Source organism: Phycisphaeraceae bacterium, assembly GCA_019636675.1.
Taxonomy (GTDB): Bacteria; Planctomycetota; Phycisphaerae; order Phycisphaerales; family UBA1924; genus JAHBXC01.
The window spans coordinates 1-115,343 of the sequence record JAHBXC010000004.1 but is presented as its reverse complement, the minus strand read 5'-3'; the positions used below and the strand labels follow the sequence as shown (position 1 = coordinate 115,343).

Annotated in this window: 100 protein-coding genes (1 of these 100 running past the window's edge); 41 read left to right on the top strand and 59 right to left on the bottom strand. The window is 69.4% G+C overall.

Annotated features, from left to right (window positions below):
• Together KF684_12575 and KF684_12570 are read left to right on the top strand one after the other, a co-directional pair.
• Nucleotides 1-969, top strand: partial view of an N-6 DNA methylase gene (locus tag KF684_12575; protein ID MBX3353760.1) — the 3' portion only. The gene continues 597 nt to the left of window position 1, outside the view; only the last 969 of its 1,566 coding nucleotides appear in the window; its start codon lies beyond the left edge, outside the window; it ends in the stop codon at nt 967-969.
• A 4-nt stretch (nt 970-973) separates the two neighbouring features.
• Complete coding sequence (locus KF684_12570; protein ID MBX3353759.1) at nt 974-1,246, top strand: hypothetical protein; 273 nt, start codon at nt 974-976, stop codon at nt 1,244-1,246.
• Nucleotides 1,247-1,255: 9 nt separating this feature from the next.
• Here KF684_12570 and KF684_12565 read toward each other — a convergent pair whose 3' ends face one another.
• Nucleotides 1,256-2,398, bottom strand: coding sequence for a hypothetical protein (locus KF684_12565; protein MBX3353758.1), 1,143 nt, complete (start codon nt 2,396-2,398; stop codon nt 1,256-1,258).
• Between the two features lie 106 nt (nt 2,399-2,504).
• Between KF684_12565 and KF684_12560 the strand changes: the two genes are divergently transcribed.
• Genes KF684_12560 through KF684_12545 form a run of 4 tightly spaced genes read left to right on the top strand, consistent with a single transcriptional unit; the run spans nt 2,505 to nt 6,781 of the window.
• A complete protein-coding gene (locus KF684_12560) occupies nt 2,505-3,308 on the top strand; it encodes a hypothetical protein (protein MBX3353757.1) in 804 nt (267 codons plus the stop codon).
• Entirely contained in the window at nt 3,305-4,795 is a 1,491-nt protein-coding gene (locus KF684_12555) for a RimK family protein (protein MBX3353756.1), read from the top strand. The genes KF684_12560 and KF684_12555 overlap by 4 nt, the downstream gene beginning before the upstream one ends.
• Before the next feature lie 22 nt (nt 4,796-4,817).
• On the top strand, nt 4,818-6,068 hold the full coding sequence (locus KF684_12550; protein ID MBX3353755.1) for a hypothetical protein: 1,251 nt from the start codon (nt 4,818-4,820) through the stop codon (nt 6,066-6,068).
• The gene (locus KF684_12545; GenBank protein MBX3353754.1) at nt 6,065-6,781 is read left to right on the top strand and encodes an N-formylglutamate amidohydrolase; all 717 of its coding nucleotides are present in this window, start codon (nt 6,065-6,067) and stop codon (nt 6,779-6,781) included. The genes KF684_12550 and KF684_12545 overlap by 4 nt, the downstream gene beginning before the upstream one ends.
• A gap of 1 nt (nt 6,782) precedes the next feature.
• Here the strand turns inward: KF684_12545 and KF684_12540 are convergent, their stop codons facing one another.
• The gene (locus tag KF684_12540) at nt 6,783-8,132 is read right to left on the bottom strand and encodes a DUF418 domain-containing protein (GenBank protein ID MBX3353753.1); all 1,350 of its coding nucleotides are present in this window, start codon (nt 8,130-8,132) and stop codon (nt 6,783-6,785) included.
• Between the two features lie 90 nt (nt 8,133-8,222).
• Here KF684_12540 and KF684_12535 point away from each other — a divergent pair, with 90 nt between their 5' ends.
• The 9 genes from KF684_12535 to mnhG all read left to right on the top strand — a co-directional run bounded on the left by KF684_12535 (nt 8,223) and on the right by mnhG (nt 15,709).
• The gene (locus KF684_12535; protein MBX3353752.1) at nt 8,223-9,068 is read left to right on the top strand and encodes a hypothetical protein; all 846 of its coding nucleotides are present in this window, start codon (nt 8,223-8,225) and stop codon (nt 9,066-9,068) included.
• Nucleotides 9,061-9,528: a hypothetical protein gene (locus KF684_12530; GenBank protein MBX3353751.1), complete on the top strand. Its 468-nt coding sequence runs from the start codon at nt 9,061-9,063 to the stop codon at nt 9,526-9,528. Before KF684_12535 ends, KF684_12530 begins: the two co-directional genes overlap by 8 nt.
• Before the next feature lie 154 nt (nt 9,529-9,682).
• Entirely contained in the window at nt 9,683-12,031 is a 2,349-nt protein-coding gene (locus tag KF684_12525; GenBank protein ID MBX3353750.1) for a DUF4040 domain-containing protein, read from the top strand.
• Complete coding sequence (locus KF684_12520) at nt 12,028-12,468, top strand: Na+/H+ antiporter subunit B (protein ID MBX3353749.1); 441 nt, start codon at nt 12,028-12,030, stop codon at nt 12,466-12,468. Before KF684_12525 ends, KF684_12520 begins: the two co-directional genes overlap by 4 nt.
• On the top strand, nt 12,465-12,812 hold the full coding sequence (locus tag KF684_12515) for an NADH-quinone oxidoreductase subunit K (GenBank protein MBX3353748.1): 348 nt from the start codon (nt 12,465-12,467) through the stop codon (nt 12,810-12,812). Before KF684_12520 ends, KF684_12515 begins: the two co-directional genes overlap by 4 nt.
• Entirely contained in the window at nt 12,809-14,458 is a 1,650-nt protein-coding gene (locus tag KF684_12510; GenBank protein ID MBX3353747.1) for a Na+/H+ antiporter subunit D, read from the top strand. The genes KF684_12515 and KF684_12510 overlap by 4 nt, the downstream gene beginning before the upstream one ends.
• Nucleotides 14,455-14,934, top strand: a complete 480-nt coding sequence (locus KF684_12505) for a Na+/H+ antiporter subunit E (GenBank protein MBX3353746.1) — start codon at nt 14,455-14,457, stop codon at nt 14,932-14,934. The genes KF684_12510 and KF684_12505 overlap by 4 nt, the downstream gene beginning before the upstream one ends.
• Nucleotides 14,931-15,296, top strand: a complete 366-nt coding sequence (locus tag KF684_12500; protein MBX3353745.1) for a hypothetical protein — start codon at nt 14,931-14,933, stop codon at nt 15,294-15,296. Before KF684_12505 ends, KF684_12500 begins: the two co-directional genes overlap by 4 nt.
• Entirely contained in the window at nt 15,293-15,709 is a 417-nt protein-coding gene (gene mnhG, locus KF684_12495) for a monovalent cation/H(+) antiporter subunit G (protein ID MBX3353744.1), read from the top strand. Before KF684_12500 ends, mnhG begins: the two co-directional genes overlap by 4 nt.
• Here the strand turns inward: mnhG and KF684_12490 are convergent.
• The 3 genes from KF684_12490 to KF684_12480 form a co-directional block, all read right to left on the bottom strand.
• Nucleotides 15,665-16,063, bottom strand: a complete 399-nt coding sequence (locus KF684_12490) for a DUF2256 and DUF3253 domain-containing protein (GenBank protein MBX3353743.1) — start codon at nt 16,061-16,063, stop codon at nt 15,665-15,667. The genes mnhG and KF684_12490 overlap by 45 nt on opposite strands.
• Before the next feature lie 16 nt (nt 16,064-16,079).
• Complete coding sequence (locus tag KF684_12485) at nt 16,080-18,602, bottom strand: hypothetical protein (GenBank protein ID MBX3353742.1); 2,523 nt, start codon at nt 18,600-18,602, stop codon at nt 16,080-16,082.
• Nucleotides 18,603-18,765: 163 nt separating this feature from the next.
• Complete coding sequence (locus tag KF684_12480; GenBank protein ID MBX3353741.1) at nt 18,766-23,139, bottom strand: S8 family serine peptidase; 4,374 nt, start codon at nt 23,137-23,139, stop codon at nt 18,766-18,768.
• 371 nt (nt 23,140-23,510) lie between these two features.
• Here KF684_12480 and KF684_12475 point away from each other — a divergent pair, with 371 nt between their 5' ends.
• Entirely contained in the window at nt 23,511-24,725 is a 1,215-nt protein-coding gene (locus KF684_12475) for an FAD-binding oxidoreductase (protein ID MBX3353740.1), read from the top strand.
• Nucleotides 24,726-24,759: 34 nt separating this feature from the next.
• On the opposite strand, the gene KF684_12470 is transcribed toward KF684_12475, so the two are convergent.
• A complete protein-coding gene (locus KF684_12470) occupies nt 24,760-25,035 on the bottom strand; it encodes a hypothetical protein (GenBank protein MBX3353739.1) in 276 nt (91 codons plus the stop codon).
• Between the two features lie 86 nt (nt 25,036-25,121).
• Between KF684_12470 and KF684_12465 the strand changes: the two genes are divergently transcribed.
• Both KF684_12465 and KF684_12460 read left to right on the top strand, forming a co-directional pair.
• Entirely contained in the window at nt 25,122-26,333 is a 1,212-nt protein-coding gene (locus tag KF684_12465) for a DegT/DnrJ/EryC1/StrS family aminotransferase (protein MBX3353738.1), read from the top strand.
• A gap of 283 nt (nt 26,334-26,616) precedes the next feature.
• Nucleotides 26,617-27,666 (top strand): hypothetical protein, encoded by a 1,050-nt coding sequence (locus tag KF684_12460; protein ID MBX3353737.1) that lies wholly within the window; start codon nt 26,617-26,619, stop codon nt 27,664-27,666.
• 177 nt (nt 27,667-27,843) lie between these two features.
• Here KF684_12460 and KF684_12455 read toward each other — a convergent pair whose 3' ends face one another.
• From KF684_12455 to KF684_12435, 5 genes are all read right to left on the bottom strand, one after another.
• Entirely contained in the window at nt 27,844-28,365 is a 522-nt protein-coding gene (locus KF684_12455) for a beta-hydroxyacyl-ACP dehydratase (GenBank protein MBX3353736.1), read from the bottom strand.
• A gap of 58 nt (nt 28,366-28,423) precedes the next feature.
• Nucleotides 28,424-28,606 (bottom strand): hypothetical protein, encoded by a 183-nt coding sequence (locus KF684_12450; protein ID MBX3353735.1) that lies wholly within the window; start codon nt 28,604-28,606, stop codon nt 28,424-28,426.
• 184 nt (nt 28,607-28,790) lie between these two features.
• Nucleotides 28,791-30,074 (bottom strand): GGDEF domain-containing protein, encoded by a 1,284-nt coding sequence (locus KF684_12445; GenBank protein MBX3353734.1) that lies wholly within the window; start codon nt 30,072-30,074, stop codon nt 28,791-28,793.
• Nucleotides 30,071-30,661, bottom strand: a complete 591-nt coding sequence (locus KF684_12440; GenBank protein MBX3353733.1) for a hypothetical protein — start codon at nt 30,659-30,661, stop codon at nt 30,071-30,073. Before KF684_12440 ends, KF684_12445 begins: the two co-directional genes overlap by 4 nt.
• A gap of 88 nt (nt 30,662-30,749) precedes the next feature.
• Nucleotides 30,750-31,553, bottom strand: coding sequence for an NAD(P)H-hydrate epimerase (locus KF684_12435; GenBank protein MBX3353732.1), 804 nt, complete (start codon nt 31,551-31,553; stop codon nt 30,750-30,752).
• 64 nt (nt 31,554-31,617) lie between these two features.
• Here KF684_12435 and KF684_12430 point away from each other — a divergent pair, with 64 nt between their 5' ends.
• Complete coding sequence (locus tag KF684_12430; GenBank protein MBX3353731.1) at nt 31,618-32,931, top strand: glycosyltransferase; 1,314 nt, start codon at nt 31,618-31,620, stop codon at nt 32,929-32,931.
• Here the strand turns inward: KF684_12430 and KF684_12425 are convergent.
• The 4 genes from KF684_12425 to KF684_12410 form a co-directional block, all read right to left on the bottom strand.
• Nucleotides 32,928-33,260, bottom strand: a complete 333-nt coding sequence (locus tag KF684_12425; GenBank protein MBX3353730.1) for a hypothetical protein — start codon at nt 33,258-33,260, stop codon at nt 32,928-32,930. The genes KF684_12430 and KF684_12425 overlap by 4 nt on opposite strands.
• A gap of 28 nt (nt 33,261-33,288) precedes the next feature.
• The gene (locus tag KF684_12420; protein MBX3353729.1) at nt 33,289-34,452 is read right to left on the bottom strand and encodes a lysophospholipid acyltransferase family protein; all 1,164 of its coding nucleotides are present in this window, start codon (nt 34,450-34,452) and stop codon (nt 33,289-33,291) included.
• Nucleotides 34,453-34,474: 22 nt separating this feature from the next.
• The gene (locus tag KF684_12415) at nt 34,475-35,845 is read right to left on the bottom strand and encodes a hypothetical protein (protein ID MBX3353728.1); all 1,371 of its coding nucleotides are present in this window, start codon (nt 35,843-35,845) and stop codon (nt 34,475-34,477) included.
• Nucleotides 35,846-36,112: 267 nt separating this feature from the next.
• Nucleotides 36,113-37,270: a PQQ-binding-like beta-propeller repeat protein gene (locus tag KF684_12410; protein ID MBX3353727.1), complete on the bottom strand. Its 1,158-nt coding sequence runs from the start codon at nt 37,268-37,270 to the stop codon at nt 36,113-36,115.
• Nucleotides 37,271-37,543: 273 nt separating this feature from the next.
• On the opposite strand from KF684_12410, the gene KF684_12405 reads away from it, so the two are divergent.
• Complete coding sequence (locus tag KF684_12405; GenBank protein ID MBX3353726.1) at nt 37,544-38,833, top strand: FtsW/RodA/SpoVE family cell cycle protein; 1,290 nt, start codon at nt 37,544-37,546, stop codon at nt 38,831-38,833.
• Nucleotides 38,830-39,933, top strand: coding sequence for a UDP-N-acetylglucosamine--N-acetylmuramyl-(pentapeptide) pyrophosphoryl-undecaprenol N-acetylglucosamine transferase (locus KF684_12400; protein ID MBX3353725.1), 1,104 nt, complete (start codon nt 38,830-38,832; stop codon nt 39,931-39,933). The genes KF684_12405 and KF684_12400 overlap by 4 nt, the downstream gene beginning before the upstream one ends.
• Nucleotides 39,934-40,161: 228 nt before the next feature.
• On the opposite strand, the gene KF684_12395 is transcribed toward KF684_12400, so the two are convergent.
• From KF684_12395 to pdxH, 11 genes are all read right to left on the bottom strand, one after another.
• Nucleotides 40,162-40,776, bottom strand: coding sequence for a riboflavin synthase (locus tag KF684_12395; protein MBX3353724.1), 615 nt, complete (start codon nt 40,774-40,776; stop codon nt 40,162-40,164).
• 176 nt (nt 40,777-40,952) lie between these two features.
• Nucleotides 40,953-42,554, bottom strand: coding sequence for a bifunctional phosphoribosylaminoimidazolecarboxamide formyltransferase/IMP cyclohydrolase (gene purH / locus KF684_12390; protein ID MBX3353723.1), 1,602 nt, complete (start codon nt 42,552-42,554; stop codon nt 40,953-40,955).
• A gap of 275 nt (nt 42,555-42,829) precedes the next feature.
• Nucleotides 42,830-43,558 carry an ABC transporter ATP-binding protein gene (locus KF684_12385; protein MBX3353722.1) on the bottom strand — a complete coding sequence of 243 codons (729 nt, stop codon included), beginning with the start codon at nt 43,556-43,558 and terminating at the stop codon, nt 42,830-42,832.
• Nucleotides 43,555-45,030: an FtsX-like permease family protein gene (locus tag KF684_12380; protein MBX3353721.1), complete on the bottom strand. Its 1,476-nt coding sequence runs from the start codon at nt 45,028-45,030 to the stop codon at nt 43,555-43,557. The genes KF684_12385 and KF684_12380 overlap by 4 nt, the downstream gene beginning before the upstream one ends.
• A gap of 104 nt (nt 45,031-45,134) precedes the next feature.
• Nucleotides 45,135-45,611, bottom strand: a complete 477-nt coding sequence (locus KF684_12375; protein ID MBX3353720.1) for a biopolymer transporter ExbD — start codon at nt 45,609-45,611, stop codon at nt 45,135-45,137.
• The gene (locus tag KF684_12370) at nt 45,608-46,042 is read right to left on the bottom strand and encodes a biopolymer transporter ExbD (protein MBX3353719.1); all 435 of its coding nucleotides are present in this window, start codon (nt 46,040-46,042) and stop codon (nt 45,608-45,610) included. The genes KF684_12375 and KF684_12370 overlap by 4 nt, the downstream gene beginning before the upstream one ends.
• Before the next feature lie 3 nt (nt 46,043-46,045).
• On the bottom strand, nt 46,046-46,843 hold the full coding sequence (locus tag KF684_12365; GenBank protein MBX3353718.1) for a MotA/TolQ/ExbB proton channel family protein: 798 nt from the start codon (nt 46,841-46,843) through the stop codon (nt 46,046-46,048).
• Nucleotides 46,844-46,966: 123 nt separating this feature from the next.
• On the bottom strand, nt 46,967-48,538 hold the full coding sequence (gene zwf, locus KF684_12360; GenBank protein ID MBX3353717.1) for a glucose-6-phosphate dehydrogenase: 1,572 nt from the start codon (nt 48,536-48,538) through the stop codon (nt 46,967-46,969).
• Between the two features lie 95 nt (nt 48,539-48,633).
• Nucleotides 48,634-49,734 carry a tRNA-dihydrouridine synthase gene (locus tag KF684_12355; GenBank protein MBX3353716.1) on the bottom strand — a complete coding sequence of 367 codons (1,101 nt, stop codon included), beginning with the start codon at nt 49,732-49,734 and terminating at the stop codon, nt 48,634-48,636.
• Nucleotides 49,735-49,823: 89 nt separating this feature from the next.
• The gene (locus KF684_12350) at nt 49,824-50,603 is read right to left on the bottom strand and encodes a hypothetical protein (protein MBX3353715.1); all 780 of its coding nucleotides are present in this window, start codon (nt 50,601-50,603) and stop codon (nt 49,824-49,826) included.
• A gap of 329 nt (nt 50,604-50,932) precedes the next feature.
• Nucleotides 50,933-51,661: a pyridoxamine 5'-phosphate oxidase gene (gene pdxH, locus KF684_12345; GenBank protein ID MBX3353714.1), complete on the bottom strand. Its 729-nt coding sequence runs from the start codon at nt 51,659-51,661 to the stop codon at nt 50,933-50,935.
• Between the two features lie 118 nt (nt 51,662-51,779).
• Here pdxH and dnaB point away from each other — a divergent pair, with 118 nt between their 5' ends.
• Nucleotides 51,780-53,438, top strand: coding sequence for a replicative DNA helicase (gene dnaB, locus KF684_12340; GenBank protein ID MBX3353713.1), 1,659 nt, complete (start codon nt 51,780-51,782; stop codon nt 53,436-53,438).
• A 12-nt stretch (nt 53,439-53,450) separates the two neighbouring features.
• On the opposite strand, the gene KF684_12335 is transcribed toward dnaB, so the two are convergent.
• The 3 genes from KF684_12335 to KF684_12325 all read right to left on the bottom strand — a co-directional run bounded on the left by KF684_12335 (nt 53,451) and on the right by KF684_12325 (nt 55,352).
• Nucleotides 53,451-54,041 carry a hypothetical protein gene (locus KF684_12335; GenBank protein ID MBX3353712.1) on the bottom strand — a complete coding sequence of 197 codons (591 nt, stop codon included), beginning with the start codon at nt 54,039-54,041 and terminating at the stop codon, nt 53,451-53,453.
• Nucleotides 54,042-54,182: 141 nt separating this feature from the next.
• Nucleotides 54,183-54,680, bottom strand: a complete 498-nt coding sequence (gene bcp / locus KF684_12330; protein ID MBX3353711.1) for a thioredoxin-dependent thiol peroxidase — start codon at nt 54,678-54,680, stop codon at nt 54,183-54,185.
• Between the two features lie 177 nt (nt 54,681-54,857).
• Nucleotides 54,858-55,352 (bottom strand): hypothetical protein, encoded by a 495-nt coding sequence (locus tag KF684_12325; protein ID MBX3353710.1) that lies wholly within the window; start codon nt 55,350-55,352, stop codon nt 54,858-54,860.
• A gap of 298 nt (nt 55,353-55,650) precedes the next feature.
• Between KF684_12325 and KF684_12320 the strand changes: the two genes are divergently transcribed.
• A complete protein-coding gene (locus KF684_12320; GenBank protein MBX3353709.1) occupies nt 55,651-56,226 on the top strand; it encodes a hypothetical protein in 576 nt (191 codons plus the stop codon).
• Here the strand turns inward: KF684_12320 and KF684_12315 are convergent.
• On the bottom strand, nt 56,210-57,433 hold the full coding sequence (locus tag KF684_12315; protein MBX3353708.1) for an insulinase family protein: 1,224 nt from the start codon (nt 57,431-57,433) through the stop codon (nt 56,210-56,212). The two genes, KF684_12320 and KF684_12315, sit on opposite strands and share 17 nt — an antisense overlap.
• A 28-nt stretch (nt 57,434-57,461) precedes the next feature.
• The gene (locus tag KF684_12310) at nt 57,462-59,339 is read right to left on the bottom strand and encodes a glycerophosphoryl diester phosphodiesterase membrane domain-containing protein (protein ID MBX3353707.1); all 1,878 of its coding nucleotides are present in this window, start codon (nt 59,337-59,339) and stop codon (nt 57,462-57,464) included.
• A 299-nt stretch (nt 59,340-59,638) separates the two neighbouring features.
• Here KF684_12310 and KF684_12305 point away from each other — a divergent pair, with 299 nt between their 5' ends.
• The 3 genes from KF684_12305 to KF684_12295 all read left to right on the top strand — a co-directional run bounded on the left by KF684_12305 (nt 59,639) and on the right by KF684_12295 (nt 64,638).
• A complete protein-coding gene (locus tag KF684_12305; GenBank protein ID MBX3353706.1) occupies nt 59,639-60,421 on the top strand; it encodes an HNH endonuclease in 783 nt (260 codons plus the stop codon).
• 64 nt (nt 60,422-60,485) lie between these two features.
• Nucleotides 60,486-61,745 (top strand): FIST C-terminal domain-containing protein, encoded by a 1,260-nt coding sequence (locus KF684_12300; GenBank protein MBX3353705.1) that lies wholly within the window; start codon nt 60,486-60,488, stop codon nt 61,743-61,745.
• 97 nt (nt 61,746-61,842) lie between these two features.
• Nucleotides 61,843-64,638: a hypothetical protein gene (locus KF684_12295; GenBank protein MBX3353704.1), complete on the top strand. Its 2,796-nt coding sequence runs from the start codon at nt 61,843-61,845 to the stop codon at nt 64,636-64,638.
• Here KF684_12295 and truD read toward each other — a convergent pair.
• From truD to KF684_12245, 10 genes are all read right to left on the bottom strand, one after another.
• Complete coding sequence (gene truD, locus KF684_12290) at nt 64,625-65,911, bottom strand: tRNA pseudouridine(13) synthase TruD (GenBank protein ID MBX3353703.1); 1,287 nt, start codon at nt 65,909-65,911, stop codon at nt 64,625-64,627. The genes KF684_12295 and truD overlap by 14 nt on opposite strands.
• A 10-nt stretch (nt 65,912-65,921) precedes the next feature.
• Nucleotides 65,922-66,311: a bifunctional nuclease family protein gene (locus tag KF684_12285; protein ID MBX3353702.1), complete on the bottom strand. Its 390-nt coding sequence runs from the start codon at nt 66,309-66,311 to the stop codon at nt 65,922-65,924.
• 90 nt (nt 66,312-66,401) lie between these two features.
• Nucleotides 66,402-69,116, bottom strand: a complete 2,715-nt coding sequence (locus tag KF684_12280; protein ID MBX3353701.1) for an alpha/beta fold hydrolase — start codon at nt 69,114-69,116, stop codon at nt 66,402-66,404.
• On the bottom strand, nt 69,113-69,868 hold the full coding sequence (locus KF684_12275) for an NRDE family protein (GenBank protein MBX3353700.1): 756 nt from the start codon (nt 69,866-69,868) through the stop codon (nt 69,113-69,115). The genes KF684_12280 and KF684_12275 overlap by 4 nt, the downstream gene beginning before the upstream one ends.
• A gap of 10 nt (nt 69,869-69,878) precedes the next feature.
• Entirely contained in the window at nt 69,879-70,454 is a 576-nt protein-coding gene (locus KF684_12270) for a hypothetical protein (protein ID MBX3353699.1), read from the bottom strand.
• 77 nt (nt 70,455-70,531) lie between these two features.
• Entirely contained in the window at nt 70,532-72,160 is a 1,629-nt protein-coding gene (locus tag KF684_12265) for a GH3 auxin-responsive promoter family protein (protein ID MBX3353698.1), read from the bottom strand.
• 3 nt (nt 72,161-72,163) lie between these two features.
• A complete protein-coding gene (locus KF684_12260) occupies nt 72,164-73,054 on the bottom strand; it encodes an alpha/beta hydrolase (GenBank protein MBX3353697.1) in 891 nt (296 codons plus the stop codon).
• A 196-nt stretch (nt 73,055-73,250) separates the two neighbouring features.
• Entirely contained in the window at nt 73,251-74,246 is a 996-nt protein-coding gene (locus KF684_12255) for a hypothetical protein (GenBank protein ID MBX3353696.1), read from the bottom strand.
• Nucleotides 74,243-74,788, bottom strand: coding sequence for a sigma-70 family RNA polymerase sigma factor (locus KF684_12250; GenBank protein MBX3353695.1), 546 nt, complete (start codon nt 74,786-74,788; stop codon nt 74,243-74,245). The genes KF684_12255 and KF684_12250 overlap by 4 nt, the downstream gene beginning before the upstream one ends.
• Nucleotides 74,789-75,009: 221 nt before the next feature.
• Nucleotides 75,010-75,468 (bottom strand): fasciclin domain-containing protein, encoded by a 459-nt coding sequence (locus KF684_12245; protein MBX3353694.1) that lies wholly within the window; start codon nt 75,466-75,468, stop codon nt 75,010-75,012.
• A 751-nt stretch (nt 75,469-76,219) separates the two neighbouring features.
• Here KF684_12245 and KF684_12240 point away from each other — a divergent pair.
• Nucleotides 76,220-77,065, top strand: a complete 846-nt coding sequence (locus tag KF684_12240) for an ABC transporter ATP-binding protein (GenBank protein ID MBX3353693.1) — start codon at nt 76,220-76,222, stop codon at nt 77,063-77,065.
• Nucleotides 77,065-78,363, top strand: coding sequence for an ABC transporter permease (locus KF684_12235; GenBank protein ID MBX3353692.1), 1,299 nt, complete (start codon nt 77,065-77,067; stop codon nt 78,361-78,363). Before KF684_12240 ends, KF684_12235 begins: the two co-directional genes overlap by 1 nt.
• A gap of 6 nt (nt 78,364-78,369) precedes the next feature.
• Here the strand turns inward: KF684_12235 and KF684_12230 are convergent, their stop codons facing one another.
• From KF684_12230 to KF684_12205, 6 genes are all read right to left on the bottom strand, one after another.
• Nucleotides 78,370-79,449 carry an endonuclease/exonuclease/phosphatase family protein gene (locus KF684_12230; protein ID MBX3353691.1) on the bottom strand — a complete coding sequence of 360 codons (1,080 nt, stop codon included), beginning with the start codon at nt 79,447-79,449 and terminating at the stop codon, nt 78,370-78,372.
• Entirely contained in the window at nt 79,446-80,705 is a 1,260-nt protein-coding gene (locus KF684_12225) for an endonuclease/exonuclease/phosphatase family protein (protein MBX3353690.1), read from the bottom strand. Before KF684_12225 ends, KF684_12230 begins: the two co-directional genes overlap by 4 nt.
• A complete protein-coding gene (locus KF684_12220; GenBank protein MBX3353689.1) occupies nt 80,705-81,883 on the bottom strand; it encodes an endonuclease/exonuclease/phosphatase family protein in 1,179 nt (392 codons plus the stop codon). The genes KF684_12225 and KF684_12220 overlap by 1 nt, the downstream gene beginning before the upstream one ends.
• A gap of 125 nt (nt 81,884-82,008) precedes the next feature.
• A complete protein-coding gene (locus tag KF684_12215) occupies nt 82,009-83,943 on the bottom strand; it encodes a hypothetical protein (GenBank protein ID MBX3353688.1) in 1,935 nt (644 codons plus the stop codon).
• 93 nt (nt 83,944-84,036) lie between these two features.
• On the bottom strand, nt 84,037-85,035 hold the full coding sequence (locus KF684_12210) for a prepilin-type N-terminal cleavage/methylation domain-containing protein (GenBank protein MBX3353687.1): 999 nt from the start codon (nt 85,033-85,035) through the stop codon (nt 84,037-84,039).
• A gap of 63 nt (nt 85,036-85,098) precedes the next feature.
• The gene (locus KF684_12205; GenBank protein MBX3353686.1) at nt 85,099-85,443 is read right to left on the bottom strand and encodes a hypothetical protein; all 345 of its coding nucleotides are present in this window, start codon (nt 85,441-85,443) and stop codon (nt 85,099-85,101) included.
• Nucleotides 85,444-85,727: 284 nt separating this feature from the next.
• Between KF684_12205 and KF684_12200 the strand changes: the two genes are divergently transcribed.
• From KF684_12200 to KF684_12180, 5 genes are all read left to right on the top strand, one after another.
• Entirely contained in the window at nt 85,728-87,449 is a 1,722-nt protein-coding gene (locus KF684_12200) for an iron ABC transporter permease (GenBank protein MBX3353685.1), read from the top strand.
• Between the two features lie 146 nt (nt 87,450-87,595).
• On the top strand, nt 87,596-88,789 hold the full coding sequence (locus KF684_12195) for a glycerate kinase (protein MBX3353684.1): 1,194 nt from the start codon (nt 87,596-87,598) through the stop codon (nt 88,787-88,789).
• Nucleotides 88,790-88,882: 93 nt separating this feature from the next.
• Entirely contained in the window at nt 88,883-89,428 is a 546-nt protein-coding gene (locus tag KF684_12190; GenBank protein ID MBX3353683.1) for an NADH-quinone oxidoreductase subunit I, read from the top strand.
• Nucleotides 89,429-89,725: 297 nt separating this feature from the next.
• Nucleotides 89,726-90,436 (top strand): hypothetical protein, encoded by a 711-nt coding sequence (locus KF684_12185; GenBank protein MBX3353682.1) that lies wholly within the window; start codon nt 89,726-89,728, stop codon nt 90,434-90,436.
• A gap of 141 nt (nt 90,437-90,577) precedes the next feature.
• Entirely contained in the window at nt 90,578-91,120 is a 543-nt protein-coding gene (locus tag KF684_12180) for a transposase (GenBank protein ID MBX3353681.1), read from the top strand.
• 50 nt (nt 91,121-91,170) lie between these two features.
• Here KF684_12180 and pyrF read toward each other — a convergent pair whose 3' ends face one another.
• Genes pyrF through pyk form a run of 3 tightly spaced genes read right to left on the bottom strand, consistent with a single transcriptional unit; the run spans nt 91,171 to nt 95,123 of the window.
• Nucleotides 91,171-92,058, bottom strand: coding sequence for an orotidine-5'-phosphate decarboxylase (gene pyrF, locus KF684_12175; GenBank protein ID MBX3353680.1), 888 nt, complete (start codon nt 92,056-92,058; stop codon nt 91,171-91,173).
• A 13-nt stretch (nt 92,059-92,071) separates the two neighbouring features.
• Nucleotides 92,072-93,415: a CinA family nicotinamide mononucleotide deamidase-related protein gene (locus KF684_12170; GenBank protein MBX3353679.1), complete on the bottom strand. Its 1,344-nt coding sequence runs from the start codon at nt 93,413-93,415 to the stop codon at nt 92,072-92,074.
• 31 nt (nt 93,416-93,446) lie between these two features.
• Nucleotides 93,447-95,123 (bottom strand): pyruvate kinase, encoded by a 1,677-nt coding sequence (gene pyk, locus KF684_12165; GenBank protein ID MBX3353678.1) that lies wholly within the window; start codon nt 95,121-95,123, stop codon nt 93,447-93,449.
• A 109-nt stretch (nt 95,124-95,232) separates the two neighbouring features.
• Here pyk and KF684_12160 point away from each other — a divergent pair, with 109 nt between their 5' ends.
• Together KF684_12160 and KF684_12155 are read left to right on the top strand one after the other, a co-directional pair.
• Nucleotides 95,233-95,979 carry an SDR family oxidoreductase gene (locus tag KF684_12160; protein MBX3353677.1) on the top strand — a complete coding sequence of 249 codons (747 nt, stop codon included), beginning with the start codon at nt 95,233-95,235 and terminating at the stop codon, nt 95,977-95,979.
• A gap of 63 nt (nt 95,980-96,042) precedes the next feature.
• Entirely contained in the window at nt 96,043-96,567 is a 525-nt protein-coding gene (locus tag KF684_12155; GenBank protein ID MBX3353676.1) for a ferritin-like domain-containing protein, read from the top strand.
• Nucleotides 96,568-96,855: 288 nt separating this feature from the next.
• On the opposite strand, the gene KF684_12150 is transcribed toward KF684_12155, so the two are convergent.
• Nucleotides 96,856-98,322 (bottom strand): UDPGP type 1 family protein, encoded by a 1,467-nt coding sequence (locus KF684_12150; protein MBX3353675.1) that lies wholly within the window; start codon nt 98,320-98,322, stop codon nt 96,856-96,858.
• A 137-nt stretch (nt 98,323-98,459) separates the two neighbouring features.
• On the opposite strand from KF684_12150, the gene KF684_12145 reads away from it, so the two are divergent.
• A complete protein-coding gene (locus tag KF684_12145; protein MBX3353674.1) occupies nt 98,460-99,485 on the top strand; it encodes a hypothetical protein in 1,026 nt (341 codons plus the stop codon).
• A gap of 3 nt (nt 99,486-99,488) precedes the next feature.
• On the opposite strand, the gene KF684_12140 is transcribed toward KF684_12145, so the two are convergent.
• Together KF684_12140 and KF684_12135 are read right to left on the bottom strand one after the other, a co-directional pair.
• Nucleotides 99,489-100,610 carry an SUMF1/EgtB/PvdO family nonheme iron enzyme gene (locus KF684_12140; GenBank protein MBX3353673.1) on the bottom strand — a complete coding sequence of 374 codons (1,122 nt, stop codon included), beginning with the start codon at nt 100,608-100,610 and terminating at the stop codon, nt 99,489-99,491.
• A gap of 301 nt (nt 100,611-100,911) precedes the next feature.
• Entirely contained in the window at nt 100,912-101,613 is a 702-nt protein-coding gene (locus KF684_12135) for a hypothetical protein (protein ID MBX3353672.1), read from the bottom strand.
• Between the two features lie 132 nt (nt 101,614-101,745).
• Here KF684_12135 and eno point away from each other — a divergent pair, with 132 nt between their 5' ends.
• Nucleotides 101,746-103,050: a phosphopyruvate hydratase gene (gene eno, locus KF684_12130; protein ID MBX3353671.1), complete on the top strand. Its 1,305-nt coding sequence runs from the start codon at nt 101,746-101,748 to the stop codon at nt 103,048-103,050.
• 18 nt (nt 103,051-103,068) lie between these two features.
• Here the strand turns inward: eno and KF684_12125 are convergent, their stop codons facing one another.
• Complete coding sequence (locus KF684_12125; protein MBX3353670.1) at nt 103,069-103,944, bottom strand: hypothetical protein; 876 nt, start codon at nt 103,942-103,944, stop codon at nt 103,069-103,071.
• Nucleotides 103,945-104,209: 265 nt separating this feature from the next.
• On the opposite strand from KF684_12125, the gene KF684_12120 reads away from it, so the two are divergent.
• Nucleotides 104,210-105,082, top strand: coding sequence for a hypothetical protein (locus KF684_12120; GenBank protein ID MBX3353669.1), 873 nt, complete (start codon nt 104,210-104,212; stop codon nt 105,080-105,082).
• Nucleotides 105,083-105,768: 686 nt separating this feature from the next.
• Here the strand turns inward: KF684_12120 and KF684_12115 are convergent.
• Complete coding sequence (locus tag KF684_12115) at nt 105,769-106,404, bottom strand: DUF2238 domain-containing protein (GenBank protein ID MBX3353668.1); 636 nt, start codon at nt 106,402-106,404, stop codon at nt 105,769-105,771.
• Between the two features lie 601 nt (nt 106,405-107,005).
• Nucleotides 107,006-108,919: a molecular chaperone DnaK gene (gene dnaK / locus KF684_12110; GenBank protein MBX3353667.1), complete on the bottom strand. Its 1,914-nt coding sequence runs from the start codon at nt 108,917-108,919 to the stop codon at nt 107,006-107,008.
• A gap of 357 nt (nt 108,920-109,276) precedes the next feature.
• Between dnaK and KF684_12105 the strand changes: the two genes are divergently transcribed.
• Together KF684_12105 and KF684_12100 are read left to right on the top strand one after the other, a co-directional pair.
• Entirely contained in the window at nt 109,277-111,097 is a 1,821-nt protein-coding gene (locus tag KF684_12105; GenBank protein MBX3353666.1) for a hypothetical protein, read from the top strand.
• A gap of 177 nt (nt 111,098-111,274) precedes the next feature.
• Nucleotides 111,275-111,916, top strand: coding sequence for a hypothetical protein (locus tag KF684_12100; GenBank protein ID MBX3353665.1), 642 nt, complete (start codon nt 111,275-111,277; stop codon nt 111,914-111,916).
• A 47-nt stretch (nt 111,917-111,963) separates the two neighbouring features.
• Here KF684_12100 and KF684_12095 read toward each other — a convergent pair whose 3' ends face one another.
• The 3 genes from KF684_12095 to KF684_12085 all read right to left on the bottom strand — a co-directional run bounded on the left by KF684_12095 (nt 111,964) and on the right by KF684_12085 (nt 113,755).
• The gene (locus KF684_12095; protein MBX3353664.1) at nt 111,964-112,182 is read right to left on the bottom strand and encodes a hypothetical protein; all 219 of its coding nucleotides are present in this window, start codon (nt 112,180-112,182) and stop codon (nt 111,964-111,966) included.
• Between the two features lie 12 nt (nt 112,183-112,194).
• Nucleotides 112,195-112,602: an EVE domain-containing protein gene (locus tag KF684_12090; GenBank protein ID MBX3353663.1), complete on the bottom strand. Its 408-nt coding sequence runs from the start codon at nt 112,600-112,602 to the stop codon at nt 112,195-112,197.
• A 112-nt stretch (nt 112,603-112,714) separates the two neighbouring features.
• Complete coding sequence (locus KF684_12085; protein ID MBX3353662.1) at nt 112,715-113,755, bottom strand: hypothetical protein; 1,041 nt, start codon at nt 113,753-113,755, stop codon at nt 112,715-112,717.
• Nucleotides 113,756-114,254: 499 nt separating this feature from the next.
• On the opposite strand from KF684_12085, the gene KF684_12080 reads away from it, so the two are divergent.
• Nucleotides 114,255-115,298 carry an SUMF1/EgtB/PvdO family nonheme iron enzyme gene (locus tag KF684_12080; GenBank protein MBX3353661.1) on the top strand — a complete coding sequence of 348 codons (1,044 nt, stop codon included), beginning with the start codon at nt 114,255-114,257 and terminating at the stop codon, nt 115,296-115,298.
• Nucleotides 115,299-115,343 lie beyond the last annotated feature (45 nt).

Below are 115,343 nucleotides of genomic sequence, written 5' to 3'. Positions count from 1 at the left end.
CGTTCGCGCGAGGGCGGTCGCGTGGGTCTGGTTCTGCCGTCGTCGGTCCTCTCGACGCGCGACGCGTCCGAGGTGCGAGGGTTCGTGGCCCGGCGCGCGTCGCTCGAGTCGCTGTGGTTCTCGCGCGAGCGTGTGTTCGACGCGTGCGTCGAGGTGTGCGCGCCGGTCGTGCGCGTCGGCGGCGATCGCGTTGCGTCGGTCCGGCGCAGCGCCGGGCTCGCGCGCGAGCCGCTTCGAACGACGCGCGTCGACATGGACGGGCTCGCGGACGAGCCATCGTGGTCGCGCCTGCTCCCGGCGAGCGACGCGATCCCGTGGTTCGAGATTCCCGGCGGCGCCACGCTGGGTGAGATCGCGACGGCGACGGCGGACTTCCGCGATCAATACTACGGGCTGGAAGGGCGCGTCCTCGAGGACGCCGTCGCGCGCCGGCTGGTCGGCGACGAGCGCGAGCTGGAGCGACGCTTCCCGCGACTGATCACCTCGGGGCTCATCGAGCCGGGCGAGTGCCTGTGGGGCGTGCGCCAGACGCGAGTGCACAAGCGAAGGTGGCGGGCGCCGCGGGTGGACCGTGAGCGCGTGGAGCGAGAGACGACGCTGGGGTCGTGGATGCGGGCGCGTCTCGTGCCGAAGGTGCTGCTGGCGACGCAGACGCGCGTGCTGGAATGCGTGACGGACGAGCGCGGGGAGTGGCTCCCGTGCGTGCCGGTGATCACGCTGACGCCCCGCCAGGAGTTCACCGGCGAGCCGGACGCGCTGCGGCGGATCGCCGAGGCCTTGTCGTCGCCCGTGGCGACCGCGTTCGCGCTGCGCGAGTTCGGGGGCGCGGCCCTCTCTGCCGACGCGATCAAGCTCTCGGCGCGTCAGGCCATGTCGCTGCCGCTGGGGGCCGCGCCGGTCGACGGGGCGCTGGCGTCGTGGCACGCGCTGCGCAGGCGCGCGACGGGCGGGGCGGCGCTGCTACAGTGACCGCATGGCCAAAGGGCAGCACCTCACGAAATACCAGAAGGGCATCGTCAACCGCTATTACGAGCACAAGGACACCATTATGGCGACGAAGCTCGCCGAGACGGTGTCGGAGCTCTACCTGTGCGACGACCCGAAGAAGGCGATGAAGATGTGGAAATCGGTCGAGGTCGCGCTGGCGAACCTTGGCGTGCCGGCGGCGACGATCGCGTCCGTGCTCGAGAAGAAGGACGTGAAGGCGCTGGCGACCCTCGTCGAGAAGGCCACGAAGGGCAAGTGAGCCGGGCGGTCACTTCCCGCCGGAATAGATCGGCAGGAAGGGCAGGACGATCGACACCGCGATGAGCAGGACGATGATGACCTCGAGCAGCTCCATGCGCTTGGCGCTCTGATAGGTCGCGATTTTCTCGAACACGCTCTCGGTGGTCGCGAGCTTGCGCAGGACCGCCGCGTCCCAGTCGGGCAGGTGCATCGTCTCGGAGGCGAGGCGGTACACGCGCGCCAGGTGCTGGTCGCCGATGAGCTTGAGCGCGTTGTTCACGCCCTCGAACATGATGGAGCTGTCGGTCTGCACCTCGGCGAGCGCCTGCAGGTCGCGTGCGCTGGGGCCCAGGGGCCAGTGGCGCCGCTTGCTCTCGCGCTCGAGCAAGGCCGCGGAGCGCTCGAGCAGGGAATCGAGGTACTCGTCGAGCACGCGCATCTCGAGCAGCTCGACATTGGCGTGCTCGAGGAGCACGAGGAGGTCCTCGGGCTGCGCGTCGAGCAGGACCGCGGCGTTCCAGCCGATGACCGCGGCGTCGGTGGGGGCGAAGCAGAGCCGGTTCGCGACCGCTTCGCGCACGAGCGAACCGCTGAGGTCGCCGGATTCGGCGTGCAGCGCCCCGGCGACGCCGGCGGCGTGTCGGTCGACGACAGACTCGGCGGTCTCCCCCGGGGGCGCGTCCCATTCGCGCAGCGCGAAGACCACGTAGTCCTCGACCACGGCGCGCAGCCCCGGCTTGGAGACGCCGGCGCGGATGTCCGCGAGGAGCGACTCGGCGCGAGATCGCGAGTCCTGCAGGAGCGCCGGGCTCTCGTAGAGCTGTTCGGAGAGCGAGGGCAGGTCGTCGATGGGGCACTCCACCGGGATGCGATAGAGCACGGAGACGGCGCCGAAGTCGTAGAGCGTGCACTCGACGGCGGGCTCGGTCCGGAGCGAGCCGACGCCGATGGGGGCCGCCTCTCGCGTGACGCGAAGTGGGGTGGGCTCGTACTCGAACCACGACGGGGCGCGCCGACGGTGCCGGACCGCCTTACGCCTGGTCGCGTCGGCGAGCAGGGCGGTCGCGCGGTCGAGGTCGATGGTCAGCCCGAGGTCGTACGCGAACATGACGAAGGCGTCACCCCGGACCCGGGTGGGCGTCGAGGCCGGGTTTGGCTGGGTGGTCGTCATAGGGTCGGCGCGGTGCGATCGTGCGCGCCTCACGCGTTGGGGTGGGCGGACCGATATATTCTTCGTCTCGTTCGACCCGGAAACTCTCGCGAAACCGCCGCCGCCCGTGAAGACCCGACTCAACCTCCAGATCCTGGCGCAGCCGGACGACACGACCTGCGGGCCCACCTGCCTGCAGGCGGTGTATTCCTACTTCGACGACGAGCTGCCCCTCGACCAGGTCATCGGCGAGATCACGCGGCTCGAGGACGGGGGCACCCTCGCGGTCATGCTGGCCTGCCACGCGCTGCGCCGGGGCTATCGCGCGACGATCTATACCTACAACCTGACCGTCTTCGACCCGACCTGGTTCGACGGCGAAGAGGCGGAGTGTCTCGCCCGGCTGCCGGGCCGGCTCGAGGCGCAGGCGGTCGCCCGGGGCGAGCCCAAGCTGCGCATCGCGACCGAGGCGTACATCGAGTTCCTTGGTCTGGGCGGGCGCGTGCGCTTCCAGGACCTGACGCCGGGGCTGATCCGCAAGCACCTCAAGCGGCGCGTGCCGATCCTGACCGGACTCAGCTCGACCTACCTGTATCACTGCGCGCGCGAGCGCGACGAGAACGGGACGAGCGTGTACGACGATATCGGCGGCGCGCCGATGGGGCACTTCGTCGTGCTGTGCGGGCTGGACACCAAGTCGCGCGCCGTCGAGGTCGCCGATCCGCTCCAGGGCAACCCGGGCTACGGCGAGCACCGGTATTCGGTCCCGCTCGAGCGTCTGGTGGGCGCGATCATGCTCGGGGTGCTGACCTACGACGCGAACCTGCTGATCATCGAGCCGCAGGGAATGCCGGGAGAGCCGCGCCGGCGAGAGAAGAAGGCGTCGTCGCGTCGGCGCGCCGAGAAGAAGCGCAGGGGCAAGACGGCATGATCTCGCTCATCGTGCTCGACAACCCGAAGAAGTTCCCGCTGGAGCTCCCCGCCGGGGCGGTGTCCGGTGGCGGCGTCGAGGTCGTGTCGGCGCAGGACTACGTGACGCACAGCCGCTTCAGCGCGATGCGCCGCGCGAAGGTGTACAACCTCTGCCGCTCCTACAAGTACCAGACGCTCGGGTACTACGTTTCGCTGCTGGCGCAGGCGCGCGGGCACAGGCCGCTGCCCTCGATCAAGACGATCCAGGACCTGCGGATGCAGCCGATCATCCGCATCGCGTCGCAGGACGCCGACAAACTGCTGCAGGAGGCGTTCAAGGGCATCAAGTCCGACCACTTCGACCTGAGCATCTATTTCGGTCGCAACATGGCGAAGCGGTACGACCGGCTGGCGACCGCGCTGTTCAACCAGTTCCCTGCGCCCTTCCTGCGCGGGACCTTCCGTCGCCACGAGGCGGACCAGTGGGAGCTGGAGTCGCTGCGCGTCATCGCGCTGTCGGACATCCCCGAGAACCACCGTCCGTTCGCGGCCGAGCAGGCGCAGCGCTACTTCGCGAACCCGCGCCGGGCGCCCTCGCCCAAGCCGAGCAAGTACGACCTGGCGATCCTCGTCGAGCCGGACGAGAAGCTGCCCCCCAGCGACGCGAAGGCGATCGAGAAGTTCGTGGAGGCGGCCGAGGAGCAGGGCTTCAGCGTCGAGCTGATCGAGCGCGAGGACTTCGGGCGCGTCGCTGAGTTCGACGCGCTGTTCATCCGCGTCACGACGGGGGTGAACCACTACACCTACCGCTTCGCGCGCCGGGCGGCGGCGGAGGGGCTGGTGGTCATCGACGACCCCGACAGCATCGTGCGATGCACGAACAAGGTGTTCCTCGCCGAACTGGTCGACCGGCACCGCCTGCGCGCGCCCAAGACGGTCATCTTCGGCGAGCAGAACGCCTCGCTCGTCGCCGAGCGGATCGGCTTCCCGTGCGTGGTGAAAGAGCCCGACGGCTCGTTCAGCACGGGCGTGAAGAAGTTCGAGACGCGCGAGGCGTTCGAGAAGGCCATCGAGCAGCTCTTCGAGCAGTCCGAGCTGCTGCTGGCGCAGGAGTTCGTGCCGACGCCCTACGACTGGCGCGTGGGCGTGCTCGACGGCGAGCCGCTGTACGTGTGCAAGTACCACATGGCGCGCGCGCACTGGCAGATCATCAAGCACGACGACGGCGGCGGCGCGGCCCTCGAGGGCGCGGTCGAGACCTTCCCCGTCGCCGACGCGCCCGAAGCGGTGGTGCAGCTGGGCGTGAAGGCCGCCCGCGCCATCGGCGAGGGGCTCTACGGCGTGGACATCAAAGAGGTCCGCGGCCGCCCCATGGTGATCGAGATCAACGACAACCCCAACATCGACCACGGCTACGAGGACCGCGTGCTGGGGGACGACCTGTACCGGCGCGTCATCTCGCACTTCACCAAGCGACTCGAGGCGCGCCGGTCGCGCACGCACTGACACGCTCGCAAAGGAGCCCGCCTTGGGCCTGCCGTATCCATTCGAGATCGGACTCTTCGAGAAACTCGGCGTCGAGCTCGAGTACATGATCGTCGATCGCGACACGCTCGGGGTGAAGCCGATCGCCGATCGGGTCCTGCGCGCCGTGTCGGGGAATGACTCGGGCGACGCGTATCCCGACGGCGAGGACGCGCCGGTCTCGTGGTCCAACGAGCTCGTCCTGCACGTGCTCGAGATGAAGACCACCGAGCCGACCGGCGATCTGGCGCGGGCGTGCGCCGACTTCCAGCGACAGGTCGGCGTCGCGAACGGGCTGCTGGCCCAGCACGGCGCGATGCTCATGCCCGGCGCGATGCACCCGTGGATGGACCCGCACGCCGAGATGAGGCTCTGGCCGCACGCGTACGGGAAGGTGTACGCGGCGTTCGACCGCATCTTCGGCTGCACCGGGCACGGCTGGGCCAACCTGCAGAGCGCGCACCTCAACCTGCCCTTCCGCGACGACGACGAGTTCGGGCGTCTGCACGCGGCGATCCGGCTGGTGCTGCCCCTGATCCCTGCGCTGGCGGCGAGCTCGCCCGTGATGGACGGGCGAGCGACGGGGCTGCTCGACAACCGGCTCGAGGTATACAGGAACAACTCGAAGCGCGTGCCGCTGGTGTGCGCGAGGGTGATCCCCGAGCGCGTGTTCACGCGCGACGCCTACGAGAACGGTCTGCTGCGCTCGCTGTACGACCAGATCGCCCCGCTCGATCCGGAGGGGACGCTGCAGCACGAGTGGCTGAACGCGCGCGGCGCGATCGCGCGGTTCGACCGGGGATCGATCGAGATCCGCGTCGTGGATGTCCAGGAATGCCCGCTGGCGGACTGCGCGATTGTGCACCTGATCACGCAGACGGTCCGCGCGCTGGCGGAGGAGCGCTGGTCGTCGGGCGCGGACCAGCGCGCGATCGAGGTCGACCCGTTGCACGGGGTGTTCCTCAGCGGAGTGCGCGACGCGGAGCGCGCGGTCGTCGACGACGGCGCGTATCTTCGCGCGATGGGGATGTCGGAGGGTCGCCATCTCGCGGGCGACATCTGGCGCGACATCGCGGCGCGCGTGGTGGAGGCCGGCTCGGTGTGGGAGGCGCCGCTGCGCACGATCTTCGAGCGGGGCCCGCTGGCCCGGAGAATCCTGCGCGCGACGGGCGAGAACCCGGGGCGCACAGAGATCGATCGGGTGTGGCGCGAGCTCAGCGAGTGCCTGCGCGACGGCAGGATGTTCGGCGCGTGACGCCCGGCGCGGTTCACCTCGTCGTCACCTGCGAGCACGCGACCCGGCGCGTGCCCGAGCGGCTCCGCCGCGCGTTCCGGGGGCAGGGCGCGCTGCTGAAGAGCCATCGAGGCTGGGACCCCGGCGCGCTCGCGGTGAGCGAACGCGTCGCGGCGGCACTGAGCGCCCCGCTCTTCGTGGGCGAGGTCTCGCGCCTCGTGATCGAACTGAACCGGTCGATCGATTCGCCCTCGCTGTTCTCGGCGACGACGGCGGCGCTCGACGATTCGACGCGCGCCGACCTCATCGCGCGCTACTACACGCCCTGGCGCGTCGCGGTGAAGGATCACATCGAGCGCCGGGCGCGCGAGGGGGCGGTGCTGCACCTGTCGGTCCACTCGTTCACCCCGGTGCTCGAGGGCAGGACGCGCGAGCTGGAGATCGGGCTTCTGTTCGACCCGGCGCGCGCAGGAGAGAAGGCCTTCTGCGATCGGTGGAGGCGCGAGCTGGCGCGCGCCGACGCCGGCGTCGACCCGTGGCGCGTGAAGATGAACCAGCCCTATCGGGGCACGAGCGATGGGCACACGACCGCGCTGCGCCGGGTGTTCCCGGCGGACCGGTACCTGGGCGTCGAGATCGAGGTGCGCAACGACCTGATCGGGTCCAGGCCGGGGCAGGAACGCGTGGGCGGCGCGATCGCGCGGTCGCTGCGTGCGGCGATCGGGCTGGGCTGACTCATGCGGCGCGGAGCATCGGCTGGCGCTTCCAGTAGGTGAGCGAGCGCCACATCCACTCGAGCGGGCCGAAGCGGAAGCGCGCGAGCCAGATGGGGCTCCAGACGAGCTGCGCGGTCCAGATCAGCAGCACGATGCCCCACAGCCCGACGCGGCTCACCTCGCCCCACATGCCGAGACCGTAGCCGTAGAAGACGAGCGAGCAGATCACCGAGTGCGCGATGTAGTTCGAGAACGCCATCTGCCCGACGGCGGCCAGTCGTGCGGTGAGCCATCGCAGCGCGCCGGCGCGGATGATCAGCATGACCAGCGCGACATGCCCGGACGCGACAAGGAGCGAGCCGAAGTAGTTGAAATGGCTGTCGAGCATGTACCAGCGGACGATGTCGAAGCCCTTGGCGGCGTGGAGCCAGCCGCTGACGCCGGCGAGGGGCAGGCCCAGGCCGTAGCCGACCACGAGCATCTTGCGATAGAAGGCGGCCGAGCGCAGGTTGCTGAAGACGCCCGTCTTGAGGGCGACCATGCCCAGCAGCATCACCGCGGTGACGCGCCAGATGCCCCACAGGGGGATCATGAAAAACTGGAACATCGCGGCCTGCGACGCGCGCTGGGGCAGGAGATCCAGGTATCCCCCGGTGAACGCGGCGCGCTGCTCTGCGAGGACTTCTTCGGTGGCGACGAAGCCCTTCTGCATCTCGGGCCACGCGTCGGCGAAGCCGTTCTGCCATTCCTCGGCGGTTCCGGCTTCGACGGCCTGCGCCGCGCTGCGCATCAGCTCCATGAACGTGCCGAAGACCACGTTGATCATGGGCGCGACCATCAGGAGTGCGCCGGCGATGACCAGGAGCCACTTGACGGAGAGTTTGCGGAAGAGGAACGCGACCATGCCGCAGATCGCGTACGAGACGAGGATGTCGCCTTCCCAGATGAGGTAGGCATGGATGAGGCCGAAGAAGAGGAGCCACCCGAGGCGGCGGTAGAAGAGGCCGGCGGACTTCCCGGTGCGCTGCTCGGCGCGGGTGGTGAAGACGATGATCCCTGCGCCGAAGAGGGCGGAGAAGATGGTCATCATCTTGAACTCGAAGAAGACATGCCCGAAGAGCCAGGCGGCCAGGTTTGCGCCCTCGAAGCCCCCCTGCAGCGCCGGGTTGAAGAAGACGAAGGTGTAGTAGGCGAAGAACGGGATGTTCATGGGCAGGATGCCCAGCAGCGCGAAGCCGCGCAGCGTGTCGATGGAGGAGATGCGATCGGAGCCCAGCGCCGGCGTGGCGCGCGCAGACGCGGGGGACGCCGGGGGCGCCGGGGGCGGGGGCGGGGGCGGGGTGTCCATCGCGCTGGGGGCGGTCGTCATTCGGTCCTCCTGTGTCCTCATTCGTCCGGCGGAGACAGTACCCGCATACGGGTGCGTCCGCTTCGCGTGGTTGGGCGAAAGCGTGGGCCGATGTCGCGCCTTCCAGACCACATCGACAAAGACGCGGCCGACCTGCCTCGCGAGTTCGCGAGCAGGGAGGAACTCGTCGCGTTCGTTCGGAGCGCGTTCCCCGGGGCGGGCGGCGAAGGGGCGTCGGAGACGCGGGGCGGGCGGGCCGAGGCGCTCTGCCGGGTGCGCGCCATGGAGCCGCGGGAGTACGCCCGGACCCGGAACTTCCTCGACGGCGCCGTCACGGGCCTCTCGGCGCACCTTCGTCACGGGTGCGTGACGCTCGCCGAGTGTCGAGACGCGGCGGTTGCCATCGTCGATCGCGACGAGGACGCCCAGAAGCTCGTGCAGGAACTGGCGTGGCGTGACTATTACCAGCGCGTCTACGGCGAGATCGGCGAAGGGGTCTGGCGCGATCTCGAGGCGTGGAAGACGGGGCGCGAGGCCGGGTCGTACTCGCGGGCGATGCCCGAGGAGGTCGCGCGTGGCAGCACCGGGCTGGCGTGCATAGACGCGTTCGTGCGCGGGCTCGTCGAGACGGGGAGCATGCACAACCACGCGCGGATGTGGTTCGCCTCGTACCTCGTGCACTGGCGCGCCGTGCACTGGAGCGCCGGGGCGTCCTTCTTCCTGGCGCATCTGCTCGACGCGGACGTCGCGAGCAACAACCTGTCGTGGCAGTGGGTGGCGAGCACGTTCAGCCACAAGCCCTACATCTTCAATCGGGACAACCTGGAGCGCTTCACCGGGGGCGTGCACTGCGCCGCCTGCGCCAGCGCCGGGGAGTGCCCCTTCGACGCGCCGTACGAGGCGCTGGAGCGTCGGCTTTTCGGCGTGAGCGTGGAGGGGAGGGATCGGCGTGGCTGAACGCGTGGCATGGGTGCACGACTACGCGATGCGGGCGACCTCGCCGGCGCTGCGTCCGGGCTGGCCCGGGGTGTTCGTGTTCGACGAGGAGTGGATCGAATCGGAGGGGCTGAGTCTGAAGCGGCTGGTGTTCCTCTACGAGTGCGCGCTGGAGCTTCCTGTGACGATCCGGAGGGGGAGGGTGGTGGAGGCGGTCTCCTCGTTCGCGCGAGAGGCCGGGGCCGGGGTGATCGTGACGACGGCGTGCCCCTCGCCGCGGATCGCGCGGCAGATCGAGGCGCTGCGCCGGGAGTTCGTGGTGGAGGTGGTCGAGGACGAGGGGTTGGTGGGGCCGGGGTCGCGCGTTCCCGACCTGAAGCGGTTCTCGCGGTACTGGTCGAGGGTGGAGAGGTCGGTGTTCGAAGGGGCGGACCGCGCGCGCGGCGCCGGGCTTGTCCGGGGGGACTTCGCCGATCGGTGAGCGCGCCGGTCCCACGGACGGGCGGGAATGCCTACCCTATCGACCACGCCGACGCATGAGAGAGTCGCTCGGCGAGGCCGCGCAGAGGATGCGCGGTCCCGCCGCGGCTGTCGCCCCATGCCGGTCGCGTGAAGAGGAGTATTGCAGGACGACCATGCTGTTGGCATCGATCGGGATCCTGGGAGTGCTCGCGGTGCTGGCGCCGACGATCCATCGCGCGATCGGGGAGCGCAGCGGCTATGTGTTCGCGTCGGTTCCGGCGGCGCTCGCGGCGTGGATGGCGGTCGCGGCGGCGCCCGGGGTTCTCGCCGGCGAGCCGGTGAGCGAGTCGCTCGTCTGGGTGCAGGGGCTGAACGCGACGCTGGCGGCGCGTCTGGACGGCCTCTCCCTGTTGTTCAGCATGCTGGTGCTGGGCGTGGGAGCGCTGGTGCTGCTCTACGCGAGCGAGTACCTGAAGGGGCATCGCGAGATCGGGCGGTTCTACGCGACGCTGATCGGCTTCATGGCGGCGATGCTGGGGCTGGTGCTGGCGGACAACATCGTCCTGTTGTTTATCTTCTGGGAGCTGACGAGCATCACCTCGTACCTGCTCATCGGGTTCGATCACGATCGGGAGAAGGCGCGGAAGTCCGCGCTGCAGGCGCTGCTGGTGACGGGCCTGGGCGGGCTGGCGCTGCTGGCTGGTCTGATCCTGCTCGCGGTGCAGGCCGGCTCGTGGAGCGTGTCGGAGATCCTGGCGAACCGCGACGCGTGGGCTTCGGGCGGGGCGATCACGGGCTGGACGACGGCGCTGATCCTGATGGGCGTGCTCACGAAGAGCGCGTCGTTCCCGTTCCATTTCTGGCTGCCCGGCGCGATGGAGGCGCCCACGCCGGTGAGCGCGTACCTGCACTCGTCGACGATGGTGAAGGCGGGGGTGTATCTGGCGGCGCGGATGACCCCGGCGTTCGACGCGGTGTCGTTCTGGAACGACGCCCTGACGCTGCTGGGCGGTTTCACGCTGGTGTTCGCGGCGTACCTCTCGACGCGCGAGACGTATTTCAAGAAGGTGCTGGCGTACACCACGGTCAGCTCGCTGGGCGGGATGCTGATGCTGATCGGCCTGGGGGGCGAGGAGGGCGCCGCCGCGGCGTGCGCGTACCTGCTCGCGCACGCGATGTTCAAGGGCGCGCTGTTCCTCGTCGCCGGGTGCGTGGACCACGGGGCGCACCTCAAGGACATCGAGAAGGCCGGCGGTCTGGCGAAGAAGATGCCCTTCACGGCGGCGGCGGGCGCGATCGCGGCGCTGTCGATGGCCGGGCTGCCCCTGACGCTCGGGTTCGCCGGGAAAGAGCTGCTGCTCAAGACGAGTCTGCACGCGCCTGCGTGGAAGTGGTACGTGGTGATCAGCGCGTCGGCGGCGGGGGTTTTCTTCGTGGTCGCGGCGTGGATGGCCGGGTACCGCGCGTTCTTCGCCCCGGCGCAGGACGACGCGGCGCGCGACCACGCGGCCCACGCGCACGAGAACGGCTGGCGCATGCTGCTGGGCCCGCTCTCGCTGGCGTCGCTGGGCATCGTCGCGGCGCTGGCGCCGTGGCTGTTCGCCGAGCCGATGACCCGGGCGGCGGCGGGGGCGGTGCTGGGCTTCGAGGTCGACGCGTGGAAGTCCGTGCACCTGGACCTGGGCCACATGCTGGCGCCCGGGGCGGCGCTGGCGATCAGCCTGGGCGCGCTGGTGGCGGGCACGGGTCTGTATTTCGCGAGGGCCCCGTGGCGGCGTGCGACCGCGCCGGCGCATGTGCTCGAGCGCGTGGGGCCTGCGCAGCTGTATCACTGGATCTACGAGGGCGTGCTCGGCTTCGGCAGGTTCCAGACGCGCGTGCTGCAGAACGGCTCGCTGAGCGTGTACATCAAGACCGTCGTGGGGACGCTCATCGCCCTGACGGTCTACGCGATCTGGCGGAGCGACGTGAGCATCGCGCCCGAGACGATCCGGCCCGACGTGGCCGGCGTCGAGTGGGCGCTGCTGCTGGTGCTGCTGGGCGGCGCGGCGCTGTGCGCGATGCTGGTGTCGCGCCTGGCGGCGGTCGCGGCGCTGGGGGCGATCGGCTACGGCGTGGCGATCATCTTCGTGCTGTACGGCGCGCCCGATGTCGCGATGACCCAGTTCGCGGTCGACACCCTGACCGTCATCATCTTCGTGCTCGTGATCTATCACCTGCCCCGGTTCGCGTCTCTCTCGTCGAGGCGCCATAAGTCGTTCGACCTGGCGGTCTCGACGGCGTTCGGCGGGATCATGGCGGTTCTGATGCTCATCGCGTCCGAGCTGACGCCCACCCGCCCGGTCTCCGACATGATCGTGGAGCGGGCGTACACCGAGGGCTACGGTCGCAACGTGGTGAACGTGATCCTGGTCGACTTCCGCGCGCTCGACACGCTGGGTGAGATCACGGTGCTCGGGCTGGCGGCGGTTGGCGTGTACACGCTCATGCGCCTGCGCCAGCCGGGGGAGGGGTCGGCGTGAACTCCATCATCCTCATGACCGCGACGCGTCTGATCTTCCCGCTGCTGCTGCTGTTCTCGGTGGTGGTGACGCTCAACGGGCACAACCTGCCCGGGGGCGGGTTCGTGGGTGGTCTGATGGCGGCGTCGGCGTTCGCGCTGTACTCGATGGCGTACGACGCGGCCACGACGCGCAAGCTGCTGCGCATCGACCCGATCCTGCTGATCGGGCTCGGCCTGCTGCTGGCGACGGTGAGCGGGTTGTACTCGCTGGTGTACGGGGCGTTCACCGGCCTGTCCATGGCGTTCATGCAGGGCATGTGGGTGTCGTTCGAGGCCCCCGGGATCGGCGAGATCAAGCTCGGGACGCCCCTGTTCTTTGATCTGGGCGTCTATTTCACGGTGCTGGGCGTGACGCTGCTGATGGTTCTCACGCTCGAAGAGGAGGCGGCGGGATGACACCACTCCTCGCGATCGCGGTCGGCGCGCTGTTCGCGGCGGGCATCTACATGATGCTCCGGCGCAGCGCGATGAAGCTGGTGATCGGGCTCGTGCTCGTCGGGCACGCCGCGAACCTGCTGATCTTCGGGTCGTCGCGGATCATCCCGGGCGGCTCGCCCCTCACGCGCGTGGGGGAGACCCAGCCCGAGTCGCCCTACACCGACCCGCTGCCCCTCGCGCTCATCCTGACGGCGATTGTGATCAGCTTCGCGATCGTGTCGTACACGATCGTGCTGCTGCGCCGGACCTTCGACGAGGCACGCACGGACGACCTGGACTCGCTGAGGACCACCGACCGATGAACGCGCTGCTGGTGAGCCCCATCGTGATCCCGCTGCTGGGCGCCGTGCTGTGCACGGTCGCGTGGAAGGCGGTGCGCGTGCAGCGCGTGATCGCGTTGACCTGTTCGGTCGCGTCGCTGGTGTGCTGCCTGATGCTGCTGTGGAGCGTGCGTGAGGGCGGGGTGCTGGTCACGCGGGTCGGGGGGTGGGGCCCGCCCTTCGGGATCTCGCTGGTGGCCGACATCCTCTCGGCGATCATGGTGTCGCTGGGCGCGATCGTGGGCCTGGCGACGGTGGTGTACTCGCTGGGCTCGATCGACGAGCGGCTCGAGAAGTACGGCTATCACGCGCTGGTGCAGGCGTTGCTGGCCGGCGTCGCGGGCGCGTTCCTGAGCGCGGACCTGTTCAACATCTATGTGTGGTTCGAGGTGCTGCTGATGTCCTCGTTCGTGCTCCTGACGCTCGGGGGCGGGCGGGGGCAGCTCGAGGGCGCGATCAAGTACGTCACGCTGAACCTGCTCTCGTCGACGATCTTCCTGGCGGCGACGGGGCTGCTGTACGGAGTCGCCGGGACGCTGAACCTCGCCGACCTGGCCGAGACGCTGGCGGAAGCGGAGAACCCCCGGCTCATCACGGCGTTCTCGATGCTGTTCCTGGTGGCGTTCGGCATCAAGGCGGCGATCTTCCCGTTCTTCTTCTGGCTGCCGGCGAGCTATCACACGCCCCCCCCGGCGGTTTCGGCGCTGTTCGCCGGGCTGCTGACGAAGGTGGGCGTCTACGCGATCATCCGCGCCTTCACGCTGGTGTTCGTGCAGGAGCCGTCGTTCACGGGCGAGCTGCTGATGTGGCTGGCCGGGCTGACGATGGCGACCGGCGTGCTCGGGGCGGCGGTGCAGCACGAGGTGCGCCGGATCCTCTCGTTCCACATCATCAGCCAGATCGGCTACATGCTCATGGGGCTTGGCGTGGCGCTGGTCGCCAGCGCCGAGGCGACGCGCCTGGCGGAGGCCGGCGCCCCCGAGGCGGCGGTCGCGGCGATGCGCACTGCCGCGGTCGTGTCGCTCACCGGCTCGGTGTTCTACATCCTGCACCACATCATCGTGAAGACGAACCTGTTCTTCGTCGCCGGCGTGATCCAGAAGGTCAAGGGCACGGGCGAGCTGGCGCGCATCGGCGGGCTCTACCGCGAGCGCCCGTGGCTGGGCGTGTGGTTCCTCGTGTCGGCGCTGTCGCTGGCGGGCATCCCGGCGCTGTCGGGGTTCTGGGCGAAGTTCACGCTGGTGCGAGGCGGGCTCGAGGCGCGCCAGTGGTGGCTGGTCGCGGTCTCGCTGGGCGTCAGTCTGCTGACGCTGTTCTCGATGACGAAGATCTGGGCGGAGGCGTTCTGGAAGGCGGACCCGCACGAAGAGGGCGCGACGCGCAGCCGCGAGCGCCCGACGCGCCGGCGCATGGCCCTGATGTACGCGTCGATCGTGGGGATGGCGCTGATCACGCTGGCGATCGGCGCCGGCGCTGGCAGTGTGTACACGCTCGCCGAGCGCTCCGCGATCCAGCTCCTCGACACGAGTGCGTACCGCGACGCTGTGCTCGGGCGCACGACGACAAAGCTGCCGGGCGCCGAGCCCGTGGGCGTTGTCCGGGGCGTCGACGGGGGTGACGAGCCATGATCCAGCGTCTGTTGATGAACCTGCTGCTGGCGCTGCTGTGGGCGTCGACGATCGGTCCGTTCACGCCGGCGAACGTGGGCGTGGGCTTCGTGATCGGGTTCTTCGTGCTGCTGATCGCGTCTCCGATCGACAAGCGGGACAGCTATTCGAAGCGCGTGTTCGGCGTGCTCGGGTTCATTTTCTACCTGTTCTACGAGCTGGCGAGGGCGAACGTGCTGGTGGCGTGGTGGACGATCTCGCCGCTGAAGCGACTGTCCCCGGCGCTGATCATCCTGCCGCTGGAGGAGGGGATGACCGACGCCGAGATCACCGTGCTGTCGAACGTGATCACGCTGACCCCGGGGACGCTGAGTCTCGACGTGTCTCCGGACCGGCGCGCGATGCTCGTGCACTGCATGCACGCCCCGAACCCCGACGCGGTGCGCCGCGAGATCCACGACGGGTTCCTCAGACGCCTTCTGGAGGTGACGCGATGATGCTGCTGGCGACGATGGTTGGCGAGGGCGCGGTCGTGCCGATGGAGGCGGTCGAGGCTGCGTCGCGGCTCTCGCCGAGCGTGAAGATCCTCTTCACGCTGGCGGGCGCGGCGCTGAGCGTTGGTCTGATCTGCGCGATGATCCGGCTCATGGCCGGGCCCTCGCTGCCGGACCGCGTCGTGGCGCTCGACCTGATGGGCAACTTCGCGGTCGCGATGATCTGCGCCTTCGCGGTGCTGAGCGACATCCCGGCGCTGCTGTCGGTTGGGATCGTGATGGCGCTCGTGCTCTTCCTGGGCACGGTGGCGTTCGCGTTGTACCTCGACCGGCGCGTGCGCGGCGTGTGGAGCCACGACTCATGACCGGCATCCAGGGCGGACTGGTCGTGGGTCTCGTGCTGCTGGGCGTGGGCTTCAGCATGCTCGCAGGCATCGGCGTGCTGCGCATGCCCGACGCGTACATGCGCATGCAGGCGGCCACCAAGGCGGGCACGCTCGGGGTGGCCTGCATCGTGATCGGCGTGGCGATCCACTTCCAGAGTCTGGCGGTCGCGGTGCACGCGCTGCTGATCGTCGCGTTCTTCTTCCTGACGGCGCCGGTCGCGTCGCACCTGATCGCCCGGGCCGGCTTCGCGGCGAACATGCCGCTCTGGGAGCGCACGATCCGCGAAGACCTCGACGCGCACAACGCCAGGACGAAGGACGCGGCGGGCGACGCTGCGCCGGGCGCGTCACCGGCGGGCGAGGCGGATCCGGATCGGCCCTCGCGCGCGTGACGCGTCGACGACGCGCCCGCCCTGGGTGATCTCCACGAGTCCCTCGGCGACGAGGCGGCGCGCTGCCCGGCGGACCGGCTCCATCATCGTGCGCCAATCGTCGGGGCCGGCGGCCAGTCGCGCGATCTCCGAGGGGCAGGCGCTGGCGTCGCGCGGGCGCGAGCGGAGCAGCTCGAGCACGGCGCGTTCGAGCGACTCGCGGGCTTCTCCGGACGCCTCGGAGCGCGAGGCGCGTCTGCAGGCGTCTGAGCAGTGCCTGACGCTCTCCCAGTCGCGCTCCCATTTCTTGCGCCAGGTGATGACGCGTCCGCAGTGCGCGCAGGGCTTGGTCGGGAGGGCGTCGCGACGGGGCATGCCCGGGGTTCGCGGCTCAGTCGTGCGCGGATGTGCCGAAGTTGGAGAGCACGGCGTTGATGTCGGCGAAGTTGACCTCGCCGTCGAGGGTGACATCGCCGGGGAGCGATCCGTCGGCAGGGCCGGCGGCGCCGAAGTTGGAGAGCACGGCGTTGATGTCGGCGAAGCTGACGATCCCGTCGTTGTTCGCGTCGCCGGGCCAGCGGGCGGCGGCGCGGAGCATGTCGAGGGCGGCGAGGGCGATCCTGGTGTTGCCTCGCTGCGTGAAGTGCGTGCCGTCGATCCTGAAGCCGTCGACATACTGGTCTGGCATCGAGCCCATGTCGTCGCGACGGAGAAGCGTGACGCCCGGCACGGCGTTCGCGCGTGCGTTCTCGAGCACATAGCGGTGCCAGTTCTCGAGCGTGCCCGTGTCGTGCACGATGTCGCCGATCCACGCGATCTGGACATCCGGGTGCGCCGAGCGCAGCATCGCGGTGAACTCGGCCATCGACTCGAGGGTCGAGTTCTGCGTCGCGAGGTGCATGAGCCAGATGTCAGGGGCCGCGAGCGACATCCATTGCGGGACCGCGCCCGAGAAGCACTGCGAGACCTGGGCGCCGTAGCCGTTGCCGCCCCAGCCGACCGACGCGAAGATATAGCCCGGGACATCGGTGCGATACGCCTCGTAGCCAAAGAGGGCCACCGGCCCTCGCACGCCTGACGGGCGCACCTCGAGCCCGCGCCACGACGCGTCGGGCGATGCGGCGGGCGGGGCGTGGTGCTCGAAGCGTCGGATCTCGTAGGGGCCGTACAGCGCCTGCGACCCGGCGTCGGGCGCGCGGTCGAAGGGGTGTTCGAAGGTGACGCGGGTCGTGTCGCTTGGCTGGTCGTAGTCGATCGCGCTGGCGACCGAGATCGTGTATCCCGAGCTGGTGGTCGGGAAGAAGAACGCGTCGCCGACGAGCGCCGGGGCGGGGCCTGCGCCGAGGTTGCCCGCGAACACGATTTCCCCGTTGTTGATGCGCTGCACGACGACGGCGGGAGTCTGCGTCCGCGCGGTGTCGAGCGGCACCGTGGCGAGAAACTCCTGCGCGCCGGGGGCGGACTGGCTGCTGCCGGTGTCGTACGAGAAGCTCGCGTCGGAGGAACCCGGGTACGCGAGGACGAACGCGACGAGCGTGATCGGGGCGTCGTCGGTGAAGCGTGAGCCGGGCTCGTGGCCCGATCGGAGGGAATATCGGGTGCCGGGGTTGGTGCTGTTGAGGAGCACGCCGCCACCGGGTCCGAGTCCGGTGCTGTAGACGCTCGCGGTGAAGAAGCGGGAAAAGTTGGAGGTGTGCGCCGACCCGACGGAGCCGGAGAACCGGTACCCGTCGGAGCCGGTTGATCGGATCGCGAAGGTGGGCGAGTCGCGGATCAGGAAGGCCGGGCGGAACGCGATCCCCGATGCGTGCTCGCGCAGGGCTTCGACATAGCCGTGACCGAAGTTGCCGACGCCACCGAGGATGTCCCACAGTCGCACGCCGCGGCTGTTGCCGCTGACGAAGACGCGTGTCGGCTGGGCGGGCGGCCTGTGCTCTGCGAGGATTCGGAGCGCCGGGGACACCCCGTGCACTTCGTCGCTGTCGGGGAACGCGGCGGTGACCGAGGGGAGCGTGCGGAGAAAGAAGCCGGCGGACTGGACGGGCTGTTCGAAGGGCGAGCGGTACAGCATGCCCTCGCAGGCGTTGACGAGTCTCACGACACGGAGGGATGTGGGCTGGATGGAGGTGTCTCGTGAGAAGACATGGAAGTCGGTCGCGCGAGCGGGCTTGTCGACCTCGGCGGCGCGCTGCGACTGCGAAGCGGTCGCTCCTGCGCCGTCGTGGGGCTGGGCGGTGATGGCGTGGTTGATCATCCAGCGCACGCCGTCGATGCCGTTCATATTCCCGGCGTGGAGCGAGGTGTCGAGGTTGTACGGCGCGAAGTGGTCGCGGCTGGCGAACACGGCGCGCGCGTCGCCGGTGGTGACCGAGTGGTTGCGCACGGCGACGAGGCCGAAGACGCCTCGCATCGAGGGCGTCGCGCCGGTCGCGCCGAGCGTGAAGTCGCCCGTCGCGGGGCCGGCGGCGAAGGGCCCGGAGGGAGCGCTGGTGTTCTGGACGAAACCGCGTGTGTCCGATTCGACGGACAGGAACGCGACGCCGTTGCTGTCGAGCGTGAGTGTGACGAGCGCCCACTCGCCTCGCGGGAGGGCGTCGGGTGCGACGAGCGCGATCTGCAGCGGCGAGCCGCTGGCTCGGGACAGCGTGGCGAGGACATCGCCATCGGGCGAGACGGCGAGCGAGAAGGCGCCGGGCACATCGAGGATTGAGCGCGTGGCGGGCCCGTCGTCGGGGTCGCGATGCAGCCATGCGAAGAGCGTGAAGGATCCGGCGGCGATCGCGGGGGGCGCCGGAAGGCGAACGACGGCCTGATCGGATGTGGTCTCGACTGCGCCGGTGGCTGGCGGCGAGACGGCGGCGGTCGCGAGCGCGAGGCAGGTGAGAACAAAGGCCGCGCGAGCGGTGTGACGCATGCGAACTCTCTCCGGTGGCTTCGTGCGTCGTCCGGACGCATCACCATCATGCCGTGCCCGGCCGGGAGAGCAAGGGGGTACCCGGGGAATGAAAGGAAAATGCCCGGCCTTGCGGGCCGGGCATCCTGGGTGTTTGGTGGATTATCGGAGCGTGGTCAGCGGATCAGCGGTCGTTGCAGCCGACGCCGAAGTTGGAGAGGACGACGTTGAGGTCGGCGAAGTTGACGACGTCGTCGTTGTTGAGGTCGCCGGGGACGCCGAAGCCGGTGGCGCCGAAGTTGGAGAGGACGACGTTGAGGTCGGCGAAGTTGACGACCCCGTCGCCGTTGGCGTCGCCGGTGCAGCTGGGCAGGGGGACGATCGCCGAGACGACGACGTCGTCGATGTTCCAGCCGTGGTAGATGACGCTGGTGTCGGTGGTGCCCATGACCCAGCGGAGGTAGACGGTGCTCTGGCCGTCAGCGATGGAGGAGATGTCGTAGGTGTGCTGGGTCCACGCGGTCTCGTTGAGGGAGGTGGTGGGGTTTGCCCAGAGGATGTTCCAGGTCGTGCCGTTGTTGGAGACCTCGAAGCGTGCCTTGTCGTAGGTGGAGGACTCGACGCCGAGCCAGCGCCAGAACGAGACGGAGACGCCGGAGTAGTTGGAGCAATCGAGCGCGGTGGAGGTGAGGTTGTAGGCGGGCATGCTGTTGGTGTAGTCGCCGTTGAGGTTGTAGCCGTAGACGAACTGGCCGGTGTATCCGGAGGTGGGGTCGCGCCCTCGCGAGCCCTGTCCGGTGGGCTGGCCGAAGGCCCACTGGCCCTGGGTGGTCCAACCCGGATCGGTGTCGAAGTTGAACTCGTAGACGGGGGTGGGCCCGCCCACGGTGAACGAGATGGTTGCGAGGTTGGAGGGGCCGCCCTCGGGGGGCGTGCCGCCGTCGTCGGCCATGTAGGTGAAGGAGTCGTTGCCGAGGTAGTTGAAGTTGGGGCGGTAGGTGAGGGTGTCGGTGGTGAGCTGGTAGGGGACGGCGGTGATGAGCCCGTTGGCGGAGTCGAAGAGGCGCCCGTTGGCCGGGAGCGACTGGACGAAGTAGGAGAGCCCGTCGCCGGGGAGCCCGTCGTCGTTGACGGGGAGCTGGACGACGACCTCGGTGTTGGCGGGCGTGGAGAACGCGGTGTTGCCGGCGAATGGCGGGCGCGGGCCGCAGTCGCTCATCGCGGAGAGATCGATCGCGGCGAAGCCGACCGGCGTGCCGCCGCCCGGTGAGAGGCCGGCGATGCCGTCACGCCCGTTGTTGGTGAGGTAGTTGAGCTCGATGCGCCCGTCGAAGAACATGACGACCTGGAAGGTCATCGGCCCTGCGGGGGAGAAGTTGTCCTGGATGTTGATCCAGGTGACGGCGGCGCGGTCGGAGAACTGCTTCCACGAGACCTGGCCGGCGCCGGAGTTGAGCCCGTCGAAGAAGGGCGAGATGCGCGGCTGGTTGAAGTGGATGGCGAAGGTCTCGACGGTGGTGCTGTCGGGCCCGTTGAAGGTGATGTTGCCAGCGGCGTTGACCCAGAACGAGGAGTACTCGACGCCGTAGAGGCGGACCTTGGCGTTGTCGGCGAGGGTGACCTGGATGGAGTTGGAGGTGAGCAGCGCGAGCGGGGTTCCGCCTTCTGGATTCGTGTCGAAGGAGGAGATCTCTTCGGCGCAGCCGGTGTAGAAATCGATGTTGCCGGGCGAGGGCTCGAAGGCGAGACGGAGGTTCTGGAGATCGGAGAGCCCGAGCGCCGTGGTGAACTGCTGCGCGAAGTAGGAGGGGATGTCGGTGGTGCTGAAGGAGAAGCACGCGCCTTCGTTGTTGTTGGTGGAGGCGTTGCCGGCGTCATCGGTCGCGGCGAGCGAGAAGAAGTAGGCGGTTCCGTCGGTGAGTCCGGAGAGTGAGACGGAGTGCGTGGTGTTGCGCGGGCTGGCGGCGGTGGTGCTGCCGCCGCAGGCCGTGCCGTAGCTCATCGTGACGACGGCGGGCTCGGAGGTCTCGAAGGTGATGGTCGCGCCGAAGGGCCCTGTTGAAGCGACCGCGACGTTGGAGATGACGGGCGGGGCGCAGTCGACGGTGGCGGTGGCGGTGACGGTGACATTGGTCCCGCCGAAGCCGTCGTCGGCGTCGATGTAGGTGAGGGTGATGGTGTCGCCGTCGAGGGTGCGCAGGACGCCGGGGGACTTGACGCTGCTCGTGGGGAGCATGGCGCGGAAGTCAGCGGTGAGGGGGCCGGTCTCGGTGAGGACGACCATCTCGCCGATGGGGTCGGAGGTGCTGGTGACGTGGACGATGACGGTCTCGTTGACGCCGTCGTCCATGTTGAGGTCGCAGTCGGAGACGCGCAGCGAGAGCTCGGCGCCGCACTGGTAGACGGCGCTGTTGAGCGACGCGAGGCCGGCGGTCGAGCAGTTGATGAGCAGCGGGCTGGCGGCGAGGGAGAAGGTCTGGGGTCCGACGGGCACGTTCGTGCCGACGATGTTCACCTGCCACACGCCGGGCGTGGGGTTGGCAACGAAGACCTGCTCGATGTTGTCCTTGGTGTTGGGCTGGTTGCGGACGGCGTTGGCGCCGGGGTTGGCGAAGTCGAGGGTCCAGGGGTACTGGCGGTTGCCGTTGGGGTCGATGACGACGAGGTCGAGGTCGTTGACGAGCATGGGGAGCGCGACGGCGGCGCCGGGCGCGTCGTCCCACGCGAGGGTGGCCTTGAACTCGGGCGAGCCGGGCTCGACGAAGACAAGGACGGAGTAGGAGCCGCCCTGCGAGACGGACTCGCTGGCGATGTTGCCCTCGCGCATGAAGTCGATGGTGTCCTTCACGCGGATGGAGCCGTAGCCGGTCTGGTTGTCGGGGCCGGGCTGGGCGACATCCTGCGCGTTGTGCGCGAGGAGGACCTTGACCATCGAGGGATCGGGGTCGGGCTCGCCCGAGAAGTTGAGGCGCCAGTCCTGCAGGATGAGTGCGACGGCGCCGGCGACGGTGGGGGCGGCCATCGAGGTGCCGCACTTGGTGTTGAAGGTTGTGTCGGCGCTGGAGCCCGAGGAGGTGACGCCGTTGTCGCTGGGGTTGCCCCAGGGGTCGACGCCGTTCTGGCAGCCGGGGGCCGAGATGTCGGGGCGCATGCGTCCGGAGTCATCGGGGCCCCACGAGGTGAAGCCGGTGACCGAGTCGTCGTTGGAGTTGAGCGCGCCGACGGTGATGTGGTTCTTGGCGTTTCCTGGGGGCGCGGTGGTGCGATAGGTGGAGCCGCAGCGCGCGGTGCCCTGTCGCTCGTTGCCTGCGGCCCAGATCATGATCATGTTGCGCCCGAGGGAGCCGCGCGCGATCTCGTCGATGAGGGCGGAGGTGAGGCCGTAGTCGCCTTCCCAGTCGCAGGGGAAGCCGTTGGGGGCGGTATTGGAGCCGATGGAGTTGTTGGAGAGGTGGGCGCCGTGGACCTGGATGGCGGCGGTGTAGTCCTGGACGAGGTCGCCCGGGTCGGTGTAGAGGAAGCCGGCCTGGAGGCCGCCGGGCACCTGGAAGCCGAAGGAGGTGATGAGCGCGTCGGGCGCCATGCCGCGGTGGTTGCCGCTCAGGTCGCCGCGTCCGGCGACGGTGCCGGCGACGTGGGTGGCGTGGTCGGAGGTGCTGGAGTTGTCGTTGACGCCCAGGATGGCGCGGGACGCGCCGTCGCCGCGGAAGGTCTGGTGCGTGTTCCGGATGCGTCCGCCGTCGTAGACCATGACGTTGACGCCGGCGCCGGTGAGCCCGTACGGGGCGGCGTTGACGGCGTTGACCTGGGTGCGCTCGCGGTTGGAGTTGTTGAGTGGGGTCCAGGTGGGCTCGGCGGGTTCGATCCACATGACCTCGTCGCGCTGCGCGAGTTCGCGGATCTGCGAGAGGTGCGCGTGGACGACGACGGTGTTGATGGGCTTGACGAACGAGCGGATCTCGACGCCCTCGGCGTTGAGGACCGCGGCGCCGGCGTCGTGGATGTCGATGTCGGCGTGGAAGGCGACATAGGCGGCGACGAGGTGGTCGCGCTTGCCGTCGGCCGGGTCGGCCAGTTCGGCGGGCTCGGCGGCGGCGATGTGGTCGAGGATCGTCCACTCGGGGGGCGTGCCCTGCGCGAGCGTCGAGTGGAGTTTCCAGGCGGGGCTCATCTCGCGGATGTTGACCAGAGCCGGGCGCGACGCGATCGCGTTGGCGTTGGCGCCGCCCTCGAGCGTGCCGATCCAGGAGTTGGCGCCCACGAAGGTGTGGAGGCGGAGGCCCGCGGCGCGCAGCGCGTCCTTCTCGCTGTCGAGGAGGGGGCGGTCGAACGAGACGACGACGCGGGTCGAGTCGGCCTTGCGCGCGATGTCGGCGGCGTTGGAAGCGAGCTCGGCGCGCGACATGACCTTGAAGGTGTCGTCGACGGCGGCCTTCCACTGCACCTGAGCGGAAACGGTCGACGCGGCGCCGGCGCACGCGAGCAGCGCGGCCGCGAGAGTGCGCGAGCGCCACGACGAACCGTGTCGAGCGTTGGGTGAATCCGGGTTCTGGGACATGAACGAACTCCTGCGGGCAACAGCGAACGAGAGGTGGTCCCGGAGTGCGCACGCCAATGCGCACCCCGGTCGGAGTAAACGACAATCACGAGCGAGGGGCGTCGGCCCGTCGTCGAGGGGTCAGGAAGCGAACGGCGCGCAGAGAACAAGAGGGCTACGGGCCCTTGGCTTCACGAACGGGTTAGGGGGTCGCGCACACGCGGTCGGTTTCCGCCTTCACGCCTTCGAAGATACAGCACACTCCTCGGCGGCGGAAGGCCCAGTTTGGGGAATTCCCAGGGCGGACCCAAAAAAGTTTCGCTGTTCCCGGACCATGGTCCCGCCGGGAGCCGCGCCGTTGCCGAAGGCCGGTCGAGCCCTGAGAATGGGGCATGACTGTTTCACACTGGAGAGTTCAGCACGCCGGGTTCGCGCCGGCCCGGGATCTGCCGGCGCGGGTCGACCTGCTCGTGCTGGGGGGCGGCGTCGCGGGGGTGTCGGCTGCCCTGGAGGGGGAGCGACGGGGGCTGGACACGCTGGTCGTGGAGCGCCGGCGCGTCGCGTGGGAGGCGAGCGGGCGCAACGCCGGGTTCCTCATGCGAGGGATGGCCGAGAGCTACGCGGTTGCCGTGGAGCAGTACGGGCGCGAGGCGGCCAAGCACGCCTGGCGCGTGAGCGAGGACAACCTGAGGGACCTGGTGGCGAAGGGCGTCGACGGGCTGCGCTCGTTCCAGCGCGTCCCCAGCGTGATCGTCGCGACGAGCGAGGACGAGCGGGTGAAGTTGCGCAAGAGTCTGGAACTGCTGCGCGAGGACGGGTTTGATGCGCTCTGGCTCGACGACGGCGCGGATGCGCTTTGGGAGAGCGGGATCGGCCTGGGCGGGCTCGTCAACCCGCATGATGGCGCTGTGAACCCGATCGAGATGATGGGCTTCCTGGCTGGGAAGCTGAAGCGCCAGGTGCGCGAGGGCGTCGAGGCCTACGCGATCGAGAGCGTGAAGGACGGTCTGCGCGTGCGCACGAGCGAGGGCGATGTCGTCGCGTCGCGCGTGATGCTCTGCACGAACGCCTTCGCGCGCGAGCTGCTGCCGAGTCTGCGCGGCGTGGTGGAGCCCAAGCGCGGCCAGATGCTCGCGGTGAGGCTGCTGGGCGTGGACGAGGCGCCGTGGAGGCGTCTGGACGCGAGTTATTACCTGAACTACGGGCACGAATATGTGCGCCAGACCTTCGACGGCACGGTCGTGCTGGGCGGGTACCGCTGGATGCGCAAGGACACCGAGGTGGGCTACGAGGACGCGCCGCAGCCCGAACTGCAGGGCGCGCTGGAGCGCCTGGCGCATGAGTTGTTCGCGGAGAGCGAGGACGATCGCGCGTTCGAGGTGGTGGCGCGCTGGTCGGGGGTGATGGGGTTCTCGCCCGACGGCATGCCGCTGGTGGGGCCGGTGCGCGAAGAGTGGAACGAGACCGGCGCCGCGTGGTTCTGCGGCGGCTTCACGGGGCACGGGATGTCGCTGGGCCACCGGACGGCCACGCTGGCGGTCGGCGCGATGCTGGGGGATGGGGAGAACCCGTTCCCTTTGGGGAGGGCAGTGGGGAGTGGGGAGTAGGGAGCAGGGAAGAGGGGATGCCTGGAGCGTGCCGTCAGGCGCTGCGTCGGATGGGGGAGCGGTAGGAATCGAGGCGCGAGCCCGATCCGGTCCCGGCGGGGTCGATCGTGGGCAGGCCCACGGGCAGGGCGCGAGCGCTGAACTCGTCGGCCTCGTCGTGCAGGGCGCGATGGGCGAGGGCGTTGGCGTCCTCGTCCTCGACGACGCGCGGGAAGAGGTCGTTCCAGACCTGCGCGTCCGCTCCGGGGGTGGGCGTCGCGGCGGGGTTGGCGACGGGTTCGGAGGAGTTCAGCGGCTCGCGGTGGTCCATGGCGTGCGTTATCGACGCGGCGCGGGCGCGACTTTCGCGCGTCTGTCTCGGATACGATTGGTTTCTCACGAATGGAGCCGCGATCGATGTCGACGACCAACACCGCACCGTCTCTGTCCAAGGCCGCCCGTCTCGCGATCGACGGGGGGACGCCGGTGCGCCCAGCCGGGAAGAAGATCCCGCTGATCTCGGCGAAGCTCGACCGGACGGACATCGACGCCGCCATCGCGGTGCTCGAGAGCGGGATGCTGCGTGCCGGCCCCCGGGCGGCGGAGTTCGAGAAGCAGTTCGCGGCCAAGACCGAGGCGGCCCACGCGCTGACCTGCGCGAACGGGACCTGCGCGCTCCAGCTGGCGTATCTGGCCGCCCTCCACCTGCCCGCGCAGGGCGCGCGCGAAGAGGTCGAGGTCATCGTGCCCTCGTGGACCTATATCGCCACGGCGTCGATGCTCGTGGCCTGCGGCATCACGCCGGTCTTCTGCGAGTGCGACCCGGAGACCTACACGATCGACGCGGAGGACGCCGCCACGAAGATCAGCCACAAGACGCGCGCGATCGCCGCGACCCACCTGTACGGGAACCCTGTGGATATCGACGCGGTGCAGGCGCTGGCGCAGAAGCACGACCTGCGCGTGGTCTACGACGCGGCGCAGAGCCACTTCGCGACCTGGAAGGGCAGGGGCCTGGGCGCGTTCGGCGACGCGGTGACCTATTCGTTCTACGCGACGAAGAACCTCGCGACGGGCGAGGGCGGCATGGTGACGACCAACAGCCCGGAGGTCGCCCGCGCGATGGGCCTGCTGCGCTCGCACGGCGAGACGGAGAAGTACCTGCACGAGACGGTGGGGTTCAACTATCGCATGACCGACATCGAGGCCGCGATCGGGCTGAGCCAGCTGCAGCGGGCCGACCAGTTCACCGGCGCGCGTCGGGCGAACGCGAAGAAACTCGACGCGCTGGTCACTGAGATCGACGGGCTGCACGCGCCCAAGACCACGCCCGGCGGCGAGCACGCGTTCCACCTGTACCAGATCCGCATGGACGAGACGGCGTTCTCCTGCTCGCGCGACGAGTTCATCAAGGCGTTGGAGGCCGAGGGCGTGAATTGCGGCGTGCACTACCCCAAGCCCCTGCACTTCCAGCCGGCGTTCTCGCAGTACGCCACGCAGAAGTACCCGATCAGCGAGCGCCTGGCGCGCGAACTGTTCTGCGTCGCGGTGCACCCGTCGCTGACGGATGCCGATATCGCCGACCTTGGCGAGGCGCTGCGCAAGGTCGCGGACGCGTATCGGAAGTAAGAAGAGAAGATGAAGAGATTCACCGCGGAGGACGCGGAGGGGGAAGGGGCTGGGGGAGGCGTGGTACGGCGCAGCCGTGCCACGACCGGAACCGACTGAGGTGCTGAACCCTTGCGGACCTCTCCGTGGCACGGGCTGCGCCCGTGCCACGCCACCCATCTTTACTTTCTCTTCCTGCTCCCCACTCCCCATTCCTCGCCCCCTCCCAAAAGAGTTTGGAGATCCTCCGTTCCTGCGGTACCTTGTCTGGAGCACAAGGGGCGAACGCCCGGAGGAGACCCGCATGCGTATCCGTGAAGGTGTCATCGCGCTGTCCGCGTTCGCGGCGAGCGGGCTCGCGCTCGCGTCCCACCCCACCACCACGATGTACGGGCACGAGTTCGTCACGGTGGGCGCGCCGGGCAATCAGGGCGCGCAAATCCTCGACAACGACGGCATCGGCCCGCTCATCCGCGTCGGCGCGGTCAACTACGAGTTCCGCGTCTCACGCCACGAGGTCACGCGCGGGCAGTGGCTCGAGTTCATCGACGCGCAGCGCGCGTTCCTGCCCCAGAACTTCAGCCCTCTGAACCCCGGCTTCACAGGCCGCGCTGCCGAGTACATCGGCATCGGCCCCGACGGGCTCCCCGCATACCAGGTCACGCGCCCCGACCTGCTCAACATCCCCGCGGTTCCCTCGTGGGAGTTCGTCGCGCGGTACATGAACTGGCTGCACAACGGCAAGAAGCCGCTGGGCCAGGCCACCGCCGCCGACTTCGAGACCGGCGCGTACACGGTCGCCAACTTCGGCGTGAACGAGCCGGCGACGCGCAACGCCGACGCGCGGTTCTTCATCATGAACGCGGACGAGTGGACCAAGGCGGTCTATTACGACCCCAACCGCTACGGCGACGGCGAGGGCGGCTACTGGATGAACCCCGGCAGCAGCAATGATCCTCTGACGCCTGGTGCACCCGGCGTTGGCGAGACCAGCGCCGGGTGGAGTTGGAGCGGGGCTGGGCTGTCTGGTCCCCCGCCGGTGGGCGCGTACGGGGTGGAGACGCCGTGGGGCCTGCTCGACGCGTCCGGGGGCGCGAGAGAGTGGCTGGAGATGTTCCCTCAGGAGAGCATCGGCTATGGCACGGAGGGGCTGCGCCGTCCGATCGCGGGCTCGTCGACGGAAGGATTTTCGCCCGGCTCGAACCCGCTCGCGAATGATGCGATTGGAGTGTTCTCAATCGGTTTTTCCAATCTGAGTACCCATGGTTTCCGGGTGGGCGCGGTGGTCCCGTCGCCGGCGGGGGGAGCGGCATTCGCGTGCGCGATGGCGCTTGCCGCGCGCAGGCGGCGGTGATCGGGAGACAGGAAGAAAGAGAGAGAGGCGGAGGTTGGGGAGCGAAGCCCGAAGAGGGGTTAGCCCTCACCCAAACCCTCTCCTGTTCTGTTCGCTTCGCTCACAGAACAGGAGAGGGGGCGGGAAAGATCATGGCGCCCGCTGTTCTTTGCCCCGTGCCCCGTGCCGCGTGCCTTCTCAGAACAGCATGCCGGTGACGCGTGACTCGAAGACGAGTTTGTTGTCGACGACGCCCTGGATGTCGGCGACGAAGCGGCGCTGGGAGAACTTCACCTCTCGGGAGATGAAGTAGATGGTGTCGCCCGGGACGACCATGCCGCGGAAGGCGGTGTTCTCGATGCGCGTGAAGCCGGCGAACTTGTCGGTCTTGACGCGCGCGTGGAACAGGATGGAGGCGAGCTGGGCGCCCGCTTCGACCATGAGGACTCCCGGGAGGATGGGCCTTCCGGGGATGTGTCCCTTGGTCCAGAATTCGTCGTCGCGGATGTGTTTCACCGCGACGGCGAGGGTGTAGTCGGGGCGGTGCCAGACGACGCCGTCGAGGAGGAGCATGATGTCGCGATGGGGGATGAACCCCTCGATGTCGTTGCGCGACAGCATCTTCTGCGAGAGGTCGAGGGTGGCGAGGTCGACGAAGCACTCGGCGGGGCAGGGCGATCGCGCGGCGTCGCCGTTCGCGCTGGCGTCGAGTGCGTGCACCGGGGTGTGTTGCTGTGTCTGGCTCACGATAATGGGATTCGCGACTTGTCCTCGGTGTTCAGGCCGCCGCGTCGTCGGAGCGGAGCTCGAGGATCTTCTTGCGGACATCCTGGGCGAGGTTCTTGATGTCCTGCATGGCCTTGCGCGCGCGGGTTCCGGCGGCCTTGTTGCCGCCCTCCGCCTTGCGCAGGTCTTCTTCCGCCTCGTGGACAAGCTGCTTGAGCTGCTCGAATTCCTGCACGGGCTGATTCTCCGAAGGGGGGGTCGTAAGGGCGAAGGGGCGGGGCGCCCCGCCGGGGTTCACCATCATGCAGAGCAACGCCGAGAATGGCAAGGCGGGCTCGGACGGTCGATGGTCGGGCAAGTGTAGGGGGTTGCCCGGTGCGCGGTCCGCCCGGGGGGCGGGGCGATCTCCGGGGGGTCGCTCAGCGTTCCTTGCAGCCCTGGGAGCCGGGGCCGAAGAGGATGACGCTCTTGCCGGCCCGCTTGGACTCGAGGGCGAGCTGGTCGGCCCGGTCGAGGAGGGCGGGGGCGTCGATCGCGTCCCACGGGTAGGTCGCGAGGCCTCCGGAAATGGTGAGGGCTTCCGGGGCTTCGTCGCCCAGCTTGGGGAAGCGGCACTCGCAGATCTGGCGCTGGAAGCGCGCGGTGACTTTGCTGAGCGAGAGAGGCGTCTGGGGCGAGCCGGACGCTGAGCGGGGGCCCTCGGGCTCGTAGAAGACGACGGCGAACTCGTCGCCCCCGATGCGGCAGACGCGATCGCAGGGGCGGATGACGGACTTCAGGAGCCGCACGGTCTCGCGCAGGATCTCGTCGCCGGCGCCGTGCCCGTAGCGGTCGTTGAAGTGCTTGAAGTCATCGATATCGATCACGAGGAGGTGCGCTTCGAGGCGCCGGCGTTTCGCGTCCTCGAGGGTCTGGGGCAGGTAGCGGTCGAAGAAGCGCCGGTTCCATGCGCCGGTGAGCGGGTCGGTGAGGGCGGCCTCGCGGAGTTGGCGCATCTGCTCGGCGAGGGCGAGTCGGCGGGAGAGCCAGGCGGCGGCGTCTCTCAGGGCGTGCTCGTTGAGCCGGTCGGAGGAGAGCACGCCGAAGGGCGAGCCGCGCCGCTCGACGGCGACGCTGGTGCGCGCGCCGGGGGTCTTGGCGCCCTCGCGCGTGAAGGCGAGTGTCGGGTCGTCGAGCCGGGCGCGCAGGGCGTCGACGAAGACGCCCGTCGCGTCGTGGCCTGCGAGGAGTGCCTCGAGATCGGCGGATTCTTCGTCGAGCGACGCGGCGCGCGTTGACGCGTGCGGCTGCGACGGCGCAGGGTTTGTCGGTTGCGCGACGGGCGTCGGCTCGGGTTCGCGCGCGGCGCGAGGGGCGCGCACGGCGTCGGGCGTCAGCGGGCCCTCGACGATGAGGTCGAACGCGCGCGAGAGGCCGTTGAGCGAGCGCCCCCCGTCGCGCCTGCACAGCAGGATGGTCGCCTTGGGGTTCGCGTCGCGCGCCGCGTCGAGGAAGGGGCGCATCTCGCGCTCGTCGAGCGCGTTCTCGCCCAGCGCGATGACCGAGGCCGGCGCCCCGGGGTCGGCAAGCTCCGCGATCGCGTCCACGGCGCTGCGCACCCGGATCAGCTCGACGCCCTCGTCGGCGCGCAGCGAACGCGCGGGCTCTGCGCCCACGAGCAGCACGCGGATCGGCGGGTTGGCTGGAGTCGGGTGCGTCGTCATCGCGGGTCGTGGTCGTTCGGTTCGTCGGCGAGGAGCATCGAGAGTTCCTCGTCGCTCAGCAGGTTCTCACGCGGATCGGCGGCGTCGTGCTCGTCGATCGGCTCGTGGGGCGCAGGGGCGTCGGTCAGGCGGAGCGCCGGCTTCGCGACGGCGCGTGACCGGGGTGGTACGACCACGACGCCCGGGTCGTTCGCCGCCCGCCTGGCGGCGCCCGGGGCGACCCAGGCGCGCAGCGGCGGGCGTTCGCGCTCGTCATACTCCCAGATCACCAGCCCGGGGGTGCGCCGAGCGGCGGCGTCGAGCAGGTCTTCCAGCGAGCCGACGCCGTGGCGGGCCGGCTCGACCACGATCAGCGCCGGGTGGCGGTCCGAGGCGGGCGAGCACTCGTGAGTTGCTCTGGTGAGCGCCAGCATGGCGGCGAAGGGGTCGCCGGCCAGGATCGCCTCGACCCCTCGTCGCCCCAGCGCCGCGAGGAGGACCCCGGGCGCCGGCGTCTCGGGCGCGCAGAGGACCACGCAGCGCGCAGGCGCTGCGCCGGGCGCTGGGCGCCCTTCGGCTCTCTGGGGGGTGCTCGTTCCGCGCTGCATGGCAAAAGTCTACACGACGCTGGGCCGAACGCGCGATGTCGCGGCGTGAATCCTCGCGAAACAGCCGGGTTCTCGGACCCGAGTCGTCTCAGGGGAGCCGCTCGACCTCGCCCGGAGCGACCGGACGCCCGAAGCGGTCGAGCAGCTCGCGCGGCGCCCCGATGTCGGCGACCGTGACCTCTCCCAGAAACGCACGCGCTCCGGGCGCGAGGAAGCCCGCTTTGAGACCCGCGAAGGTCACCGTGGCGTCGGCCCGGACCGCGTCGCCCAGCGTCTCCCCGGTGTCGGCGTCGAGCCCGGTGGGGATGTCGGCCGCGACCACGAGCGTCCCCCGGCGCGCTCGCAGGGCGTTCAGCCAGCGCACGGCGTCGAGGAACGGGTCGGCGAGCGTCCGGTCGAGCCCGGTTCCGAGCATCGCGTCGATGACGATCATGGGCTCGCCCGGCGCGTCGACGATCGCATCGAGCGCCCGGGTGGGCCGGGCGTGGATCGCGTGGATCTCGACGGCCGGTGCGCGCAAGCCGCGCAAGACGCGGAGGTTGATCGACGCGTCCGAGTCGGCGTCGCGCGGCTCGCCCAGCGTCGCGACGATGACGGTCCGGCCGGCGTTGCGCAGGCGGCGTGCCGCGGCGAAGCCGTCGCCGCCGTTGTTCCCAGGCCCGGCGAGGATGAGCGCCCGCGCGTCGGCGGGCGCGCCTCGCGCCGTGAGCATTTCATCGCTGACCTGCGCGAGCGTCGCGGCGGCGTTCTCCATCAATGCGACGCCGGGGAGGTCGAGCTCCTCGATCGCGGCGCGGTCGACGGCGCGGACCCCGGCGCGATCGAAGACCGCCAGCGCCGGGGGAGTCCCCGAGGTCGATCGGACTCGCACGCGCAGGGCGTTCGTGGGCACGGGTGACGATATCCCCGCGCACGGGGCGCGCGTCGAGAGCCCGTTGCGCGTACCTTGTGGGCGCATGAGTCTGCTGGTCGACATCGTGGGGGGAGGCCTGTTCGTGCTCGCCGTCGGCTGTGGCGTGTACTGGACGATCGGGCTGGCGCGCATCCTGGGGGGGCTGCGCGGCAACTTTTCCGCTCGCGCGGGCCTCTCGCTGCCGGCCCCGGCGCACGGATCGGGCGAGCCCATGTCTGTGTGCGTCGTTGTGCCCTGCTACAACGAGGCCGCGTCGGTCGCGACCGTCACGCGCTCGCTGCTGGCGCAGGACCACCCGTCGCTGCGCGTGGTGTTCGTGCTCGACCGCTGCACGGACGACACGAGGGGCGTGATCGAGCGCGCCTCGACGACTGAAGCCGGAGAGATCGACCCGAGGGTCGAGATCCTCGAGGTGCGCGAGTGCCCGAGCGACTGGGCCGGGAAGGTGCACGCGCTGCATTCGGGGGTCACGCGTTCGCGCAGCGCGCGCGACGCGGACATGATCCTGTTCATCGACGCCGACACCGAGCTCGACCCGCGATGTGTGCGCGCGTGCGCCGCGATCCTCCAGGAGCGCGGGCTCGACCTGCTCAGTCTGTGGAGCACCCTGAGCACCGAGAAGTGGTTCGAGCGCGTCGTCCAGCCGATGACCACGCTCGAGCTGATCCGCCAGTACCCGCTCCAGTCGGCGAACCGCGAGGTGCGTCCTCGCGCGATGGCGAACGGGCAGTTCATGCTGTTCCGCGCGCCGGCGTACCACGGGTTCGGTGGCGTCGAGTCGGTGCGCGAGAGCGTGCTGGAGGATGTCGCGATCGCTCGCCGCATGAAGCGACTGGGCATGCGCGCCGGGGTGCTTCTGGCCGAGGGCCTGCTGCTGTGCAGGATGTACGACTCGTACCGCGCCTATCGCAACGGGTGGAAGCGGATCTTCATCGAGTCCTCGTCGCGCCGCTCGCCGCGGCTGCGCGCGTACGCGATGCGCAAGGCGATGGCGCACCTCCTGCTGCCCGGCGCCGCGATCGCGATGCTGGCGTTTGGGTGCATGGAAACCTTCGACGCGCGGACCGAGACCGGGAGCGTGCTCATGCTGTTCGGCGGCGTCTACGGGGTCGTGCCCTACCTCATCTGCCTGGCGATCCTGTACAGGTCGCAGGGCTTGCTCCGCTATCTTCCCGCGGCGCCGGCCGGCAACATTCTCACGATCCTGATTCTCTTCGAAGCGGCGCGCGACCTGCGCGCCGGCAAGCCGGTCCGATGGGGCGGGCGCGAGTACGAACTCGTGGATCGGGGCTCCAAGCGCGACGAGCGCCGGAGAAACAGGGCCGGCGCGCACGGGGCGTCCAAGGCGACGGTTTAGGCGTCGTCGGCGGCGGTGAAGACCTTGCCGCTGTCGGGGTCCATCATCGCCCAGCCGAGCTCGCGCCGCAGACGCGCGAGCACGGGCCACGCGACGTCCGACTCGTTGATCGCGACGAGGAACTGCTTGACCTCGTCGCGGTCGTCGCCGGTCATCGGGAACTGCGCGATGAACCCCGGGCCGAACGCGAGCGATCGCGTTTCTTCCGATCCGTCGGGCGAGGTATTGAAGCGCGAGAGCGTGCGCACGAGGTCGCGCTGCGTCCCGAGCGGCTTGCCCTTGGCGGTCGCCGGGTCGGACATCACCACGAGTTGACGGATCTTGGCCAAGGGGCGCTCCTGGGGGGATAGCGTGATTCTAGAGGCCGGAGAGCGGGTCTCGCTCGTCCTCGTCGGGGCCGGAGGCGGGTGGTGCGTGTGTGCGCGACGCGTTCGCGATCGTCGACGCGTCGAGCGCGCTGCGCTCGACGAGCCGCTCGACGCGCTCGGGGGTCATCCAGGGCAGGGCTTCGATCTTCTCTCGCAGGCGCGCCGGGAAGGGCTTGCCAGACATCTCATGGGGCGGGCGGGCCTTCCAGTGCCGGTGCATCCAGAGGTGCTGCGAGGGGTTCGCGCGGATCATGCCCTCGATCGCGGCGCGATACCGCGCGCTGATGTAGAAAGTCGGGTCGGGCTGGCCCTCCCAGTGCTCGGGGAGGATGATGTCCGAGACGTGGATCTTGTAGCGGAATGTCTGGTCGCGGATCCGCTCCGGCGGGTCGAGGCCCTCTTTGCCCAGGCGGATCGCCTGGCCGCAGACGATCGGGGCGTGGTAGCGCTGGGCGAGGAGCGCAATCGACTTGTAGGTCGACGCGAGCCGGTCGAAGAAGGGCACGAACACGCCGCGCCCCCCTGCGTTCTGATCGGCGACGAAGCCGATGAGCTCGCCCCGATCGAGGACGACGGGGAGTTCGCGCGACGCGCCGAACTTGTCGATGAGGAACAGGCCGCGGTTTCCCCGGACCTCGCGGGCCCAGCGGTCGGCGGCGCGCAGGTCGAGGGGTCTGTACAGCGCGTGGACGCGGAAGCCGAGCAGGCCCATCGCGTAGCCCAGGATCTCCCAGTTGCCGCAGTGCCCGGTGATGAGAAGACAGGGGGGCCTGTCGAGCAGCACGCGCAGGGCGTCGCGCACGTTCTCGAGCTCGATGTAGTGCGCCCAGTGCTCCGGCGTGATGCGCGAGGGGGTGGCGATGGCTTCGGCCGCGAGCGAGGCGAGGTGCCGGTACGCGTCGATGCCGGCGTTGTAGACGCGCTGCTCGTCCCAGTCGGGGAAGCACCAGCGCAGGTTGTCGAGCGCCCGCTCCAGTTTCGACCGGTTGAAGGGCATGCGCGCGAACCCGCTGGCGAAGGCGCGCATGAAGGCCATGTTCGACGAGACCGGGCACGCGCCCAGCAGCCCGACGCCTGCGCGCAGCGCGGCGTAGATGGCCGCGTCCTTCGCGTTCCAGTCCGATTCCCAGGGTTGGGTGCTCGAGGCGTTCACGACGCGGACGCGGCCCTCGCGATCAGCGACGCGAGTAGAGCCCGGTCAGCGTGTAGAGGCGGTTCTTGTTCAGGATCGGGATGCCGGTCGTCTGCGCGACGTTGAACAGGCGGTCGTACTCGCGGCTGGCGCGCTCGAGACGGGCGTATTCCTGCACGACGGCGTAGGGGGCGTCGATCGGGGGCTGCGGCGGGACGGCGGGGCGCTCGCCCAGCACGAGGAAGTCCGTGTCGCCCACGATGTCGTCCTGGATCTTCCCGCCCCAGTTGCGGATGATCGCGCGGATGTTCTCGCCCTCCTGCTGCGTCGCGACGCCGTCGCCGTCGGTGTCGAACGCGCCGAACACGACGAAGCTGTAGGACTTGCGCGGGTCGTAGGCGGCGTTGGCGATCACGTCGCCGCTGATCACGGGGTTGCCGCGGTTCTGCCGGATCAGGCGGAGCACCGACGAGTTGTCGGAGACGCGGATGACCTCGCCGGTCGCCTTGCCGCGCGGGTAATTCCCGTCGGCGTCGGGGCGGATCGCGCTGGCGTTGTCGTAGACCTCGAAGGTCATGCCCAGCACGAGACGGTCGCGGGTGGTGAGGTCGATGAACGCCTCGTTGGTCGAGGGGTTGACGCTGACGATGCGGCCGTCGACGAGCGAGGCCTCGTTCTGGGGCCGGAGCAGCTCGCTGCTGCGCTGGGCGCGCAGGCTGTCGATCTGGCCCTGACGGATGAGGTTCTCCTCGCGCAGGCGCTCGATCTGGTCGCTGAGCAGCGCGACGCGATCGGACGCGTCGCGACGGATCTCGTCAACGCGCTCGTTGTTGGCCGCGATCGTCTGCGTCATGCTGCCGCGATAGCTCTCGACCTCGGCCTTGTACTGGCCCAGCTCGGCGTTGGCGGCGGCGAGGGACTGCTCGAACTGCTGCTGCGCCAGGCGACGGGCCTCGACCTCGTTGGTCAGATCGGCCTGGGCTCGCTCGGCGGCGGCGCGGGCCTGGTCGCGCTCGCGCGTCATGGCCTGGAGCTGGTTCTGGACATTGCCCAGGATCGTGAGCACCGGGGTGGACTGGGCCCCCTCGATGCCCGACAGCCGCTGGTTGAGCTGCTCGATCGTGGAGCGCTCCGAGCCGGTGATGCGGCGCATCGCCTGGGCGTTCTGATCGGCGAGCATGCCCACGAGCGTGGTCCGCTTCGACTGGGCTTCGCGCAGCATCGCCTCGTACTGGGCGCGCTGGTCGGCCGAGATCACGAACTGCTGGTCGGTCCTGGCCGCCGCCAGCTCGTTCGTCAGGCGGTTGGTCTTCGCGAAGAACACCACGCTGCTGACGAACAGACCGACGGTCGCGACCGCCAGGAGCCCGACGAACACGAGCGTTCCGGTGTTGGCAGATGTCTTCGAGGCCATGCGTTGGCGTGTCCTTCAGGAGCGGGGCAGGGGAGAGCAGGCGGTGACAGCCCTTCGGACGCGAGCCCGGGGCGATCGGGGGGATGAGTGATCCCGGAGCGCACCGGTACGCCTCGCGGCGACGGGGGGTTGCAGAACGACGCTCCGGGGTCGCCCGGGCGGTCGGTCCGCCTCGTGACAGCCCCGGAGGGTTGCGGAGTGTCCCGGCGAAGCGCGGGGCAGTCAACCCGCACGCGCCCCGACACCGGGAAAACTCCGCGACAGGCGTCAGCGGCGAGGAGAGTGGCGCTCGACCCATCCGTCGCGCATCACGACGTACAGGTCGCCGTCGACCGGCTGGGTCATCAGGAGCGTGTGCACGCCGCTGAGGGGGACCTTCTCGATGGTTTCGCCCCGGTCCTGGTCGAGGACATACGCCGTCGCGCCATCCCACACGATCAGGCGACCGGCACGCACGCCCAGCACCGTGCCCCGGGCTTCCGCGTTTCTCCACAGGACGGCGCCCGAGCCGGCGGCGTAGGCGGTGATGCCCTCGTTGGGCACGTGCACATACAGGCGACCGTTGACGAAGCTGGGCTGGTCCACGATCGGGTAGGGGGTTCGGACGCGCCAGAGCTGGCGACCGCCCTCGGGGCTGAAGGCGTAGACCGACTGGTCCGTGCCGGCGATGAAGAGCGTCCCGTCGCCGGCGACAGGGTTGTTCGCGAGCCCACTGAAGATCCGGGTGATGCCGGTGGACGAGCCGTTGGCTGGGTTGACGAAGACCACCTCGCCCCGCTGGCTGACCGCGGCGACCGTGTCGCCCACGATCACGGGCCGGGCGGTGATCGCGCCGTCGAGCTGGTAGCCCCACAGCTTGAAACTCGACGCGAGGTTGTGCCCCAGCAGCTGCCCGGCCGACCCGCCGAAGCAGGCGATGTTCCCGGCAAGGGTGGGCCCGGAGTTCGCGACGACGGCCAGCCGGTGGCGCTCGAGGATCTCACCGGTCCGGATGTCGAGGACGAACAACTCGTTGTCCGACGAGCTGAACAGGCGGTCGCCCTGGCGCGCGTTGCCGATGAACCTCGAACTGGGGTTGTCGACCTCGGCCGCCCAGATGCTCCGCCCGGTGGCGGCGTCCATGACGGTCATCGTGTTCCCGGTGTCCTGGAAAACCACGCGGTCGCCGAAGACATCCACGAACATCGGGGTCTGGCGCCGGGAGACCACCGGCAGCCCCTTCCACTCGATCCGGTAGCCGAGGCGCTCATAGGGCCCCAGCTCGCGCGCCGGGACGCCCGCGCCGCTCAGCACGCTGTCAGACTCCCGATCGCGAGGCGAGGACGCGCAGCCCGTCGCGAGGATCGACGCGCCGAGGCCGGCGCACGCGCCCGTCGTCAGGAGAACGCTGCGAAGCCGGTCGGCAAAGGGGCGGCGGAGGGGCATCTTCGTTTCCATATCGGTGTTCGAGCGAAACGGGCGTGGCTGGCCGTGCTGGGGCTTTCCGGGGGATGGTCGGGTGTGCCGGTTCGCAGAAGGTCGTCGTCGGGTTGCGGAGTATCGAGCCGGGCGCGCAGGGGGTCAAGCCGGGCGCCGCCCCGGGGGGCGAAGTGTTCGCCCTGCGGAACGACGCGATCTCGCGCCCGGCGCGTCGCCGGGGCCTTTTGCCCCCGCGCCTTGTGCCGCGTGCCCTCCCCGAGCCGATAGAACACGCACGCCATGTTGCGCTCTGGTCATGTCATCGCGATCGCCACGCTGTGCCTGCTCTGCCTGGGCGCCGTGATGGTCAAATCGGCCGAGATGTCGGTCCGATCCGACGCCGCCGTCACTTTCGCGTCGGTGGTGACCAGCACCTCGGCGATCCACATGCTGGTGGCGCTCGCGTGCATGACGGTCTGCGCGCTGCTGCCCATCGAGCGCCTCCTGCCGATCGGCGCGATGGGCTCGCCCATCGGGGCGCCGGTCCACCGGATCACCGTGCTGGCCACCGTTGCGCTGGTGGGCATGCTCCTGCTGGTCTATATCCCGGGCCTGGGTCGCGAGGTCAACGGCGCCCATCGCTGGGTGCGCGTCCCGGTCTTCGGCAGCGCCCAGCCCTCCGAGTTCGCCAAGTGGGGGCTCGTCCTCCTCCTCGCGGTGCACCTGGCCTGGCAGGGCGAGCGCATCCGGCGCTTCCCCCGTCTACTCGTGGCGCTGATCCCCATCGGGCTCCTCGCCGGGCTCGTCATCAAGGAAGACATGGGCACCGGCGTGCTGATGCTCGCCGTCGCAGGCTTGATGGTCGTCGCGGCGGGCGCGCGCATCTGGCATCTTGCGCTCTTCGTCCCCTTCGCGCTCGCCGGCCTTGGCGTCGCGCTGATCACCAGCCCCTATCGCGTGACGCGCCTGCTGACCTTCCTCGACCCCTACGCCGACCCGCAGGGGACCGGCTACCACATGATCCAGTCGATGGTCACCGTCGCCGGGGGCGAGGGCTTCGGGCGAGGGCTGGGATTCGGGCTTCAGAAATTCGGCTACCTGCCCGAGCAGCGCACCGACTTCCTCTTCGCCGTGATCTGCGAGGAACTTGGCGTCGTGGGCGCCGCCCTCGTGCTGTCGCTCTACCTGATGCTGCTGTGGAGCGGGCTGTCGATCCTGCGCCGCCTCCCGCGCCGCACAGCCGAGGGCGCCGCGGCCAGACTGCTCGCACTCGGCGTGCTGCTGACGATCTGCCTGCAGGCCGCGATCAATGTCGCCGTTGTGACCGGCGTCGCGCCCACGAAGGGCATCGCGCTGCCCCTGCTCTCGGCAGGCGGCACCGGATGGATCCTCACCGCGTCGTGCCTGGGGCTGCTCATCGCGCTCGACCGGCGCATGACCTTCGACACTGCCGAGCCGATCCTGTTCACCGCAGAAGGGGGGCAAAGCCAGCAGGGAGTTGGCAGCAGGGAGCAGGAGACGAGCGAGCCGGAGCCGCCCCTGATCACCATCCATCGCGCCGACGCGCGCGCCCGTCGGGTCGCGTCGTGAGCGATCGCATCGTGGTGTTCGCCGGAGGTGGCACTGGCGGCCACCTCTACCCGGCCCTCGCGATCGCCGAGCGTCTGCCGCCAGAATGGCACACCCTCTTCCTCTGCTCGGCGCGCCCGATCGACCAGCAGATTCTCAGCAGGGCCGAGGTCGCATTCACGGCGCTCCCGGCCACCCCGCCGACGCGCAAGGCCCCGCTCGCCTTCGCGAGGAACTTCCGCGCTTCGTTCCGGATGACGCGCGAGCAGCTCCGAATCCGCGCGAAGCACGGGAAGGTGTCCATGGTCGCGATGGGGGGGTTCGTCTGCCCGCCCGCGGTGCTCGCAGCCCGCGCGCTGCGCGTCCCCGTGACGCTCGTGAACCTCGACGCCGAGCCGGGCAAGGCCAACCGCTTCGTGGACCGATTCGCGCAGCGAGTCTTCACCGCCGCCGACGGCCCGCGCGTGCCGCGGGGCTGGCAGCGCGTCGGCCCGCTGCTGCGCCGATCGATCCTCGTCGGCGCGTCGCGCGCCGACTCGCGCCGTGCGCTCGGGCTCGATGCGAACCTGCGCACCCTTTTCGTCTCGGGCGGCTCGCAGGGCGCCGGCACGGTCAACGACGCGATGCGCGCCCTCGTCGAGCGCGACGCGGCGCTGTTCGAGGGCTGGCAGGTCTATCACCAGGCCGGGCCATCAAAGGATGGCGGCGACGAGCACCTGCGCGCACTCCGCGACGCGTACACGAGCGCGAAGGTCCGCGCGCTCGTCGTGCCGTTCTGCGACGAGATGGGCCACGCGTGGAACGCCGCGGATCTCGCCGTCTGCCGCAGCGGCGCCGGGACAGTCGCCGAGGTCCTCGGCACAGCGACGCCGGCCGTGTTCCTGCCGTACCCGTACCACGCCGACGAGCACCAGAAAAAGAACGCGCAGTCCCTCGTCGAGGCCGGCGGCGCCGTGACCCTGACGGATCACGTCGACGCGATGAAGAACCTCCCTGCGCTGCGCGACACGCTCGGCTCGCTCATGCTCGATCCGTCCAGACGCGACGCGATGCGCGACGCCCTGATGGCGCTCGCGCCCACCGACGGCGCCTCGACCGTCGCCGCAAATCTCGCGGAGTGAAGAGATTCACCGCGGAGGTCGCAGAGGTCGCGGAGGGGGAGAAAGAGTGGGGGTGGCGTGGTGCACGCGCAGCGGGCGCCACGGCGGGTGGACATTCCCGAGGGGGAGACGATCACAATCAGCTCGCATCACACTCGCTTCGCTCGTGTGATGGCACCGTTTTGTTGTGGAAATTCACTGATCGTGGCGCCCGCTGCGCGTGCACCACGCCACCCTCTTGCCCATTGCCTATTGCCTACTCCCCCAGTTTTTCAGCCAATGCACCACCTGCTTGCCGACCGCGTCCATCTCGAGGTTCACGCGGTCGCCCTCGCGCAGGGCGTGCAGCGTGGTCTTCTCGAGCGTGGTGGGGATGAGCGCCACCTCGACATGCGCCGGCGTCAGCGCCGCGATCGTCAAGGACACGCCGTCGATGCAGATCGAGCCCTTGGGCGCCGTGAACTCCATCAGGTCGGGGGGTGGCTCGACGCGCACGCGCCAGTCGGTCGGGTCGTCGTTGACCATCGTGACCGTCGCCACGCCGTCGACATGGCCCTGCACGATGTGCCCGCCCAGCAGGTCGTTCGGGCGGCACGCGCGCTCGAGGTTCACGCCGCTGCCGGTGCGCAGTGCGCCGAGTTTCGTCTTCGCGAGCGTCTCGGCGACGACATCGAACGCGAGCGCCGCGTTGCCCTTCGGCCCCGGGTGTTCTGCGAGGGTCAGGCACACGCCGCTGACGCTGATGGATTCGCCGAGTTCGGGCGCGTGATCCCAGCGGTGCGCGTCGACGACGAGGCGGACGCCGAACGGACGCTCTTCAATCGACGCGATCTGGCCGACCGCCTGGACGAGTCCTGTAAACATGCCTGAGAGTAGGCCGCAAGAGAGAGATTCACCGCAGAGGTCGCAGAGGACGCGGAGGGGAAGAAGAAGAAAGAGTGGAGGGGGTGGCGCGCCGCGCGGCGCACGCATCCTCCTGCTCCCCGCTCCCTATTCCCTACTCCCTCCCTTGTGCCTCGTGCCCCATGCCCCGTGCCTTCTTAGTGCCTGAAGTGGCGGACCCCTGTCGTCATGCAGGTCACGCCGCGCTCGGCGCAGAGCGAGAAGGTCTCGTCGTCGCGTTTGCTGCCGCCGGGGTGGACGAGCATGGTCACGCCGGCGTCGATGAGGATTTGGGGTCCGTCCTTGAAGGGGAAGAACGCGTCGGAGCTCGCGATGGCGCCCTGCGCCAGGTCGCCGGCCTTCTCGACGGCGAGGCGGCACGAGGTCATGCGGTCCATCTGCCCGGCGCCGGCGCCGAACAAACGCACGAGGCGCGGGCGGTCGATCTCCACGCCGCCGATCGCCACCGCGTTGCTCATCAGGTGCTTGCAGATCGTCCACACCACGCCCGCCTGAAGGAGGCGCTCGGCAGTGGGCTCGGGGCCGGCGGCGTGCGTCCACTGCTCGGGGCTCGCCAGCCGGCTGTCGCGGTCCTGCACCAGCATCCCGCCCGGGATCGAGCGCATGTCGAGCTTGCGCGCCGACGACCCGGCGCGCTCGCCGGTCGCCAGCAGGCGCACATTGGCCCACTTGTCGCGCAGCAGCGAGAGCGCGCCCTCGTCGAACTCCGCGGCGACGATCACCTCCAGGAACACCGCCTCCTGCACGAGGAAGCGCGCGGCGTCCTCGTCCATCGCGCGGTTGAGGGCCAGGATGCCGCCGTACGCAGCGACCGGGTCGCCCTTGAGCGCGACCTCGACCGCGTCGCGCGCCGTGCTGGCGACGCCCGCGCCGCAGGGGTTCTTGTGCTTGATGATCGACGCGCCGATGCGCGTGTCGTCGAGCCGGCGCAGGTCCTTGACGAGTTCGAGCGCGGCGCTGGCGTCGGCGATGTTGTTGTACGAGAGCTGCTTGCCGTGGAGCTGGCGCGCGTTGACGATGGTTGGCCCGGTGCTGGAGGGATCGCGGTAGAGCGACGCGTCCTGGTGGGGGTTCTCGCCGTAGCGCAGGTCTTCGACCTTGGTGAAAGCCATGCGCAGCGCGTCGGGGAAGCCCCCGGGCGCGCGCCGACCGAGGAACGCGGCGATCGCGGCGTCGTACTCCGCGGTGCGCGCGAAGACCGCCGCCGCGAGTTCCGCCCGGGTGTTCAGCGTGGTTGCGCCGTCGTTCGCGTCGAGTTCGCTGATGATCCGGTCGTAGTGGCGCGGGTTGGGGACGACCGTCACATACTGGAAGTTCTTGGCGGCGGAGCGCAGCATGCTCGGCCCGCCGATGTCGATGTTCTCGATCGCGTCGTGCTGGCTGACCTTCGGGTCGCTGACGACGCGCTCGAAGGGGTAGAGGTTCACGCACACGAGGTCGATGGGCGCGATGGCGTGCTCGGCCATCGCCTTGGCGTGGGCCGGGTCTTCGCGGACCGCCAGGAGGGCGCCGTGGACCTTGGGGTGCAGGGTCTTGACGCGCCCGTCCATGATCTCGGGGAAGCCGGTGACCTTGTCGATGGGCACGACCGCGATGCCGGCTTCGGCGAGGGCGCGGGCGGTCCCCCCGGTCGAGATGATCTCCACCCCCCGGGCCGCGAGGGCCTTGGCGAAGGGGATGAGATCGGTCTTGTCGGAGACCGAGACGAGCGCGCGGCGGATGGGGACAAGGTCTGGCATGGCGCGTTCAAGATAGGCCCCCGGGAGGGGAGATTCACCGCCGGGCGCCCGGGGGTCGGGAGAAAGACGGGGCGGGGTGGCGTGGTGCACGCGCAGCGGGCGCCACGGCGGGTGGAGACTCCCGAGGGGGCGACGATCACATCCAGACCGCATCACACTCGCTGCGCTCGTGTGATGGCACCGCCGTGTTGTGGAAATTCACTGTTCGTGGCGCCCGCTGCGCGTGCACCACGCCACCCCCATCCACTGATTCTCCCCCTTCCGCGGTGAACCCTTTACTCTTCCACCACGCGTCCGTCGGCGAGGCGGACGATCCGGTCGGCGCGGGCCGCGACCTGCTCGTCGTGCGTCACCATGACGATGGTCTGGTTCAGGTCGGAGCGGAGGCCCGTGATCGCGTCGAGGATGGAATCGCCCGTGACGCGGTCGAGGTTGCCGGTGGGCTCGTCGGCGAGGAGCACCTTCGGGTCGTTGACGAGGGCGCGGGCGATCGCGACGCGCTGGCGCTCGCCGCCCGAGAGTTCAACGGGGCGGTGGGAGAGGCGGTCCTTGAGCCCGAACGCGTCGAGCAGCGTCTTGGCGCGGGCGCGGGCCTGGCCGAGGTCGGCGCGTGCGGCCATCGCGGCGACGAGCACGTTGTCGAGCACCGAGAGCTCGGGCAGCAGGTGGTAGAACTGGAAGACGAAACCGACCTCGCGCGCGCGGAAGCGGTCGAGCGCCCGCCGCGAGAGCGACGCGAGCGAGCGGTTCTCGAACACGACATCGCCCTTGCCCTTGTCGGGCCGGTCGAGCCCGCCCAGCAGGTGGAGCATGGTGGACTTGCCCGAGCCGGACGCGCCCAGAACAGCGACCCACTCGCCGCGCGCGACCTCGAGCGTCGCGCCGTGGAGCACGGGCACATCGACCCTGCCCAGGCGATAGGTCTTGTGGACATCGCGCGCCGCGATGAGGGTTTCGGTCGCGCGGGCGTGCGCTGCGCCGGGTTGTGCGGCGGTGGTCGTCACTCGAACCTCAGCGCGCGAACGGGGTCCATGTTGGCGGCCTTGAGCGCCGGCGCGAGCGCGCCCAGCACGCTCGCGATCACGCCGCTGACGAGCACGATGACGACCTTCTCGGGATTGAGTTCGCTCGGGATCTTCGGGAAGTGGTAGATCGCAGGGTCCCAGACCTGGACGCCGAACGCGTTGCCCAGGAAATCGTGGATGGGGTTGATGTTGAGCACGATGACGGCGGCGATGACGCCCCCCAGGATCGAGCCGACGACGCCGATCATCGCGCCGTAGAGCAGGAACAGCCCGGCGACGCCGCCCCGGCTGGCGCCGATGGCGCGCAGCACGCCGATGTCCTTGGTTTTCTCGCTGACGATCGACCAGAAGATCGCGAAGACGAGGAACACCGCGGTGAGCGAGATGAACCCGAAGAGCGTGAGGACGAGGGTGATCTCTTTGCGGACCGCCGCGATGAAAGTCGCGATGCCGGGGCGCTCGTCCCAGGTCTTGATGCTCAGGTTGCGCGGGACCTGGCCGGCGCGTCGATCGGCGAACGCGTCGTAGATCCGCTGGGCGGCGAGGCGCGCGTCGACGGCGCTCACCCCGGGCGCCGCCTTGATCATCACGCTCGTCACGCGAGGCGGGTCGCTCCCGACCACGCGCGGCGGGGCGATCGCGCCCCACGGCTCGTCCGGCGCCGCCTCCACGCGCGACGCCCTGCCCATGCGCAGCATCTCCTGCAGCGCGTCGAGGCGCACGAGCACCGTGTTCGCGTCGATCTCGTACAGCCCGCTCTGGAACTGGTTCACGACCGGGAAGGACCGCGCCTGCACATCGATCGCCGCCCCGCTCTGGCTGATCGGCAGCACGCTGATCGTCACGGAATCCCCGCCCATGCGCAGCCACATCTGCTCGTAGAACAGCCCGTCGGGGTTCCAGCGATTGACGCCCGCGACGTGGATGCCCAGGACGACCGCAGGCACGGGTTCGTTGGTGCGCGGGTCGACGGTCGTCATCGCCAGCGCGTCGCGCTCGAGCTGCGGGTTCACCCACAGGCGCGGGTCGTCGCCTTCCTTGTCCTTGGGGCCGGGCTGGTCGAGGGGCTTCCAGTAGATCGCGCCCGCGTAGCCGGTCACCGCGTCGTAGGTCTGCGCGTCGATGCCGATCATCTTGACCAGATGGGTCAGATCGTCGCGGGGGGTCGCCATGAGCGCCGGCGCTTCGAGGATGGGCGTGGCCGCCAGGATCGCCGGGTCGTTCACCAGGTCTTCGATCAGCTCCTCGTAGTACGCGAAGCCGGTGACCGAGCCCCCGATAGTGACATCGCCGAACAGCGTGCCACCCGAGCGCAGCAGCATCGCCAGAAACCCGCCCATGACCGACCACACGATCAGCACCATCGCGGTGCACAGCGCCACCGCGAGCACCGCCAGCAGCGGCATCACCTTGCTCGTCAGATAGCGGCGTGTGAGAAGTGTCTGGTACATGGGGGCGTGCGCGGATGGTAGCGTGAGGAAGGCAGCGGGGAGCAGGCAGCAGGGAGCAGCGGGAATCGGAATCCGGCTGCTCCCTGTTGCCCGCTCCCTCCTCCCTATTCCACGACTCCCAGCCGGATGTTCGTGATCCCGGCGCGGGCGGCGGCGTCGTGGATCAGGACGACGTCCTGGTAGGGCACGCCCGGCGCCGGCGCGACCACGACGATCACCGTCGCGTCGAACCCGGCGCGCACGATCGCGTCCAGCCGCTCGGCGACGGCGTCGATGCCCACATTCGCGAGCCCCATCCCGTTCACGACGGTGCGACCGCCCGGGCCCGTGGTCATCCTCAGCACGGCGCGCGTGGCCTGCGTCGCCGGCGCGCGCCGGGAGGGTGATTCGGACGCGCTGGCCGACTCCGAGGGACTCGACGAGTCCGGAGGGGGCGTCCCGGTCCCGAGGAACTGCTCCGCCGCCGCCAGACCCATCGCGCCCATGAAGAAGATCAGGATCACGAGGACCACATCGACCATCGGGGTCATGTTGGGGCCGAAGGCGCCCCGCCTGCGATAGCGACGACGACGGGCGCTCACTGGGCGGACTCCGTCACCAGACGCAGGCGTGAGACGCCGGCCATCGAGACGGCCCGGACCGCCGGCTCCACAGCGCCGTAGCTTAGTTCTCGCGACGCGCGCAGCTGCACGATGACCTCGGGGTCGCGCGCGCGCATCTGTTCGACCATGCGACGGATGCCCGCCTCGTCGACGTCGCGGTTGTGCACGCGATAGATCGCGCGACCTGTGCCGTCGTCGCGGGGGACAGCGTTGATCGTGAACACGTCGGCGCCGGCGGTCGGCTCGCCCGCGACGCTGAGGGGCAGCGGCAGCGTCTCGTAGTCATCGCCGATGAACGAGCCGACCATCAGATAGAAGATGATGAGCACCATCACGATGTCGATGAGCGGGACGACGTTGACGTGCCCGCCCTCGGAATGCCCGCGATGTCGTCGGCGACGCCTGGCCACTCGTCAGTTCCCTGCGCCGTGGCGGGGCTGGGGCGACTGGGCGGCGCCGGGCCCCTGCGCAGGCGACGCCTGCGCGCCGGGGTTCTGGAGCGCGACCGCCGCGATCTGGTCCATCGCGTCGGTCGCGAGCATCGTGCCCTCCGAGCAGATCCGGTCGAGGCGCTCGCGGAACATCCCGTAGGCCAGCAGCGCCGGGATCGCGAGCAGCAGCCCGAGGAAGGTGTGGAAGAGCGCCTTGGCGATGCCGATGGAGAGCTGCGAGGCGGCGGCCTGGCCCCCGGTCTCGCCGATCGCGGTGAAGGCGATGATCATGCCCCACACGGTGCCCACCAGCCCGAGCAGCGGCCCGAGGTTGCCGATCACGCCAAGCCACTCGACTTCCTTGAAACGGCGCGCCGTCTCGGTGTCGGCGGCCATCTCGGTGGCTTCGTGGATGCCCAGCGGGTTGACGCGAAGCTTGGGCAGACTCTCGCGCAGCACGCGCGACACGAACGAATCGTCCTCGCCCACGAACTGCTGGAGGTCGGCCCAGCGCCGCTCGTTGATCGCGCTCTGCACCGCGTCGATCGACTCGGCCGGCAGGATCACGGACCGGCGCAGGGTCAGGATCGCGCGCACGATGATGGCGACCGCGAACACCGACCCCATCACGATCAGGATCGTGAACAGGTCGAAGGACTGCATGAACAGCGACCAGATGCTCGTGGCTTCGCTCGCGGCGGCGCCCTGCGACGAGGGCGCGTCGAGCTGCGCGAGGAAGGAGGGCATGCTGGCGGTGACGGCGGGGATCGCGAAGGGCAAGAGGGCTGCTCCGGTCCGGAAGTCGGGGCTGAGAGGGCGTCGCACGGAAGGGATGACGCCCCGGAGAGGGGGAAGGGTACCTGCGTCATACGCGTCGCGTGGCGGACGGTTGACGGACTCTCACTATCGGCGCTCTCCGGCGATGGGGTTGTGCCAGATCTTGCCGTCGCGGGCGAGCAGCTCGTCGCTGGACTGGGGCCCCCACGTGCCCGACTCGTAGGTCTCGATCCGGGCGCGCAGTTCCTCGCTGTCGAGGAGGGGCTGGCAGACCTCCCAGGCGCCCTCGACCTCGTCGCGGTGCTTGAAGAGGAGCCGGTCGCCGCGCATCGCGTCGAGGATGAGCGGGCCGTATGCCTCGACGGGCTTGGCGTCGAAGGCCTTGGCGTAGTCCATGTCCATCTTGGCGGAATCGATGCGGAACTTGGGCCCGGGGACCTTGGTCTCGAAGCGAAGGGAGATGCCCTCGTCGGGGGCGATGTTGATGATGATGCGGTTGGGCGGGCGGGTGACGCCCTTGGTGTAGGGCTCGACGGTCTTGAAGAGCCAGTCGGGCGGGTGCTTGAACTGCACGACGATCTCGGTGAGCTTGCGCGCCATGCGCTTGCCCGAGCGCAGGTAGAAGGGCACGCCCGCCCAGCGCCAGTTGTCGATGTGGCACTTCATCGCGCAGAAGGTCTCGGTCTTCTTGGCGGCGACGACGCCGGGCTCGGAGGTGTACGCCGGGTGCGCCCCCTGGGCCCCGTAGCGCCCGAAGGCGGCGAACAGGTGCGCCTTGTCGGGGTCGATCCGGCGCGTCGACTCGAGCACCTTGATGCGCTCGCGCGCGAGGGCGTCGGCCTCGGCGCTGCTGGGCGCCTCCATCGCGATGAGCGTCATCACCTGCACGAGGTGGCTCTGGATCATGTCGCGCATCGCGCCCGACTCGTCGTAGTACGCGGCGCGGTCCTCGACGCCGATGGTCTCGGCGGCGGTGATCTGCACGTGGTCGACGCAGTCGCGGTTCCACACCTGTTCGAAGATCGTGTTCGCGAAGCGGAACACCAGCACGTTGCGCACCAGCTCCTTGCCCATGTAGTGGTCGATTCGATAGATCGCGTCCTCGTCGAACGCCCGCCCCAGCGCGCGGTTGATCGAGCGCGCCGACTCGAGGTCCGTACCGAAGGGCTTCTCGACGATGATGCGCCGCCAGGGCGTCACGCCCCGGTTCACGGCGCACCATCTCTTGCTCTCGGTCACGAGCCCTGTGTCGGCGAGGTGGGCGACGATGGTCTTGGAGAGCGTCGGCGCGACGGCGAGGTAGAACAGCACGTTCGGATCGCTCGAGCCGGCGTTCGCCCCGCCGCGAAGGTCGTGCTGGAGCGCGAGCAACTCCACGCGCTCGTTGAGCGTGCGATAGTCCTCGGTCTTCGACCCGTCGAAGGGCTGGTAGTGCACGCGGCGCGAGAAGCGGTCCCACGAGTCGGCGTCGAACGCGCCGGCGTGCTTCTCCGCCGGCTCGCGCAGCTTCTCGCGGAACTGGGCGTCGGACATGCCGGTGCGCGCGCAGCCGAGCACCGCGAAGGTCTCGGGGAGCGACCCCTCGCGGAACATGTCGTAGAGCGACGGGATGAGTTTGCGTTCTGTCAGGTCCCCGGACGCGCCGAAGATCACCAGCACGCAGGGCTCGGGATGTTTGGAGGGAGCGAGGTGCGTCATCTGGGCGCATCGTGCCCGCTGGGGGGCGGCGCGTCAATTGGGGGCGGAAGGGAGGAGGGAGCGGGCAGCAGGGAGCAGGGGAACCAGAGCGATCGTCAGCCGACGCACTCGGCGTCGTCGGTTTCGAGGGCGTCCTCGATACAGGGGGTTCCGTCGTCGCGCGGGAACCAGCGCAGGCCGCCGCGCTCGAACTCGTCCAGTGCCGCGAGCACTTCCGCCGGGTTCCTGGCGACGCGCACGCGCTCCTTCATGGGCTTGCAGGGGCCGAGGCGCTTGCCGAACCAGGTGATGCGCCGGCGGATCTGCATCATCGCGTAGCGCTCGTCGCGGAACGCGATCATGTCGGCGAAGTAGCGCCGGATGGTGTCGAGCTTTTCCCGCTCGGTCGGTTCGGGGGGCGCCGGCTCGCCCGTCAGCCCGGCGCCGACGCGCTGCGCGTGCCAGCAGTCGCGGAAAAGCCAGGGCGCCGAGAGCGCGCCGCGCCCGATCATCACCCCGGCGCAGCCGGTGACGCGCAGCATGCGCAGGCAGTCGTCGGGGGTCTTCACGTCGCCGTTGCCGATGACGGGGGCCCGGGCGCCCACCGCCTCCACCACCCGCGCGATGCCGTCGAGGTGGCACTCGCCCTTGAACTTCTGCTCGGTGTACCGCCCGTGCACCGTGATCGCGGCGCAGCCCTCCTCGACGAGGCGCGGCGCCAGCGAGGGGGCGACATCGACGCCCATCGACCAGCCCAGCCGGACCTTCGCCGTCAGGGGCACGCGCCCCCCGGATTCCTGCTCGACGGCGCGCGCGACCTTCTCGACCAGACGCAGCGTGTTGCAGGGGTCGCAGAGGAGTTTGGACCCCCCGTCCTTCTTCGTGACCTTGTCGACCGGGCAGCCCATGTTGATGTCGACAACGGTCGCGCCGTGCTGGATGGCCCAGCGCGCGCCGTCGGCGAGGATGTTCGCGTCGCCCCCGTAGAGCTGCATGCCCACCGGCTTGTCCTCGTCGTTGGTGCGCGCGAGGTCGAGGGAGGTCGCGGTCCCTCGCAGCAGGCCCTGCGGCGAGAGGAGGTCGGTGCAGGCGAGCCCGACGCCGCCCCACGAGCGTGCGGCGAGCCGGAACGCCAAATCGCAGTACCCGGCGATCGGCGCCAGCAGCAGGTTGGTCGCGAGTCGGACCGGTCCGATCTGGAGGGGCTGCGCGAGCACTCCCCGATTCTACGACGCGTCGATCCGAACCCACCGGCCCGGCGTCAGCCCGGCCGGCAGGTGTCACTGTCAGTCCCTCTCCTCAACCGTTACGGCGCGCGCCTGCGCCGCAGCATGCAGAGCGCGGCGATGCCGACGAGCCCGGTCGCGCCCGGGGTCGGGGTGATGATGATGCTGTTGAAGGCGTTCCAGTCCCAGAACCCCGGCTGCGCGCCGTCCGGGGGCAGGGGGAAGGTGACCATCGCGCCGGCTTCGTTCAGCCGGACCGCGACGACGTTGCTGATGTCGAAGCCGGGGTCGACGAACGAGAACCAGCCGTCCTGGTTGCCCTGCGAGAGGTCGATCCACTGGAAGGTCCAGTTGAGCGGGGGCATGGGCATGAACCATCCGGCCCAGTTCCCGTTCTTGTCGCGCAGACTGACGCCGATGTCCCAGACTCCGGGAGGGGCGCCGAGCGAGAAATGGATCATGCCGCGCGAGAGGTTCAGCCCGTTGGCGCGCCCGGGGCCGGTGCTGATGTCGAGCTCCCACGACGCGACGGCGATGTCCTCGCCCTGCATCAGCGGGTTCCACTGCATGACGAGGGCCTGGTGGGTCTCGTCGCCCAGTTCGACCATCAGGTCGGGCGTGAGCGCCGAGGCGACGAACGCGGCGGTCCCCTGCGTGGCGTAGAAGCGCAGGTCGGGGCCAGGCACGCCGTCCGTCGCCGGGTCGATGGCGCGGATGCGTCCGTTGTTCAGTGCCTGCGTCCAGCTCACCGGCTGGTTCTCCCCGATCGCGACAAGGGGGTTGCCCATGATGTTTCCGGCGAGCGCGCTGGGCGCAGCGATCGCGCATGCGATACCGATCGACGCGAGAGTTGTCTTCACGGTCGTCTCCTTTGCGCAAGAAACACCCCCGCCGCGTAAGCGCGGCATGGCCGGTGCGCACAGCGCCGCCGTGGGGGTGTCTTGTATTGCCTGTCTGTTCCCGGCGAGGAATGTGCGCTCCTCGCCCTACTCCAGTTCACTCGACCGGCGGCCGGTCGTCGCGGCGTGGCGCGCCGAATGGCGCTCCGTGTGCGTGGCCGCGTGTGACTCTGGGCAGGATACAGCGAATACCGGATGTCGCAAGACGACTATCGTGCGAACATCGCAAAACCCGCGGTTTTGCGGGGGAAACACGCAAGTTCGTGCGACGAAAGATGTTGCGATCGGGCTCAGGGCTGCAGGCGCTGCGAACGCCACGCGGAGCCCGTGAACGCGAGGTCGTCATCGCCCGTTCGCGTCAGCGTTCGCGTCCACAGCGCGCGGTCGTGCGTGCGCCCTGTACGCCCGCTCCACAGTTCCACGCGCTCGGCCCACACGCGGTACCCGCCCCAGTGGGGCGGCCGGGGGATATCGACCGTCACGGACGCGGCGTCGCGCTTGATGGCGTCCAGATCGACGCCGAAGCGCTGCGCCATACTCGCGAGATTCGCGTCGATCGCTGCGCGCGACGCCGCCGGCTGGCTCTGCGCGCTCGCCCACGCGCTGAGGCGCGAGAGCGGGTGCCGGGTCGCGAAGTACTCGTCGGCGCGCGCGTCGGGCGCGTCGGTGATCGGTCCCTCGATGCGGATCTGACGGTCGAGGTCGTCCCAGTGGAACAGCAGCGCGGCGTGCGGGTGTGCGCGCAGCGCCAGTCCCTTGCGGCTTGTCTTGTTCGTGAAGAACTCGATGAACCCGGCGCGCGCGTCGATGCCGCGACAGAGCACGATGCGCGCCGAGGGGCGCCCGTCGGCGTCCACAGTCGCCAGGGTCATCGCGTTGGGGTTGGGCTGGACCCGCCTGGCCGTCGCTTCGCCCATCCATTCCTCGAGGGCCGGCATGGGGTCGGGCGGGAGCGTGTCTCCCAGCCACTTGGCGGCGGCGGTTTCGTTCCCGAGCTCGGTGGGGGTGAGGGGCGCCATGTCCAAGCGTATGCAGGCGCGATCTCGCCCGAAATCGGCGGGTTGCGTCCCGTGGTAGGATGTGAAAAAGCTGTCGCAGGGCTGTACGCACGGACGCGAAAGGGGATGATCCCGGCCCATGATCGGACCCGAAACGAACGGAGTCGGAACGGACAAGGCCCGGCGCGCACGCCGCCAGGAGGCCGCGCGCGCCGCGACCCCCAAGCTGTTCGACAAGCAGCCGCCCCACTCGGCGGAAGCAGAGATGGCCCTTCTGGGGTCGATGATCCTCGACCCGAAGGTGACGGGCGATGTCCTGCACCTGGTGACCGGGGGCGACGCGTTCTACAGCGAGGCGCACAACGCGATCTTTACGGCCCTCCTGACGGGCTACGACCGGCACGAGTCGGGGGACCTGGTGCAGCTCGCCGAGGCGCTCAAGGACGCCGGGGTGCTCGATCAGATCGGGGGCGTGGAGTACCTGGTGCAGCTGGCCGAGAGCGTGCCGACGGCGGTCAACGCGCCGTACTACGCCAAGATCGTCGCCGACAAGGCGAAGCTGCGCCGGCTCATCGACGCGGCCAGCCAGATCCTCTACGAGGCGTACCACGCCGGCGAGCTCGGCCCCGACGGCGCGCGCGAGGTGATCGATGTCGCGGAGCAGCAGATCTTCGAGATCGCGCAGAGCAACGAGAGCAGCGACCCGCAGCGTCTGTCTGAACTGCTGCACGAGGCGATGGAGCTGCTCGAGGCCAATCAGGGCAAGGGCGTGACGGGCGTCTCGTCCGGCTTCCACGAGCTCGACGAGATGCTCAGCGGGTTCCAGCCGGGCGAGATGATCATCATCGCGGCCCGCCCCTCGATGGGAAAGACCGCGCTGGCGCTGAACCTGGCCGAGGGCATCGCGCTGGGGGGCGACAACGGGAAGCCCTGCCCCGTCGCGGTGTTCTCGATGGAAATGTCGCGCCAGAGCGTCACGCAGCGACTCATCGCGGCGCGATCCGGCGTCGACTCGCACCGCCTGCGCACCGGCCAGCTGCACGAGGAGCACTACCGCCAGATCGTGCGCGCCTGCGGCGAGCTGGCCGAGGCGCCCATCTACATCGACGACTCACCCGCGATGACGGTCCTGCAGATGCGCTCTCGCGCGCGCCGCCTCGTCGCCCAGCACGGGGTGAAGTGCATCATGATCGACTACCTGCAGCTCATGACCGCGCCGGGCGCGGCGCGCGAGAGCAGGCAGGTCGAGGTGTCGACGATCTCACGCGGCGTGAAGGCGCTGGCCCGTGAACTCAGCGTGCCGGTCATCTGTCTCGCGCAGCTCAACCGCGGCGCCGAGCAGCGCGAGGGCCACCGGCCCAAGATGAGCGACCTGCGCGAGTCGGGCTCCATCGAGCAGGACGCCGACGTGATCATGCTGCTGCACCGCGAGGCGTACTACCACATGAGCGACCCGGCGTGGTTCGAAGAGAACGAGGGCAAGGAGAACCTCGCCGAACTCATCATCGCCAAGCAGCGCAACGGGCCCACCGGCGTCGCGCGCATGGAGTGGGAGGCCGCCACCACGCGCTTCAAGAACCCAAGCCCGGGCTACGACGATTCCTACCCCGCGCGGCCTTCAAACGGCCCGTCGGCCTCGGCGCAGTTCACCCGGCAGGACGCGATCGAGCCCAAACCCCGGGGCGGCATGGCGGGCTACATCCCGGCCAGCGCGGACCAGGGCCCGGCCGGCGACGAACGCAACGGGGGCGGGCCGGACTTCGATCCGTGGGAAACCGACAACGACCTGCCGATCTGACGCTCGCGCGATTCAGCGACGACGACGCGCCGCGAACGCGCCGAGCGCCAGCACGGATGCCGCGCCGGGCGAGGGGATCACCGACACATTGAAGCCCAGCGACACCGTGGTGAGACTGAAGCCGGTCTGCTGGACCCAGAAGCTGTAGACGCTCTCGCCAGCGACGGGCGCCGTCAGGCCCAGGTCGGTCAGGATGTCGGTCCCGACGAGCTCGGGCGCCGTCAGCACGAAGCCGAGCAGGGGCTCGGGGTCGATGAAGACGGGATCGACCGGGAAGAAATCGCCCGCGGCGAGCCCGATGAACGCGATGGAGTCGACGAAGCCGTCGCCCGGCGCGGAGGACTCGAACAGGATGATCGAGTCGAGCCGGAGACCCGCGCCGATCACGATGCTGAAGTAATCGATGTCGCCGGTGTCGAAGTCGTTCGAGTCGACGACGTTCATGGTGATGGTGTTCAGCCCGAGATCGAGCGTGAAGCTCGTGGGGTTGAAGCGGTCGTTCGAGAGATCGCCGTTGATGGTCTCGTCCCAGTCGACCGCGAGGGCGGCCCCGGAGCACGACAGAACGACAGCGGACGCGAGCGCGGATCGGAACAGTGTCACGGTGATCTTCCCTCTCGAAGGGCCGCTTCCTAAAGGCGGCTGTGCGATGCTACCGAGAGGGCTTCGAGCGCCCCGGGCGCGTAGTTTCCGCTTCTGTGTGAGATGAAATGAGAATGTCGCGTCCGGAATGCGCGCCGGGCGTTACTTGGCGACGGCGCCGAGCTCCCTGACCGCCTCGAGCACCTCGTCGGCGTGGCCCTCGGGCTTCACCTTGTCCCAGCGCTTCGCGACCTTGCCGTCGGGCCCGATGAGATAGGTCACCCGGTCTGCGCCCATGTACTTCTTGCCGTACATGCTCTTTTCCTTCCACACGCCGTATTTCGCGCATACCGGGGGCACGCCGTCGTCGCCCGCGACGTCGGCGAGGATCGGGAAGTTCAGCGCGAACTTCTCGGCGAACTTGCGCTTCGACGCGACGTCCTGCGGCGAGACGCCCAGCACGACAACGCCGGCCCGCTCATAGGTCTGCATGGTGTCGCGGAAGCCGCACGCCTGCTTCGTGCAGCCCGAGGTGTCGTCCTTTGGATAGAAGTAGAGGACGACGGGCTGGCCGAGGTAGTCTGAGAGCTTGCGCGTCTCGCCGCGCTGGTCGGCGAGGGTGAAGGCGGGGGCTTTCTTGCCGATATCGATGAGCGGCATGGTGCGCTTCCATTCGGTGGGGCTGAAGTTGAGAGTGACCGGGGCGATCATGCGCGACCTCGCATTCGCACGGTTCAGGCCAACGACGGCGTGGGCCGGTGAGGCGGACCCCATGCACTTCGCCCCGGGCTCGCGGTCGTATTCACCCCTCGCGCATATTCCGGAGGGGGGAGTGGCTTAGGAGATCCACGCGAGCACGCCCAGCAGCATCGCGGCGGCGAGCAACGCCGCGGCGGCGAACTGGAGCGCCATCACGGTCCTCGTCGCGTCCGGGGCTCGCGGCGGGCGCGGCGCGCGCGAGGGGCCGAGCGGGGCCGCAGAGCCGACGCCGGGGGCACGCGCTGCCGGTGCGCCGGGGCTTTCACCGGCGCTGATCGCCAGTTCGCCCCGCCTGGCACGGTCCTGCACCAGAGCGATGACCAGATGCGCGTCGAAATCGCGCACTCCCAGGAGACGGGAGATCCGAATCGCTCTGGCGCGGCGTTCGGGGGTGAGGATCGCGGCCTGCCCGCCCTGCAGAAGTTCGGCGATGCGCACGGCGAGGATGTTCCGCGCGTCCTCTGGCGTGAGGCCGGAGGCCCGGCGGTTCTCGCGCGTCACGGCCCGGGTCGCGGCGCGGACCTCGTGTTCTGCGGGCGCCGGCGCGACCTCGACCGGCGCCGGTGCGTACAAGCTCTCATCCGCGCGACCGGGTCCGAGCGAAGACGAGGGCGTCTGCACACCCGGGTACCCGGGCGGGTAGACCAGTCTGAGGGCCGGACGGAATGGGGGCGACGCGGCGGTCATCCAGCGAGGTTCTACGCGAGAAAGCGAACTTGGGAAACCGCACGGGACCCGAATCATTGAGGAAAGACCCCCACGGGCCGATAGTGACACGTCAGGAACGGCGTTCGTGCGGTATCGTCGGAGAGACCCGGGGGCGTTCGGTCCCCGGGAGCGTCCGTGTCGAGAACAGACGGAAAGGTCCGAAGTGAGCAGCCGGTCGAATGCGTCGGGAACCAGCGTCAAGGCCTCGGGAGAGGTCGTCGCCCTGCGTTCGCCTCTCGGCGCGAAGGGGGCGATCGACGCGTGCGAGAAGCTGGCGAGATCCGGGAAGCTCCCGGGGTTCGAGCGCGACGCCGAGACCGCCTGCCGCGCGCGGGTCTTCGGCCAGCCCTTCGACCGGGACTTGTTCATCGACGCGGCGGAGAGCGCCGGGTCGGGCTGCATCGTGCGCCTGCGCACGCAGCTGCGCCGGCGCGTGCCGGTGATCTTCGTGCTGGTGGGCGTCCTGACGGTCTGGCCGGGCGTGTGGCTGACCGACTCGCTGATCCAGACCTATTTCTCCGCGGCGCAGGGCTGGGCGATCAAGACCTGGATGTGGTACCTGCCCATCACGATCCTGCCTTTGCCCTTCGCTGCGAAGTCGATGTGGCGCAAGAGCCAGGTGCAGGCCGCCGAGCACTTCGCCGAGCTGCAGGAGCGGATCGCGCAGGCGGTCGGCGCGTCGAAGGACGCGTCGTCGTCGGTCTCGTCGAAGCCCGAGACGCTCAGCGCTTCGGCGTGAGGACGCCGATCGTCCGAGGAGAGAACGGGTACGCGCCCCACACCTCGCGCAGGTCGTCGAGCGTGACGGCGTGGATGCGTTCGAGTTCTTCCTCCAGCGACATGTGCGCGCCCAGATAGGTCCAGCGTCGCCCGATGCGCTGCATGCGCCCGCCGGGGCGTTCGCCGGCGAGCGTGACGCCTGTGGCGATCTTGTTGCGCAGGCGCTCGAGGTCTTCGGGCTTGAACGAGTCGACGAGGTTGACGATTTCGCGATCGACGACGGCGCGGACCTCGTCGAGACGGTCGGGGTCGCACGACGCGTAGACGAAGTAGTCGCCGCAGCCGTCGTGCGGGTCGTAGGCGGACTGCGCCTCTTCCGCGATGCCCGGGTCGATGAGCGCCCAGTGGAGGCGGCTGTTGTCCGCGCCCCCGAGGACCTCGGCGAGGATGGAGGCGGCGTAGCGCCGGTCGTCGCCGAAGGCGGGCCCGGGGGCGAGCATGAGGAGGTAGGCGCGATTGATCTTGGGGTCCTCGACGAGGACCTCGCGCGTCTCGGTGGCCGGCTCGGCGTTGTCGCGCGTGGGGCGGGTGCTCTGCCAGCCGGCGCAGAGCGACTCGATCTGGCGCACGCACGCGTCGAAGTCCAGCTTCCCGGCGAGCGCGACGACGGTGTTGTCGGCCGAGTACCTCGCGTCGAAGTACGCCTTCATCTGCGGCGCGCTCATGGACGAGACGGTGTCGTTGGTCCCCAGCACGCGGTGCCCGAGCGCGTGGCCCTTGTAGCGCTCCTCGGCGACGCGCTCGTACAGAACCCAGAAGGGGTTGTCCTTGTACATCGCGATCTCTTCGAGGATGACGCTCTTCTCGGCGGTGAAGTCCTGCTCGCGCAGCGCCGGGCGCAGGATGTCGGCGAGGATGTCGGTGGCGCGATCGAGACGGTCGGGCAGCGTCTGCGCGTGGAAGCAGGTCAGCTCGGTCGAGGTGTACGCGTTGTACTTCGCGCCGATCTCGTCGAACTCGCGGTTCACGTCCTCGGCGCTGCGCCGGGCGGTGCCCTTGAACATCATGTGCTCGAGGAAGTGCGAGACGCCCATCAGCTCCGGCGCTTCGTCGCGCGCGCCGGTGCGCACGAAGAAGCCGACCGCCGCGGAGTGCGCGTGGGGCACGACTTCCGCGGCGATGGTGAGACCGTTGGGCAGGACGACCTTCTCGAACGTGACGCTCATGGCGTCAGTGTAGCGGGGGGCCCCCGGGCTATTCGAGCAGCCTGGCCCGGAACGCCAGCAGCAGACGCTCGAGGTCTTCGAGCTCGTTCAGTTCGTGCAGGCGCGCGCGCATGGGCTCCACGTCGTTGGTCATCACGCCGTGGACGCCGCGCAGCGCGAGGTTGGTGAGCATCTCCGGGTCGCTGACCGTCCAGACGTGGACCTGCCGACCCGCCCGCGCCGAAGCGGCCAGCAGCGAGCTGGTGGCGCGGTTGACGGGGACGGCGAACAGATCGACGTCGAGGCGGAAGACGTCTCCGACAGCGGCGGAGACGATCGCGCCCAGGCGCCTGTCGGGGTCCTCGCGGCGCATCGCGACGAGCGCCCGGGTGGAGAGCGAGGTGACGATGCTCGTCGTGTCGCCCCGTTCACGGAGGATCTTCGCGACGACACTGGCGAGGCGGTCGGGGTCGCCGCCGGTCTTCAGCTCGATGTTGAGCGTCGCGCCGGCGCCGGCGTCGCGCATCGCGTCGAGGACCTCTTCGAGCGTGGGGATGCGCTCGGAGGCGAACGCCGGATCGAACCACGAGCCGACGTCGATCTCGCGTAGTTCGGCCAGGGTCATGTCGGCGACGCGCCGAGGGTCGTTGGCCATGCGCCGCAGGTCGGTGTCGTGGAAGACCACGGCGCGCGAGTCGGAGGAGAGCATCACGTCGATCTCGATGCGGTCGGCCCCGAGGGCGCCGGCGGCGAGGATCGCGGCCAGCGTGTTCTCCGGCGCGACGCTCGACGCGCCGCGGTGCGCCGTCAGCTCGACATCGAGCGGGCGGCGAAGCCCGAGCAGGAACTTCGCCGACGACGCGCCGACGACCAGCGCCAGCGCGCCCAGCCCGATCGCCGCGAGGCGAACCGCACGACCAGCGTGCAGGGGCGCCCGCGCGCGCGCCGGGGCGTTGTCGCCCGGGGGCGAAAGGTTCGCGGCGGCCTCGGGTCGCGCCCTGCGCCAGAGGGTGTGGACGAGCAGCGCGTCGCCGACGCCCACCGTGATCGCTTCGAGCGCGAGGATCGCTCCGTGCGCGAGCAGGGAGAGGCCGGCGAGGGCGGCGGTGAGCGTGAGCGACCCCGCCTCGCGCGAGAGGAGCGCGACCGAGCCGGCGTAGACGAGCGAGAGGGCGCCCGCCGCGAGGAGGTTCACCCCGATGAACCAGCCCAGGCGCGCAGCCGCCGCCACGCGCAGACGCCCGCGCATGAGCTCGGCGCTCTCGCGCATCGCGGCGCGCGGGCGTCGGCCCTCGAGCACGCAGAGCGGCAGCGCGAGCGACCAGCGCAGCCACACGGGCACGACGGTCGCGAGCATCGCGATCGCGCAGGTCGCGATGATCGCGAGAGCGACCCAGAAACGAGTCGGACGCACGGTGACGACCCAGTACAGCTCGGCGTCGCGGGTCGCGAACCAGGCGACGAGCCCGATCACGATGAAGAAGGGCGACGCGAGCAGCAGCAGGAGCACGAGCTGGCGCGCGATGAGCGAGGTGAGCCGCGGCAGCGCCCACGCCGACGCGACCAGCGCGCCGATGCTCTCGCGCGCGATCCCGGCGAGCCCGCGCCGCGTCGTCGCGCCGTCGCGCCTGCTCGCGAGCCGAAGGATCGACGCCCGCGCGAGCACGACGCCCAGGAGCGAGATGACCGCGCCGACGAAGATCGCGGCGGCCCCTGCCGGCGTCAGCGCGAAGCGGACGATGTCCTCGTTCGCGACGGCGTAGCGCCCCGTCGTGCTGATGAGCCAGTTGGTCGCCCAGGATGCGATGGGCGCGAGCAGCGCGCCGGTCGTCGCCTCCACGACGATCCAGGCGGCGAGCATCGTCGCTGGGGCGAGCCGGAACGCACGGAGGGAGTCTCGGATCACCCGCAGGGCGGTCTCGCGCATGGGGGGCACTGTAGCGGGACGGTCCCGGCCTCCCGTGTCCGCGAACGCCTGCCGGCGGCTCCTCCCGCGCGAGCCGTGCAGGGGTGCAGCCCGGGCCGGGGTCCGGGGGCCGGGGGCGGGGGCGGGGCGGGGCAGGGCAGGGCGGGAGGGGCGAGTCCGACCGTGCGCGCTCCGGTTGATTTCGGACCTTCACGCAACACTCACGGGACGGGATTGTTTCGCCCGATCTGTTCGTGTACGCTTCTGCACCTGACAAACACCGGCGCACGACGCGCCGGAGAACCAGGACGGAGAGTGGTATGTCCTCGCGGGCAACACGAGCCGGGCGCACGCACGACGCGGCGTCACACGCCGGGGGTGATCGTCCCGGCGCTCCCTCCCCGGAGGGGGACAGACTCGCCACCTTCAACGGCTCGACCATCGCCATCGAGCGCTCGCTCGCCGGCGCCGACGCGGTCGCGCTCAGCGGCGGGCTGGACGCGAAGGTGCTGGTCCTCAACCGGTTCTACATGGCGATACGAGTGATCTCGGCGAAGCGCGCCTTCGCCATGCTCGCGCGAGACATCGCCGAGGTGATCCACGTCGACGAGGGGCGGTACCACTCGTACGACTTCTCGACCTGGGCCGAGATCAGCGAGCTGCAGCGCCGCTTCGAGCCCGACAAGCACGACTGGATCAGGACCGTTCGCGTCGAGATCGCGGTCCCCAAGGTCATCCGCTTGCTCGGGTACGACCGCCTCCCGGCCCAGCACGTGAAACTGAACCGGCGCAACCTGTTCGCGCGCGACCGCAACAGGTGCCAGTACTGCGGCAACACCTTCCCGACGAGCGAGCTGTCCATCGACCACGTCGTCCCGCGCACGCAGGGCGGGCTGGACACCTGGGACAACCTCGTCTGCGCCTGCGTGCGCTGCAACGCGCGCAAGGGCGGGCGCACCCCCGACCAGGCGCACATGAAGCTGATCACGCGACCGGTGCGGCCCAAGCGCAACCCGGCGATCGTCGTCCGCCTCGGGCAGCAGAAGTACGAGTCGTGGAGGGCCTTCCTCGACGAGGCGTACTGGTCGGTCGAGCTGGGCTGAACCGGGCCGCCTCGGCCGCCCCGGGGAACACGCACCGCCTCCTGCTTCGTATACTCGCCGCGAGATGAGCCAAGGCGTTCCCAGCGTGTATTCCGTCGCCGGCGGCGTGTCCGACAACCCGGACGCCGTCGCCGCGGTCGAACTCGCCTGCGACAAGGCGGTCGCGGCGCTGGGCGAGGGGGGAGACGCCGACCTGGTGTTCGCGTTCGCGTCGCAGCACCACGCGCAGCTGATGGGGGCGATCGGCGACGTGATCCACCGGCGGATGAACCCGGGCGCCGTGCTCGCTGTCTCGGGGGAAGCGGTGATCGCCGGCGCGCAGGAGCTGGAGGGCAAGCCGGGGGTCTCGCTGTTCGCGGCGAGACTGCCGGGGGCGAGCGTCAAGACATTCACCTCTGAAGATCTGCCCGCGCTGACAGACGACGACGACCCGAGCATCGGCGACGCGATGGCCGCCGCCCTGGGCGTGGACGATTCGCTGCGCGCGATCGTGCTCTTCGCCGATCCGTTCAGCGTGCCGATGGTGCGTCTGCTGCCGGCGCTCTCGTCGATGTGCACGCAGACGCTCGGCCGCAGGCGTGCGCCGATCATGGGCGGGCTGGCCAGCGCCGGGAACACGCCCGGCGCGAACGGGCTGGTGATCAACAAACGCCTGTCTCGCACCGGCGCGATCGGCGCGGTGATCAGCGGGCAGGTGGGCGTGGATTTCATCGTGTCGCAGGGCTGCCGCCCGGTCGGTCAGCCCTGGCTCGTGACCGAAGCGAAGCGCAACATCATCTTCCGGCTGGGGGGTCGCAAGGCGCTGGAGGTGATCCACGAGACCATCGAGGGGCTCTCGACCGAGGACCGCCAACTCCTGGAGCGCGGGCTGTTCGTGGGGCGCGTGATCAACGAGTACAAGCCGCGGTTTGGGAGGGGCGACTTCCTGATCCGCAACGTGGTGGGCGTCGAGCAAGAGCGCGGGGCGCTCGCCGTCGCCGACCTCGTGCGCGTCGGGCAGACCGTCCAGTTCCATGTCCGCGACGCCAAGACGGCGAGCGAAGACCTGCAGCTGCTGCTCAGCACCCAGCCCCTTCACGGGCCGGCGCTGGGGTCGCTGCTTATCTCGTGCAACGGGCGCGGCACGCGCCTGTTCCCCACGGTTCACCACGACGCGCGGGCAGTCAGCCGCGCCGTTCTCGACGGCGCAGGCAACCCGGCCCCGCTCGCCGGCTTCTTCGCGGCGGGGGAGATCGGCCCCGTGGGCGATCAGGTGTTCCTGCACGGGCACACCGCGACCGTCGCGGTCTTCCGCTCGCGCCCCACCCTCGACATCGACGACTGATCGCCCCGGCCCCCGGCCCCAGGCCCCCGTTCCTGCTGTCGGGCCGAACCGGCGCGGGTGTTGGACCGGCGGCGCCCGCCGGGTCGATAGAACCCGTATGCCCCGACGACCCGGGACCGCTTGGCGTACGCGCCGGCATGGAGGCGTCTTCACGCCGGCGCTGTGGTGCGCGCTGGCTGGGCTTGCGTCGGCCCAGCCGCTCGACGACGCCCCGGTGGCGTCTCAGCGGGTCGTGCGGGTGTTTGATTTCGAGGAGCAGGACTTCAACGCCGAGGAAGTGCCGCAGTACTGGGTGCGCGCGCAGCACAACCCCCCTGCGCGTGACCGTCCCGGGTTCCCGGCGTGGAACAAGGCGTCGTTCGACGAGTCGCGCGCGTTCTCGGGGCAGTTTTCGGTGAAGGTCCCGACCGAGGGCGGCAGCGCATCGCTGCGTTTGTCGCCGGGCGTGATCGCCGCGATCCCCGGCGCGGACTACGTGGTGACCGCACGGATCCAGACCGAGGGGCTGTCGCGATCCGGGGCGCGCCTGGTCGCGCGGTTCCTCGACGATCGGCGCCAGCCCATCCCCGGGGGCGAGGCGTCGACGCGCGTGGTGCGCTCGAGCGGGGAGTGGGCGTTCGTGCAGGCGGAGCTGCGCGGCGTGCACGAGCGAGCGGCGTGGATCCAGATCGATCTCGAGCTCTTGCAGCCGCGTGAGCTCGACCGCGCGCGACGGCGCGAGCTGGGGCACGAGGCCCCGCGCGAGGACGATCCGGTCTTCGCGAACCGCGTCTGGCACGAGGATGTGCGAGGGGCGGCGTGGTTCGACGACGTGGTCGTGAACCAGCTCCCTCGCGTCGAGCTGGCGACTGCGTCGCGGGCGAACATCCTCAGCGCGCCCGAGACGCCCGTGATCCAGGCGCGCGTCCGCGACCTGACCGGCGAGTCGCTGCGCGCGACGATGACGGTCTACGACATGGAGGGCGCGCGCGTCGCGACGATGCGCAAGACGCTCTCGCCGGGCGGGGAGGCGTTCTCGTGGTCGCCGACGCTGCCGGGCTTCGGCTGGGGGCGCGCCGTGCTCGAACTGCACGCCGGCGACGGCGAGCTCGTCGCGCGGTCGTACCTCGACTTCCTGTGGACGCCCCCGACCCTGCGCAGCCGCGGGCCCGAAGCCGAGCGGTTCTCGCTGATCGCCGAGCAGGTGCCGCGCGAGCAGCTGGACGCGCTGCCCGAACTGGCGAGCCGTGTCGGGGTGGGCGCGGTGCAGATGGCGGTGCTCGACCGCTCGATCACCTCCTACGAGGTGCGCTCCTTCGCGCGCCGGATCGATCCGATCGTGCAGTCGCTCCTCGACCGGGGCATCCACCTGACCTTCACGGTCACCGGGGTTCCCGACGAACTCGCCGAGATCCTGCAGATCGACGTTCGCGAGCCGATGGAGCTGCTGGGCTGGACCACGCCCCTGGGCGCGGTCCCGCCCTGGACCCTGTACCTCAACGCGATCCTCGACCGCTTCGGCCAGCGCGTGTCGCGCTGGCAGGTCGGGCGCACCGGCGAGGCGTACCCGTTCTGGCGCCCCAAGCTCGCCGGCGAGCTCGAGAGCGTCCGGCGCGAGCTCGGTCGCCTGGTCCCGAGCGTGGAGGTCGCGGTCCCGTGGCGCGCCGAGCAATCGATCGACGACCGCATCGCGGGTCGCGGCGCCGTCACGGTGACGCTGCCGCCCTCCGTGCGTCTGGAGGCGGTTGAGGAGTACGTGCGCTACTGGGGGAGACGGGTCGAAGCCACGATGGTCATCGAGCCCCCCGACGCGGCGGTGTACGGCCGGCGCGCCGGCGTGATCGAGCTGGTGAAGCGGGCCGCCTACGCGTGGAAGGCCGGCGCGCAGCGCATCGCGATCGACGCCAACTGGACCACGCGCGAGGGCGTCGGGCGACACGCATCCACGAGCGCCGCGCCCGAGCCCACGCTGGCCGCCTGGCGCCAGATCGTCGAGCGACTGGGGGGACGGCGGATCGTCGCCGACCTGCCGGTCGCCGACGGGATGACGGCGATGATCCTCAAGTCCGCCACCACGAGCGCGCGCGAGGGCGCGCTGCTCGCCTGGAACGACGCTGCCCCCGAGGCCAGCGCCGTCATCCGGACGTACCTCGGCGCCGACCCCGTCCGGGTCATCGACCCCTTCGGCAACACGCGCACCGTCGGGCTGGTCGACGGCGTGCACACGATCCCGCTGACCGAGACCCCGGTGTTCATCGAGGGCGTCGACGTGGACCTCGCGCTCTTCCGCGCAGGGTTCGCGATCGACCCGCCCTTCATCCCGGCCGAAGCGACGGTGCACCAGGTCGATGTCGTGCTGCGCAACCCCTTCCCGGCCGGGATCAGCGGCCGGCTGCGCATCGCCGAGCCCGCGCCGGACCGCTGGAAGATCGAGCCCCGTCTGTTCGCGTTCAACATCCCGCCCGGGGGCGAGCAGCGCCTGCCGGTCGAGCTGTCCTTCGGGCTGGCGGAAGAGGCGGGCCTGCGCACCGTCGTCGCGGAGGTCGAGCTGAACGCGATCCGGGAGTACCCGGTGCTGCGCGTGTCGGCGCCGCTCGAGATCGGGCTCTCGACGCTGCAGATGACGCCGACCTACTCGTTCGTGCGCAACGAGGCGGGCGAGCCGACGGACCTGCTGATTACCGTGTCGATCGTGAACCAGGGCGATCGGGCGGCGACGCTCCGCGCGTTCGCCGTCGCGCCGGGGTACGCGCGCGAGCAGGCCCCGGTGAGCGCGCTGGGGCCGGGGCAGTCGACCGTGCTGCGGTTCACCTATCGCGACGGCGCGGCCCGGCTGCGCGGGCAGCGCGTGCGCGTCGGGCTGATCGAGATCGACGGCGCCGGGCGTCTGAACAAGAGCGTCACGATCGAGTAGCGGTCTCGGGCTTCATGATCTCGCGCAGCGCGATCGTCGCGAAGGCGCCGGGGGGCAGCTCGAAGGCCACGCGGACATACTCGCCGTGCTCGTCGGCGCCGCCTTCGGCCTCGGGATCGACGAGCGGCGCGCGGATCGCCCGTCTGGCCCCGGGGGCCTCGCAGCCGGAGCGTCGCTCCCACTCGGCGATCTGGTCGAGCGTGACGCCGAGCTCGCCGAGCGCGTCCATCTCGGCGCGATCGACAGCGCCGTGCGCGCGCGTCATCTTCGGGCCCCACAGCGGGCCGGACGCGCTGATCTCGAAGCGCTCGGCGCGAGCGCGGGTCTGCGGGTCCTGCGCGAGCGCGTCGTCGACGCGGAACACCGCGCCGTTGTCGTGCTTCCAGGCCAGATCGCCCGGGAGGATCCGATCGAACTCGCCCCGCTCGATCCGACCGGAGACCACGCGGTTGAACGCCCAGCTCTGGAGCGCGTTGACCCAGAACTGGCGGAGCCGGCGCGGGATCGCGCGCGCGGCGCGGTCGGGGTCGCCGTGGCGCACGAGCGAGCGGAGGGCGGCCAGCTCGGCCTCCATCTCGCGCGGCGTGGCCCCGAGCGCCGCGTCGTAGTCTCTGCGTGCGTACGCCTCGCGCGCGTCGCGCAGCGAGCCCTGCCCGTCGTCGACCCCGTGGGCGCCCAGCAGCTCGTCGAGCAGGGCGCGCGAGTCGCCGGAGGCCTCGTGGCGCCCGAGCAGGTGGTTGTTGGCGCGAGCGCCGAAACGCTGCTCGCCGGCGAGGTTGGGCACGCCCGAGCGCTCGAGGCGCTCGACGATCGCGATCGCGGCGCGCACGTCGACGGCGCGCACGGCGCGCACGCGGATGGAGAACCGGTTCGCGCGCAGGTGCCCGAGCCGGAGCTTGTTCGTGTGCATGTCTGCCCAGAGGGTGGCCATGCGCGGGTGGGCGAGCTCGGGGAACTCCTCGAACGACCTGCCGGGCGTGTGCACGCTGAACACTTGGCGCGTGATCGCGCGCTTGTCCTTGAGGCCCGCGTACCCGACGGCGCGCCGTTCGACGCCGAAGTGCTTCGCGAGGATCTCCGCGGCCTGGGGCGTGGTGAGGTCGCGCTTCTCGATGTAGAGGTAGATGTGCTCGCCCTCGCCGCAGGGCTGGTAGAGGGGCTCCTCGTCGACGAGGAAGTCCTCGGGGCGCGCCTTGATGACGCCCCCGACGCCGCGAAGGTCGGCGGTGAGATAGCCGCAGGTCACGCCCGGGATGGTTGGTGCGCTGTCCACGGTTGGGGGATCAGGCGTCCTTGATCGCGGCGTCGAGGACATGCTCGGCGACGAAGATGGGGACTCCCGCGGCGACGCCCAGCGCGATCGCGTCGCTCGGGCGGCAGTCGACATTGAGGGTCTGGCCGTTCTGCCGGATGTTGAGGGACGCGAAGAAGGTGTGCTCGGCGAGGTCGTTGATGGAGATGGAGTCGAGCGTCCCGCCCATGGTCTCGATGATGTGGGCGAGCAGGTCGTGGGTCTGGGGGCGCTTGATCTCGATGCCCTTGAGGCGCCGGTCGATCGCCTGCGCCTCGGGCAGTCCGATGACGATCGGGAACGAGCGGTCGCCCTCGACTTCGCGCAGCTCGATGATCTGGTAGTCATTGAGCTCGCGGATCAGGATTCGGGAGAGTTCCATCTCCACGGGCATCGGGGCTGCTCCAGGGCTGGGACGCGCACGAACCTACGCGTGGTCGGCACGACATGTTCGCCCAAACCGGCCCGAGCGTCAATCGGCGACCGAGGATCCCGGGCGTCCCCGATAGTGCTCGGCGGCGGTCCGGATCAGCTCCCGGATGGTCATGGGGCGGACCCCGGCCCGTCGCCTGGCGCCCCCGATCCGGTAGAGCGCGTCCCACTGGCGCAGGAGGATCTTGTAGGCCCACCAGACGGGCTTGCTCGGGTCGTAGATGTTGGTCGACTCGGACATCGTGCCGTTGAGCTCGATGATCTTGAACCCCAGCCCGGCGCGCAGGTCGTCTTCGCTGGCGTAGCGGATGTCGAAGCGTCCGAAGTCGAGGCCCCGGCCTTCGAAGCAGGTCGCGACCTCGTCGATCGCGCGCTCGAACTCGGGGGTGATGAGGTCGGCGCCGTCGACGAACATCGTGCCCTGGCAGTGGTTGCCGGCGATGGCGATGCGCATCTTCTCGCCCTTGCCCAGGACGCGGTCGCGCTCGGCGTCGTAGCGCTTCAGGAAGAGATCGGCCTGCATCATGAAGCGCGGGTGCTTCCAGATGAGGCGCTCGAGGGTGGACTCGCCGTCGCCCTCGATGATGGGGAAGACCTTTTTCGTGACGGAGAAGACGCGACCGTGCTCCTCGCCGGGCTCGCGCTTCCAGAGGACGCCGGCCTCGAAGGGGCCGGGGTGATAGGCCTGGAGCAGGGCGGCGCGGGTCATCGATTCGAAGTAGCGGTGCGCGTCTTCGCGGTTGCGGATGACCTTGAACCCGTGCCCGCGCTGGGCCTCGTTGGGCTTCAGGATGACGGGGTAGTCCCCGAGGGTCGGGTCCTCGCGCACGAGCCGGGCGACGAGGTCGGCGCGCTCCGACGCGCTGGGCCCTGCGTCGATGTACGCGGTCGGGATGAGTCGGTCGCTCGCGCCGGCGAGGGCGCGGAAGATGTGCATTTTCGACTCGCCCACGACGCCGCCCCCGTGGGGGATGCCGGGGTTGACGCAGGTAAAGGTCATCGGCCCGCCTCGGCGCAGCGCCTGGAGGGCGATCCAGGGGACCAGCGGGAGATAGAACACGAAGGAGGGCCAGAACTCGGGGCGCCCGATGCGCAGCGCGTCGGCGAGCAGCCTCCGTCGCCCGGTCCACGTGAAGGCGTAGGTCAGCACCCGGTAGACGATGAGCAGGAAGACGATGACCGCGACGATCGCGACGGGCCCGCCCAGCACGCGCTCGACGGCGTCGACGAGTCTGGGGCCGACGAGGATGACCATCGTGAGCAGCAGGGGCGTCCAGATGAGGACCGCCAGCGTCGCCCAGAGCAGGAAGCCGTGGGCCCGCTTGGAGAGCAGCCCGGCCGCGAAATAGGTCGGCACGCGCGTGCCCGGGAAGGCGCGCGCGACGAAGACCGCGGCGATGGAGTGTCGGTCGAACCAGCGTCCCCAGCGGTCGAGCGACGCTTCGGGGACCCAGGCGCGCACGATCGGCCAGCTCAGCGCGCGCCGCCCCACGAACCGGCCCAGCGCCCACAGGCCGCCGTCGCCGATCAGGATGCCCAGGAAGCACCCGATCAGCCCGACGAAGGGGTCGATCTGCCCGTGCGCGATCGCGAGGCCGACAGCGATGACCGTCGCGTCCTCGCTGATGAAGGTCGCGACGATGATGAGAAGGATGATCAGCGCCCAGTGCATCGAGCGCGAGACGTGGACCATGCCCATGTCCGTCACGGTCGAGCGGTTCACGGGCGAGAAGTCGGCGATGCCGGTGAGCGCCGGGATCCCCGGCTCGTCGTGGCGCAGGAGGAAGGGGAGCAGGTGGGCGACGGTCTCGCCCAGCTGGCCGTAGGGCTCGGGGATGGGCAGGAAATGCCCGGCGTCGAGCACCACGAGACGGCTGTTGGGCGCAAGGGAGTGATGGAGTTCGGCGCCCCACGCTGGGACGAGGATGTCGTCGCGCCCGTGGACGATAAGGGTGGGGGTCTCGACGCTCGCGAGGACGCGCGCCATGGGGCGCAGGTTGGTGTCCCAGAAGTTCCGGATGAACGCGTGCCGGCTGGAGAGCGTCCCCAGGAAGCCGAAGTGGGGGATCGCCTCGGGGGCCACGACGAGGGCGACGTAGCCGATGGCGTACTTCGCGCGCTCGAAGCGCCAATCACCGGTGCCTTCGGCTTCCATGGTCACGCTGGCGCCCATGAGCGTCATCGAGGCGACGCGGTCCGGCGCGCGCTCCGCCATCCGGGTGACGACAGCGCCGCTCCACGACCAGCCGACCAGGTGCGCGCGATCGATGCCGAGGTTGTGCATCGCCGCGAGGATCGCCGACGCGCAGGCGCGCGCGCCGAAGCTCTCGACCCAGCCCTCGGACATGCCCATCCCGGGCAGGTCGAACGCGTAGACGACGTAGCCCTCGTCGGCGAGGGCGGCGCCCATCGCGGTCATGTTGGAGGCGCTGCCCGGGCTCCCGTGGAGCAGGATGACAGGGGGCCTGCCGTCGATCCGGTCGTCCTCGTCCGCCGCCCAGCGGTAGAACGCGAGGCGCATCGAGGAGTCTTCGATCTCCTCGCCGCGAGAATCGAACTGGGGAGTGAGCACGAATCGACGAACCCCGCCGTCGGCTTCGGCAGGGGGCGTGTAGGGCGAAGGCGTCGTGAGCCGGACGAACCACGAGACGGTCAGGAGCAGCGCCCAGAGCAGCAGGACGCGCCGCAGGACCCGCCGGCCGCGGCGGGGCGGGCGGAACAGGCCGCCCCGTCTCCTGCGACGGGGACGCTTCACCCGTTCCCTCGCGCGGCGCGATGCGCCGCCTGCTCGTGGGCGCGCAGGGGCAGGGCGAGCGTGCGCACCCCTTGGTCATCTTCGTACCGGACGAGCGCCTCGCGCGTGCGCGAGGAGACCTCGACCGTCGTGCGCGAGACGGTCCGCGCGTCCTCGCGATCCATGCGAACGCTCAGACGCGTGTTGTCGGGCCACTGGTGCCGGTGGAAGGCGTCCTGCGCGTCGGGCGTCGCGCCGGCGTCCACGACGAGCTCGCGGAACAGCGGCAAGCGCACCTGAACCAGCGCGTCGCCCAGTCCGCTCGACGCCCAGCACGACGGCCCGGCGCCGCGGCGCGACAGCGAGAGCGTCTCGCGCGCCCACCACGCCTCCACGGTCGTGCGCCCGTCCGTCGCGATCAGCCGGAAGGGCGCGAGGCGCTCGAGGGGCAGGTTCTCGGTCAGGTTGATCGCCTCGGCGATGGTCGACGCGCCGGCGATGCGAGGGATGATCAGCCCGCGCGAGACCAGCAATTCCCGGGCGGGCAGCGCCGGCATCGGCGAGGGATTGCCGTTAAGCACGGTGTACACGAGCCCGGCGTCGGTCGCGGCGACCCAGGTCCCGCCCCCGAGGGGGTCGGTGGGGCTGAGCGCGGGCCGACCGCCGAGCGAGCGCAGGGTCGGCGCGATCGCGAGCGGGCGCGTGCGCCGCTCGTCGCGGTTGGTCACCAGGCGGAAGCCGTCCGGGGTCGTGATGATCGTGACGGTGCACATGCTCGATCGCTCAGCGCGTCGCGACGGTCTCGTGGTGCAGCGTGGAGGGCGCTTTGCCGAAGCCCGGGGGGACCGGCGCGCCGTGCGCGTGCGCGATGGCGGCCATCATCGCGTGGTGGTGGATCGCGTGGTGGCTGGCGAACGCGAGCTCGCGCGACAGCGTGCTGCGCAGCGCCGCCTCTTCGCCGCCGGCGGTGAGCATCATGCGCACGGTGATCTCGCCGTCGCGTGCGCCGCCCGAGCGGAGCGCGTCGAGACGCTCGCGAAGGTCGTCGAGGACCGCGATCGCGGCGTCAGGGTCGGTCTCGACGGGCGTGCCGCGCTCGCGATGGTCGTAGTCCACCGGGTCGGCGCACCCGAACGCGCCGATCGCCGCTCCGAAGTGGTCGAGGTTGTGCCGCAGGTGCTGGCCGATGGTGCTGTTCATCAGCGACGCGCAGGGCAGCGTGAAGACGGCGCGCGTTCCTTCGACGAAGGCGCGGCACTGGGTCAGCAGCGCGTCGGCGCACGACGCGACTCTTGCCAGCTCGCACGCTCCCGGCTTCGTTTCGGTCATTCCCTGCGTCGGCTGATTGCTCGTGTTCACTCGTCGATGGTCCTTGCTGTGGCTCGCTCCACTCACTCTACGACGGGCGACACGCCCCGACGAGACCGGACGGCGCGTCAGGCCCCGCTGGTTGCTCGTTCGCGGCTCTCGGCGATTTCACGAAGGTCGGCGATGATCTCGCGATGGTTCGCGCACCGGGGGCACTTGTGCTGCCCGCCCAGCTTGCCCCGTCGGGCGAGCCAGTCGTGGAATGTCCCCCCGGGCAGGGTGGTGATGGTGGGGGGGCGCATCCCCAGATCGTCTTTGCGCTTGGTCGTGTAGTCCACGTTCTGCGCCTTGAGCGAGAGATCGAACTCGCGCCCGAACGGCTCGAGCAGGGCCGGGGGCGAGTGCCACTCGACCGCGAGCTCGAGCCCGGCGCGAACGCCGGTCGAGGGGTCGGGGTACACCGGCGCCGCCGTGAACTCGCCGATGCGCGCCCCGGTCTTCTCCGCGGCGCGTGCGACGGCGGTCTCGATGTGCTCGACGATGAGGTTCTCGCCGAAGGCGTTGATGAAATGCTTGTGTCGCCCGACGATCCTCAGGCGCGCCGGGCCCTCGGGGGGGATCGAGTCGAACTCGACCACGTCGCCCAGCACGTAGCGCCACAGCCCGCCGCAGGTCGAGAGCACGACGACGTATCGCTGGCCCTTCTCGACCTTGTCGCAGAGGAACGCGCCGGGGTGGCCGGTCGAGAGCTCCTCGACCGGGACGAACTCGTAGACCACGCCGCTGTCGATGTTGAGGCGCATCGACGGCTCGCCCCGCTCGTCCTGCACCGCGACGAACGCCTCGCTGGCGGCGTAGACCTCGATGCGGTTGGGCACGTCGTCGCCGGTGGGTGAGCCGGACCACAACTCGCGCACGCGCGGCTCGAAGGGCGTGAAGCGCGTCCCGCCGTGGATGAACAGATCGAAGTTCGGCCACACATCTCGCACGCAGGTCGCGTCGAGGCCCCCGGCGCGGGCGAGCTCGATGACGCGTTCGAAGAGCACGATGGACCAGCTCGGCATCCCGCTGATCGCGCGCACGTCGGCGCTCGCGGCGAGCTCGGACATCGCGCCCATCTTCTCGGTCCAGTCGCTCATGAGGGCGACGCGCTTGCCGGGGAGGTAGACCGTCGACAGGGGCCAGCGGATCAGCTGGGTGACGATGCCGGACAGGTCGCCGGTGCGCACGCCCTGATCGTTCTCGGCGAGGTCGGTCGACCCGCCGAGGAAGACGATCTTGCCCCCGAAGAGCTTCGAGAGCGACATCCCGCGCCGCAGGGCGTGGGCGTAGATATCGAGCGCGCTGCGCATGTTGTGGCGCAGCAGGTCCTTGCTGACGGGCACGTACTTATCGCCCGCCGTCGTGCCGCTGGTCTGCGCCCAGTCGCGCACGACGCCGGGCCAGCAGTGATCGGGGATCGCTCCCGTGCGCATGGGCTCGAGCCACTCGTCGCGCAGCGCGAGGTACTCGCGGACCGGGACCGCGTCGCGGTAGGCCTCGAGCATGCCATGATCGCTGGTGATCGCGTGGATGCGCTGGAAGCCGTGTCGCTTGCCGAACGCGGTGTCCTGCGCGCGCTGCAGCAGGCGACGCAGCTCGGCCCGCTGGATATCGCCGGAGTTCTGCGCCCAGTAGGCGCGATCATCGAGCAGCCTTGCGCGCCGGGACAGCGCGGCCTTCAGACCAGACCCGACCACCGAGGTCCAGGCGGCCATCGGTTACGCGACCTCCTGCCGGCCGTCGCGCGCGTCGCCCTTCGGGTCCGCCCCGACAGCGCGGGCGCCGCCGGCGTCGAGCTCGTCGAGGAACGCGCGCACATGCTTCGCGAACAACTCGGGGTGCTCGAGCATCGGGGTGTGCCCGCACTCGTCGAGCCACACAAGGCGCGTGTCGCGGATCAGCTCGTGGAACTCGTCGGCGACCATGGGGGGCGTGACGTTGTCCTGCCTGCCCCACAGCAGCAGCGTGGGCTGCGTGATCTGGTGCAGGCGCTCGCCCATGTGGTCCGCCTTGGCGCTGCGCCCGAGCTTGACGATCGCGCGCGCGCCGTGTCGCTGCGAGAGCTCTTCGTACGCCTTGTCCACGCAGTCGGGCGGGACCTTGGACCGGTCATAGAACAGATCGAAGATCTTGCGCTCGATCCACTCGCGGCTCGGGCGGTGCTGCACGTTCTTCTCGAGCGTGCGCTCGAACAGGCCCGACGAACCGGCGAGGACGAGCCCGCGGCAGATATCGGGGCGCGAGATCGCGAGGCGCTGCGCCACATGCCCGCCCAGCGAGTTGCCCACGAGGACCGCCGGCTGACCGTCCAGCACGCGGTCGAGCGTCCCGGAGATCACCGCCGTCACGCCGTCGACGCTGCAGAGACTTCCCTTGAGCTCGAGGAGGGGCGCCTCGATCATGACGCAGCGCGCCCTGTCGGCCAGGTGCGCGGTCATCGGCTTCCAGTGGTCGTTGATCCCGAGCAGCCCGTGGAGGAAGACCACGGGATCGCCCGAGCCCATCTCCTCGACCCGGACCGGGGTGGAAGGCGGGTGCGCGATGCCCAGCGAGTCGTAGAGCTCGCTGGACAGTTCCCTCGTGGTCAGACTCGTGGCTGCGATCGTCAAGCACACCGCTCCCGGGACGTCATGGGCGTCCCTCTGGCGCCCCCGGTGCTCCCTCCGCCGGGGCCGGGTCGCAAGTACGCAGATAATAACCTTCGCACCCAGAGGTTGGGGAGTCCGTCCGCCGGTTTCCGTCAGGTTTCGACCAAGACCATGGCTCAGGCCCCTCAGAGCCGCACCCGGGGGCGTCGAAAATCGGTCAGCCACGCCCTCGCGGGGCGGAGCCATTGCGCTTCGAGGGCGAGGTCGCGTCGGGCAGGCACTCGGCGACCGGCTTGGGCTCGGGCGCGATCAGCGCGATGCGCTCGCGGTCAGAGACCACCACGCCGCCCGGTCGTTCGATGGTGACGGCGAAGAGCGTGGGCTTGCGCACGGCGATCTTGGGATCGACCGGGATCAGGATCGCGCCACCCGCCGCGCCGGGCGGGACATCGAAGACGCCGCCGTCGACCGGGTGCTTCTGCTCGTCGTCGAAGATCCAGAGCTGGTATTGGAACGCGCCCGGGTCGTTGGACGCGAGGCCTTCGATCCGCATGTACCCGCACTGCTTGGTCGTGCTCCACACGATGTCGCCCCCGGCGGCGATCGCGGTGGGATCGGGGCTCTCGAGGGGAGTCCAGGACGCGAGAATCGCGTCGCCCTGCTCGGCCGCGCCCCAGTAAATGAGACGGCTGCGCAGGGTCTCGAGCCGGTCCTGGCTCGCGCCCGGCTCGGCGGCGAAGCCGGAATCGGCGCCGGGCAGCGATGTCGGGCGGCCGGGCAGCCAGGCGAACACAGCGAGCGCAAGGCACGCCGCCGCCGCCAGCCAGCCGCCCCAGATCATCCAGCCCGGACGGGTCGAGCGGGAGCCGCCGGTCATCGTCGAAGGGGTCGCGCCGGCGACGCGCAAGGACGGCGCGTCGGTCGTCGGACCCGGGCGTCGCGCGCCGGCAGACCACTTCGCCCCGGCGATCTTGAGTCGGTCCTTGAGTTGTTCGGGGATCGCGTCCTTGGGCGACGCGCCGGGCAGGGCGGTGGAGAGCGCCGCCGCCGCCAGCTCGAAGTCGCGTACGATCTCGTCCAGCTCGCCGCCGAACATCTCGCGCAGCTCGCGTTCTTCCTGCTCGTCGAAGACCCCCAGCGCGTAGGCCGCCGCCAGCTCGAGCGAGCGGTCGTCCCCCTGGAACCCGGATGCGTTGTTCTGGCGGTGCGTCACGGCGTCACCTCCTCGCGCAGAGACCCGTCGTCGAAGCCGTCGCCCGCGTTGCCCTCGCGCTGGAGCGCCTGACGGATGCGCATGAGCCCGCGGCGTGCGTGCGTCTTGACCGTGCCCAGGGGCAGGCCGGTGGCTTCGGAGATCCGCTGGTGGGAGAGGCCGAACTGAAGCGAGAGCTGGAGCACTCGCTGCTGCTCTGGGGAGAGCGCGTCGAACGCGGAGCGGGCCATCTCGGCCTCGTCGGAGAGATCGAGGCGTTCGAGGCCTTCCTCGCGATAGTCGGCGTACATCTCGGAAGGGGCAGGGGCGCTGACCTCGTCGGGCCGGCGCGAGAGCCGGCGCCGCCGATCGATGAGCCGGCGACGCGCGATCATGGCGATGAAGGTGGCTTCGGACGCGAGAGAGGGGTCGTAGCGAGCGGCGCTGCGCCAGACATCGACGAAGATGTCCTGCACCGCGTCCTCGGCGTCGGCCTGCCCCCCGCTGAGCCGACGCGCGAGCGACCAGACAAGGTTCCCGAACCGGTCAATGCAGTCTTGCACTGCCGATTCATCGCCTTGCGCGATGCGTTCGAGGGTTGTCAGCTCGCTCGAGGGTGCCAAACGGGAGGATGCCTCCATGCCGGGGAAGGGGCGCCCGGGCGCGGGTCGCGCGTCGCGTTCCGAACGCCCCTTCACAATACCCGACATGGAGACAGAAAGTGCGGTCATGGCTGGCTGGAGACGCGCATTCCAGAGGAAGCCGGTGTGAAATCAGGGGGAAGTCAGTTGGGGAGGATGACGGTGTCGATCACGTGGATCACGCCGTTGGTCGCGTTGATGTCGGTCTTCACGACCTTCGCGTTGTTGATCTTGACGCCGCCGGCCGTCGAGACCTTGACCGGCGAGCCCTGGAGCGTCTTGGCCTCGCTGAGCTTCACGACGTCCTCGCTGAAGACGCGCCCGGAGACGACGTGGTACAACAGGATGCCCTTGAGCGTCTCGCGATTCTCGGGCTTGAGGAGACTCTCGACGGTCCCGGCCGGGAGCTTCGCGAAGGCCTCGTCGGTCGGGGCGAAGACGGTGAACGGGCCTTCGCCCTCCAGGGCGGACACGAGACCGGCGGCCTCGAGGGCGGCGGCCAGGGTCTTGAAGGAGCCGGCGCCGACCGCCGTCTCGACGATGTTCTTGCCCGAGGGCAGGATGACGCTGTCGATCACGTGGATCACGCCGTTGCTGGCCATGACGTCGGTGGTGACGACCTTGGCGCCGTCGACCGTGACGCCGCCGGCGTTCGCGACGATGCTCACGCGCTGCCCGTTGACGGTCGCGGCGCCGTTGAGCCCGACGACCTGCTCGGCCTTCACTGCGCCGGGGACGACGTGGTAGGTGAGGATCGAGATCAGCTTGTCCTTGTTCTCGGGACGCAGGAGCGTCTCGACCGTGCCGGCCGGGAGCTTCGCGAAGGCGGCGTCGGTGGGCGCGAACACCGTGAAGGGGCCAGAGCCCTTGAGGGTGTCGATCAGGCCCGCGGCCTTGAGCGCCGCGGCGAGCGTGTTGAACTGGCCGGCCGCGACGGCGGTGTCGACGATGTCGGCCTTGGCGCCCCACGAGCCGGACTTGGCGCCCTGCTCGGCGGAGTAGCTGGCCGCGACCACGCGGGCCTGGCCGTCGGTGGCGCTGTCACCGCACGCCTTGGCGGTCTGCGACGACGGGCAGGTGGCGAGGGCGGCGGCGGCGAGGCCGGTAACGCCGAGGATGCCGACGAGAACGTTCGAAGTCTTCATGTCAATTTCTCCATCGCGTGACAATCGTGTTGTCGTGTGTGGGGTGCGTGCGTGGTTTTGCACGCGTCGGGCGCGACAGCGCCCTGGCTGGCATGGGTTTCGGGGGCCGTCGGCCCTCAGATTCGGCGCACGCCAGGCGAAGCGCGCGTCAAAGCATCCCGTCATCGTCCGGATTGACGCGGCGCGTCGGGTCAGGGATGCTCCTCGGATGCTGCGCGTCGACGACCTCCACAAACGCTTCGGCGGACGCCCCGCCGTCGACGGGCTCACCATCGGTGTGCGCCGGGGCGAGGTCTATGGGCTGCTGGGGCCCAACGGCGCCGGCAAGACCACGACGCTGTCGCTGATCGTCGGGCTGCTCACGCCAGACTCGGGCTCGATCACGATCGACGGCGTGGGCGCGCCGACCGACCCGCGCGTGCGCAGGCATCTCGGCCTGGCGCCGCAGTCGCTCGCGCTCTACGACGACCTGACGGCGTCGGAAAACCTCCGCCTGTTCGCGCGCCTCTACGGGCTCGACGCGTCCGCGACGCGCCGGCGCGTCGGCGAGCTGCTGGACTTCGCGCAGCTGCACGACCGCGCGGACTCGCGAGTCAAGACATACTCCGGGGGCATGAAGCGCCGGCTCAACCTCGCGCTCGCGCTGGTGCACGACCCGCCGCTGCTGCTGCTCGACGAGCCGACAGTGGGGGTGGACCCGCACTCGCGCAACGCGATCTTCGAGGCGATCCTCGCGCTGCGCGAATCGGGCAAGACCGTCGTCTACACCACGCACTACATGGAAGAGGCGCAGCGACTCTGCGACCGCGTCGGCGTGATCGACCGCGGGCGCCTCCTCGCCGAGGGGACGGTGCACGACCTGATCGAGACATACGGCGGGGCGTCGGTCGTCTCGGTCGAGCGCCCGGAGGGCGTCGAGCGCGTCCACGCCGACCGCCCCATCGAAAAGCTGCCAGAGATCCTCGCGTCGGGCAATGTCCTGGGCGTTCACATCGAGCGCGCGAACCTCGAGACCGTGTTCCTCGCGCTGACCGGCAGGAGTCTGCGAGACTGATGCGACCCCTCGTTGTGCTGGCCATCAAGGACCTCCGGCTGCTCTTCCGCGATCGCGTCGCGTTCGTGTTCACGTTCCTGTTCCCGCTGATGATCGGCGTGTTCTTCGGGTACGTGTTCTCGGGGCCTCGAGAGGGGGGCAGCGCCGAGCTTCGCGTCCTCACGGTTGATCTCGACGACACCGAGGCCTCGCGCGACTTCCTCGCGCGGTTCGACGCGCACTCGCTGGTCGCGGTCGAACGGGCCGAGACGGAGGGCGAGGCCTTCGACGCCGTGCGCGCCGGCCGGCGCCCCGCTGCGCTCGTGGTGCCCGAGGGCTTCGGCCTGGCCTCCGAGCGTCTGTTCTTCGGCGAAGCGCCGGGCGTGCGCCTCGCGGTCGACCCCTCGCGCGCCGCGGAGAGCGCGATGCTGAACGGGGTGCTGATGGAGGTCTCGTTCGCGCGGATGCAGGGCGACTTTCAGGACGCCGACGCGATGCGCCAGCGCGTGGCGCAGGCGCGCGAAGCGCTGACCGGCGCGACGGGCATCGACATGCCCACGCGACTCGCGATCGGCGCGATGCTCAACTCGATGGTCGGCCTCGCGGAGCAGATCGAGCGGTCAGCGCAGGAGCCCGAGACAGGGCCGGGCGACGCCGGCTCGTGGAGGCCCGTGGGCGTCGAGACCGTCTCCGTGCGCCGCGAGCGCCGAAACAGGCCGGCGAACCCCTTCGAGGTCACCTTCCCCCAGGCGATGATCTGGGGCCTGCTCGGGTCGTGCTACGGCTTCGCGATGTCGCTCGTGACCGAGCGCACCCACGGCACGCTCACGCGCCTGCGCATCGCGCCGGTCTCGCCGGCGCAGATCCTCGCGTCCAAGGCGCTCGCGTGCTTCCTCGCGATGCTCATCGTCACCGTCATGCTGCTCGTCGTGGGCGAGGTGTTCTTCGGGGTGCGCCCCCAGTCGCTCCCGCTGCTCGCCTGCGCGATCGTCGCCAGCGCGGTGTGCTTCTGCGGCATGATGATGCTCCTCGCTGTCCTGGGGCGCAGCGAGGCGTCCGCCGGCGGGTTCTCCTGGGCGGCGCTGCTCGTCCTCGCGATGCTGGGCGGGGGCATGATCCCGCTCTTCGTCATGCCGGGATGGATGCAGCACGCCAGCGTCATCAGCCCGGTGTCGTGGTCGATCCGGGCGCTCGAGGGCGCCATCTGGAGAGGGTTCACCCCTGCGCAGATGCTCCGACCCTGCGCGATGCTGATCGCGCTGGGCGGCGCGTGCTTCACGCTCGGCGTTGTCGGGTTCAGACGCTTCGAGATGCGCTGAGCCGCATCACTTCGTCGGCTTCAGGTCCACGACCACCGGCATGTGGTCCGCCGCGTACCCGGCGGGGGGGGGCGTCGTCCGCCAGTCCGCCTCGCGGGGCAGCAGCGGCGTCGCGAGCACGAACTGGCTGTTGTCCACGACATCGCGACGCAGCGCGCCGTTCACGAGGATGAAATCGATCGCGCGCTCGCTCGCGTGCGTCAGGGTCTTGCTCGTCCGCTCGCTCCAGTGGAACACATCGTGGAAGCCCGCCTCGCGGTAGATGCGCAGGGGCTCTTCGCTCATCTGCGCGTTGAAATCGCCGAGCACCGCGACGCGAACGCCGGGGTGGCGATCCTCGTGCTCGCGCAGGCGCCGGACGAACTCGCGGGCCTCGGCCTCGCGCCAGTAGCCGTCCCAGCGACCCGATTTGTGGTGGACCACCAGGAGCGTCATGTCGTAGGTGGGGTCGGTCGCGCCGCCGCCGAACGCCGTCGCCGGGACCTCGACCGTCGCGAAGAGCGGGGATCGACGCCCCATCAGGGGCTCGCCGGCGTTGCGGTTGGGCTGGTCGCCGTACATGGGCGGATGCACGCCGCCCAGGGGCAGGTGTGGCCACACGGTGGCGCTGGTGACCGGGAAGCGGCTGAGGATCGACTGCTCGATGCCGCGCGAGTCGCCCGAGTCCAGCGAGACCACGTAGTCGTAGCCCATGCCCTGGAGGTGCTCGTCGCGGAACCACAGCAGCGCCTCGACCGAGCCGACCTCCTGGAGCGCGAGGATGTCGGCGTCGATGGCGCGGATCGCGTTGGCGACCTCGCGCTTGTGGGCGACTGGCTTGTCGGGCATCGCGCTGCGCTGCACCCCGGGCTTCACACCCCCGGCGCGCTCGTCGAAGAGATTCTCGATGTTGTAGGCGGCCATCCGGATCGCGCCCGGCGTGCGAGCGTTCGCCTCGACCTGCCCGACCCGCTTGACGCCCTGCGCGGGCTGGGCGGGCTCGACGGCGCGCGTCGTCGCCGGCTGCGCGAACGCGCACCCGGCCATCAGCAGCAGCGCCGACAGCGGCGCGAATCTCGTGCACGAACGGTTGGCGAGGGTGTTCATCGGTCGGTCTCTTTCGCGTCGTGGGGGAGGGTCACATCGACAAAGACGGGGAAATGGTCGCTGGGGAAGAGGCCCAGCCACCAGGGCGCGCCGGCGCGCGACGAGACATCGTTGGCCGCCAGAGCCGCCGCGTCCGGGTGCTCTTCTCGCACGACGCCGGCGCCGTGAACCGCCAGCGTGCGAGAGGGGATGGCGTGGTCGGCGCGCAGCCCGAAAAACGCAGTGTCGGTTGGCGAAACCTCGCGCCGCAACGCCGAGCCGTCCGGGCGACGCGTGATCGTCGCGCGCGGCCCGTCGTTCCGCGGCGAGGCGTCGTGCGCGCGCTCGTGCGCGAGCAGCGATCGGATCGCGTCGCGCCGACCGTCGCCCTTCTCGGGATCGGCGTTCAGGTCTCCCAGCACGACGAAGTGGGCGTCGGGCGCCAGCCCGCCGCGCACGCCGGCGTCGTCGACGATGGACGACGCGCGGTCGTCGTCGCTGAGGTAGTCGACCCAGAACCGGATCTCGTCGTGGTTTCGACGCCCGTTGCGGTCTTCGGGGCCGTCGAACACGGGCGGGGTGGGGTGGCTCGCGAGGATGTGGATCACCCCGCCGCGCGCGAGCCGAACCGGGATATCCCAGTGCGACTTGCTCGAGAGGCGCAGCTCGCGCAGTTCCTCCTCGGAATACCACGCGCCGCGATCCTCGTCGGCGCTGACCTCCATCGGGGGCAGCAGCGCGCCGGGCATGTCGTTCCACAGAAAGCGCCGGAAGGTGCGCGCGCCCTCGCGGTCGATCTCGCCGGCGCCGGTACGGACGAGCAGGGCCATTCCGTACTGCCCGGGGAACTCGCCGTAGCCGAAGCAGTCCTCGGCGTAGAGCCGGTCCCCGGGCTCGGGGCTGATGACGCCGTCGTTGTTGAGGTCGAGCCCGCTGTGGAAGCCGGTGTTGACCGGCGCGTCGAAGGTCTCGAATCGCAGCGGCGCGACCCCGGCGATGATCTCGGTCGCGACGAGGGAGGCGAAGGCGCGTGCGAGGGTGTCGCGCCCGGACACCCAGGCGTCTTCGTCGAACGCGATCTCCGTCAGGTGCACGATGTCGGGGCGCATCGACTGCAGCACGACCGCCAGGCGCTTGGCCCGCGCCGAGGGCTCGGGCGACAGGTCCTCGGCGCGCAGGTCCCACAGGTTGAAGGTCGCGACGCGCAGCACGCCGTCGCGGCCGTCGCCGGCGAGAGCGACTGCGCTGAGGAACGCCGCGAGCAGCGCGGTCCGCATCACCTCGCGCACTCGGTCCCGAAGTTGGAGAGGACCTCGTTGAGATCGGCGAAGCTGACGACGCCGTCGCCGTTGAGGTCGCCGGGCAGGCCCGCGCCGGTCTGCCCGAAGCCCGAGAGCACGGTGTTGAGGTCGGAGAAGTTGACGAGGTTGTCGCCGTTGGTGTCGCCGGGGCAGCTGATCTCGGGGGTCGCGGCGAGGAGGACGTCGAAGACGACAGGGCGGTGGTCGGACGCGAAGGAGGTGGCGTTGTTCACGCCGTTGGAGAGCGCGCCGTTGTCGTGCTGGGAGTAGTAAACGAAGCCCATCGAGTTGATCTCGTCCTGGTCGAGCACGCCGTCGTTGTTCGCGTCGAAGCGGAAGGCGAGCTCGGTGTCGAGACAGATGTAGTCGAGGCGCGAGTTGCTGCCCGGGAAGGTGACGGTCTGGGGCGAGCCGCCCACGAGCCGGCCCGCGAGGGTCTCGACCGGCAGGTTGAGCACGCCTGTGGGCTCGAGGTTGATGACGTTGGTGAAGAGCCCGTTGAGGGTGCCGTCGAAGTTGTTGTTGGAGTTGAGGTCGCCCAGGACGATCTGGTTGCCGCAGGGCGTCTCGCGGAAGAAGTCGTCGTCGAGGTCGAGCCCCTGCACGCGGTCGCGCCAGACTTCGATGCCGGTCTCGGTCGCGTTGGCGCGGCGCTGGTTCTGGCTGGCGGTGTCGCCGAAGGCCTTGTAGTGCACGTTGTAGAGGGTGAGGGTGCGGTCGGCGCCGGGGATCTCGAGCGTGACGCGGAACATGGGGCGAGGGCCGCCGATGCCGTAGTCGTCGGTGTCGAGCACGACGTATTCGGGGCGGAGGAAGTACGCCTGGAAATTGCCCCCGGCGTCGACGACGTTGCTCCGGATCATCTGGTAGCCGGGGAGGTACGCGTCGCGGTACGCGAGCAGATTGGCGGTGGAGCGGCACTCCTGCAGCGCGACGATGTCGGGGTTGAGCCCGCTGTTGGGGCCTGCGCCGTCGAGGTCGTTGGTCGTGAGAAACAGCCCGGTCTGCTGGTGCGCGAAGTCCGATGGCGCGCCGAGGCCCTCTCGGACATTGAGCGTGACGATGCGCACGCCGAGGAAATCGCCCGCGAGCGCGAGAGAGTGGGCGGCGAGCGAGCAGGCCGCGAGGAGCAGGAATCGTCCGAGCGTGAACATCGTCTCTCTCCGTCGTGCGCGCGAGGCGCGGTTTTTCAGAAAGCATCGGGCGGGGGCCTTCGCCCCCGCCCGCGTGGGATCATGGTGTGCCGCGTTTCCGCTGGCGATTCAGGCGTTCGATCCGCTCAGGGGCAGGACTGACCGAACGCGGAGAGGACCGCGTTGAGGTCGGCGAAGTTGATGACGCCGTCGCCGTTGGTGTCGAGGCAGACGATCGCGCTGCCGGTCGCGCCGAAGTTGCTGAGCACGGCATTGAGGTCGGAGAAGTTGACGACGCCGTCGCCGTTGGCGTCGCCCGGGCATGAGCGGGTGAAGTCGCCGAGCGTGACGACCGCGATGCCGCGGACGGAGACATCGTTGGGCTGGCCGGGGTTGAGCGAGCCGCCGCGGTCGATCAGGCCGTCGTTGTCACGGTCGGCGCCGCCCTCGTCGGAGTTGTTGCGGAAGGTGACGACCAGGTGCCCGCCCACATCGGAGAACGCGGCGCCGTTGAAGCCGTCGGACGCCTGATCGACGGGGAAAACGCCCAGCTGCAGCGAGGGACCGGCGAGAGCCGTGAGGATGTCGCCGTTCTGGCCGCCCTTGAGGACGGTGTGGAGCGACTGGGTGCAGGGCTCCCAGACGAAGACGGAGTTGGTGGAGTTCTGGAGGCGGACCAGGCCGCCGCCGAGGTCCTGCTCGAACTTCTCGGTGACGCCGACGAACGCGACGCGCCCGGCCTCGTCGATCGCGACGCCGGAGATCGGGGTCAGGAAGATGGGGGTCTGGTTGGGGGCGGTCCCGGTGACGGACTGGAGCTCGTCGACGATGCCGTTCTGGCCGGTGCTGGCGATGACGGTGGGGGCGGAGTAGCCGGTGATGCGATCGCCGGCGGTGGAGAAGACGGGGTTGAAGAGCAGCACGTCGAAGACGCGCGGCGCGACGCCGCGGTTCTCGCGAAGGGCGACGACCTGGCCCTTGGAGTTCATGTCGAACTGGCGGGTGACGAAGGGCCCGGTGCCGCCGCCGGTGGCCTGGTGGTCGACGAAACGGAAGTCGGGGTCGGTGAAGTCGAGCGAGCCGTTGTTGTCGGCCTCGATGAAGGCGAAGCCGTCGGAGAAGTTGCCGGGGGTGACCTCGTCGACGATGAAGTAGACGGGTCGGGCGGCGCCGCTGCTGTAGGGCGCGCCGGAGGCGGAGGGGCTGAAGCCGACGCCGAAGATGGTGTAGAGGGCCTGGCTGCCGTTGGGCAGGTTGACGACCTGCATGCCGGGCTGGGTCTGGCGGGCCTCGGTCACGGCCGGGGCGGGGCCGGGCAGCGTGGGGAGAACGACGGCGCTCTGGAGCCACGACGCGAGTGGCGCCGCGGGGTTGTTGTCGAGGCCTGCGTAGACATTCACGCCATCGGGGATGGCCCCGGTCGCGGCGCTGAAGCCGGCGACGCCGGTGAAGAGCGTGCCGTTGAAGCGGGCGGCGCCGGGGGTGCCGAGCTGCGCCGTGCCGCCGGGGGTGTTGTCGATGCCGGGGGCGAAGCGATCAAAGACGCGGTTGGGGCTGTTGTTGGTGATCGAGGCGCCGGGCGTGGTCTGGGGCCAGGTGAGGGAGCGGACCTCGAGGTTGTTCTGCGAGCCGGCGGTGCTGAAGTTCGCGCGATAGACGAGCGTGCCGTCGGCGAGCAGCGTGCCGATGGAGTTGCTGGCGCCGGTGGGTCCCTCGGAGAGGAACACGTCGTTGGAGCCCGAGCCGGGGTTGCTGGCGTCGGTCCAGCCGAAGGCGCCCACGACGCGCACCGGGGGCGAGGTCGCGGCGCTCGAGAAGGTCGTCCACGCGCCGAAGGGGAAGCCCCCGATGTCCTGGACTGCGGGGCTGTTGAACTGCCCGTCGTCCTCGTCGAGGATCACGGGGACATAGACGACCATGCTCTGGAACGAGCCGCCCGAGCCGCCGGCGAGGGCGCTCACGCGCGCGACCTGGTAGCGACCGGCCTGGCCGGTGGGGTCGTAATCAACGGCGAACGCGGTCCCGGCGGCCGCGACGATGGCGCCCGTCGCGATCGCGACATTCAGAAGCTTGCGGTTCATGCTCTCTCACCTCTCGTGAATGGTGTCCAACCAGTCCGAATCTCGGCGTCGCTCCGCACGGCGCCGGGAGTTGCTGCGAAGCCCGGAAGGGTTTCAGTTGATCTGCTGACCGGCTTGATAGAACTTGAGCGCGTCGGGGTGCGACTGGCGCCCGGTGAAGGTCGAGCCGCTGGGGAACCAGCGGTCGGGGTTGCGCGACTCTTCCTCGCTGATGCGATCGACGTGCCCGTCGAAGTAGGCGACGTTGATCTTGTTGCCGTGGCGGTAGGAGAGGCGTCGCCCGATCACATACTCGCGGCTGCCGCTGAAGGTGGGGGTGGAGTGGGTGAAGGCGCCGTAGAAGCGCGTGGAGATGGACGCGTCGATGTCGGTGGTGCCGGTGTCTTCGAGGTAGCGGAACCCGTCGGCGAACGCGGACTTGAGTGCCGGGTTGCCGACGGAGTTGAGGTTCGGTCGGTAGCTGCGGATCACCGTGACCGGGTCGGGGAAGAGCGCGCCGTATTCAGAGATCGTCTCGTTGGGGAACGATCCGGTGACGCGGGTCGGGCCGCCGGTGGTCTGGAAGTAGGCGGACATCAGGTAGGAAGGGCCGAACACGCGCTGGTTGCTGCGCAGGATCCAGTCTTCCATCTCCTGCGTGCCCTCACCGCCGCCGCCGAAGATCTTGGTCTGGGCGTTGTTCTCGGGGCAGCGGTAGCGCTCGAGCATGTAGAGGAACCGCTGGTTGCGGTTGTAGGGGAGGTCTTCGCCCTTGAGCGACGCGCTCATCCAGTCCCAGTTCTGGACGGGCGCGGAGTTCTGCTCGTTGAGGTAACGCACAACATTGGGCTGGCGGGTGGCCTCAACCCAAGTTGTGTTGACGCCCGGGATGTTCTGGTTGTTGTCGCTGCTCCAGAGCAGGAGGCCCTGGGCGAGCCCGCGCTGGGTCGCGCCGCAGACCGTGCCGCGGGCTTCCTTGAGGGCCTGTCCGAGCGTGGGCAGGAGGATGCCGATCAGCAGCGCGATGATGGAGACGACGACGAGGAGCTCGATGAGCGTGAAGGCGCGTCTGGCGACGGCGGGAGCGCGATCAGTTCGTGCGTTCGTGTGCATGGGTGTGAGCCATCCGGAGGGGAAGCGGTCGGAATCATGGACAAACGCGGGACCTGGCCGGCATCAGGGGGCCGAGGGGCTCGCGAACGAGTTCAGATCGATCTTCAATCGTGCGTCTTTGCCGAAGCGTTCGACAAGGAGGTCCTGGTAGCGCGGGTTGATCACCCATCGCCCGTCTTCGTTGACGATCGGGTAGAGGGCGCGCTCACCGGCGTCGTTGACGCCCGGGATCACGCGCAGCTTCTCGTCGTTCACGGGGAGGTTCATGACCTCCCCGGTCGTGACATCAACCACCGGCATGCGGCTGGCGAGCGGGCTTCTCTCGCCGGACGCGACGTACCAGACGACGCCGCCCAGCCCCAGGAGCAGGCCGGCGACAATCACAGCGATCTTGGCTTGCTTGGGCATCGTGCAATAACCGTCAGGGGCGCTCCGGACAACCGGGGCTCGATCTCGTACCCTCTCGTCCCCTGCATCCCTGTCGCGAACGGTTCGCGACGAAGCGGTGGAGAGGACGAGCGTTCGTGCATCACGGACGAGGCAGGGAGGAGCCCGTGCACCGCCGTCCCTTCGGGAGCGTGAGACGATAGATTGATCGCGCGATCGCGAATGTTCAAGTACCGTGAAGTCGACCGCCTGATGACCGACGCCGTCCGTGGCGCGGGCGAAGATGTGCCCGCTTCAAGTCAACCATGCGACCATCGAGGATAGCCCAGTACTGCCTGCTTGTTGCGCTGCTCGCGGCGCTTGGCGTCGCATTGCTCGTGCCGGTCTGGCTCACGGTTCGCGGCGGGTTCGTGGCCGACCCCACAACCGGGGAAGGGTTCACCCTTCGCCACATCGCGCTCGTGTTCCGGGACCCGATCCTGCGCACCGGGCTGGTCAACGCGCTGCTCATCGCGGTCGTCTCGACGACCCTGAGCGTCGCGATCGGCGCGCCGCTCGCGTTGCTCTCGGTGCGTTATCGTTTCCCGCTGCGCGGCTTATGGAACGCGGCGATCCTTGCGCCGCTGATCCTCCCGCCCTTCGTCGGCGCGATCGGGCTGAAGGCGATCCTCGGTCGCTACGGGGCGGTGAACACGCTGCTGGGCACGGAGTGGGATGTGCTGGGCGCCGCGCCGTTCTGGGGCGTGGTCGTCGCGATCGCGCTGCACCTCTACCCGATCATCTACCTGAACGTCAGCGCCACGCTCGCGAACATCGATCCGGCGCTCGACGAGGCGGCCAGCATCGCCGGAGCGCCCTTCCGAACCCGCGTCGTGCGAATCCTGCTGCCCCTCGTGCGGCCCGGGCTCTTCGCGGGCGGCGCGATCGTGTTCATCTGGTCGTTCACCGAGCTGGGCACGCCCCTGATCTTCGACTACTACCAGGTCACGAGCGTGCAGATCTTCCGAGGGATCAAGGAGATCAACGCGTCGGCCCAGCCCTACGCGCTCACCGCCGTCATGCTGCTGCTGTCCGTCGCGTTCTACGCCGTGGGCAAGGTGTCGCTGGGCAAGAGCGGGCACGCCACCAGCGGGCGCGCCGCGCGCGCCGCCGAGGACAAGCGCCTGTCGCCCCTGGGCGGTCTGCTCGCGACCGGGGCGTTCGCGGCGGTCACCTTCCTCGCGCTCCTGCCGCACCTGGGCGTGATCCTCGTCGCCTTCTCGCGCCCGGGGTCGTGGTATCGCACGGTTCTCCCGAAAGAGTTCACGCTGGACAACTTCGTGAACGCGTTCGGGCACCAACTCGCGTTCGGCTCGATGGCGAACAGCTTCAAGCTCTCGCTGGCGGCGGCGTTCATCGACATCGTGCTGGGCGTTTTCATCGGGTACCTGCTGGTGCGCACGAAGATCCGAGGGCGCGCCGTGCTCGACTACCTCGTGATGGCGCCCCTCGCGGTGCCCGGGCTCGTGCTCGCGTTCGGGTACGTCGCGATGTCGCTGAACTGGCCCTTCCGCCCGGGCGACCCGCTGGGATTCCTGAACATCAGCATCGTGGGCGAAGACCCCAACCCGTTCCCGCTGCTCATCCTGGCGTACGCCGTGCGCCGGCTCCCGTACGTCGTGCGCGCCGCGGCGAGCGGGCTGGAGCAGATCCACATCGAACTCGAAGAGGCGGCGAAGATCTTCAACGCCGGGCTGGTGCGCACCTTCCGGAAGATCATCATCCCGCTGATCACCGCGAACCTGATCGCCGGCGGCCTGCTCGCGTTCTCCTTCGCGATGCTCGAGGTGTCGGACTCCCTGATCCTCGCGCAGCAGGAGCGCCACTACCCGCTCACCAAAGCGATCTACACCTTCTCGTTCCGCCTCGGCGACGGGCTGAACATCGCGTCGGCGCTGGGCGTGTGGGGCATGGCCCTGCTCGGCGCGACGCTGGTGGGCGCGTCGGTGCTCATGGGCAAGCGCCTGGGCGCTGTGTTCAGGGCCTAAAGAAGGCACGGGGCACGGGGCACGAGGGGGGAGGGAGCAGGAAGCACGAGAGGGTGGCGTGGTACGGCGCAGCCGTGCCACGGGAGATGACAAATGCGCTCGGGGGAAAGGGGGCGGAGTCAGAGCGTGGTCGGTACCCTGCACGCGTGGCGCAGACACGCACGAGAGAGCAGTTCGTCGTCCTGTGCGCGCCCGGCGCGTACAAGGAGTGCATGAGCGCGCCCCAGGCCGCCGCGGCCATGGCGCGCGGGGCGCGACGCGCCGGGGCCGTCACGCACGAGCACCCCATGTCCGACGGCGGCGCGGACTTCGTCGAATCCATGCTCGCCGGTCGCGGCACAATGCTCGATGCGCGGGTCCGCGGCCCGCTGGGCGATGCGATCCACGCGAGGTTCGGGCTCCTCGAGCGGCGCGCGTTCCTGCAGCTGTCTTCGGCGGCCGGCATGCGCCTCGTACCGCGCGATCGGCGCGACCCGACGCGCACGACGACCTTCGGCGTGGGGGAGCTCATCCTCGCGGCGATCGGGCACGGCGCGAGCGACATCACCATCGGCGTCGGCAACTCCGCGACGGTCGACGGGGGCGCCGGCGCCCTGGCCGCGCTGGGCGTGCGGTTCTTCGACGAGCGCGACGATCCCATCGAGCGCCCCACCGGGGGCGACCTCGGACGAATCGTGCGTGTGGACCCCTCCGGGATCGACGCGCGCGTCGCGCGCGCGACGCTCACCGTCGCGTGCGATGTCGACAACCCGCTGCTCGGCCCCGACGGCGCCGCGACGACTTTCGGGCCGCAGAAGGGCGCGACGCCCGCGCAGGTCGCGCTGCTCGAGCGAGGGCTGGCGAACCTCGCCGCGCGCCTGCGCGATGCAGGATTTGATCCGCGCCCCGACGAGCCGCACACCGGCGCCGCCGGAGGGTTCGGCTTCGGGCTGAGAACGGCGATCGGGGCGGCGCTCACGCCGGCGATGGGACTGATGCTCGCCTCGTGCCCGTTCGATCGGGAGCCAGCGATCGACCTCGTCCTGACCGGCGAGGGTCGGATCGACGCGCAGACCGTCCGCGGCAAGCTCCCGATCAGCGTCGCGAAGGCGGCCCGTGCCGCGGACATCCCCACCGTCGCGCTCGTCGGGGCGATCGGCGACGGCGCGGATCTGTGCCTCGACCCCGAGCACGCCATCCGATCCGGGGGCGGCGGGGCGACCGTGGGCGGGCTGGCGGACTACGCGGTGATCACACCCCCCGGCATGGATCTGGACGAGGCGCTCCGCAGGGGGCCGGAACTGCTCGAAGCGACGACCGAGCGCGTGGTGGGGGAGTGGATCGCGCGTCGCGTGGAGTGAACCGCGCGGCCGAAGACCCTCCCCCCGCCCCCTCCCGCGAGCGGGAGGGGGAGATCTGCGCCCCTCGCGCCTGTGCCGCTAGAATCGCCCCCTATGCCCATCCGCGACGAAGACATCGTGCGCCTCTCGACTCCGAAGATGACCCGCGCCGAGGCGGTCTACATCCCCGAGATTGTGAAGGGGTTCGGCGTGACCATGCGCCACTTCTTCACCTCGTTCGGCCAGGGGCGCACCTCGCGCACGTTGCAGTACCCCGAGCAGCGCCGCGAGGACCTGCCCGTCGAGAAGGGCGGCATCAACGTCTCCAACTTCCGCGGCTTCCACCGGCTCAACCGCGACGAGTCGGGGCGCGTCAAGTGCGTCGCGTGCATGATGTGCCCGACGATCTGCCCCGCCAACTGCATCCACATCGAGGCCGCCGAATCTCCCTGGGACGACCGCGAGAAGTACCCGGCGAAGTTCGAGATCGACGAGCTCCGCTGCATCTTCTGCGGCATGTGCGAAGAGGCGTGCCCCGTCGACGCGATCGAACTCACCCCGGTCTACGACATCGTCGGGCTGACGCGTCAGGAACTGATCTTCGACAAGGAGAAGTTGCTGACGATGTACGACGTGACGATCGACCGCAAGCCGATGTGACCCTGACAAAGGCCTTTCGGCGATGACTTAGCCCACCTTAGAGGTGGGTTTTTCTTGTGCGGGACGCGCCATGGGTTACGGGCTCGATCCCCGCGCTCGGCGTCGCGGCGCTGCTGGGGCGGGCGCAGCGGCCTTGCCCAGAGAAACAGCTCTTCCAAGTCCGGTGTCGCGCGGTGTAAAGATCGCGTCCGAGCCATTTTCCCGAGGGCTTTTTTCGTTCGGACGCCGCACTTTGCAGTATGCTCGGCGTGCCGCACCGGTCTTGGAGGGCCGGTCCGAACTCGAGGGAGAACCGTTATGCGCTTGATTCTGTGCTCTGCGTCCGTTGTGCTCGCCTCGTCCGCGTTCGCGGGCGTGCCGAACGATCTTCTGTACATGCAGGCGCCAACGACCGGAGCGGCGTTCATCTCGTCCACCGGGCCGGGCGGGGACTTCACCTTCGATGATCGTCGGCGCGCCGACAACATCGCGCCCGAGTTCGGGGGACTGCCCCTGCCCGCGCGGGTGTATCGCATCGACTGGTGGGGCGGCGACGAGAGCGGCGAGCCGTCGGTCCCGCTGAGCAACATCGCGAGTTTCAACATCCGCGCGTACGACTCGAGCGGCGCGGGCGGCGCGCCGGGCAGCATCCTGTTCGATCGCACGGTGGACATCTCGGCGACGAACCCGACGCCCACCGGGAGCACGGTCGGCCTCCTGGGCGCTCCCGCGTTCTCCTTCAGCTATGTCTCCGACGACGGGCCTCTGTTCCTCGCGAACGCCTCGTGGATCTCGATCGCGGCGAACTACAACTCGCCCCCGGGGTTCACCGCCGAGTCGTTCCAGTGGGCGGGCTCGCTCATGGGCGACGACCTCATCGCGCAGGACACCTTCAACGGGATGGGCTTCCAACTCTCGACGCTCTCGCGCCGCAACGCGGCGTACGCGCTGTACGGCGCGATCCCCACGCCGGGCGCCGCGGCGCTGCTGGGCGTGGCGGGCGTGATGGGGTCGCGCAGGAGGCGCTGAGTCTGAGTTTGGTGAGTCCGGTACTTCCTGGTGCCCCGGGTCATCCTTGGTGCCCCGGGGCATCTGCGCAGCAGTGACCCGGGCCTCGTCACCATACGCCCCTCGGTTGATGCTCCAGATCGTTCTTGATACTCTGTCTGAATGTCTCTTGGCGGACGCGGTTCGGGGCGTCGCTACGACCTCGCGGGTCACGCGCGGTTTCTGACTTTCTCCTGCAACGATCGAGCATCGCTCTTCTCTGACTCGCAGACGTATGCGAGGTTTGTGCAGCATCTCGAGTATCAGCGCGATCGGCAGGGAATCATGATCTTCGCATGGGTTGTGATGCCAGAGCATGTTCACCTTCTGGTGATGCCGCCTTCGTGGGAGGTGGCGCGCTTCTTTGTGGAACAGCTCAAGTCAGGATTCGCGAAGAGGATTCTGCGGGAATGGCGTGCGTCCGCCCATCCTCTCATGGCGTCCTGCGGCACCGCCGCAGGGGCCGCTGCGTTCTGGCAGCCGGGCGGGGGATATGACCGTCTGGTTCGTGACGACGAGGAGTTGCGAGAGAAGATCGAGTACACGCACCACAACCCGGTGAAACGAGGGCTTGTCCAGCGCGCGGAAGACTGGGAATGGTCGTCCGCGAGGTGGTACGCGGGTGATCGCGCGGGGGGTGTGACGGTTGATCGTGTGCCTTGGTGATGGGGCAAAGAACCCGGGTCACTGCTTCGCAGATGCCCCGGGGCACCGGATCAAATCTCTCGTATCTCGCTGACAAACCTTTCCGCCGCCTCGCGGACGCTCTTCGTCCAGTCCATTGCGCCCTTCTCGAACGCGAAGATCACCGAGCGGCTCGCGGTGATGAGCGCGCCGCGCCGGTCCGCGTGGAAGAGTTCACGCACGGTCTCGATCGTCCCGCCCTGGGCGCCGAAGCCGGGAACGAGGAAGATCTGTTTGGGCATCGCGGCGCGCATCAGGGCGGCGTCGGCGGGCTTGGTCGCCGCGACGACGGCGCCGACGCTCGAATACCCGCGCGCACCCACGCTGGATTCCCCGAGTGAAGCGACCATCGCGCCCACGCGCTGCGCGAGCGTCTCTCCGGTTTCCAGACGCAGGCTCTGCATTGCGTCGCTGCCGGGGTTGCTCGTGCGCACGAGGACGAAAAGACCCTTGCCGGCGAACTCGGGCGACGCGCCGGGCAGCATCGGCTCGAGCGTGTCCATGCCGAGATAGGGGCTGACGGTCAGCGCGTCGGCGCCGAACCTCGCGTACGCGGCGTGCGCGTAGTGGCGCGCCGAGACGCCGATATCGCCCCGCTTCGCGTCGAGCACGACTAGAAGCCCGGCGCTGGCCGCATGTGCGCAGACGCGCTCCATCGACGCGAACCCGGGTGCGCCGAATCGTTCGTAGCACGCGCTCTGCACCTTGATCGCCGGGACGGACCCGGCCACCGCGTCGATCACGCCCAGCGAAAACGACTCGATCGCGCTTGCGCACGATTCGGCGCTCTGCCCCTTGGGCGTGAGCGACGAGGGGAGACTCTCCACAACGGGGTCGAGCCCGACGCACGCGGGCGCGTCGAGGCGGTCCATCGCGTCGGTGAGCCGGTCGGCGAAGTTGGCGTTGCTGGTCGCGTTCATCGGGCCAAGGGTATCACGCCGGGCGTCCGCGGCCCTGCTCGTTGGCGAGGAGCCGGTACGTCTCGCCGCGGACGCGCAGGTGCAGCATCGCGAGGGCCGCCCGCACGGCGCGGATGCGCACGCCCGCGCGGTCGCCCGGGAAGTTGAACAGTCGCGCGTCGGAGCCGATGGCCTCGCGCGTGCGAAAGGCGTGGGCGATCCAGACGGTCCCGACCGGCTTGTCGGGCGCGTCGCCGGAGGGCCCCGCCACGCCGCTGATCGCCAGCGCGTGGTTCGCGCGCTGCCCGGTCGCGGCGACGAGCGCGCCCTCGGCCATCGCGCGCACGGTCTGCTCACTGACGGCGCCGTAGTGCTCGATCGCGTGGGCCGGAACGCCGACTTCGGCGGTCTTCATCGCGTTGGAATAGGTGATCCACCCGCCCAGCACGACATCGGAGGAGCCGGGGACCTCGGTCAGGGTCGCGCCGAGCAGGCCCCCGGTGCAGCTCTCGACGACGACGAGCGTCTCGTTGCGTTCACGAAGCGCGCGCAGGGCGGCGGCCGGGGCGGACTCGTCGTCCTCGCCCATGCACAGCGCGCCGAACGCGCCGCGGATCTGGGACGCTGCCCACTCGAGCTTCGGGTGCGCCTCGCGCGCGTCCCCTCGCGCGCGGATGCGGAAGGTCAGCTCGCCGGCGCTCGCGGTGACGCCCACGACGGGGTCGTTCGCGCGCGCGAGCAGGTCGCCCTCCGGGCAGGCCTTGAGGGTCGCCGCCGCGTCGCTCTCGGCCAGGCCCAGCACGCGGACGAGCTTGACGTGGAGCGGGTCGCGCGTGCGCAGCGAGAGCGCTGGCACGACGAGGCGCTCGACCATGGGCTGCATCTCGCGGGGCGGGCCGGGGACGCAGAAGACATCGCATCCGCCGGCGTGGCCCTCGCGATCGATCCGCCCGTGCAGGCCGGGCGCCGTGCCCACGAGGTTGCGCAGGCAGCGCGCGCGCGTGGGGCGCATCGCCTGGACCTTGTTGATCTCAGAGATGGCGCGCCCGCGCTGCGCGAAGAACGCGGCGATGTGCGCCAGCTCGTCGTCGTCGCGGATCAGCGCGTCGTCCATCGCCAGCGAGAGCGCGTCGCGCGTCAGGTCGTCGGCAGTGGGGCCGAGCCCGCCCGTGACGAGGAGCAGCGGGACGCGCTGCGCCAGCCGGCGCATCGTCGAGGCGATCAGGTCGAGGTCGTCGCCCACCGTCACGTGCTCGACCGGGACCGAGCCCAGCGTCGCCAGGCGCTCGGCGAGCCACATGCTGTTGGTGTCGAGCTTCTCGCCCAGGGAGAGCTCGTCGCCGACGGCGAGGATCGCGCAGGTGTCGTGGGTGGTCATCCGGGATCAGCGTAGGGCCGATCGGGGCGGGTCAGACGCGCGCCTTCTGGAGCCGCTGGGTCTGCTCGGGCGTCGCGTGCAGGGTTCCCTGCTGATCGGCTTCGTCGTAGGCCTCGTGCTCGTCGGCGCCCGGGCGGAGCACATCGAGCCCGGCCAGTTCGCCGGCGGTCCGCAGCGCCACGGTGTTGACGACGCCCGACTTGCCGAAGGGCATGCCGGCGAGGAGGACCATGCGCTGGCCCGGCTGCGTCCAGCCCTTCTCGAGGGCCATGCGATCGACCATCGCCGCGAATTCGGTGCGGTGCGCCGGCAGCGTGAGACACATGACGGGGATCACGCCTCGCAGAAGCGCCATGCGCCGGACCGCGGCCTCGTCGGACGAGTACGCGGCGATCAGCACCCGGAACTTGTTCTGCGCGAGCGAGCGGGCCATCTCGCCGGTCTGCGACCAGACCGCGACCATCGCGGCGTTGGTGTCGTTGGCCATGTGCCAGGCGCCGTGCGCGAGCGCCGCCTCGGCGTCGTAGATCGCGCGCAGACGCGCCGGGGGGGCGGCCATCTGGGGACCGTGGTGGATCTCTTCCTCGGCGGCCAGCGCGATGCGGCGCATCGTCTCGACGACCAGCGCCGGGTGCTTGCCGACGGCGGTCTCGCCCGAGAGCATCACCGCGCCGGCGCCGTCGAAGATCGCGTTGGCGACATCGCTCGCCTCGGCGCGCGTGGGGGTGGCCTTGTCGATCATCGATTCGAGCATCTGCGTCGCGACGACGCAGGGCTTGCCGTGCTCGCGCGCCATCGCGATCAGACGCTTCTGCACCACCGGCACCTGCGCGAGGTCGAGCTCGACGCCCAGGTCGCCGCGCGCGACCATGATCCCGTCGGCGACGCTGAGGATCTCGTCGATGGACTCGACCGCCTGGGGCTTCTCGATCTTGGCGATGACGGGAATGGGCTGGTTCGCGACGGCGCTGTCGCCGCCGGCGGGCTTGGCGATGCGGGCGGCGGCGGTGCGCAGCAGCATCTTCAGCTGCGCGACGTCGTCGGCGCTGCGCACGAACGACAGCGCGAGGAAGTCCAGCCCCTGCGCGACCGCCCACTCGACGCACTCGCGGTCACGCGCCGTGATCGCCGGGGCCGAGATGTCGCTGTCGGGCAGGTTCACGCCCATGCCCCGCTTGATGGTCCCGCCCACGGTGACGCGGCAGCGCAGCACGCCGCTGCGACGGTCGACGGCCAGCATGCGGATCTGCCCGTCGCCCAGCAGGACCCGCTGCCCGGGCGCGACCTCGCGCGTCAGGGGGGCGTAGGAACAGCTGATGACCGGGACATCGGCCTCGACCGGGCCGGGGGCCGGCGTCGGGGGCGAGCCGGGAGGCGCCGGGGCGACCGGGGTGCGAAAGACGACGTCCTGCCCGGACTGGACCTCGATGATCTCGCCCTCGACGGACGAGACGCGGATCTTGGGGCCCCCGAGGTCGCCAAGCACCGCGACGGGCTGCCCGAGCTTCGCGCTGGCGCCGCGGGCCAGGTCGAGGCGGCGCTTGTGCTCGTCCAGCGTGCCGTGCGAGAAGTTCAGACGCACCACGCTCACGCCCGACGCGATCAGACGCTCGAGAACCCCCGGCTCGTCGGTGGCGGGGCCGAGCGTCGCGATGATCTTCGTGAGCGAGGGGCGATCGAAAAGAGCGGCGGCGGACAGGTCCTTCATCTGATGCAATCCTACGGCCTCTCTTTATCGGCATTTGCGCCGTTGCGCATTGGACTGATGAAAAACACTTCGCCCGGCAGCGCCGCCGGGTTTCGGGTATCTTTCGGCCATGCATTCCCAGAGCAAGGCCAGTGAGGGGCGAGGACGCCCGGTCGCCGTCGTCACGGGCGCCGGGTCGGGCATCGGGCTGGCGACGGCCCTCGGGCTGGCTTCGGAGGGATTCGACCTGGCGCTGGTGGGGCGCAGGATCGGCCCGCTCCAGGAATGCGCCGCGACGATCGCGTCGGCCTTCCCCGACGCCGCGGCCGTGGTCAGGGCTTCGGATGTGGGCGACCCAGACGCCGCCGCCCCCCTGATCGGCGAGGTCTCCGCCCGGTTCGGCCGGCTCGATGCGCTCATCAACAACGCCGGGCACGCGCCGCTGCTGCCCATCGCGGACACCACCCCGGGCGTCCTGCGCGACGCGTTCGCGATCAACGCCATCGGCCCCGGCGCGCTGATCGCGGCGGCGTGGCCCCGCTTCGTCGAGAACGGCCGGGGCGTGATCGTGAATGTTTCGACTATGGGCACGCTCGACCCCTTCCCGGGCTTCTTCGCGTACGCGGCGGCCAAGGCGTCGGTGAACCTCTTCGCCCGTTCGATCGCCAAGGAGGGCGCCGCCCACAACATCCGGGGCTTCGCCGTCGCCCCGGGCGCCGTCGAAACCCCCATGCTGCGCGGGCTCTTCGGGACCGACATTCTCCCGATCGAGAAGTGCCTGCGCGCCGAAGACGTCGCGCGCGTGATCGTCGAATGCGTGCTCGGCAAACGCGACGCCGAGAACGGCGCCACGATCTTCCTGCCCAGCCCGGGGTGAGCCCGAACAATCCACGCCGCAAGGCGTTTCATACCGGGATCACACGAGCACAGGAGATCACCCTTGGCGAAGAAGACCCCAGCAGCGAAGAACTCCACCGCCCCCTCCTCCGTCGACGCGAGCAAGATCAACGCGATCCTCGACGCGCTCCACCACGCCTACAACGCCGAACTCGAGACCGTCATCAACTACCTCGCCGCCTCGAACAACCTCGACGGCGTGCTGGCGCAGGAGATCAAGGAATCCCTCGCCGCCGACATCGAGGAAGAACTCAACCACGCCAAGATGCTCGCCAACCGGATCAAGATCCTCGGCGGGCGCGCGAAGGGCTCGATGGAATTGAAGATGTCGCAGAGGGCGATGCAGCCCACCGACGACGCCACCGATGTCACCGCCGTCATCAAGGGCGTGATCGCCGCCGAGGACGACGCCATCGCGAGCTACCGCAGGATCATCGAACTGGCCGACGGCGTGGACTATGTCACCCAGGACCTCGCCATCGAGATCATGGGCGACGAGGAAGAGCACCGGCGCGAGTTCCTCGGCTTCCTGCGAGGGTTCGAGCGCCACGGGTTTGACAAGAAGTGAGAAGGCACGAGGCACAAGGCATGAGGCACGCGGGGGGAGGGAGCAGGAAGAAAAACGGGTGGCGTGGTACGGCGCAGCCGTGCCACGGGCGCTGCGTGATGTGGAATCACCGCGATCTCCCCCGCCTCCTCGCCCCGCTTGCGGGGAGAGGACGGCGAGCGCAGCGAGCCAGGTGAGGGGTGCGTGAAGAAGGTACGAGGCATACAGCAGGCGTGCGCGCACCAGCGGTCATTGACAGATCCGAACCCCTCACCCCGGCCCTCTCCCCTCGGGGGAGAGGGGGCCGGATCAGAGCGCGAGGGTCTCGCCGCGCTCGATTGATTTCGGCAGGTTCTTCGCCTTCGCGAGTTCCTGCGCGTCCATCGCGGTGCGCGCCGAAACTTCCAGCGTGCAGTCGGGCGCGCCGTCGGGGCGACGGGGGACCTTCACGCCCGCCGCCTCGAGCCAGCGCGCCGCGCGCTCGGTCTGGATCTGCGCGCACGACTCCGGGCTGTCGACGCCGCTGGCGTTCTTGATGGGCGCGAACTCCTCGACGCGCTGGGTCTCGAGCACGAGCGACTTCGCGCACATCGGGATCGCGTCGAACGCGAACATCTCGAGTTTCACCGCGTTGGGCGACGCCGGCTCGACGCGATCGCCGCTGTCGAGATCGACGAAGGGGACCTTCTTCTCGGCGCGGTGGTAGGGCAGCGCCTCGGCGCTTCCCCCCTTCGTCAGGCGGTCCACGAACGCGAGCGAGAGCGCGTGCACCGCGATGTTGCCGGCGCGGAACATGAGCGAGCCGTCGCGGTCGGTCGCGTGCGAGAGCGACTCGGGCATGTCGGAATACTCGATGATCATCGTGCGCCCGGCGGACTGGCAGAACACGCCGACCTTCTCGCCAGCGTTGGCCTTGGTGACCATCTTCGACGACATCTCGCCCGAGGAATCGGGCGCGTGGGCGTGGAGCCCCAGGAACACCGGGTCGACGACGCGCACGAGTGGGTTGTCGATCTGGGTGTAGCAGAGGTGCTCGACGCCGCGGGATTGCAGGGCTTCGAGCGTGCCCGACTGGCGCAGCGCGCGGAGCGCGCCGCCGTGGCCGTCGGGGTTGGTGGCGACCTCGTCCCTGGCGCTCAGCAGGATCATCCCGGTGCGCATGTCGAACGAGGGCAGCACGCCCTGGGGGAAGAACACGACGCGCGACGGGTCGAGCCCGAAGTGCCTGTGCTCCTTGAAGAACGCGACCGTCGCCTCGTGGTTGAGCGGGCTGGTCATGATCGCCCAGGGGATGTGGGCGCCGAAGCGCTCCTCGCTCGCGAGGATCGATTCGGCCAGCATCTGGAACAGGGGCTTGCGCGTGACGGCGCCAGCCGGGTAGCAGCCCTTGGGCCCGTCGAAGCCCAGGCGCGTGCCCTGACCACCGGCGACGGTGAACGCCGCGACCTTGCCGGCGCGGATCATCTCTTCACCGAGGGCGCGATAGCGGTCGCGCCCCCACAGCGAGACCGGCTTGTCGCGATCGTCGGGGTAGAAGGGCGCGGGCGTCAGCTCCGCGGGCGAGGCGAAGGCGGGCTTGGACAGCACATACCCCTCGACCAGCGCCGGGACTTCCGACAGCGGCAGCGACGCGATCTGCGTGCGCAACGCCCTCTGGCGATCGGGCGGCAGTTCCTCGTGGAACCGCAGCAGGTGCCCCTGCCCCACGCGCTCCAGCGCGGCACGCAGGTCGGCGAGGGACGGAACGGCGGCGTCGGTCTGGGCGGTGGCGCTCATGGACGGTTCTAGGTCGCCCGGACGGAAACCGCCAGTTTTGGGCCCGAGAGTGCGCGGATGGATGTAGGATGTTCGTGTCGCCGCGGGCGGCATGGTCGGGGACGACCGACGCGCGATGGCGAGGATGGAGGTGTTCGGTGGGAACCTCACGCAAGCCATGGATGATCGCGATCGTTGCGGCGCTCTGGACTGTGTCGGCGTTCGGGCAACCGCGGGAGGCGTCGGAGGAGGAAGTCGTCGCGGCCGCCGCCTTGTCGTCGCTCGTGTCGTTTCCGGCGAATAGCAGGATGATCGCTCGTCAATACAAGGCTGAAGAAATCGTAGCGCCAGCGATCGAACTCGCCTCTACTCATGAAGCATTTCGACCCGGAAGCGCTGCTCGTCGTGCCTTGATCCGCACACTCCTGCTTGCTCGGGATTCGGCGGGTAATCGAGCATTTTCGGTCCGATCGCCTTGGGGCGACTTTCTGCTCGGCGAACTCCGAGATGGATCGGATGACATCAAGCTCGAGATTCTTAATGCCCGACCTGGCGTTGAAGGGCCTTACAGTCCCGATGTCTGCGCCGTGCTTTCCGTTGTAGTCACGAATCCGGTGGAAGCTCGCAACCTCTTGGTGCTGCGACAGTCTCTTCTTGAAATCGGTCGCGCACAATGCAGTAGTTCTGTCGCGATGGACGCAGGTCTTCGGTCGTTGGTGGTTGAAGGCATCGGGCTTCTTGATCCGGAGATTCTGCGTGGCAAACAACCGACATTCTCACCCGAGATTGAGATCCCGATGCTCGCCGCGATGGCGCTGTTAGCGATTTCCCCAGAGCCCAAGCAGGCGCTCGACTTTCTCTTTTCGCTCAAGAGCACCCCGAGAGCGCTGGCGGTGCGGCGTGCTTTGGGCGCGGGACTCGCTCCCGATGGGCGGTTTGATCGGCTCGATCCTCATATTCAGCAAGAATGGCTCGATGCGCTTCTTACACTCATTCAAGAAGATGATCGGCCTGGTTCGCTTGGACAAGATGAGGCCTCGTTGCTCATCATGCTCGGCAATCGACAGCCGCGCTTCCGGCAGGATATTGGCAACCTGCTTCGCAAAGCCGTCACAGATCCAGCGACAGATACGCAGTCCCGCGACGCTATGCGCGGCACGCTTGAAGCGTGGTCTAAGCCTTAGTGTTTAGCCGGTGCGCAGACTTAACCTTCGTTTTCTTTTCATGAGGGGCCCAGACAAGAATGTAAGCCAGAGGAACGCCCCCGGGCTCGGGATTGCCATGGCGAGTCGAAAGCCGGCGATCGGCGACTCTGGCCAACTGAACTGATTGATATTCCATCCGATGTGATCGCCGTACAGCAGCAGCGTCTCGGTGCGGTGCATCTCCGTCCCGGCGACATGGCGATAGCGATTGACTTCCGCGCCGGCTAGGAGCGACTCCGTCCACTCTTGCACCCCACCGGAGAGATCGACGAGCCCCCACGGGCTCTGTTCATTGGGATAACTGCCGACCTCCTCTGGCAAGCCTGGCAGTGTCTGCTGGTCCATGCCGAAGTTCGTCTGGCCTCCCTCGTCGGGGAAGCCGGGGGTAAGGCGCTCATCGCTGGCATTGGGGTACATCCAGTACCCGCCTTCGTCATCTCCGGAGTGGTTCGGATCCCAGAATGCGGCCTTGTTCCACTCGTCCTGCGTGGGGATCCAGAACCGCGCGTCGACGCTGCGAGACGCCTGATCGTTGCGCGAGCCATCGGGGTTGGTAATGAAGGTCGATGTGTTGTACGCGCCGGTCTCGAAGACCCACGCCGGGACATCGGAGCCAGTGGGGGCGCCGTGATGCATCCAGTTAGCAAAACGCGCCGCGAAACGCCATCCCATCTCCGCAGGTTTGTTCGCGTTCGCCGCGGGGAGCAGGAAGCTTGGCACACCGTTCCCATCCCGACCAACGAAAGAGATCCCCTTTGTAGAAGCTTGCGACGAGTTGGGCGAGACCCCTGTCGCGTCGATGTGTGGCGCGAAAGCGTTCAGAAAGACGAGGTACTCGGCGTGCGTGACTTCGCGCGTCGTGATGCCGTAGCGATAATCAACGCTGCCGATGACTCGCTCCGGCGAAGGGCCGGGCGGGTCGAACAAGAACCCCGGGTTCCCCGGATCGCCGATCTCGCTGAAGGTGAGGCCGTGCTGCTGCGTGAAGCGCAGGTGCTGGTTGTTGTGGACGCCTCCGGAGCCCTGCGCGAGTGCGGGGCCCGTGAACAGCAGCGCCAGACTGACGCCGGCACACATGACGAGTTGGGACTGGCGAATACACATCGCGCTCGGACTCCTTCCAGAAGTCTCGGTCCTCGTGGCTCCGGGCGTCTGCCGACGCCGACGCGATCGTGAGGACAAAGAACCCGCATACCAAAGACATTCCCGGACCGGCATCCGCCGGTCGCTCCTGTGCTCTTCCAACATAACGGAAGCCCCGCGTGCCGCAAGAGGAAAGTCTTGAAAATGCAGGGGTTTCTGTCGCGAGCAACACACACCCGTGGCACGGCTGCGCCGTACCACGCCACCCCGTCTGATGCTTCTTCTCCGCGCCCTCCGCGGCCCCCCGCGGTGAAATCCCCGCTCAGCCCGGCTGCGACTCCACCCACCCCTGCGCCTCGTGGCGCACGATCGCGCCCGTCGCGGCGTAGATCACCTGCTCGGCGATGTTCGTCGCGTGGTCCGCGATGCGCTCCAGTTCGCCGGCGATGGTCAGCAGCGAGAAGCCCTCGTCGATCGTCACGGATTTGTTCGCCAGCCGCTCTTCGGTGTCGCGCGTCAGTTGGCGTTTGAAGCGTTCGACGGCGTCCTCGCTGGCGAGCACGACCTTGGCGATGGTGACATCGGTGTGCTCGAAGCAGCGCCGGGCCGCGTCGACGATGCCGATCACGCTGTTGGCCATCACGCGGAAGGTCTGGGGCGGGCGGGAGCCCAGGTCGGCGAAGGTGCCGGCGCACTGGGCGATGTTCACCGCCAGGTCGGCGATGCGCTCGGCCTCGTTGTTCACCTTCACGATGGTGAGGATGAGCCGGAGGTCGCGCTCGGGCAGCGAGACGGGGTTGCTCGCGACATCCACGAGCAGCGCGACGGCGGCCCTCTCGATCGCGACATCGACGCGGTCGATCTCGTCGTCCTGGGCGGCGAGGGAGGCGGCGCGCTCCCGGTCGGCGTCAAAGGCGGACTCGATCGCGCTCTCGACCACGAACTGCACGCGCAGGCACTGCGAGGCCATGTCGGCCTTGAGGCGGGCGGCGCGGGTCGTGAAGGTCTCGGGCGAGAGGGGCATCGTGGTGGGCTCGGGAATCGGACGGCGGGGAACGGTACCACGCTGGGAGTGGCGAGCAAAGCCCGTATCATCGGATCTCGCCCGCCGGGACACGCCGCCGGGGAGGGTCCAGCCAGTGAAGGAGCGACTCGGATGCTGTTCTCCATCGAATCGGTGCACGCGCGACAGGTCCTCGACAGCCGGGGCAACCCGACGGTCGAGGTGGATGTGGTTCTGGAGAGCGGCGCCAGCGGGCGCGCCGCCGTCCCCTCCGGGGCGAGCACCGGCGAGCACGAGGCGGTCGAGATCCGCGACGGCGAGAAGGGCGTCTACGCCGGCAAGGGCGTGACGCGTGCGGCGATGAATGTCGTCGAGAAGATCGCGCCCGAACTCCTCGGCATGGACGCGCGCGAGCAGGAGCAGATCGACCGGCTGATGCTGGAACTGGACGGCTCGCCGAACAAGAAGCACCTGGGCGCCAACGCGATCCTGGGCGTGTCGCTGGCGGTGGCCAAGGCCGCGGCCCAGGAGAGCGGGCTGTCGCTGTACCGCTACATCGGGGGCAGCGGCGCGCGCACGCTGCCGGTGCCCATGTTCAATGTGCTCAACGGGGGCAAGCACGCCGACAACACGGTGGACTTCCAGGAGTTCATGGTGCAGCCCTGGGGCTTCGATACTTTCGCCGAGGGCCTGCGCGCCGGCGTCGAGATCTATCACGCGCTCAAGAAGGTGCTGCACGAGAAGGGGCTGAGCACCTCGGTGGGCGACGAGGGCGGCTTCGCGCCGAACCTCAAGGACAACGAGGACGCGCTGCGCCTGCTGGAAGAGGCGACGAAGAAGGCCGGTTACAAGTGGGGCGAGCAGATCTTCGTCGCGCTGGACCCGGCGACGAGCGAACTGTGGAACGAGGGCGCCGCCCGCGGCAAGGAGGGCTATTGCTTCTTCAAGAGCGCGCCCGACCGCGTCGTCAGCAGCGACGAGATGATCGACTACTGGGCGAAGTGGTGCGAGAACTACCCGATCCGTTCGCTCGAGGACGGGCTGGCGGAGAACGACTGGGAGGGGTGGGCGAAACTCACGAAGCGCCTGGGCGACAAGGTGCAACTCGTGGGCGACGACCTGCTCGTGACCAACGCGTCGTTCGTGCGCAAGGCGTTGGCGCAGAAGGCGGCCAACGCGGTGCTGGTGAAGGTGAACCAGATCGGCACGCTGAGCGAGACGCTCGAGACGGTGAACCTGGCGCAGCGGAACAGCTGGGGCGCGGTGATGTCGCACCGCTCGGGCGAGACCGAGGATTCGACGATCGCGGACATCGCGGTGGCGACGAACTGCGGCCAGATCAAGACCGGCGCGCCGTGCCGCAGCGATCGGAACGCGAAGTACAACCAGTTGATCCGCATCGCGGAGGAACTGGGCGACGCGGGCGTGTACGGGTCGTGGGTGTGGAACCGCGGGTGATGGCGGCCGGGGGCTGACTCAGCGACGACGGCGCGACGCGGCCGCGGCGAGTCCGAGGCCCAGGAGGAGCCCTGCGCCCGGCGAGGGGATGGGGTCTTCGGGCGTGCGCGGGTCGCCCCCGGAGCCGCCCGAGCCGCGTGCGCTGCCTCCGCCCAGCGAGAGTGCGCGGGGCGCCCCGCCGCCGCCCGCGCCGCCGCCCTCGCTGAAGAGGGGTGAATCGCTGGCGACGATCTCGAGGATGGCGAGGGACCCGCTGCCCGGGGCGCCGTCGTGGCTGATGACGATGCCCATGAGGGTCATGTTGTCGGGTATGAGGCCTGCGCTGAACCACGCGTCGAGGTCGACGCCGAAGCCGAAGACGCCCTCGCGTGCTTTGCCGAGCGCGCGGGCGGTGTCCATCTCGATCGCCTGTCCGGGAGCGAAGCGCCCGTCGCTCGATCGCAGGAGGGGCGCGACGCGGATGCCCGAGACGGCGTCGGTCGCGCAGAAGACGAACACGTCGGGGCCGGCGGTGAGGGTCAGCGACCCGCTCGAGAGCAGGACCGCGGTTTCGACGGGTTCGGCTGTCTCGAGGTTGACCTCGACCGTGGTGCTGAAATCGAGGTCGTAGATCGCGCGCGGCGAGCGGATGTCGATGCGCTGGTTGTCCCAGTCGAATCGTCGCGCGACGAACTGCGGCGCCTTGGTCGGTGAGGAGCCGAAGGGCGTCCGGACGACGGTCGCGATCGCGCCCTGCTCGAGGTCGGCGCGGAAGTCGACGCCGCCGACCGGGAGGAACGCTCTGGCGGCGACGGAGTCGTGCAGGGCGGGGTCGAGCGTGCCGGACGCGAGGGCGTTCGTGACGCCCGGCGCGCATGCGACCGCGAGCAGGATGGAACGAATGGTGACTCTCATGCCTTGCGCATTCCTGACCCTGTGCCTTCGCAAGACCCACCATCGATACGGATGAGGGGCCCTCGGGGTTTTCCTTGGTGACTCCGCGTGCACTGAGAGTGTGCCAAGTATCGCGCTGGAACGCCAGCGGATGTCAAACTGGGGGGCCGGTGTGGATAGGGCCTGTGCCGATCCGGCAGGGTGGGGACCCGTCCTGGGGGGGGATCGCGCCCCCGGCAGCACGAGTGGGGGGGAATGAGAGCGCGGGGGCCTACGGTTGAGGGTTATGGGCAATCAGCAGGGCGTCCATCTCGTGCAGCTCGACATCGCCTGGGAGGACAAGGACGCGAGTCGCGCGCGGGCCGAGCGCCTGCTCGACGGCGCGCCCGTCGAGCCCGGGGACCTCGTGGTGCTGCCCGAGATGTGCGAGACGGGGTTCTCGATGAACACCGAGCGCACAGCGGATCGTGACGGTTCGTCGGCGCGCTGGCTCGCGTCGCTGGCGACGCGCCATCGCGCGTGGGTGATCGGGGGCATCACGGTCGACGCGCCGAATGACCGTGCGCGCAACCGCGCGCTCGCGATCGATCCCGACGGGGTGATCGTCGAGCGGTACGACAAGATCCACCCGTTTTCCTTCGGGAAAGAGGCCGAATCCTTCGAAGGCGGCACGCGCGTCGCGCGATTCGAGTGGAAGGGCGCGCACGACGACGGGCTCGTCGTGTGCCCGGTGGTGTGCTACGACCTGCGCTTCCCGGAGCTGTTTCGCGCAGGGCGTGCGATGGGCGCCGAGTGCTTCGTGGTGATCGCGAACTGGCCCGCCGAGCGCGCCGAACACTGGCGCGCGCTGCTGCGTGCGCGCGCGATCGAGAACCAGGCGTTCGTCGTGGGCGTGAACCGCGCGGGCGACGATCCCTACCTGGCGTACGCCGGGGGCAGCGTGGTCTTCGGGCCCCGGGGCGAAACGCTCGTGGATGCAGGGACCGACGCCGGTGTGGCGTCGGCGGCGCTCGATCCCGGGGCGGCCCGGGCGTGGCGATCATCGTTCCGGGCGTGGGAAGACGCCAAGGTGGCCCTCCTGCCGCGGATCGGCGAGGGCGGGGATCTGGTCGAAGGTGAAGCTGGGCAAGCGCCGGCGTCTCCCGGGCAGGGCGGATGACAAAGTTTTTCGAAAGGCGTCGAAAAAGGGGTTGACGCCCCGGGCAGATCCGCTACATTGCTCCTGTTGAGACGCAGGCAGCGGCCCGAAAGGGCGGCAGCCGGCAAGAGTAGGGAGGGAAGCACCTCTACTCATAACCGAATACGGCCCGCGACCCTGAGTTGCGGAGAACCCTTAGGATGCTGACTCCTCCGTGGTTGCTGCGGCTGCCTGACCTTGTGTCGGATGGCTGCGGCGGCAGAACACGGAATCCCTGTGCCTGCTCTTCTCGCGTTAACGCGCGGGGAGAGCAGTTCCTCGCGGCGTAAGCCATTACGGCCGCGACGCTTGAGCGGTTCCTCGGAGCCGCCCAGGCGCGACGAGTTTGAGGGAAGCGTCTGATCCACCGGAATGTTGAGCCGAAGGATCGGGACGACCATGCGGCTATCGTCTTCGTGAAGGAAGGACGAAAGGCGCGTGGTTGTCGTGCGCACCCCTTGACACGCCCCCGGAACATGCTAATCTGTCGTTGTCGCCGGAAGCACAGGTCCGGCCACGGAACACCTCTTGAGAGAGAGGTCGCGGCACGGCTCGGGACACCGAGACGACCGCATTCAGGGACGCCCCTCACCGGGCATCCGACAAACTGCCACATCCACGAAGGAGTCAACGAAGCCGCCTGGGAAACCAGGCGGCTTCGTTTTTGGTCAGGCGCGTGCGTACCCGGGGGATCCGCGCCTCGCCAGCCACCACATCACCGCCGCCCCGATCGCCGCGCCCACCGCGTTGCTCACCAGGTCCCACCCGGTGTTGATGTAGCCCCCGACATTCGTGTCGGGCAGCGAAAGGACGGCGGCGAACTCCACCACCTCGTTCAGCGCGCCCAGACCCATGCCCGCGAGGGCGCAGAGCACGAACGGCCACGCCGAGCGCCGGCGCTCCTCGCGCAGCATCGGGGTGAGCATCACGGCGCACACGCAGGTCGAGGTGAAGAACCCGAAGGCGTGCAGGAGCTGGTCGTACTTCAGGTACCCGCTCTCGGCGTTGAAGGGGATCAGCCACAGCGAATAGAGCACGATGTCCTCGCCCCCGGGCCCGCGCAGCGGCAGGTTGCCCCCCAGCATGTGCAGGATTCCCCACGCGCTGAGGCACCACAGGATCCAGGTCGGGATGCGCGCGACCTTCCGGTCGAGGAAAACCACCAGCGCCGCCGCCAGGACGACGACGACGGTGTACATCACGAACTCCGCGTTGCCCTTGACGATCGAGAGCGCCGCGAAGACGGCGATGTACAGCGCGCTGAACGCGGAGAGGATCGGGTGATCGCGGAGGAATCGGACCATCGCGTGAGTATCGGCGCGACGCGGAGGGGGTCGAGAGATTCCGAGATTCGGATCAGAGCCCCGGGCGGCGGCACGGGCTGTTGCGAGCGTGGTTCGTTGATCCGCGCACTCGCGAGCGGAAGAGATTCACCGCGGAAGGCGCAGAGGGCGCGGAGGGGAGAGGGATGGGGGGGCGCTGGCAAGCGAAGCGTACCAGTGGTTGTGCTCACGTTCCTCAACGCGTGACATGTTCAAACGCGGTCTGACCGTGCGGAACGATCGCATGCGCGAGAGCGAGGCGGGGTAGAAGAAGAGCCCGGGTCAGGAATGCCCCGGGGCACCGTAGGAGAGGGTCCGCAAAGACCAACACCACCCACTGCACTTCTTCTCCCCCTCCGCGTCCTCTGCGCCCTCCGCGGTGAATCTCTCCCTCTTCCCCGCCGTTCAAAAAGGCACACGACCCGCGACGGCAGGGGGCTCCCGTCGCGGGTCGTGTTCAAGGGGGGGTTCGGTAGGGCGTTTCTTGGTTCTTTCCGCTGTCCTGAAGCCGGGAGGAGACGGCCTCGTCGGGTTAGACAGGCCTCGTCTGCCCCGGTTGCAGGTCAGGGGGCGAGAATTTTCGTCAATCCTTCACCTCGTACTCGGCGTCGATCACGTCGTCGTCCTTACCGCCTGCGCCGCCAGAGGTTGCGCCCGGCTTGGGCTCGGCGGCGCCTTCGCCGCCGGTGGTCGACTTGGCCTGCTCGTACATCGCCTTGCCCAGCTCCATGCTGACCTTCTCGACCTCGGCGATGGCTCGCTCGATGGGGCCCTTGTCCTCACCCTTGAGCGCGCTCTCGAGCGAGTTGAGGGCCGACTCGATGTTGCCGCGGACCTCGGACGAGACCTTGCCGCCGTGCTCCTCGAGCGCCTTGCGGGTCTGGTAGAGGACCGAGTCGCCCTTGTTCTTGGCGTCGATCAGCTCGCGCCGAGACTTGTCCGCCTCGGCGTTGGCCTCGGCGTCGCGGCGCATGCGATCGATCTCGTCCTGCGACAGCCCGCTGCTGCCCTTGATCTCGATGTGCTGGCTCTTGTTCGACGCCTTGTCGGTCGCCTTCACGTTCAGGATGCCGTTGGCGTCGATGTTGAACTCGACCTCGATCTGCGGCACGCCGCGCGGCGCGGTGGGGATCCCCGTCAGTTCGAAGCGCCCGAGCAGGCGGTTGTCGCCCGCGAGTTGGCGCTCGCCCTGATAGACCTTGATCTCGACGCTCGTCTGGTTGTCGGCGGCGGTCGAGAAGGTTTCCTTCTTGCTCGTGGGGATGGTGGTGTTGCGCGGGATGAGCACCGTCATTACGCCGCCCATGGTCTCGACGCCCAGCGAGAGCGGGGTCACATCGAGCAGGAGGACATCCTTCACATCGCCCTGCAGCACGCCGCCCTGGATCGCGGCGCCGACGGCGACGACCTCGTCGGGGTTGATCGACTTGTCGAGCTCGGTGGTCTCGAAGACCTGCTTGGCGATCTCCTGCACGCGCGGGATGCGCGTCGAGCCGCCGACCATCACGACCTCGTCGATGTCCTTGGCGCTGAGCTTGCCGTCCTTGAGCGCCTGCTTGCAGGGCTCGGTCAGGCGGCGGAACAGGTCCTCGCACAGCTGCTCGAACTTGGCGCGGCTGATGGTCTCCTGGAGGTGCTTGGGCCCGCTCTGATCGGCGGTGATGAAGGGCAGGTTGATGGTGGTCTCCATCTGCTGGGAGAGTTCCATCTTGGCCTTCTCGCACGCCTCCTTGAGGCGCTGGAGCGCCATCGCGTCCTTCTTGAGGTCGATGCCCTCCTTCTTGCGGAAGGACTCGGCGACGAAGTCGATGAGTTTCTGGTCGAAGTCATCGCCGCCCAGGTGCCCGTCGCCGTTGGTGGAGATCACCTCGAACACGCCGTCGCCGATGTCGAGGATGGAGATGTCGAAGGTGCCGCCGCCCAGGTCGAAGACCGCGATCTTGGCGTTCTTCTTTTTCTCGAGCCCGTAGGCGAGGGCCGCGGCGGTGGGTTCGTTGATGATGCGCTCGACCTTGAGGCCGGCGATCTCGCCGGCGTCCTTGGTGGCCTGGCGCTGCGCGTCGTTGAAGTAGGCGGGCACGGTGATGACCGCGCGATCGACCTTCTCACCGAGGTAATCCTCGGCGACCTTCTTGAGTTCCTGGAGGATCATCGCGCTGACTTCCGGGGGAGTGAACTCCTTGCCGCGGACGCGCACCTTCACGAGGTCGGTCGGCCCCCCGATGATCTCGTAGGGGACGAGCTTCTCCTCGCCCAGGACCTCGTCGTGGCGACGACCCATGAAGCGCTTGATCGAGAAAACGGTGTTCTTGGGGTTGGTGACCTGCTGGTGCTTGGCCGCCTGCCCGACGAGTCGCTCACCCTTCTCGGTGAAGCCGACGACCGAGGGGGTGGTGCGAGTGCCGGCGGAGTTGATGAGGACCTTGGGCTGGCCGCCCTCCATGACGGCGACCACCGAGTTGGTCGTTCCCAGGTCGATGCCGATGATCTTGGACATGGTCGAAACCCCTTGAGGGTGATGGGTGCGGGTCGGTCGGGCGCGCCCGCCGGACGATGCCGAACGACGGGCGACGGTGATGGGGGGTGCAAGGATGGCGCCAGCCCGCGAGGGTCCGCCGGGGGGTTGAAGCCATGGATCGTCCCTCATGCAGGGCCCGGAGGGGGCGTGTCTGTCGCCCCGGCGGCCGCCCGCCTGCCAAACCGGCAGGGGGCAGGTTTCTGAGAATTCGGATTGCGTGGTCCGCGATGGCGGATTAGTCTGGTAGTGCCCGGCGCCGCTGAGTTGCGACCCCGCGCCGGGCCTCTCATTCTCGTGGGAGTCGATCCGTCGCGACGAACGGCAAGGAACACGGTCATGACATCACGAGCCTTTCCACGGCGCCGCCGCGCAGGTCTCTGCGCCGCCGCGATCGCGTGCGTCGCCGGGGCGGCAAGCGCCCAGGAGTTCCGCACCTTCACGGGCGAGTCCAATAACCTTGCCAACCCCTCGTGGGGCGCGGCCCACCAGCTGCTGCTGCGTTCGCAGGCCGGCTCGTTCTACGGGCCCCCGACCTTCACCTTCGAGATGGGCGGGCAGGGGCGCGAGAACGCTCGCGTGATCAGCAACATCCTGTTCTCGCAGCCCTCGATGGTCTTCGATTCACGCGGGCTCACCGACATGGTCTGGCAGTGGGGGCAGTTCCTCGACCACGACCTCGACCTGACCCACGCGACCAAGGCCGAGCCCATTCATATTGCGACGCCAATCGGCGACCCGTGGTTTGACCCGAACTCGCTGGGCACGGGCCTCATCACCGCGGCCAGGTCGGTCTCGGTCCATACCCCTGCGATGCTCGTTCGCGAGCACCCCAACGTGCTGACGGCGTACATCGATGCGTCCCAGCTCTACGGGAGCGACGACGCGAAGGCCTCCTGGCTGCGCGCGTACGCAGGCGGCAGACTCAAGGTCAGCTCGCACGCCACGGGCGATCTGATGCCCTTCGGCGACGGCGTTGTCGAGAACGACAGCGGGCCGTTCGGCGCCGATCCCACGACGATGTTCGTCGCGGGCGACGTGCGATCCAATGAGCAGTCTGGCCTGGCCGCGATGCACACGCTCTGGGTGCGCGAGCACAACCGCGTCGCCGACCTGCTCGCGGCTGCCAACCCGGCCTGGAGCGATGAAGAGGTCTTCCAGCGCGCCAGAAGCGTTGTTGCGGCGCTGATGCAGGTCATCACCTACAACGAGTTCATCCCGGCGTTGCTGGGCGAGAACGCGCTGCCCGCGTATGCCGGCTACGACGACGCTGTGAACGCCGGGATTCTCACCGAGTTCTCCGCCGCTGCGTTCCGCGTCGGGCACACCATGCTCTCGAGCGAGATCCTCCGCCCGGGCGAGAATCAGCAGACGATCCCCGAGGGCAACCTTCTCCTGCGCGACATGTTCTTCGACCCCTCGATCATCCTCGACGAGGGCGGGATCGATCCGATCCTGCGCGGGCTCGCCACCGGCAACATGCAGCGCGTCGACACCAAGGTCATCGACGACGTGCGCAACTTCCTCTTCGGCGCGCCCGGCGCCGGCGGACGCGACCTCGTGACCGTGAACATCCAGCGCGGGCGCGACCACGGCCTGCCCGATTTCAACTCGGCGCGCGTCGCCTTCGGCCTCGCGCCCAAAAACTCCTTCGCCCAGATCTCGTCCGACCCAGAGGTGCAGCTCGCGCTCGAGGCCGCCTACGGCGACACGACCGACATGGACCTCTGGCCGCTTCTGATGGCCGAGGACCACTTCCCCGGCGCGAGCGTCGGCGAGACGCTGCGCGCCATCCTCCTCGACCAGTTCCGGCGCGCACGCGACGGGGATCGGTTCTTCTACCTCAACCCGGCCGAGCCCTCCGACCTCGTCGACACGCTGAGCGCCTTGGGCATGACGCTCGCCGATCTCGACCAGACCACGCTGGGCCAGGTCATCCGGCGCAACACCGGCATCGTCTGGCTGCACGACTATGTCTTCCGTCTCCGTCTCCCGGGCGACGCGACGGGCAACGGCGTCGTGAACTTCGAGGACCTCAGCGCCGTGCTCACCGGCTTCGGCGGCACGGGCGTCGGCTCCGTCGGCGATACGAATGGCGACGGGAGGGTCGATTTCCTCGACCTCAACAACGTGCTGTCCTCGTTCGGCGCGTCCTACTGAGCGACGCACCGACAACCTTCGGCGCCCCACGCCGGCCCCCTCGGGCCGGTTTTTCGTTGCGGGCGTGATCCCGGAGGGAATCCGAACAAAGAGCGAATCCTTTGCTTGACAGGGTTCTGTTCGGACGATATTCTGTCCCTAACAGGAAGCGATCGTCCCGAGCAAGGAGGCCGCACGATGCTCAGCCCGAACCGAATCGCCAAACTCGCCGCCGCCGGTCAATGGTCTCGTCTGCTCGACGAGGTTCTCGCCAACGGGCGACCCCTGCCCGAGGCGGCCCGGCGCCGGCTGCACGAGCCGGGCGTGGTCCGTGCCGCGGCGGCGTGCCTGGGCATCCAGCGGGCGCTCGAGCTGACGCGCGGGGCGGTCCGCGCCGGCGAGATGGCGCCGCTGCTCGACGGGCTCGACGCGACGCGCGAGCGGTGGGGGGGCGATCGCGTCGCGCTCGCATTCGTCGCCGCCGGCCTGGCCGCGGCACGCGCCGCGTGGGGTGACACGATCGCGCCCATCGACGAAGTGAACGAACTGCTTTCGATCGGAGGAGAGCGAGGGGCGCTGAGCGGAGAGGGAAGCGAGCCGCTCGACGCGCTGCTCTGTGTCTGGACGCTCGGCGGCGTGGAGGGGTTCGTGACCTCGACCCCCAACAACATCGGAGCCCACGCCGCCGGGCGTCTCGACCTCGCAACCATGCTCGCGCACGCGACCCGCGCGATGGCGCGACTCGACCAGCGCTCGCCCCTCGCGTCCGACCTGCGCGTGATGCGCACGCTCGCGATCGTGGCGTCACGCAGACACATCAGCGCCCGCACGGCGGCGTGAATGATCTCGAGGGGATACGGCTGGAAGCTGAACGCTCGTGGCGCCCGCTACGCGTGCACCACGCCACCCACACTTCCCTCCCTCTTTTTCCCCCTCTGCGTCCTCCGCGACCTCTGCGATGAAATCTCTCTCTCTCTCTCTCTCTCTCTCTCTCTCTCGTGGTAGGTGAACGCATCGCACCGGCAAGCTTCGCTTGCCAGTGCCACCCACACCCTCTCCCGCTTCTTCTCCCCCTCCGCGTCCTCTGCGCCCTCCGCGGTGAACATCTTCTCTTTCTCTTACAACCCAGCCATCGCGCGAAGGGCCTTGTCGAGATCGGCGGGCACCGGCATCACGCTGAGACGCGCCTGCTTCACCAGCGCGAAGTCCTTGAACCGCGCGTCCGCCTTCACCTGCGCCAGCGTCACGGGCGTCTTCGCACGCTTCCCGGGCTTGAGGTCGAACACCACGCGCTTGCCCGTGTCGTCATCGGGGTCTGGGTACGGGTCGCTCACCAGCGTCGCGAGCCCGACGATCGCCTTCTCGTCGCCCGTGTGATAGACGAACGCCTCGTCGCCCTTCTTCGCGTCGCGCATGTGCTTCTGGGCCGCGTTGTTCGCGACGCCCGTCCACGCGCAGCGCTTCTCGCGCAGCAGGTCGTCGAAGGAATACTCACCCGGCTCGGTCTTGAGCAGCAGCGTAGCCATGCGTGCATCATGCGCGAGCGCGGCGTTCGAGGCAAAACGACAACGCCCCGCCGAGCGTGCTCGACGGGGCGCTAGTTGTTCAACGATCAATCCGGATCAGGCAAATGGTCGCTCAGCGGGACGCGACGGCCTTGTGGCACTCCGTGCCCTTCGAGCAGGTCTTGTCGTCGTCGTTCTCGCAGCCGGGCTCCTTGGAGCAGTCGGCCTTGAGCGCGACGGGCTGGGCGACGGGGGTCGCGGGGGTCGCGGCCTTGTCCGAGCAGCCGCCGCAGCCGGCGGCCTTGGTCTCGACGGACTGCACGTTCGCGAAGGCGGCGGGGATCAGCATGGGCATGCCCTTGCCGCTGTAGGCCAGGGTGCGCAGCGTGCCGATGGGCATCGGCGTGCCGCAGGCAGACGCAGGGGCCGAAGCCGCAGCGATCACCTTGCCGGCGTTGGCCGACGAGCAGGTCGCGGCGCCCGCGATCGCGGTCGTCGAAGCGCAGGTCGCCTTGGCGGCGTCAGAGCAGGTCGACGCGGCGTTCAGCGCGACGGGCTGCGCCTTGTGGCATGCCTCGTTCTTCGAGCAGGTCTTGCCGTCGTCGTTCTCGCAGCCGGGCTCCTTCGAGCACTCGGCGGTCGCCGCGTTCATCGACGCGGGGACGACCTTCGCCTCGCCCAGCGGGCAGATCTTGCCCGAGTCGGTGCAGGCCTTGACCATCGCCTCGGTGCACTTCGAGGGCTCGCACGAGGCGGCCATCGCGCACACCTCGCCGGTCATCGCGACCGGGGTGGCGCTCGCGGGCTGCGCCTTGTGACACTCGGTGTCCTTGGAGCAGGTCTTGTTGTCGTCGTTCTCGCAGCCGGGCTCCTTCGAGCAGTCGGCGGCCAGCGCGACGGTCTGGGCAGCGGGGGTCGCTTCCTTCTTCATCACATCGCAGCAGGAAGACTCTTTGGCGACGGCGCCCATCGACGCGCCGGTGACCGGGCACGACTCGCCGCTCTGGAGGGCGATGGTCTGGGCGGCCGGGGTCGCGGGCTTGACGCCGCAGGCCTGAAGGATCGAGCAGGGGGTGGTCCCGGTGAGGGCCATGCCGCCGGCGACGCCGACGCCGATGACGCCCGCGATGCCGAGAACGAGAGAGGTGGTCGCGCCGCCGCGTCGGAAAATCATGGTCATCACTCCTGCAGGAAGATCATTGAACGCCCGGGAATCGCCGGGCAGGACCAAGGCACACACATCATCGGCGCGAGAGCACCGCCGCTCGCACACGCAGATGAAACGCCGCTCAGACGGCGGTTGTTCCCCGTATTGTCGCAGAAATCGGCCCCGGGGCAAGGGGAAAATGCGGTCCGATAAGAGGGGTTACCGCAGAGGGCGCAGAGGACGCAGAGGGGAGAACGGGCAAGGGGAGGGGGCGTGGTGCGGCGGTTCTTGTCCCCCCTCCCGCTCGCGGGAGGGGGCAGGGGGAGGGCGAACTGGCAATGCTTCACATTCCGAAGACCCTCCCCTAACCCCTCCCGCTCGCGGGAGGGGGACCGGAGTACGCGCCGCCCATCTTCCTGCTCCCCACTCCGTATTCCCTGCTCCCACTTAAAAACGCTTGGCGATGCCGCGTTCCTGCGGTACCTTCTGCTCAGCACAAGGGGCCGAAGTCCCGGAGGAGACCCGCATGCGTATCCGTGAAGTCATCGCGCCCTCCGCCGCGGCGGTGGTGTGCGCAGGCACGCTCGCGTCTCACCCCATCACCACGATCCACGGCCACGAGTTCGTTACGGTGGGTGCGCCGGGCAACGCGGCGATCTCCGTCCCTCAGAGCAACGGCTTCGGACCGATGATCGACATCGGCCGCGTCGAGCACTCGTTTCGAATCACACGGCACGAGGTCACCGTGCGTCAGTGGCTAGGTTTCTTGGACGCGTACAGACCTCATCTGGCCCCATCCGACTACAACGATCCGCAGTTCAGCGGCTATGCAGCGCAGTACGCTGGTGTCGGTGCGGATGGACTGCCGCAGTATCAGGTTCACGCGCCGCAGTTCGCGAACTATCCCGTCACGCCCTCGTGGACCTATGTCGCCCGCTTCATGAACTGGATGCACAACGGCGCCAAGCCCATCCACGAGGCGACTTACGACGACTTCCACACCGGCGCGTACAACATGAACGACTTCGGTTCGACAACGCCGGTGGTCCGTCAGGAGGGGGCGCGCTTCTTCATCCCCAACTTCGACGAGTGGACCAAGGCCGTCTACTACGACCCCGACCGCTACGGCGAGGGGCAGCCGGGGTACTGGCTCTACCCCCACCAGAGCGACGACGCGCCGATCCCCGGTCCGCCGCCCCCGGACGGCAACGGTCAAACCAGCGGGGGGAACTACGCGTGGGGCGGGACCCCGCCGCCTCCCGTGGGCGCGTACGGGATCGAGACGCCTTGGGGCCTGCTCGACGCGTCGGGTAGCCAGCAGGAATGGACAGAGACCTACGCGATGGACCACCCGAGCTGGAACACGCCCCTGAATGTGCGGCCTGTGGTGGGCAGTTACGCGACGATCAACGGCAACAGCAGCGGTCGGTACGACGAACTCGGCTACTTCCTGGGTCAGTCGGCTTCGGGCAGTCTGCACGGCTTTCGCATCGCGACCGTCATCCCGGCCCCGTCGGCTGGCGCGGTGTTCGTAAGCGCAATGGCGTTCGCGGCGCGAAGGAGGCGCTGAACTTCCCGCCCCCTCTCCTGTCGCGCAGCGATGGGAGAGGGCCGG

What these genes read in the sequence shown, in the direction of transcription:
- KF684_12125 (MBX3353670.1), bottom strand. Translation starts at nt 103,944, where the DNA reads ATGAGAGTCACCATTCGTTCCATCCTGCTCGCGGTCGCATGCGCGCCG.
- KF684_12100 (MBX3353665.1), top strand. Translation starts at nt 111,275, where the DNA reads ATGCTCAGCCCGAACCGAATCGCCAAACTCGCCGCCGCCGGTCAATGG.
- KF684_12200 (MBX3353685.1), top strand. Translation starts at nt 85,728, where the DNA reads ATGCGACCATCGAGGATAGCCCAGTACTGCCTGCTTGTTGCGCTGCTC.
- KF684_12230 (MBX3353691.1), bottom strand. Translation starts at nt 79,449, where the DNA reads ATGAACACCCTCGCCAACCGTTCGTGCACGAGATTCGCGCCGCTGTCG.
- KF684_12535 (MBX3353752.1), top strand. Translation starts at nt 8,223, where the DNA reads ATGTCGCGCCTTCCAGACCACATCGACAAAGACGCGGCCGACCTGCCT.
- KF684_12095 (MBX3353664.1), bottom strand. Translation starts at nt 112,182, where the DNA reads ATGTTCACCGCGGAGGGCGCAGAGGACGCGGAGGGGGAGAAGAAGCGG.
- KF684_12445 (MBX3353734.1), bottom strand. Translation starts at nt 30,074, where the DNA reads ATGACGACGCACCCGACTCCAGCCAACCCGCCGATCCGCGTGCTGCTC.
- KF684_12285 (MBX3353702.1), bottom strand. Translation starts at nt 66,311, where the DNA reads ATGGAACTCTCCCGAATCCTGATCCGCGAGCTCAATGACTACCAGATC.
- KF684_12565 (MBX3353758.1), bottom strand. Translation starts at nt 2,398, where the DNA reads ATGACGACCACCCAGCCAAACCCGGCCTCGACGCCCACCCGGGTCCGG.
- KF684_12275 (MBX3353700.1), bottom strand. Translation starts at nt 69,868, where the DNA reads ATGTGCACCGTCACGATCATCACGACCCCGGACGGCTTCCGCCTGGTG.
- KF684_12410 (MBX3353727.1), bottom strand. Translation starts at nt 37,270, where the DNA reads ATGCCCCTCCGCCGCCCCTTTGCCGACCGGCTTCGCAGCGTTCTCCTG.
- KF684_12115 (MBX3353668.1), bottom strand. Translation starts at nt 106,404, where the DNA reads ATGGTCCGATTCCTCCGCGATCACCCGATCCTCTCCGCGTTCAGCGCG.
- mnhG (MBX3353744.1), top strand. Translation starts at nt 15,293, where the DNA reads ATGACCGGCATCCAGGGCGGACTGGTCGTGGGTCTCGTGCTGCTGGGC.
- KF684_12235 (MBX3353692.1), top strand. Translation starts at nt 77,065, where the DNA reads ATGCGACCCCTCGTTGTGCTGGCCATCAAGGACCTCCGGCTGCTCTTC.
- KF684_12430 (MBX3353731.1), top strand. Translation starts at nt 31,618, where the DNA reads ATGAGTCTGCTGGTCGACATCGTGGGGGGAGGCCTGTTCGTGCTCGCC.
- KF684_12180 (MBX3353681.1), top strand. Translation starts at nt 90,578, where the DNA reads ATGTCTCTTGGCGGACGCGGTTCGGGGCGTCGCTACGACCTCGCGGGT.
- KF684_12485 (MBX3353742.1), bottom strand. Translation starts at nt 18,602, where the DNA reads ATGCGTCACACCGCTCGCGCGGCCTTTGTTCTCACCTGCCTCGCGCTC.
- KF684_12405 (MBX3353726.1), top strand. Translation starts at nt 37,544, where the DNA reads ATGTTGCGCTCTGGTCATGTCATCGCGATCGCCACGCTGTGCCTGCTC.
- KF684_12490 (MBX3353743.1), bottom strand. Translation starts at nt 16,063, where the DNA reads ATGCCCCGTCGCGACGCCCTCCCGACCAAGCCCTGCGCGCACTGCGGA.
- purH (MBX3353723.1), bottom strand. Translation starts at nt 42,554, where the DNA reads ATGCCAGACCTTGTCCCCATCCGCCGCGCGCTCGTCTCGGTCTCCGAC.
- KF684_12140 (MBX3353673.1), bottom strand. Translation starts at nt 100,610, where the DNA reads ATGTGTATTCGCCAGTCCCAACTCGTCATGTGTGCCGGCGTCAGTCTG.
- KF684_12185 (MBX3353682.1), top strand. Translation starts at nt 89,726, where the DNA reads ATGCGCTTGATTCTGTGCTCTGCGTCCGTTGTGCTCGCCTCGTCCGCG.
- pyk (MBX3353678.1), bottom strand. Translation starts at nt 95,123, where the DNA reads ATGAAGGACCTGTCCGCCGCCGCTCTTTTCGATCGCCCCTCGCTCACG.
- KF684_12170 (MBX3353679.1), bottom strand. Translation starts at nt 93,415, where the DNA reads ATGACCACCCACGACACCTGCGCGATCCTCGCCGTCGGCGACGAGCTC.
- KF684_12505 (MBX3353746.1), top strand. Translation starts at nt 14,455, where the DNA reads ATGATCCAGCGTCTGTTGATGAACCTGCTGCTGGCGCTGCTGTGGGCG.
- KF684_12190 (MBX3353683.1), top strand. Translation starts at nt 88,883, where the DNA reads ATGCCCATCCGCGACGAAGACATCGTGCGCCTCTCGACTCCGAAGATG.
- KF684_12135 (MBX3353672.1), bottom strand. Translation starts at nt 101,613, where the DNA reads ATGCCCCTCTCGCCCGAGACCTTCACGACCCGCGCCGCCCGCCTCAAG.
- pdxH (MBX3353714.1), bottom strand. Translation starts at nt 51,661, where the DNA reads ATGGCGCCCCTCACCCCCACCGAGCTCGGGAACGAAACCGCCGCCGCC.
- KF684_12295 (MBX3353704.1), top strand. Translation starts at nt 61,843, where the DNA reads ATGCCCCGACGACCCGGGACCGCTTGGCGTACGCGCCGGCATGGAGGC.
- KF684_12210 (MBX3353687.1), bottom strand. Translation starts at nt 85,035, where the DNA reads ATGCACACGAACGCACGAACTGATCGCGCTCCCGCCGTCGCCAGACGC.
- KF684_12465 (MBX3353738.1), top strand. Translation starts at nt 25,122, where the DNA reads ATGTCGACGACCAACACCGCACCGTCTCTGTCCAAGGCCGCCCGTCTC.
- KF684_12525 (MBX3353750.1), top strand. Translation starts at nt 9,683, where the DNA reads ATGCTGTTGGCATCGATCGGGATCCTGGGAGTGCTCGCGGTGCTGGCG.
- dnaK (MBX3353667.1), bottom strand. Translation starts at nt 108,919, where the DNA reads ATGTCCAAGATCATCGGCATCGACCTGGGAACGACCAACTCGGTGGTC.
- KF684_12515 (MBX3353748.1), top strand. Translation starts at nt 12,465, where the DNA reads ATGACACCACTCCTCGCGATCGCGGTCGGCGCGCTGTTCGCGGCGGGC.
- KF684_12215 (MBX3353688.1), bottom strand. Translation starts at nt 83,943, where the DNA reads ATGAACCGCAAGCTTCTGAATGTCGCGATCGCGACGGGCGCCATCGTC.
- KF684_12090 (MBX3353663.1), bottom strand. Translation starts at nt 112,602, where the DNA reads ATGGCTACGCTGCTGCTCAAGACCGAGCCGGGTGAGTATTCCTTCGAC.
- KF684_12205 (MBX3353686.1), bottom strand. Translation starts at nt 85,443, where the DNA reads ATGCCCAAGCAAGCCAAGATCGCTGTGATTGTCGCCGGCCTGCTCCTG.
- KF684_12480 (MBX3353741.1), bottom strand. Translation starts at nt 23,139, where the DNA reads ATGTCCCAGAACCCGGATTCACCCAACGCTCGACACGGTTCGTCGTGG.
- KF684_12150 (MBX3353675.1), bottom strand. Translation starts at nt 98,322, where the DNA reads ATGAGCGCCACCGCCCAGACCGACGCCGCCGTTCCGTCCCTCGCCGAC.
- KF684_12160 (MBX3353677.1), top strand. Translation starts at nt 95,233, where the DNA reads ATGCATTCCCAGAGCAAGGCCAGTGAGGGGCGAGGACGCCCGGTCGCC.
- KF684_12220 (MBX3353689.1), bottom strand. Translation starts at nt 81,883, where the DNA reads ATGTTCACGCTCGGACGATTCCTGCTCCTCGCGGCCTGCTCGCTCGCC.
- dnaB (MBX3353713.1), top strand. Translation starts at nt 51,780, where the DNA reads ATGATCGGACCCGAAACGAACGGAGTCGGAACGGACAAGGCCCGGCGC.
- KF684_12105 (MBX3353666.1), top strand. Translation starts at nt 109,277, where the DNA reads ATGACATCACGAGCCTTTCCACGGCGCCGCCGCGCAGGTCTCTGCGCC.
- KF684_12225 (MBX3353690.1), bottom strand. Translation starts at nt 80,705, where the DNA reads ATGCGGACCGCGCTGCTCGCGGCGTTCCTCAGCGCAGTCGCTCTCGCC.
- KF684_12080 (MBX3353661.1), top strand. Translation starts at nt 114,255, where the DNA reads ATGCGTATCCGTGAAGTCATCGCGCCCTCCGCCGCGGCGGTGGTGTGC.
- KF684_12315 (MBX3353708.1), bottom strand. Translation starts at nt 57,433, where the DNA reads ATGAGCGTCACGTTCGAGAAGGTCGTCCTGCCCAACGGTCTCACCATC.
- KF684_12300 (MBX3353705.1), top strand. Translation starts at nt 60,486, where the DNA reads ATGAGCCAAGGCGTTCCCAGCGTGTATTCCGTCGCCGGCGGCGTGTCC.
- KF684_12555 (MBX3353756.1), top strand. Translation starts at nt 3,305, where the DNA reads ATGATCTCGCTCATCGTGCTCGACAACCCGAAGAAGTTCCCGCTGGAG.
- KF684_12120 (MBX3353669.1), top strand. Translation starts at nt 104,210, where the DNA reads ATGGGCAATCAGCAGGGCGTCCATCTCGTGCAGCTCGACATCGCCTGG.
- KF684_12305 (MBX3353706.1), top strand. Translation starts at nt 59,639, where the DNA reads ATGTCCTCGCGGGCAACACGAGCCGGGCGCACGCACGACGCGGCGTCA.
- KF684_12460 (MBX3353737.1), top strand. Translation starts at nt 26,617, where the DNA reads ATGCGTATCCGTGAAGGTGTCATCGCGCTGTCCGCGTTCGCGGCGAGC.
- KF684_12510 (MBX3353747.1), top strand. Translation starts at nt 12,809, where the DNA reads ATGAACGCGCTGCTGGTGAGCCCCATCGTGATCCCGCTGCTGGGCGCC.
- KF684_12085 (MBX3353662.1), bottom strand. Translation starts at nt 113,755, where the DNA reads ATGATTTTCCGACGCGGCGGCGCGACCACCTCTCTCGTTCTCGGCATC.
- KF684_12440 (MBX3353733.1), bottom strand. Translation starts at nt 30,661, where the DNA reads ATGCAGCGCGGAACGAGCACCCCCCAGAGAGCCGAAGGGCGCCCAGCG.
- KF684_12380 (MBX3353721.1), bottom strand. Translation starts at nt 45,030, where the DNA reads ATGTACCAGACACTTCTCACACGCCGCTATCTGACGAGCAAGGTGATG.
- KF684_12245 (MBX3353694.1), bottom strand. Translation starts at nt 75,468, where the DNA reads ATGGCCAGCAACGGCGTGATCCACGTGATCGACAGCGTCATCCTGCCC.
- zwf (MBX3353717.1), bottom strand. Translation starts at nt 48,538, where the DNA reads ATGACGCACCTCGCTCCCTCCAAACATCCCGAGCCCTGCGTGCTGGTG.
- bcp (MBX3353711.1), bottom strand. Translation starts at nt 54,680, where the DNA reads ATGCCGCTCATCGATATCGGCAAGAAAGCCCCCGCCTTCACCCTCGCC.
- KF684_12415 (MBX3353728.1), bottom strand. Translation starts at nt 35,845, where the DNA reads ATGGCCTCGAAGACATCTGCCAACACCGGAACGCTCGTGTTCGTCGGG.
- KF684_12475 (MBX3353740.1), top strand. Translation starts at nt 23,511, where the DNA reads ATGACTGTTTCACACTGGAGAGTTCAGCACGCCGGGTTCGCGCCGGCC.
- KF684_12310 (MBX3353707.1), bottom strand. Translation starts at nt 59,339, where the DNA reads ATGCGCGAGACCGCCCTGCGGGTGATCCGAGACTCCCTCCGTGCGTTC.
- KF684_12240 (MBX3353693.1), top strand. Translation starts at nt 76,220, where the DNA reads ATGCTGCGCGTCGACGACCTCCACAAACGCTTCGGCGGACGCCCCGCC.
- pyrF (MBX3353680.1), bottom strand. Translation starts at nt 92,058, where the DNA reads ATGAACGCGACCAGCAACGCCAACTTCGCCGACCGGCTCACCGACGCG.
- KF684_12395 (MBX3353724.1), bottom strand. Translation starts at nt 40,776, where the DNA reads ATGTTTACAGGACTCGTCCAGGCGGTCGGCCAGATCGCGTCGATTGAA.
- KF684_12570 (MBX3353759.1), top strand. Translation starts at nt 974, where the DNA reads ATGGCCAAAGGGCAGCACCTCACGAAATACCAGAAGGGCATCGTCAAC.
- eno (MBX3353671.1), top strand. Translation starts at nt 101,746, where the DNA reads ATGCTGTTCTCCATCGAATCGGTGCACGCGCGACAGGTCCTCGACAGC.
- KF684_12540 (MBX3353753.1), bottom strand. Translation starts at nt 8,132, where the DNA reads ATGACGACCGCCCCCAGCGCGATGGACACCCCGCCCCCGCCCCCGCCC.
- KF684_12470 (MBX3353739.1), bottom strand. Translation starts at nt 25,035, where the DNA reads ATGGACCACCGCGAGCCGCTGAACTCCTCCGAACCCGTCGCCAACCCC.
- KF684_12500 (MBX3353745.1), top strand. Translation starts at nt 14,931, where the DNA reads ATGATGCTGCTGGCGACGATGGTTGGCGAGGGCGCGGTCGTGCCGATG.
- KF684_12265 (MBX3353698.1), bottom strand. Translation starts at nt 72,160, where the DNA reads ATGGCCGCCTGGACCTCGGTGGTCGGGTCTGGTCTGAAGGCCGCGCTG.